Origin of the sequence: Phyllobacterium zundukense, from assembly GCF_002764115.1 — a bacterium.
In the GTDB taxonomy this organism is placed as follows: domain Bacteria; phylum Pseudomonadota; class Alphaproteobacteria; order Rhizobiales; family Rhizobiaceae; genus Phyllobacterium; species Phyllobacterium zundukense.
In genome coordinates this window covers 225752-340284 of sequence record NZ_CP017940.1, presented here as the reverse complement: position 1 = coordinate 340284, position 114533 = coordinate 225752, and the positions used below count along the sequence as shown (strand labels likewise).

Annotated in this window: 110 protein-coding genes, 1 other RNA gene and 2 pseudogenes (2 of these 113 running past the window's edge); 53 read left to right on the top strand and 60 right to left on the bottom strand. The window is 57.4% G+C overall.

Translation table 11 applies throughout. From position 1 onward, the window contains the following. From BLM14_RS01670 to ybgC, 12 genes are all read right to left on the bottom strand, one after another. On the bottom strand, positions 1-778 hold the 5' portion of the coding sequence (locus tag BLM14_RS01670; RefSeq protein WP_099997812.1) for a phosphoserine transaminase. 398 nt of this gene lie to the left of the window's left edge; 778 of the gene's 1176 nt are visible here — the first part of the coding sequence; it begins with the start codon at positions 776-778; the stop codon falls past the left edge of the window. Positions 779-985: 207 nt separating this feature from the next. After that, entirely contained in the window at positions 986-1762 is a 777-nt protein-coding gene (locus tag BLM14_RS01665; protein ID WP_099997811.1) for an outer membrane protein, read from the bottom strand. A 224-nt stretch (positions 1763-1986) separates the two neighbouring features. Then, positions 1987-3330 carry a phosphoglucosamine mutase gene (gene glmM, locus BLM14_RS01660; protein WP_099997810.1) on the bottom strand — a complete coding sequence of 448 codons (1344 nt, stop codon included), beginning with the start codon at positions 3328-3330 and terminating at the stop codon, positions 1987-1989. A gap of 218 nt (positions 3331-3548) precedes the next feature. Further along, on the bottom strand, positions 3549-5483 hold the full coding sequence (gene ftsH, locus BLM14_RS01655; RefSeq protein WP_100000977.1) for an ATP-dependent zinc metalloprotease FtsH: 1935 nt from the start codon (positions 5481-5483) through the stop codon (positions 3549-3551). Between the two features lie 95 nt (positions 5484-5578). Beyond that, entirely contained in the window at positions 5579-6952 is a 1374-nt protein-coding gene (gene tilS, locus BLM14_RS01650; protein WP_157929466.1) for a tRNA lysidine(34) synthetase TilS, read from the bottom strand. Next, positions 6933-7934 (bottom strand): tol-pal system protein YbgF, encoded by a 1002-nt coding sequence (gene ybgF / locus BLM14_RS01645; RefSeq protein ID WP_099997808.1) that lies wholly within the window; start codon positions 7932-7934, stop codon positions 6933-6935. Before ybgF ends, tilS begins: the two co-directional genes overlap by 20 nt. A gap of 161 nt (positions 7935-8095) precedes the next feature. After that, the gene (gene pal / locus BLM14_RS01640; RefSeq protein ID WP_099997807.1) at positions 8096-8599 is read right to left on the bottom strand and encodes a peptidoglycan-associated lipoprotein Pal; all 504 of its coding nucleotides are present in this window, start codon (positions 8597-8599) and stop codon (positions 8096-8098) included. Positions 8600-8831: 232 nt separating this feature from the next. Further along, the gene (gene tolB, locus BLM14_RS01635) at positions 8832-10148 is read right to left on the bottom strand and encodes a Tol-Pal system beta propeller repeat protein TolB (protein WP_099997806.1); all 1317 of its coding nucleotides are present in this window, start codon (positions 10146-10148) and stop codon (positions 8832-8834) included. Positions 10149-10184: 36 nt separating this feature from the next. Next, complete coding sequence (locus tag BLM14_RS01630; protein ID WP_099997805.1) at positions 10185-11294, bottom strand: hypothetical protein; 1110 nt, start codon at positions 11292-11294, stop codon at positions 10185-10187. Between the two features lie 6 nt (positions 11295-11300). After that, positions 11301-11750 (bottom strand): protein TolR, encoded by a 450-nt coding sequence (tolR, locus tag BLM14_RS01625; protein ID WP_099997804.1) that lies wholly within the window; start codon positions 11748-11750, stop codon positions 11301-11303. Between the two features lie 45 nt (positions 11751-11795). Next, positions 11796-12503, bottom strand: a complete 708-nt coding sequence (tolQ, locus tag BLM14_RS01620) for a protein TolQ (protein ID WP_099997803.1) — start codon at positions 12501-12503, stop codon at positions 11796-11798. A gap of 229 nt (positions 12504-12732) precedes the next feature. Further along, positions 12733-13215, bottom strand: a complete 483-nt coding sequence (gene ybgC, locus BLM14_RS01615) for a tol-pal system-associated acyl-CoA thioesterase (protein WP_099997802.1) — start codon at positions 13213-13215, stop codon at positions 12733-12735. Here ybgC and BLM14_RS01610 point away from each other — a divergent pair. Then, entirely contained in the window at positions 13214-14524 is a 1311-nt protein-coding gene (locus tag BLM14_RS01610) for a glycoside hydrolase family 5 protein (RefSeq protein ID WP_099997801.1), read from the top strand. The two genes, ybgC and BLM14_RS01610, sit on opposite strands and share 2 nt — an antisense overlap. Before the next feature lie 3 nt (positions 14525-14527). Here the strand turns inward: BLM14_RS01610 and ruvB are convergent, their stop codons facing one another. The 5 genes from ruvB to BLM14_RS01585 form a co-directional block, all read right to left on the bottom strand. Then, the gene (gene ruvB / locus BLM14_RS01605; RefSeq protein ID WP_099997800.1) at positions 14528-15568 is read right to left on the bottom strand and encodes a Holliday junction branch migration DNA helicase RuvB; all 1041 of its coding nucleotides are present in this window, start codon (positions 15566-15568) and stop codon (positions 14528-14530) included. Between the two features lie 40 nt (positions 15569-15608). Continuing rightward, positions 15609-16226, bottom strand: coding sequence for a Holliday junction branch migration protein RuvA (gene ruvA, locus BLM14_RS01600; protein ID WP_099997799.1), 618 nt, complete (start codon positions 16224-16226; stop codon positions 15609-15611). Beyond that, positions 16223-16750: a crossover junction endodeoxyribonuclease RuvC gene (ruvC, locus tag BLM14_RS01595; protein WP_099997798.1), complete on the bottom strand. Its 528-nt coding sequence runs from the start codon at positions 16748-16750 to the stop codon at positions 16223-16225. Before ruvC ends, ruvA begins: the two co-directional genes overlap by 4 nt. 100 nt (positions 16751-16850) lie before the next feature. After that, on the bottom strand, positions 16851-17384 hold the full coding sequence (rcdA, locus tag BLM14_RS01590) for a protease adaptor protein RcdA (protein ID WP_099997797.1): 534 nt from the start codon (positions 17382-17384) through the stop codon (positions 16851-16853). Positions 17385-17764: 380 nt separating this feature from the next. Then, on the bottom strand, positions 17765-18295 hold the full coding sequence (locus tag BLM14_RS01585) for an Lrp/AsnC family transcriptional regulator (protein ID WP_418314195.1): 531 nt from the start codon (positions 18293-18295) through the stop codon (positions 17765-17767). An 83-nt stretch (positions 18296-18378) separates the two neighbouring features. Here BLM14_RS01585 and BLM14_RS01580 point away from each other — a divergent pair, with 83 nt between their 5' ends. Next, entirely contained in the window at positions 18379-18765 is a 387-nt protein-coding gene (locus BLM14_RS01580) for a RidA family protein (protein WP_099997795.1), read from the top strand. Between the two features lie 2 nt (positions 18766-18767). Here the strand turns inward: BLM14_RS01580 and BLM14_RS01575 are convergent, their stop codons facing one another. From BLM14_RS01575 to BLM14_RS01565, 3 genes are all read right to left on the bottom strand, one after another. Then, complete coding sequence (locus BLM14_RS01575) at positions 18768-20417, bottom strand: acyl-CoA synthetase (protein WP_099997794.1); 1650 nt, start codon at positions 20415-20417, stop codon at positions 18768-18770. A 137-nt stretch (positions 20418-20554) separates the two neighbouring features. Beyond that, on the bottom strand, positions 20555-21748 hold the full coding sequence (locus BLM14_RS01570; protein ID WP_099997793.1) for an OpgC family protein: 1194 nt from the start codon (positions 21746-21748) through the stop codon (positions 20555-20557). Positions 21749-21885: 137 nt separating this feature from the next. Further along, the gene (locus BLM14_RS01565) at positions 21886-22653 is read right to left on the bottom strand and encodes a sulfite exporter TauE/SafE family protein (protein ID WP_099997792.1); all 768 of its coding nucleotides are present in this window, start codon (positions 22651-22653) and stop codon (positions 21886-21888) included. A 227-nt stretch (positions 22654-22880) separates the two neighbouring features. Between BLM14_RS01565 and BLM14_RS01560 the strand changes: the two genes are divergently transcribed. The 7 genes from BLM14_RS01560 (at position 22881) to BLM14_RS01530 (ending at position 29758) form a co-directional block, all read left to right on the top strand. Beyond that, complete coding sequence (locus tag BLM14_RS01560) at positions 22881-23537, top strand: thiamine phosphate synthase (RefSeq protein WP_099997791.1); 657 nt, start codon at positions 22881-22883, stop codon at positions 23535-23537. 5 nt (positions 23538-23542) lie between these two features. Further along, positions 23543-24628, top strand: coding sequence for a tetratricopeptide repeat protein (locus BLM14_RS01555; RefSeq protein ID WP_237143434.1), 1086 nt, complete (start codon positions 23543-23545; stop codon positions 24626-24628). A 94-nt stretch (positions 24629-24722) separates the two neighbouring features. Then, entirely contained in the window at positions 24723-25886 is a 1164-nt protein-coding gene (locus tag BLM14_RS01550) for a M20 aminoacylase family protein (protein ID WP_099997789.1), read from the top strand. Between the two features lie 183 nt (positions 25887-26069). Then, the gene (efp, locus tag BLM14_RS01545; RefSeq protein ID WP_099997788.1) at positions 26070-26633 is read left to right on the top strand and encodes an elongation factor P; all 564 of its coding nucleotides are present in this window, start codon (positions 26070-26072) and stop codon (positions 26631-26633) included. A 65-nt stretch (positions 26634-26698) separates the two neighbouring features. Beyond that, entirely contained in the window at positions 26699-27490 is a 792-nt protein-coding gene (locus tag BLM14_RS01540; protein ID WP_099997787.1) for an inositol monophosphatase family protein, read from the top strand. A 211-nt stretch (positions 27491-27701) separates the two neighbouring features. Further along, complete coding sequence (locus BLM14_RS01535) at positions 27702-28724, top strand: MotA/TolQ/ExbB proton channel family protein (protein WP_099997786.1); 1023 nt, start codon at positions 27702-27704, stop codon at positions 28722-28724. A gap of 2 nt (positions 28725-28726) precedes the next feature. Next, entirely contained in the window at positions 28727-29758 is a 1032-nt protein-coding gene (locus tag BLM14_RS01530) for a peptidoglycan -binding protein (protein ID WP_099997785.1), read from the top strand. Positions 29759-29761: 3 nt separating this feature from the next. Here BLM14_RS01530 and BLM14_RS01525 read toward each other — a convergent pair whose 3' ends face one another. Beyond that, entirely contained in the window at positions 29762-30112 is a 351-nt protein-coding gene (locus tag BLM14_RS01525) for a DUF1304 domain-containing protein (protein ID WP_099997784.1), read from the bottom strand. A 66-nt stretch (positions 30113-30178) separates the two neighbouring features. After that, a complete protein-coding gene (locus BLM14_RS01520) occupies positions 30179-32119 on the bottom strand; it encodes an ABC transporter transmembrane domain-containing protein (protein ID WP_204251979.1) in 1941 nt (646 codons plus the stop codon). 70 nt (positions 32120-32189) lie between these two features. On the opposite strand from BLM14_RS01520, the gene rpmE reads away from it, so the two are divergent. Both rpmE and BLM14_RS01510 read left to right on the top strand, forming a co-directional pair. Further along, the gene (rpmE, locus tag BLM14_RS01515; RefSeq protein WP_099997782.1) at positions 32190-32411 is read left to right on the top strand and encodes a 50S ribosomal protein L31; all 222 of its coding nucleotides are present in this window, start codon (positions 32190-32192) and stop codon (positions 32409-32411) included. Between the two features lie 205 nt (positions 32412-32616). Then, positions 32617-34041, top strand: coding sequence for an APC family permease (locus BLM14_RS01510; RefSeq protein ID WP_099997781.1), 1425 nt, complete (start codon positions 32617-32619; stop codon positions 34039-34041). Between the two features lie 68 nt (positions 34042-34109). Here the strand turns inward: BLM14_RS01510 and BLM14_RS01505 are convergent, their stop codons facing one another. The 7 genes from BLM14_RS01505 to ssrS all read right to left on the bottom strand — a co-directional run bounded on the left by BLM14_RS01505 (position 34110) and on the right by ssrS (position 38597). After that, positions 34110-34859 carry a YebC/PmpR family DNA-binding transcriptional regulator gene (locus BLM14_RS01505; protein WP_099997780.1) on the bottom strand — a complete coding sequence of 250 codons (750 nt, stop codon included), beginning with the start codon at positions 34857-34859 and terminating at the stop codon, positions 34110-34112. A gap of 167 nt (positions 34860-35026) precedes the next feature. Beyond that, positions 35027-35416 carry a DUF1284 domain-containing protein gene (locus tag BLM14_RS01500; protein ID WP_237143433.1) on the bottom strand — a complete coding sequence of 130 codons (390 nt, stop codon included), beginning with the start codon at positions 35414-35416 and terminating at the stop codon, positions 35027-35029. A gap of 32 nt (positions 35417-35448) precedes the next feature. After that, on the bottom strand, positions 35449-36030 hold the full coding sequence (locus BLM14_RS01495; protein ID WP_100000976.1) for a biotin transporter BioY: 582 nt from the start codon (positions 36028-36030) through the stop codon (positions 35449-35451). 49 nt (positions 36031-36079) lie between these two features. Next, the gene (locus BLM14_RS01490) at positions 36080-36823 is read right to left on the bottom strand and encodes a TerC family protein (protein WP_099997778.1); all 744 of its coding nucleotides are present in this window, start codon (positions 36821-36823) and stop codon (positions 36080-36082) included. Positions 36824-36905: 82 nt separating this feature from the next. Then, a complete protein-coding gene (locus tag BLM14_RS01485) occupies positions 36906-37730 on the bottom strand; it encodes a TIGR00282 family metallophosphoesterase (RefSeq protein ID WP_100000975.1) in 825 nt (274 codons plus the stop codon). A 65-nt stretch (positions 37731-37795) separates the two neighbouring features. Continuing rightward, entirely contained in the window at positions 37796-38410 is a 615-nt protein-coding gene (locus BLM14_RS01480) for a 5-formyltetrahydrofolate cyclo-ligase (protein ID WP_099997777.1), read from the bottom strand. Between the two features lie 30 nt (positions 38411-38440). Further along, positions 38441-38597, bottom strand: a non-coding RNA gene (gene ssrS / locus BLM14_RS01475) — 6S RNA. A gap of 115 nt (positions 38598-38712) precedes the next feature. Between ssrS and BLM14_RS01470 the strand changes: the two genes are divergently transcribed. Genes BLM14_RS01470 through BLM14_RS01460 form a run of 3 tightly spaced genes read left to right on the top strand, consistent with a single transcriptional unit; the run spans position 38713 to position 41195 of the window. Next, complete coding sequence (locus BLM14_RS01470; protein ID WP_100000974.1) at positions 38713-39552, top strand: AAA family ATPase; 840 nt, start codon at positions 38713-38715, stop codon at positions 39550-39552. Then, the gene (locus BLM14_RS01465; RefSeq protein WP_099997776.1) at positions 39553-39999 is read left to right on the top strand and encodes a GNAT family N-acetyltransferase; all 447 of its coding nucleotides are present in this window, start codon (positions 39553-39555) and stop codon (positions 39997-39999) included. Positions 40000-40004: 5 nt separating this feature from the next. Next, on the top strand, positions 40005-41195 hold the full coding sequence (locus BLM14_RS01460; protein WP_099997775.1) for a vWA domain-containing protein: 1191 nt from the start codon (positions 40005-40007) through the stop codon (positions 41193-41195). A gap of 4 nt (positions 41196-41199) precedes the next feature. Here BLM14_RS01460 and phoB read toward each other — a convergent pair whose 3' ends face one another. The 6 genes from phoB to BLM14_RS01430 all read right to left on the bottom strand — a co-directional run bounded on the left by phoB (position 41200) and on the right by BLM14_RS01430 (position 47465). Then, the gene (gene phoB, locus BLM14_RS01455; protein WP_162293128.1) at positions 41200-41886 is read right to left on the bottom strand and encodes a phosphate regulon transcriptional regulator PhoB; all 687 of its coding nucleotides are present in this window, start codon (positions 41884-41886) and stop codon (positions 41200-41202) included. Between the two features lie 18 nt (positions 41887-41904). Then, positions 41905-42636: a phosphate signaling complex protein PhoU gene (gene phoU / locus BLM14_RS01450; protein WP_099997774.1), complete on the bottom strand. Its 732-nt coding sequence runs from the start codon at positions 42634-42636 to the stop codon at positions 41905-41907. Between the two features lie 78 nt (positions 42637-42714). Next, positions 42715-43488 (bottom strand): phosphate ABC transporter ATP-binding protein PstB, encoded by a 774-nt coding sequence (pstB, locus tag BLM14_RS01445; protein WP_237143506.1) that lies wholly within the window; start codon positions 43486-43488, stop codon positions 42715-42717. Between the two features lie 66 nt (positions 43489-43554). Beyond that, a complete protein-coding gene (pstA, locus tag BLM14_RS01440) occupies positions 43555-44871 on the bottom strand; it encodes a phosphate ABC transporter permease PstA (protein WP_099997772.1) in 1317 nt (438 codons plus the stop codon). Next, a complete protein-coding gene (pstC, locus tag BLM14_RS01435; protein WP_099997771.1) occupies positions 44868-46334 on the bottom strand; it encodes a phosphate ABC transporter permease subunit PstC in 1467 nt (488 codons plus the stop codon). The genes pstA and pstC overlap by 4 nt, the downstream gene beginning before the upstream one ends. Positions 46335-46421: 87 nt before the next feature. Then, a complete protein-coding gene (locus BLM14_RS01430) occupies positions 46422-47465 on the bottom strand; it encodes a PstS family phosphate ABC transporter substrate-binding protein (protein WP_099997770.1) in 1044 nt (347 codons plus the stop codon). 437 nt (positions 47466-47902) lie between these two features. Here BLM14_RS01430 and BLM14_RS01425 point away from each other — a divergent pair, with 437 nt between their 5' ends. The 4 genes from BLM14_RS01425 (at position 47903) to ligD (ending at position 53332) form a co-directional block, all read left to right on the top strand. Beyond that, the gene (locus tag BLM14_RS01425; protein ID WP_099997769.1) at positions 47903-48580 is read left to right on the top strand and encodes a FadR/GntR family transcriptional regulator; all 678 of its coding nucleotides are present in this window, start codon (positions 47903-47905) and stop codon (positions 48578-48580) included. After that, the gene (locus BLM14_RS01420) at positions 48577-49878 is read left to right on the top strand and encodes a CynX/NimT family MFS transporter (RefSeq protein WP_099997768.1); all 1302 of its coding nucleotides are present in this window, start codon (positions 48577-48579) and stop codon (positions 49876-49878) included. The genes BLM14_RS01425 and BLM14_RS01420 overlap by 4 nt, the downstream gene beginning before the upstream one ends. A gap of 70 nt (positions 49879-49948) precedes the next feature. Then, complete coding sequence (ku, locus tag BLM14_RS01415) at positions 49949-50782, top strand: non-homologous end joining protein Ku (RefSeq protein WP_099997767.1); 834 nt, start codon at positions 49949-49951, stop codon at positions 50780-50782. Positions 50783-50785: 3 nt separating this feature from the next. Then, positions 50786-53332, top strand: a complete 2547-nt coding sequence (gene ligD, locus BLM14_RS01410; RefSeq protein WP_099997766.1) for a DNA ligase D — start codon at positions 50786-50788, stop codon at positions 53330-53332. Here the strand turns inward: ligD and ku (BLM14_RS01405) are convergent. Then, the gene (ku, locus tag BLM14_RS01405) at positions 53329-54135 is read right to left on the bottom strand and encodes a non-homologous end joining protein Ku (protein WP_099997765.1); all 807 of its coding nucleotides are present in this window, start codon (positions 54133-54135) and stop codon (positions 53329-53331) included. The genes ligD and ku (BLM14_RS01405) overlap by 4 nt on opposite strands. Before the next feature lie 223 nt (positions 54136-54358). On the opposite strand from ku (BLM14_RS01405), the gene BLM14_RS01400 reads away from it, so the two are divergent. Together BLM14_RS01400 and BLM14_RS01395 are read left to right on the top strand one after the other, a co-directional pair. After that, positions 54359-55390: a DNA topoisomerase IB gene (locus BLM14_RS01400; RefSeq protein ID WP_099997764.1), complete on the top strand. Its 1032-nt coding sequence runs from the start codon at positions 54359-54361 to the stop codon at positions 55388-55390. Between the two features lie 238 nt (positions 55391-55628). Further along, positions 55629-55928 (top strand): hypothetical protein, encoded by a 300-nt coding sequence (locus BLM14_RS01395; protein ID WP_099997763.1) that lies wholly within the window; start codon positions 55629-55631, stop codon positions 55926-55928. Positions 55929-55959: 31 nt separating this feature from the next. Here BLM14_RS01395 and BLM14_RS01390 read toward each other — a convergent pair whose 3' ends face one another. Continuing rightward, on the bottom strand, positions 55960-57717 hold the full coding sequence (locus tag BLM14_RS01390; RefSeq protein ID WP_099997762.1) for a putative bifunctional diguanylate cyclase/phosphodiesterase: 1758 nt from the start codon (positions 57715-57717) through the stop codon (positions 55960-55962). 234 nt (positions 57718-57951) lie between these two features. On the opposite strand from BLM14_RS01390, the gene BLM14_RS01385 reads away from it, so the two are divergent. From BLM14_RS01385 to BLM14_RS01345, 9 genes are all read left to right on the top strand, one after another. Further along, positions 57952-59502, top strand: a complete 1551-nt coding sequence (locus BLM14_RS01385) for an EAL domain-containing protein (RefSeq protein ID WP_099997761.1) — start codon at positions 57952-57954, stop codon at positions 59500-59502. A 144-nt stretch (positions 59503-59646) separates the two neighbouring features. Beyond that, on the top strand, positions 59647-60408 hold the full coding sequence (locus BLM14_RS01380; protein ID WP_099997760.1) for a transporter substrate-binding domain-containing protein: 762 nt from the start codon (positions 59647-59649) through the stop codon (positions 60406-60408). Between the two features lie 14 nt (positions 60409-60422). Next, entirely contained in the window at positions 60423-61787 is a 1365-nt protein-coding gene (locus tag BLM14_RS01375; RefSeq protein WP_099997759.1) for a GGDEF domain-containing protein, read from the top strand. 94 nt (positions 61788-61881) lie between these two features. Continuing rightward, positions 61882-62499, top strand: a complete 618-nt coding sequence (locus BLM14_RS01370) for a CDP-alcohol phosphatidyltransferase family protein (protein WP_099997758.1) — start codon at positions 61882-61884, stop codon at positions 62497-62499. A 26-nt stretch (positions 62500-62525) separates the two neighbouring features. Continuing rightward, positions 62526-64304 (top strand): bifunctional alpha/beta hydrolase/class I SAM-dependent methyltransferase, encoded by a 1779-nt coding sequence (locus tag BLM14_RS01365; protein ID WP_099997757.1) that lies wholly within the window; start codon positions 62526-62528, stop codon positions 64302-64304. Then, positions 64301-65647, top strand: coding sequence for a phosphatase PAP2/dual specificity phosphatase family protein (locus BLM14_RS01360; RefSeq protein WP_099997756.1), 1347 nt, complete (start codon positions 64301-64303; stop codon positions 65645-65647). The genes BLM14_RS01365 and BLM14_RS01360 overlap by 4 nt, the downstream gene beginning before the upstream one ends. Next, positions 65640-66062, top strand: coding sequence for a hypothetical protein (locus BLM14_RS01355; RefSeq protein WP_099997755.1), 423 nt, complete (start codon positions 65640-65642; stop codon positions 66060-66062). The genes BLM14_RS01360 and BLM14_RS01355 overlap by 8 nt, the downstream gene beginning before the upstream one ends. A 24-nt stretch (positions 66063-66086) precedes the next feature. Further along, positions 66087-66737 carry a lysophospholipid acyltransferase family protein gene (locus BLM14_RS01350; protein ID WP_099997754.1) on the top strand — a complete coding sequence of 217 codons (651 nt, stop codon included), beginning with the start codon at positions 66087-66089 and terminating at the stop codon, positions 66735-66737. After that, positions 66730-67668 carry a phosphatidate cytidylyltransferase gene (locus BLM14_RS01345; RefSeq protein WP_099997753.1) on the top strand — a complete coding sequence of 313 codons (939 nt, stop codon included), beginning with the start codon at positions 66730-66732 and terminating at the stop codon, positions 67666-67668. Before BLM14_RS01350 ends, BLM14_RS01345 begins: the two co-directional genes overlap by 8 nt. On the opposite strand, the gene BLM14_RS01340 is transcribed toward BLM14_RS01345, so the two are convergent. After that, a complete protein-coding gene (locus BLM14_RS01340; RefSeq protein ID WP_099997752.1) occupies positions 67665-68819 on the bottom strand; it encodes a fumarylacetoacetate hydrolase family protein in 1155 nt (384 codons plus the stop codon). The two genes, BLM14_RS01345 and BLM14_RS01340, sit on opposite strands and share 4 nt — an antisense overlap. Positions 68820-69049: 230 nt before the next feature. Between BLM14_RS01340 and BLM14_RS01335 the strand changes: the two genes are divergently transcribed. The 8 genes from BLM14_RS01335 to BLM14_RS01300 all read left to right on the top strand — a co-directional run bounded on the left by BLM14_RS01335 (position 69050) and on the right by BLM14_RS01300 (position 76850). Then, complete coding sequence (locus tag BLM14_RS01335; protein ID WP_099997751.1) at positions 69050-69934, top strand: DMT family transporter; 885 nt, start codon at positions 69050-69052, stop codon at positions 69932-69934. Positions 69935-70061: 127 nt separating this feature from the next. Next, positions 70062-70682 carry a cupin domain-containing protein gene (locus BLM14_RS01330; RefSeq protein WP_100000972.1) on the top strand — a complete coding sequence of 207 codons (621 nt, stop codon included), beginning with the start codon at positions 70062-70064 and terminating at the stop codon, positions 70680-70682. Between the two features lie 174 nt (positions 70683-70856). After that, entirely contained in the window at positions 70857-71795 is a 939-nt protein-coding gene (locus tag BLM14_RS01325; protein ID WP_099997750.1) for an ABC transporter substrate-binding protein, read from the top strand. A gap of 71 nt (positions 71796-71866) precedes the next feature. Further along, entirely contained in the window at positions 71867-72670 is an 804-nt protein-coding gene (locus BLM14_RS01320; protein WP_100000971.1) for an ATP-binding cassette domain-containing protein, read from the top strand. Next, positions 72667-73698 (top strand): ABC transporter permease, encoded by a 1032-nt coding sequence (locus BLM14_RS01315; RefSeq protein ID WP_165788389.1) that lies wholly within the window; start codon positions 72667-72669, stop codon positions 73696-73698. Before BLM14_RS01320 ends, BLM14_RS01315 begins: the two co-directional genes overlap by 4 nt. A gap of 2 nt (positions 73699-73700) precedes the next feature. Further along, complete coding sequence (locus tag BLM14_RS01310; RefSeq protein WP_099997749.1) at positions 73701-74789, top strand: phosphotriesterase family protein; 1089 nt, start codon at positions 73701-73703, stop codon at positions 74787-74789. 31 nt (positions 74790-74820) lie between these two features. Further along, the gene (locus tag BLM14_RS01305; protein WP_099997748.1) at positions 74821-75591 is read left to right on the top strand and encodes a glutamine amidotransferase; all 771 of its coding nucleotides are present in this window, start codon (positions 74821-74823) and stop codon (positions 75589-75591) included. Next, a complete protein-coding gene (locus BLM14_RS01300; protein ID WP_237143432.1) occupies positions 75588-76850 on the top strand; it encodes a Zn-dependent hydrolase in 1263 nt (420 codons plus the stop codon). Before BLM14_RS01305 ends, BLM14_RS01300 begins: the two co-directional genes overlap by 4 nt. Here the strand turns inward: BLM14_RS01300 and BLM14_RS01295 are convergent. Continuing rightward, positions 76847-77653, bottom strand: a complete 807-nt coding sequence (locus tag BLM14_RS01295; protein ID WP_099997747.1) for a helix-turn-helix domain-containing protein — start codon at positions 77651-77653, stop codon at positions 76847-76849. The two genes, BLM14_RS01300 and BLM14_RS01295, sit on opposite strands and share 4 nt — an antisense overlap. 189 nt (positions 77654-77842) lie before the next feature. Here BLM14_RS01295 and BLM14_RS01290 point away from each other — a divergent pair, with 189 nt between their 5' ends. The 5 genes from BLM14_RS01290 to BLM14_RS01270 all read left to right on the top strand — a co-directional run bounded on the left by BLM14_RS01290 (position 77843) and on the right by BLM14_RS01270 (position 82648). Continuing rightward, on the top strand, positions 77843-78931 hold the full coding sequence (locus tag BLM14_RS01290) for an ABC transporter ATP-binding protein (RefSeq protein WP_099997746.1): 1089 nt from the start codon (positions 77843-77845) through the stop codon (positions 78929-78931). Between the two features lie 29 nt (positions 78932-78960). Continuing rightward, positions 78961-80121 carry a polyamine ABC transporter substrate-binding protein gene (locus BLM14_RS01285; protein WP_099997745.1) on the top strand — a complete coding sequence of 387 codons (1161 nt, stop codon included), beginning with the start codon at positions 78961-78963 and terminating at the stop codon, positions 80119-80121. A gap of 72 nt (positions 80122-80193) precedes the next feature. After that, positions 80194-81060 (top strand): ABC transporter permease, encoded by an 867-nt coding sequence (locus BLM14_RS01280; protein ID WP_099997744.1) that lies wholly within the window; start codon positions 80194-80196, stop codon positions 81058-81060. Further along, positions 81060-81872: an ABC transporter permease gene (locus BLM14_RS01275; RefSeq protein ID WP_099997743.1), complete on the top strand. Its 813-nt coding sequence runs from the start codon at positions 81060-81062 to the stop codon at positions 81870-81872. The genes BLM14_RS01280 and BLM14_RS01275 overlap by 1 nt, the downstream gene beginning before the upstream one ends. Before the next feature lie 14 nt (positions 81873-81886). Further along, entirely contained in the window at positions 81887-82648 is a 762-nt protein-coding gene (locus BLM14_RS01270; RefSeq protein ID WP_099997742.1) for an SDR family NAD(P)-dependent oxidoreductase, read from the top strand. Positions 82649-82658: 10 nt separating this feature from the next. Here the strand turns inward: BLM14_RS01270 and BLM14_RS01265 are convergent, their stop codons facing one another. Then, complete coding sequence (locus BLM14_RS01265) at positions 82659-83603, bottom strand: GlxA family transcriptional regulator (RefSeq protein ID WP_099997741.1); 945 nt, start codon at positions 83601-83603, stop codon at positions 82659-82661. Positions 83604-83708: 105 nt separating this feature from the next. On the opposite strand from BLM14_RS01265, the gene BLM14_RS01260 reads away from it, so the two are divergent. Continuing rightward, the gene (locus BLM14_RS01260) at positions 83709-84509 is read left to right on the top strand and encodes an SDR family NAD(P)-dependent oxidoreductase (protein WP_099997740.1); all 801 of its coding nucleotides are present in this window, start codon (positions 83709-83711) and stop codon (positions 84507-84509) included. Positions 84510-84616: 107 nt separating this feature from the next. On the opposite strand, the gene BLM14_RS01255 is transcribed toward BLM14_RS01260, so the two are convergent. The 3 genes from BLM14_RS01255 to BLM14_RS01245 form a co-directional block, all read right to left on the bottom strand. Continuing rightward, positions 84617-85450: an aldo/keto reductase gene (locus BLM14_RS01255; protein WP_100000968.1), complete on the bottom strand. Its 834-nt coding sequence runs from the start codon at positions 85448-85450 to the stop codon at positions 84617-84619. A 14-nt stretch (positions 85451-85464) separates the two neighbouring features. After that, positions 85465-85965 (bottom strand): GFA family protein, encoded by a 501-nt coding sequence (locus BLM14_RS01250; protein ID WP_099997739.1) that lies wholly within the window; start codon positions 85963-85965, stop codon positions 85465-85467. 72 nt (positions 85966-86037) lie between these two features. Beyond that, on the bottom strand, positions 86038-86325 hold the full coding sequence (locus BLM14_RS01245) for a hypothetical protein (protein WP_099997738.1): 288 nt from the start codon (positions 86323-86325) through the stop codon (positions 86038-86040). 182 nt (positions 86326-86507) lie between these two features. Here BLM14_RS01245 and BLM14_RS01240 point away from each other — a divergent pair, with 182 nt between their 5' ends. After that, positions 86508-87083, top strand: a complete 576-nt coding sequence (locus BLM14_RS01240) for a MarR family transcriptional regulator (protein WP_099997737.1) — start codon at positions 86508-86510, stop codon at positions 87081-87083. A 295-nt stretch (positions 87084-87378) separates the two neighbouring features. Beyond that, on the top strand, positions 87379-87795 hold the full coding sequence (locus BLM14_RS01235; protein WP_099997736.1) for a hypothetical protein: 417 nt from the start codon (positions 87379-87381) through the stop codon (positions 87793-87795). 63 nt (positions 87796-87858) lie between these two features. On the opposite strand, the gene BLM14_RS01230 is transcribed toward BLM14_RS01235, so the two are convergent. The 6 genes from BLM14_RS01230 to BLM14_RS01205 all read right to left on the bottom strand — a co-directional run bounded on the left by BLM14_RS01230 (position 87859) and on the right by BLM14_RS01205 (position 93215). Beyond that, complete coding sequence (locus tag BLM14_RS01230; protein WP_099997735.1) at positions 87859-88647, bottom strand: DUF481 domain-containing protein; 789 nt, start codon at positions 88645-88647, stop codon at positions 87859-87861. A gap of 29 nt (positions 88648-88676) precedes the next feature. Continuing rightward, positions 88677-89606, bottom strand: a complete 930-nt coding sequence (locus tag BLM14_RS01225; RefSeq protein ID WP_099997734.1) for a DUF2950 family protein — start codon at positions 89604-89606, stop codon at positions 88677-88679. A 43-nt stretch (positions 89607-89649) separates the two neighbouring features. Next, positions 89650-91068 carry a DUF3300 domain-containing protein gene (locus BLM14_RS01220; protein WP_099997733.1) on the bottom strand — a complete coding sequence of 473 codons (1419 nt, stop codon included), beginning with the start codon at positions 91066-91068 and terminating at the stop codon, positions 89650-89652. Between the two features lie 78 nt (positions 91069-91146). Next, entirely contained in the window at positions 91147-91350 is a 204-nt protein-coding gene (locus BLM14_RS31670; RefSeq protein WP_237143431.1) for a hypothetical protein, read from the bottom strand. 141 nt (positions 91351-91491) lie between these two features. Next, complete coding sequence (locus BLM14_RS01210; protein ID WP_099997731.1) at positions 91492-92184, bottom strand: L,D-transpeptidase; 693 nt, start codon at positions 92182-92184, stop codon at positions 91492-91494. Continuing rightward, on the bottom strand, positions 92181-93215 hold the full coding sequence (locus BLM14_RS01205) for an ABC transporter substrate-binding protein (protein ID WP_335672072.1): 1035 nt from the start codon (positions 93213-93215) through the stop codon (positions 92181-92183). Before BLM14_RS01205 ends, BLM14_RS01210 begins: the two co-directional genes overlap by 4 nt. Before the next feature lie 178 nt (positions 93216-93393). Between BLM14_RS01205 and BLM14_RS01200 the strand changes: the two genes are divergently transcribed. The 3 genes from BLM14_RS01200 to BLM14_RS01190 all read left to right on the top strand — a co-directional run bounded on the left by BLM14_RS01200 (position 93394) and on the right by BLM14_RS01190 (position 95643). Next, positions 93394-94026 (top strand): response regulator, encoded by a 633-nt coding sequence (locus tag BLM14_RS01200; RefSeq protein WP_204251978.1) that lies wholly within the window; start codon positions 93394-93396, stop codon positions 94024-94026. An 18-nt stretch (positions 94027-94044) separates the two neighbouring features. Next, a complete protein-coding gene (locus tag BLM14_RS01195) occupies positions 94045-95310 on the top strand; it encodes an alpha/beta hydrolase (RefSeq protein WP_099997729.1) in 1266 nt (421 codons plus the stop codon). A gap of 117 nt (positions 95311-95427) precedes the next feature. Beyond that, positions 95428-95643, top strand: coding sequence for a hypothetical protein (locus BLM14_RS01190; protein ID WP_099997728.1), 216 nt, complete (start codon positions 95428-95430; stop codon positions 95641-95643). Positions 95644-95655: 12 nt separating this feature from the next. Here the strand turns inward: BLM14_RS01190 and BLM14_RS01185 are convergent, their stop codons facing one another. From BLM14_RS01185 to BLM14_RS01165, 5 genes are all read right to left on the bottom strand, one after another. Further along, positions 95656-97113, bottom strand: coding sequence for an MltF family protein (locus BLM14_RS01185; protein WP_099997727.1), 1458 nt, complete (start codon positions 97111-97113; stop codon positions 95656-95658). A 257-nt stretch (positions 97114-97370) separates the two neighbouring features. Beyond that, on the bottom strand, positions 97371-98393 hold the full coding sequence (locus BLM14_RS01180; RefSeq protein WP_099997726.1) for a DUF1254 domain-containing protein: 1023 nt from the start codon (positions 98391-98393) through the stop codon (positions 97371-97373). A gap of 76 nt (positions 98394-98469) precedes the next feature. Next, complete coding sequence (locus BLM14_RS01175) at positions 98470-100236, bottom strand: tetratricopeptide repeat protein (RefSeq protein ID WP_099997725.1); 1767 nt, start codon at positions 100234-100236, stop codon at positions 98470-98472. 144 nt (positions 100237-100380) lie between these two features. Then, positions 100381-100608 (bottom strand): hypothetical protein, encoded by a 228-nt coding sequence (locus tag BLM14_RS01170; protein WP_237143430.1) that lies wholly within the window; start codon positions 100606-100608, stop codon positions 100381-100383. A 283-nt stretch (positions 100609-100891) separates the two neighbouring features. Next, complete coding sequence (locus tag BLM14_RS01165) at positions 100892-101545, bottom strand: hypothetical protein (RefSeq protein ID WP_099997723.1); 654 nt, start codon at positions 101543-101545, stop codon at positions 100892-100894. Between the two features lie 337 nt (positions 101546-101882). Here BLM14_RS01165 and BLM14_RS01160 point away from each other — a divergent pair. From BLM14_RS01160 to BLM14_RS01150, 4 genes and pseudogenes are all read left to right on the top strand, one after another. Then, positions 101883-103353: pseudogene (locus tag BLM14_RS01160) on the top strand (arylsulfatase). A gap of 86 nt (positions 103354-103439) precedes the next feature. Further along, positions 103440-105989 (top strand): fused MFS/spermidine synthase, encoded by a 2550-nt coding sequence (locus BLM14_RS01155; protein ID WP_204251977.1) that lies wholly within the window; start codon positions 103440-103442, stop codon positions 105987-105989. After that, positions 105986-106111 (top strand): hypothetical protein, encoded by a 126-nt coding sequence (locus BLM14_RS32410; protein ID WP_257791422.1) that lies wholly within the window; start codon positions 105986-105988, stop codon positions 106109-106111. Before BLM14_RS01155 ends, BLM14_RS32410 begins: the two co-directional genes overlap by 4 nt. 84 nt (positions 106112-106195) lie before the next feature. Then, positions 106196-107164: a formylglycine-generating enzyme family protein gene (locus BLM14_RS01150; protein ID WP_099997721.1), complete on the top strand. Its 969-nt coding sequence runs from the start codon at positions 106196-106198 to the stop codon at positions 107162-107164. A 70-nt stretch (positions 107165-107234) separates the two neighbouring features. On the opposite strand, the gene BLM14_RS01145 is transcribed toward BLM14_RS01150, so the two are convergent. The 5 genes from BLM14_RS01145 to BLM14_RS01125 all read right to left on the bottom strand — a co-directional run bounded on the left by BLM14_RS01145 (position 107235) and on the right by BLM14_RS01125 (position 113259). Beyond that, the gene (locus BLM14_RS01145; protein ID WP_157929465.1) at positions 107235-108947 is read right to left on the bottom strand and encodes a cache domain-containing sensor histidine kinase; all 1713 of its coding nucleotides are present in this window, start codon (positions 108945-108947) and stop codon (positions 107235-107237) included. Positions 108948-109415: 468 nt separating this feature from the next. Beyond that, positions 109416-110057 carry an Isoquinoline 1-oxidoreductase subunit gene (locus BLM14_RS01140; protein WP_237143429.1) on the bottom strand — a complete coding sequence of 214 codons (642 nt, stop codon included), beginning with the start codon at positions 110055-110057 and terminating at the stop codon, positions 109416-109418. 2 nt (positions 110058-110059) lie between these two features. After that, positions 110060-112213 (bottom strand): xanthine dehydrogenase family protein molybdopterin-binding subunit, encoded by a 2154-nt coding sequence (locus tag BLM14_RS01135; protein WP_099997718.1) that lies wholly within the window; start codon positions 112211-112213, stop codon positions 110060-110062. A gap of 4 nt (positions 112214-112217) precedes the next feature. After that, the gene (locus BLM14_RS01130; RefSeq protein WP_099997717.1) at positions 112218-112676 is read right to left on the bottom strand and encodes a (2Fe-2S)-binding protein; all 459 of its coding nucleotides are present in this window, start codon (positions 112674-112676) and stop codon (positions 112218-112220) included. Between the two features lie 235 nt (positions 112677-112911). Continuing rightward, positions 112912-113259: an antibiotic biosynthesis monooxygenase gene (locus tag BLM14_RS01125; RefSeq protein WP_099997716.1), complete on the bottom strand. Its 348-nt coding sequence runs from the start codon at positions 113257-113259 to the stop codon at positions 112912-112914. Between the two features lie 129 nt (positions 113260-113388). Between BLM14_RS01125 and BLM14_RS01120 the strand changes: the two genes are divergently transcribed. Further along, complete coding sequence (locus BLM14_RS01120; RefSeq protein WP_100000966.1) at positions 113389-114270, top strand: LysR family transcriptional regulator; 882 nt, start codon at positions 113389-113391, stop codon at positions 114268-114270. Positions 114271-114300: 30 nt separating this feature from the next. Here the strand turns inward: BLM14_RS01120 and BLM14_RS01115 are convergent. Continuing rightward, a pseudogene (locus BLM14_RS01115) lies at positions 114301-114533 on the bottom strand (LysR substrate-binding domain-containing protein); its annotated part runs 7 nt beyond the window's last position; the annotation flags it as partial.

Sequence of the window (114533 nt, the reverse complement as noted above, 5' to 3'; positions counted from 1 at the left end):
CATCGAGATAATCCTCGACACAGAGCATTGACGGCGTGTTGATCGTCTCGCCGGAGAAAATACCCTCGATGAGTTTGCCGCCAGAAGTGAGGCGAAAAATCTTCGGAAGGGGCCAAGCAGGTTTGTAGGTCAGCAGCCGCTCAACCGCGCGCGGGCTGAGGATCAGCATGCCATGGGCACCCTCACCGCCAAGCACCTTCTGCCAGGAGAACGTCACGACATCGAGCTTGTCGAAGTCCAGCCTCTGGGCAAAGGCCGCGGAGGTCGCGTCGCAGATGGTCAGGCCCTTGCGATCCGCCGGAATGAAATCACCATTTGGTACACGTACGCCCGAGGTCGTGCCGTTCCATGTGAAGACAACATCTCGGTCGAAATCGACCTTGGAGAGGTCAGGCAACTCGCCGTATCCAGCTTCAATGGTGCGGGCATCCGGGAGTTTCAGTTGCTTGATGACATCGGTCACCCAGCCGGCGCCAAAGCTCTCCCAGGCAACCATATCGACGCCACGCTCGCCAAGAAGCGACCAGAGCGCCATTTCAACGGCGCCGGTATCGGAAGCAGGAACGATACCGATACGGTAGTCGGCCGGAACCTGCAGAACTTCGCGTGTAAGATCGATCGCCTGTTTGAGCTTCGCCTTGCCTACTTTGGCACGATGCGAGCGGCCAAGCGGCGCATCGGAAAGCGCATTGAGCGACCATCCGGGACGTTTTGCACAGGGACCTGATGAAAAATTGGGGTTAGCCGGGCGCTGCGCCGGCTTTGATAGCGTCGTCATGTTTTCTCCTATCCTTACAGATAGCACGCCTCTCGTTGGGGAGAGGTGGCCCACTCCGGGAACTAGGAGAAATGTCGTTGGCAGTCAAGAAATTTGTTTGGGTGCGACATGAAATCTTGTCGCGGACAAGGGCGCATCGTGGCGGCAGGCCCAAACGAGAACGGCAGGAGAGTGCTCCTGCCGTTCGTAGTTTCCGTGTTCGATCAATCAGAAAGCGTAACGCACACCCAGCTTGATATCGTGCGAAACGATGTCCTTGAACTCGAACGCTGCATTGCGTGTGCCAACGCCATCATAATTGTACGCCGTACCAGTTTTGCCATCGCCAAGATCGACATAGCTGTAACCGAGGTCTATGGTCATGCGATCGGTCGCCTTGATGCCAAGGCCGGCGTGTAACGCCCAGGCAAATTCCCATTGCGAATCACTGCCAGCAAAGCCGCCGCCACCGGTTATGATATTATCATCAGTGAAACCTGAGATTGTATTACGCGACGCACCGATACCGGCACCGACATACGGCGTTATGCCACTGAAGGTTCCAAGATCGGCATAGGCATTTGCCAATAACAGCCATTCTGATTTCTTGGCATGATAATTATTCGTAGCTTCATCGCCAGTACCCGCAACACCATCAGTGTCATAGAAATCGAGCGCACTAAACTCAGTCTTGCCGCGATATTGGGCCGTAACGTCGGCACGGAACCAGTCATTGAACTGATAGCCAACGCCGATCTGCCCGGTTATGCCGGCATCGAACTCGCCATCATTGTGCCAGCCGTGAACAACCGGATCCGCAAAACCGACATAATCCAATTTGTCAAACTGCTGGTTGCTCATACCGATGTCGCCACGCAGGTACCACCCGCCAAACTGCTGAACCTCCACAATTGGGGCTTCCTGCAAATCCGCCGAATAGGCCGGGGCAGCACCCAGGCACACAAGCGCTGCGCTCATAGCAGCATAGTTTTTGAAAGTGCTCATTTCCGTTTCCCTCACAAGGCCCAAAAATCGAAGCGCAGCGATTGCTACTAAAGGTTGTGAGCCAATATGACGGGGAAAAGTTAAATCCCGCTTAACCGTATTTCTTCACCATATCCATTAACGTTAACAAAATAGGAAACAATAATAATTCGAGCGTCAAAAGCAAATGGGCACGCATCGGGCCCATTTGTATTTCACAACAAGGTATTCAATGTACAGGCGCTCTAGGCAGCCGACGAAATGACCGAAATGATGTCGTTGACAACGGCTTCGACCAGTTTCCGGTCGTCGCCTTCGGCCATGACGCGGATCAGCGGTTCGGTGCCTGACGGGCGGATCACCAACCGGCCAGTATTACCCAAACGGTTGCGTGCTTCGTCGATTGCACTCTTGACTTTCTTGTCCTCCAGCGGCTTGCCGCCAGTCGTGCGAACGTTCTTCAGAAGCTGCGGCACAGGCTCGAATTTCCGGCAAACCTCGCTGACTGGCTTCCCCTGCTCTTGAACCACCGCAAGAATTTGCAGCGCCGATACCAGGCCATCGCCTGTTGTCGAAAAATCAGACAGCACAATATGACCGGACTGTTCGCCGCCGACGTTGAATCCATGGGTGCGCATATGCTCAACGACATAGCGGTCACCGACTTGTGTACGTGCCAGAGTCAAGCCGCGATCACCGAGGAAGCGCTCAAAACCAAGGTTCGACATGATTGTCGCAACGATACCACCCCCGGCGAGACGATCCGACTCTTGCCATGACTGGGCAATTACCGCCATAAGTTGATCGCCATCGATAATAGCGCCGTTTTCGTCAACGATAAGCACACGATCAGCGTCGCCATCCAGCGCAATGCCGATATCGGCCCGCACCTCGTGTACCTTTTTGATCAGGCCGAGCGGATGGGTAGAGCCGCAATCCTCATTAATGTTGGTGCCATTGGGCTCATTATTGATTGTGACGACCTCGGCACCGAGTTCCCACAGTGCCGCCGGCGCCACTTTATAAGCTGCGCCATTGGCACAATCGACGACGATCCTAAGCCCAGACAGCGAGATATTCCTTGGCATCGTCCGCTTGGCGAATTCGATATAGCGGTAGATATCACCGTCAACACGCTTCGCCCGGCCAAGTGCATCGGAACTTGCCAAGCGATCCGCCAAATTCTCATCCATCAAGCGTTCGATTTCGAGCTCGATGTCATCGGACAGTTTGAAACCGTCCGGTCCGAAAAGCTTGATGCCGTTATCATGAAAAGGGTTGTGGGAGGCTGAAATCATCACGCCGATGTCAGCACGGAGCGATCGGCAGAGCATCGCGACCGCTGGCGTTGGAATTGGCCCCAGGAGAAACACGTCCATTCCAGTCGAGGTAAAGCCCGCGACAAGCGCATTTTCGATCATATAGCCGGACAGCCGTGTGTCCTTGCCTATCACGACACGGTTGCGATGTTCGCCGCGTTTGAATGCGAGGCCAACCGCCATGCCGACTTTCATCGCGATATCCGGTGTCATCGGATAGGCATTTGCCTGTCCGCGAATGCCGTCAGTGCCAAAATATTTGCGAGCCATATCCGTTGTCCAAATCTTTGGGTTGTTAAACTTCTGGCAGAACCAGAATGCAGCCTCGTTGTGCCTAGCGCTTGATTATTGCTTATCGCAAAAGACCCTTAATTTCACATCCCACAAATTGTGTAACGCTTGTAACGATTCTACTTACTTGCCGTCCGTGAACAATTCGTACAAAAACGGCCGGTTCTCACCGGCCGTTTTTGTAGACTGCACCACAATCATGATTGTGGTTGTGGCTCAAGGCCTTTGTCCGGTTCATCGCCCTTGCGCGGCTTCTTGGCAGAACCTGCTTTAGGGACTGCCGAACCACGCGAAGGCGGCGTGTCGTCGCCAAGATCGCGGGCAGGTTTGCCACCAGCCATCAACGCCTTGATTTCCTCACCCGTCAGCGTCTCGTATTCGAGCAGGCCTTCCGCAATGGCGATCCATTCTTTCTTCTTCTTTGTCAGAATGGCCCGCGCATGGTTATAGGCATCGTCGATCAGCTTGCGCACCTCAGCGTCGATCAATTGCGCCGTTTCTTCCGAAACGTTCTGTGTACGGGCTACGGAGTGGCCGAGGAAGACTTCTTCCTGATTCTCGCCATAGGCAACCTGACCGAGCTTGTCCGAGAAGCCCCAACGGGTCACCATAGCGCGTGCAAGTTTGGTCGCCTGCTCGATATCCGATGATGCACCAGAGGTGATGTTCTCCTTGCCAAATTTAAGTTCTTCGGCGATACGCCCGCCCATCATGATGGCAAGGCGCGAGATCATCCATTTATAGCTCATCGAATAACGATCAGCCTCAGGCAACTGCATGACCATACCGAGCGCACGGCCGCGTGGAATAATCGTCGCCTTGTGCAGTGGATCGGCAACTTCGACATTCAGTGCGACGATGGCGTGACCAGCCTCGTGATAGGCAGTCAACTCCTTCTCCGCCTGGGTCATGGCTGTCGAGCGTCGCTCGGCACCCATCATGATCTTGTCCTTGGCATCTTCGAACTCAAGCATGGTGACAAGGCGCTTGTTTCGCCGTGCAGCCATCAAGGCAGCTTCGTTGACGAGGTTCATGAGATCGGCACCCGAGAACCCAGGCGTACCACGCGCAAGAATTTTCAGGTCGACATTCGGAGCCAGAGGCACGTTGCGAGCATGTACCTTCAGAATCTTTTCACGGCCGGTAACATCCGGATTAGGCACGACAACCTGACGGTCGAAACGGCCCGGACGCAACAACGCGGGGTCAAGCACATCCGGACGGTTGGTGGCAGCAATCAGGATGACGCCCTCATTGGCTTCAAAGCCATCCATCTCGACCAGCAACTGATTCAGCGTCTGCTCGCGTTCGTCATTGCCACCCCCGAGGCCGGCGCCACGATGACGACCGACGGCGTCGATTTCGTCGATGAAGATGATGCAGGGCGCATTCTTCTTCGCCTGTTCGAACATGTCACGGACGCGCGACGCACCGACACCAACGAACATTTCAACAAAGTCGGAGCCGGAAATGGTGAAGAAGGGTACATTAGCTTCGCCGGCAATAGCGCGCGCCAAAAGGGTCTTACCAGTACCGGGAGGGCCAACTAGCAACACACCGCGCGGGATACGCCCGCCAAGGCGCTGGAATTTCTGTGCGTCGCGCAGGAACTCGACGATTTCCTCGAGATCTTCCTTGGCTTCATCGACGCCGGCCACATCCTGGAACGTCACGCGGCCATGCGCTTCGGTCAGGAGCTTGGCCTTGGACTTGCCGAACCCCATGGCGCCACGCGAACCACCCTGCATCTGGCGCATGAAGAATATCCACACACCCAGGATAAGGATCATCGGCAGCCAGGAAATCAGCATGCCAACGAGCGATGTCGAGCCATCCGTTTCCGGCCGCGCAGCGATCTGCACATTCTTGCTTTCGAGGCGGCCAACGAGACCGGCATCTCCGGGAGAATAGGTCTGGAAGTTCGAACCATTGTCGGAATAGGTGCCCGTAATGCGGTTACCGGCAATCGTCACCGATTTCACGCGCCCGCTATTCACGTCACTTATGAACTGCGAATAGGGAACATCGCTCGATGCCGAGCGCGAGGTGGGGCTTTGGAAAAGATTGAACAACGCAATCAGGAGCAAGGCGATAATCGCCCACAGTGCGAAGTTCCTGTAGTTAGGATTCATATCGGGTCCCATCAATCACAACCGCAATGACGCGGAATTTACATGTAACATAGGTTCGAAGCATGGCCTTGCCAAGACTGGCGTTCAAACTGAGGTCAATTCTTGTTAATCTGGTTTACAGGCGGATGCTTATAACCATGTAGCTGAAAGAGTTCTGCAGCGGATTGAGCAAGAAGTTCATCATACCCTGAAAGGATATGGTCGAACAGGGCAAGGTGCCGCGACACACTGATCCCATTGGGCAATTTCGCGTGATCGTTGAGTGCCCGAACATGGACAATCCTTCCGTCGAGAATGAGAGCCGGGCTGGACTGGACCGACGCACCATGCGGATTTGGTAATCCGGATTCTCTTAGGAAATGCAGCCCCTTTGCGCCGCATGCAACGATCTTGAGCGATTTATCGGAACAATTGCTGATCCGGTAGCGACCGTCCCAGATCACGGTCTCACTCGGCTCAACTGTCATTTCTGGCATCGAACGCATTTCGCGATAAATCAGCGCCTTGCCCTTTTTCAACTCAAGGATGCAACGGGCAATTGTCATTCGCCTAGGCGGAACGGACGATGAAAGGTGCTGCAAAGCCTTGTCACAAATATCCGCCGGGGGCAGGAAGGCCTGACCGCCTATTGTTGCGAGCAGCACACCAATGGCAAGGCGCTGAACATCCGCCTCCTGCTCAACCCAATTTGCCATGCTGATCGTTGCACAGATCCCATGGTCAACTGTCACGCAATGCCGAAAAACCTGTGCAGTCTTAGCATTCAAGGCGCGCCGTTTCGCAATCTTTTCGCCGATTTCGACCTGAATCTGTTCCCGGTCATCGTCCCGCAACGCTTTGCGAACCTGAACGCGTTCATACTTTGGATTCTCATTGCTCGGATCATCGCACCAGGCAACATCGCGTCCGCGCAAATACTCACGCAATGTCTCGCGCGATATCCCAAGCAACGGCCGAACCAGCCAGATTTCCCGGACGAGCAAGGTCGCCGGCGCCATCGCTGCCAAACCGCGTTCGCTTCCTCCCTCCCTCCCACGCGCAGACCGCATGACAAAAGTCTCAATCTGATCGTCAAGTGTGTGACCCGTAAGGATCATGTCGGTACCTGCATCACGGGCAGCGTCGCACAGGAGACGATAACGCACATCGCGCGCCTTGGCGGATATGCCGGTGTCGGGTTTTGCCCCCGTCCAGTTGAGGGTCCGGTGTGGGATACCAGCTTCTTTGCAAAGCCCCGAAACATGTCGCGCTTCTTCGGCAGACTCCGGACGAAGGCCATGATCAATCGTCACCGCTATGAGCTCAGGAAAAGACTGGCGCGATCCTCGAAGCGCAAGGAGAAGATACAAAAGGGCGAGAGAGTCGCTGCCACCAGAGACTGCAACGATGACGGATTTTAGCCCGTCGAAATTGATCGCATCAAAAATACCGGCCGGATCGAGGCCCGGCTCAGCATTTATTGGCGGCACGTTCATTCTTCACGCGGTCTTTGATCGCCGCAGATATATTTGGATAGCGCGACGTAACCGAGGCAAATGTTGCGCAGGCGACATCATGGTCCCGCATCTTGGCAAGGGTCATGCCGAGTTTCAGCAAATTTTCAGGACTTTTCTTGGAATCTGGAAATTGCTTGTGATTGTCCAGGAACACAGAGGCCGCTTCCTGGTACCGCCCCTGGCCAAAGAGTGATTCACCAAGCCAGTAGCGTGCATCCGGATCAGCGGGATCTTTCGGGAAACGATCGACATGGCTGCGGAATGCCACTTCCGCGCTCTTATAGTCTCCCGACAGGAAGAGTTGATAGGCCTGGCTATAAAGGGCCTTCGGATCGTCAGTCTGCGGCAAGGCAGCAACGGTCGTATTTTCCACTGGCTGAGCTGGATCGTCGTTCTTCGTACCACCGATTACGTTGCCATTGGCATCAAACTCGATTTGTCCAAGCTCGCGCGGCGGTTCGCCGAGCTGCGGGGAATTGGGATCGATCTGTGGATCAATGGCAGCGGAATCTGTGGTGTCTGGCGAGGTCTCCAGCGCTGGCGGGTTTGAAGCAGCGGAGGCATCGGACGATGCCTCCGCTGTTGTTCGCGAATGGGTTGCTGAAGCCACGGTCCGGTCAGTCTTGCCGCCTGCATCGGAACGCTTGCCTTTTTCCAGTTCCTCAAACCGGAACTCATTGTCTTCCTGTACCTTCCGCATCTGCTCCTGCATCTGCAGAAGCTGGAAGTTCAGCTCCTCGATCTTGCCAGTGAGTTGCCTGATCTGCTCTTCCAGCTGGCTGACACGCGGATCGCCTGCCTGCGCCATCAAGACGGGAGCATTGCTTGACGCAATGTCCACCTTTGGCGCAGGTGGAAAAACCCCGCTATTAAGATTTGTGGCATGGCCTACGCCGCTTGCCAGGAAAGGCAGCACCGTCATTGCCAGTACCATTTTCTTCAGTCGTTTGTTCATTCCTTTTACCGCCCCTGATATGGGAATTGAAACACCGCTGTGATCCGCGGCAGGCCTATCTAACACGAGCAACGTGACTTCGGCCAAATTTTGTTTTGATGGAGCCGAAACAGAAAAAGCGGCCCGAAAGCCGCTTTTTCTTCGGGAAAATCGATTCGAGCTTAGCTGCCTGCGCCGCCCAGAACAGTGATGGCGCGGCGATTCTGCGACCAGCACGATTCGCTGTCGCAAACAGCGACCGGACGTTCATTGCCGTACGACAGCGTCTTGATACGGGCGGCCGGAACGCCACGCGATGCCAGGTAGTTGCGTGTGGCGGCTGCACGGCGCTGACCAAGGGCCAGATTGTATTCACGCGTGCCGCGCTCGTCGGCATGGCCTTCAACTGTAATCGCATAGTTCGGATAACGCTGGAGCCACTGTGCCTGCTTGGCCAATGTCTGCTGTGCGTCGGCACGAATGACCGAGGAGTCGACATCGAAGAAAATGCGATCGCCGACATTGACCGTGAAGTCCTGTGTGGAACCGGGTGTTGCACTGCCGGCAAGGCCAAGGTCACCGGCACTGTTAGGCATGTTTTTCTTCGAAGCACAGCCCGCAATTGCGAGAGACATGAAGAGTGCAACGAAAACTGGACTGCGGGCGATCATTTCGAAGCGGCGCATAGCCTGGACTCCTTAAGAATTGAATTGTTTCGGTGAACAAGCAGTAACCATATTGAGGTTAAGGCCAGTTCAAGAAACAGGGTTAATCCACTCTTAACTCCAGGATTAACGGCGAATCTCTAAAACGTGCGTTGCACCCTTAAGGCATAAAATGAGGCGGAAAGACGACATTCGCGGCGATGTTGGAAAACACCGCCGCGAATAAACACAATTCATTGCCTGTTCAGTCAAATCATTCCAGCAAAGGCGACCAGGCTGGATCCGAAGCCAGATTCGGGGTCTGAATCTGGCGAAGATTACGTCCGGTCAGATCGACCGTCACGAGGTGCGGACTGTTCGAACCGGGCGGCTGGCGGAAGAACATCAGCACACGGCCATTCGGCGCCCAGGTCGGGCCTTCGTCGTGATAACCGCTCGACAGGATACGTTCACCCGATCCATCGGTCTTCATCACGCCAATGGAGAATTGCCCGCCAGACTGTTTGGTAAACGCGATCAGGTCGCCGCGTGGTGACCACACCGGTGTCGAGTAAGAACCGTCACCGAAGGAGATGCGCTGCGGATTCGATCCGTCGGTACCCATCTTGTAGATTTGTGGACGACCGCCGCGGTCCGATTCGAAGACAACCTGGCTGCCATCGGGCGAATAGGAAGCGCCCGTGTCGATGGCGGAAGTGCTCGTTAGACGTGTTGTCGTGCGGCTGCGCAAATCCATCGCGTAGACGTTGGCGCTGCCATCTTCCTGCAGGAGGCTCATCACGACCTTCTGGCCGTCGGGCGAGAAGCGCGGCGCAATGGTCATGCCCGGAAAATTGCCGACAAGCTCACGCTGGCCTGTCTCAAGCTGCAACAGATAAATTTGCGGCTTGCCGCCCTCATAGGACATGTAAGTGATTTCCTGCTTGCTCGGCGAAAACCGTGGGGTCAGAACCAGATCCTTGCCATTGGTCAGGTAGCGCACATTTGCGCCGTCCTGATCCATGATCGCCAAGCGCTTCACGCGTTTTTCCTTCGTACCGGATTCGTCGACGAAGACGACCCGCGTATCGAAATAGCCTTTTTCACCGGTGAGCTTTTCGTAAATGGCATCGGCAATGATATGCGCCACGCGACGCCAGCTTTCCGGCGAGGTGAAGAATTGCTGACCATCAAGCTGCTGTCCGGCAAATGTATCCCATAGGCGGAATTCAGCTTTCAACCTGCCGTCACCCTGCTTGGTTACACGGCCTGTAACAAGCGCCTGGGCGTTGATCACCTTCCAGTCTTCAAAGCGGGGAGCCGCATCGGGATTGGAGATTTTTTCGATGAATGCGCCCTTGTCGACCGGCGCGAACAGACCTGATCGCTCGAGGTCCGCAGCAATCACACTGGAAATATTGGTCCCCAGCTGATCGCCGGACAAGAAATCGGTGATTGCAATGGGCATGGGCTCGACGACACCTTTGGTGATATCGAGTTTGAGCTGGGCTTTCGCTGGTAGCGTCGCAACGATCAACGTTACGATGACCATTGCTAAAGCTGCACACAAAGTCCGGAGTATATTTAGCATTAGTTCAGGGCCCTCTTTTGGCTGGCCTATTGTCGATCAGGTGGCACCTGGATGAAACGTCAGCTCGACGCTCGACCAGGTGTCGTATTTATCTTGAGGCAAGTTGAATGGTGCCGAACGCATGACTGCTCTCAGGGCACTGCTCTTTACCGCGTTCAACAAGGCCGAATCCCCGCCACTTCCACTCACCTCGGGGCGGCCGTCAATTTCGCCATTCTGTGTCAGGCGGAATTTGACGACGATTGTCATCTCAGGAGTTTCCTCGGCGCCGACTGGCTTGTTCCAGTTTCCCTCGATAATCCCGCGCAATGCATCCATTTCACTCTGGCTGAGCTTTGAACCGCCCGTCGCCTTGTCGGCCCCAAGAGACGACTGGTCGGTCGAACGCTGAGCTCCAGCAGCAGATGGCTTTTGCTTGTTGAGCAGATCAGCGACCTGATCAGCAATTCCGTCCTTTTCCTTCGAAGGCGTGGACGCCGTCTGTGTAGGCTTTGGCTTTTCGGGGGTTTCCTTGCGATCGGGTGTCTTCGCTGTCTGTGCAGGAGGCGTCGGCTTTGCTTCCGGCTTGGCAACGTTCTCCGGTAGCTTGAATGCCTCTTCAACCGGCTTTTCACCCACCGGGGCCGGTTCGACCTTCGCTGTTTCCGCTGGAGCCGGCTCGCTCTTTAGCTCATTGATTGCCTCTGCCACGGGATCAGGCTTTATTTCCTGCTTGGGAGCTGGCTCCGGCTTCACTTCCGTTGCTGGCACAGGCGTCGGCTTCGGCTCCGGCTTGACCTCAGGTTTCGGCTCGGGCTGAGGTTCCGGCTTGGCAACTGGCATTTCCGACGGCTTGGGTGGTTCGGCGGCTTCGACAGGCTTCGGTTTCGTCTCTGTCGTCGGCTTTGTCTCTACATCAACCTCGCTGTCACCGATATTTTGGGCGTCCGGCTGAGTTTGTGGCTTTTCGGTTGGCTTGGGCGCGGGCTTTTCCGCTTTCGGCGCCTTCTTGTCACCCTTCTGCAACTGGCTGATGTCAGAAACGATATCGATGGGCATCGACTCTGAATTTGCCATGTCCATCGGCGTCGGCGCGGAAAAGGACAACAGCCCCCATCCGAGCACGACAGCATGGATAATTGCGGAGGATGTGACGCTAGCCCGCATGACTGATCAGTTTGCCTCCGGTAGACTGACGAGACCAATATTCTTGAAGCCCGAGCCCGATATCTGGGCCATGACTTTCATGATCGTGCCGTAATCCGCTGCCTTGTCGCCTTTGACAAAAATCCGTTCATTGTAACCGGTCTTGGCGATCGCCTGCAGCTTGGGCACGATTTCTTCGACCGGAATTTCTGTCTCCTGCAGATAGACCTGACCCTGCTGGTTGATCGTCACGTAAATCGGGTCAGCTTCGCTGTTCAGCGTCTGCGCCGATGTCTCCGGCATATCGATTGGCACACCAACAGTCATCATCGGCGCCGTCACCATGAAGATGATCAGCAGGACGAGCATGACGTCGACCAGCGGCGTGACGTTGATTTCGCTCATCACGCCCTTGCTGGAACGTCCGCGCCGTCGGCGTCCGCCTGAAGAACCATTGTTTCCTATCGACATGCCCATGGCATTAAATCTCGCAACTATTGTATCGGTTATTCACACGGTTACTCAGCTGCGCGGCAGCTTCTCATCGATTTGCCGCGAGAGTATGGCGGAGAACTCATCGGCAAAACCTTCCATGCGCGCAGTCAGCTTGCCGGCGTCGCTGGAAAGCTTGTTGTAGGCAATGACGGCGGGAATAGCGGCGACAAGGCCGATGGCTGTTGCCAGGAGCGCTTCTGCGATACCCGGTGCGACGACAGCAAGACTGGTTGATTTCGAACCCGCAATACCCATGAACGAGGTCATGATACCAATGACTGTCCCGAACAGACCAATGAAAGGCCCAGCGGAGCCAATGGTCGCAAGGAAGGTCAGGCGTGCGGCGAGATAATCGCTTTCGCGTGCCAGCGCCACATCCATCGCCTTGTCGATACGCATCTGCAATGCGATCGGCGAGCGGGCACCTTTCTCGAATGACTTCTTCCATTCCCGCATCGCTGCGATGAAAATGGAGCCCATGCCAGTGGTGCGCTTGTCGCCAAGATTGCGGTAGAGCTCTTCGAGTGACTGTCCAGACCAGAAGATTTGTTCAAAGCGGTCAAACGCTCGCTTAGCCCGGCCGAATCCGAGTATCTTGTCGATGATGATTGCCCAGGTCCAGATCGATGCACCGAGCAATCCCACCATGACCAGTTTGACGACAAATCCGGCTTGCCAGAACAATCCCCACAAGGACATGTCCGATGTCTGGACGGCAACCGCTAAATTTTCCATATCCACTACCCTCGAATCCGAAAACCCGGCATGTCGACCGGGGCGCAATCGTCTCTCATTCCAGATGAGCCACGTTTTGAAACCGGATCTTTTCCAGTAACCACACTGCGGCTTCTCACGGTTAATTTTGGTAAAACGAAGGCGTTAACCAAAAACACCTCGTTTGAACGCCCTTATTCATGGTTTGTTATGGTTAAGGATCAGTTATGATTCAGGCGTTGGAGTTGTTTTAAATTGTCTGATCCTGCGATTGCGGCTTAAAAAGCTTGATCCACTCTGCCGGAAACCTTCGCGGGCGGCCGGCGTCATTGACCATGGCTGCCTCGACGGTAGCTGAGATGAGTAGATCATCCCCGCGCTTGATGGCCTGCGCCATTTTCACCCGTGCCCCGGAAATTTCGGCCGTGCGGGTCTCCACCGTCAATATGTCGTCGATCCGCGCTGCTGATTTGAAGTCGATCTCCATGCGCCGCACGACCCAGACAATACTTTCGCCGAGTTTGCCGTCCGCAAGCTCCGAATGGTGTACACCAAGCAGGCGCAAATAATCCGTGCGTCCGCGCTCGAGAAATTCCAGGTAGCGGGCGTGATAGACAATACCGGAGAAATCCGTGTCGGCGTAATAGACCCGCGCCAGCAGACGGTGCCCGACATCCGTCAATTCGCCAGCCAGTCCGGTTGCGATAGTTGATTGAGAGTTGTTTTCGCTCATGGTCCTTCCCTTTTGCAGGCTTGGCGGGCATTTTGTCCAGAGCCACGACCAGAAGGACGCGAAAGAATTGATTCTGCCCTCATTGCGCGCACTTCTCTGTTTCTCCTGTCTGATGGCTGGCCCCGTGACGGCTTCGGCCACGACCTTCACGATGAAACATGGCCTTAGTCTCGATCTTTGGACCACATGGCCCGGCCCCGAGCGCTGGGATGAGGAAGCGGTACTCGCCAATTTTCCCGAGTGGCGTCAGGGCGTCAGCGCCGACAATCTGCAGGATATAAGAAAGGCCGGCTTTGATTTTGTCCGCATGCCGATCGACCCCGCTATATTTCTTGAAGACGCCTCCGACAAACGCGTCACCCGGCTGATTGCCGAAACACTCAGATCGGTCGATATGTTGCATGAGGCCGGGCTCAAGGTGATCGTTGATCTTCATTCGATTCCAAGCGATGTGCGCAAGGTCGGCACGAACCAGGTCCTGGCCGACAAGGACCTTTTCTCCCGCTATCTGGATGTGGTGAGACGTCTGGGCCAGGCGCTGGCCCGTACAGATCCCGCAACCACCGCGTTTGAACCGTTCAACGAGCCTGTCGTTGATTGTGATCCCACCCTCTTTCCCAAATGGCCTTCCATGCTGGAACAGCTTCATTCGGTGGCACGCAAGGCGATACCTAACCATACACTGATCTTGTCCGGGGGCTGCTGGTCCAGCGCTCATGGACTTGAAAAGATCGACCCGGAACGCATTGCCGACGACAATGTCATCTGGACATTCCACTCCTATGAACCCTACGTCCTCACCCATCAGGGCGCTGACTGGACGGGCGACTCGATGAGTTATGTCGAAGGCTTGCCTTATCCGCCGGATCTGATGGGCGAGAAAGCCTTCGAGGAGCGACTTGCAGCTGTGCGGCAGACAATCGAGGCGAAAGCGCCGGAGGAGCGGCGCGAGGAATTATTGACCGGGTTCAACGAGATGGCGGGCGGGGTAATGAGCTACGAACAGGTTCTAACAATGCTGAATGAACCATTCGACAAAGCGGAGGCTTGGGGCAAGGAGTATGAGATCCCGCCCGAGCGCATATTTCTCGGTGAGTTCGGCATGATCCGCCAGGAGTACCGGAAGGAATTTCGCATGCCTTCAACCTGGCGTGCCGCCTATTTGAAAGACATGACCGGTGCCGCGGAAAAGCGTGGCTTCCCCTGGTCGGTCTGGTCGTGGGGTGGCGCCTTTGGAATCACCCTTGATGACGACAAGCGTGTACTCGATCCGGTTATTCTCAAAGGTCTGGGGTTGAAACCTCAGTGAACTTCAATCGTCTTCCTGAAACAGGTTGATCTGCTGCTGGATAATCTCCGCCGGTGCGTTCAGACCCAGATGTTTCCAGGCATTCGCCGTCAGAACACGTCCGCGCGGCGTCCGCTGGATAAAACCCTGCTGGATGAGGTAGGGTTCGATAATATCCTCGATCGCATCACGCGGTTCGGAAAGACCAGCAGCGATCGTCTCGATCCCCACCGGTCCGCCGCCGAAATTATGTGCGATCATCGAGAGGTAACGCCGGTCAAGCTGGTCTAGCCCAAGCGAATCAACTTCGAGACGCAGCAGCGCTGCGTCGGCGGTCTCACGATCGATCTTGTCCTTGCCATCGACAACGGCAAAATCCCGTACCCGGCGCAACAGCCGCCCGGCAATGCGCGGGGTTCCGCGGGCGCGGCGTGCAACTTCCAGCGCACCATCATCGGTCATGCCGATGCCCATGATCCGTGCACCGCGCCGTACGATGTGTTCCAGTTCTTCTACAGTATAAAAATTGAGCCGGACTGGAATACCGAAACGGTCCCGCAATGGCGTGGTCAAGAGCCCGAGCCGCGTCGTGGCGGCAACGAGGGTGAACTTGGCGAGATCGATCTTCACTGAACGCGCGGCAGGGCCTTCGCCAATGATCAGGTCGAGCTGGTAGTCCTCCATCGCCGGATAGAGAATTTCCTCGACAGCCGGATTGAGGCGGTGGATTTCATCGATGAACAGGACGTCGTTCTCTTCGAGATTGGTCAAAAGTGCCGCCAGGTCGCCTGCTCTGGCGATCACAGGTCCCGAGGTCGAGCGGAAATTGACGCCAAGTTCCTTGGCCATGATCTGCGCCAGCGTGGTCTTGCCGAGACCGGGCGGACCAACGAACAGCACATGGTCGAGAGCTTCGCCGCGTGACTTGGCTGCCTCGATGAAGACTTTGAGATTGGCGCGCGCTGCAGCCTGACCGACGAAATCGGCAAGTGTTTGCGGACGCAGCGAGGTATCGAAATCCTCGCCGCGCTTGTCGGGTGTAATCAGGCGGCTTGCATCGCTCATGCGCCTGTCCTCGCACAATGCGCCTCTTCAAACAACCGCATTAGCGCGACAATTCCTTCAGACCCAGCCGGATAAGCTTCGTGGAGTCGGCGCCCTCGCCGGCATTCTTCAATGCAGCGGCAATTGCGTTGGCTGCCTGATCGCGTGAATAGCCAAGATTGGTCAGAGCCGACACCGCATCTGTAACAGGCGCGGGTGCAACGCCTTCACCGAGCTCCTGCTTGAGCCCGATGGTGCCCATTCCTTCACCAGCAAAGGCGGGCGCTTTGTTCTTGAGTTCCGTAACGATACGCTCGGCGACCCGTTTGCCGACACCCGGCGCACGGCTCACCATGGCGATATCGCGCAAAGCAATGGCATTGGCGAGATCAGATGGCGTCAGCGTGCCGAGCACACTCAATGCCACCTTGGCGCCGATGCCCTGTACGCTCTGCAACAGACGGAACCATTCACGTTCCAGCGCAGTGCCGAAGCCGAAAAGCCGGATCATATCCTCGCGTACATAGGTTTCGATGAGCAGCACCACGGCTTCGCCCGGTCCAGGCATGTTTGATAGGGACCGTGCCGAACAATAGACGACATAGCCAACACCATGCACATCGACGATCACATGATCCTCGCCGATTTCGTCAACAGTACCTTTGAGTTTTCCAATCATCCGAGTGCCGCCAGTTTCTGCTCGATCGCGATGCGCCCGATCGCGCTTTGCCGATGATGCGCGTGACAGATGGCAACCGCCAGTGCATCGGCAGCATCGTCCGTATCGAACGTCGCCTTCGGCATCAGCACCTTCACCATCATGTGGATTTGCTGCTTCTCGCCATGCCCGACGCCGATAACCGCCTTTTTGACCGCATTTGGCGCGTATTCGGCGACATGCAATCCGGCAAGTGCCGGGACGAGCAAGGCAATGCCACGCGCCTGGCCGAGTTTCAGCGTTGCGGTCGCGTCCTTGTTAACGAACGTATGTTCAACAGCGGACTCATGCGGCACCAACTGGTGGATCACCGCCGCCAGACCGTTATGCAATTGACAAAGGCGTGAAGCGAGATCGAGTTTGGCGTCGGAAAGGATTGTACCGGCCGCCACGAAGCGCAAGGAGTTGCCGAGCGTCTCGATGATGCCCCACCCGGTCCGCCTGAGGCCGGGATCAATACCGATGATTCGAATCGCTTCTTTCATGCCGTGACCTTATCCATGTGTCACACATGTTGACAGCAGAAAGGTGAACAAAAGAGAAACAAATATATGCGTTATATGCAGGATTTACAAAGAAACGGTATCAGCGATGGCTGAATGCCGTCGCAAGAAGGGTGATCTGATCCGAAACCGGATTGGCCGAGAGCATCCGTCGCTGCTCGGCGCCGACACCTTCATTGTAGATCTCATCGTCCATCTGCCGGACGCGAGCCTGCAAGCGCAAGGAACGGTGCACAATATCGCAATAGGAAAGCGGAATCTCATCCCAGCCCGTTACGGTTTCAGGCGCTGAATCCGTATCGAGGCGCACCTTGGCTTTCTCGGAAAGCACCTGCTCCAGCGTCATCTCGCCGCTTCGTGATGCGCGCTGCAGGAGCAGCCAGGACGCCACCTGCATCAGACGCGTTGTCAACCGCATCGACTCGGCTGCATAGAGCGTTGCGGCGATACGCGACAACCGCCGCGCCTCCTCTCGGCCCTCGCCATCGAGATAGGATGCGGCTTCTTCCACGAGGCTCATGCCTTCATCGTAAAGATGATTGAAGCTCTCCGAGCGGACCATACGCTCTGCGAGCCTTATCGTGTTGTCCACGTGGAATTCCTGTTCAGCCATCATATGCCCTGTTACCTAAATGCGCTGCCACGATCCGCAATTTTGCCAAAGCAGTGCTCCCTTACTGGAACAGCAAGCGTGGCACCACAACAGTCGGCGGGCAGTATTCCCCAGCAACCTGCCTGCATCCTCACATGAGCGCAAGTTTATCCTTAATAAAGGGTTAACGGCAGGGTCGACGGAAAGATATGAACATAAAAAAAGAGCCGCAAAACGGGGCGGCTCTCAGGAGTCTAACAGGGAGGCGTCAAACAAAGTGGCCAAACCACTTGGTAAGAATCCAGAAAACTGGATGATCAATTTATAGATTGTAATGCTTAACAACTGGTTAACACCAACAATCAAGTTAAAGAGACTGCTCTCGCGTTGGTCCAGCTCTGCCTTCATTCCTCAGGCAACGGGTGCTTTGGCCAGTCCAGCGTGACATCGGCCTGGACCGGGCGGTCGAGATAGGTGGATAGGACGACGTAGCTGCGTGAGGCGGTGACGCCGGGGATCACATAAAGCTGCAAGAGCAGGTGCTCCAGTGCTTGCGGGCCCTGCGTGCGCACCTTGAGGATCATCCCGGTATCGCCAGCCACCGAGTGCATTTCCTCCACCTCCGGGAATTCGCGCATGCGCATCAGCCGCTCACTCTTGCCCCAGCCTGTCGTGTCTACATGTACAAAGGCGAGAAGCGGTTTGCCCACCGATTCGCCATCGAGACGCGCGCTAACCGAACCTATTACTCCGGCGCTGCGCAAGCGCTTGACCCGCTCAAACACAGCCGGCGCCGAAAGCCCTACCCTCTCACCGATTCTCGCATAACTTAAGCCGGCCTCCTCGACGAGCGCCCCTAATATCTTTCGGTCGAAGCCATCGAGCGTGGCATTGGCTGGCCGCTTGCTCCGAACGCCGTTCGTTTCCTCGTTCACGGTGCAGTTTTCCTTGGTGCAAAATTTCATTCGGCAATAACAATGTAATGCAGAAGGAAATTTTGTTAAGAGCGAGAAAAGCGATGAAGCGTATCACACACAACCCGGTCGACGGAATTTATGCCGCAACGCCAGATTACGTTCACGCTTTGGAAATCAGCAGGCCGGAGCGAATCGTCTATCTCAGCGGCACGATGGGCCTCGACGCAACCGGAGCAGCCGGAAGAAACGTTGCAGAGCAGTTGGAGCTGGTCTGGGCGAACATCCGCACGATCCTCGCCTCGGCCGGAATGACGGTCGCCAATATCGTCAGGGTGACAAGCTATTTGCGTGACGCAGCCTTTGCGACGGAGAACCAGAACGCTCGTGTTGCGGCGCTGCAGGGAAATATTGTTCCGACCACGGCCATTGTCGTTCAAACCCTGTCCGCCGAATGGCTAGTCGAGCTTGAAATTATTGCTGCGGCTTAAACCTATCCGCCAGAAAGTAACTTGGCGCGTTTGCGTAATTCGAACTTCTGGATCTTACCAGTCGATGTCTTCGGTATCGGCTCGAACAGCACATGCCGGGGGCATTTGAACCGCGCCAGCAGCGTGCGGCAATGGGCGATAAGTTCTTCTTCGCTGGCTTGATGCCCCGACTTCAGTTCGACGAATGCGAGTGGCGTTTCCCCCCATTTGTCATCCGGACGCGCAACAACGGCGCAGGCACTGACAGCCGGGAACTTGTAGAGCGCATCCTCGACTTCAATGGACGAAATGTTCTCGCCGCCTGAAATAATGATGTCCTTCGACCGATCCTTGAGCTGGATATAGCCGTCCGGATGCATCACCCCGAGGTCGCCGGAGTGAAACCATCCGCCGGCGAATGCCTCGTCGCTGGCTTGGCGGTTCTTGAGGTAACCCTTCATGACGATATTGCCGCGGAACATCACCTCGCCGATTGTTTCACCGTCGGCCGGTACAGGCGCCATGGTTTCGGGATCGAGAACCGCAAGATCCTCCAGCGCGGCATAACGCACACCCTGGCGCGCCTTCTTGGCCGTGCGCGAAGACGTTTCAAGCGCGTCCCATTCATCCTGCCACTCATTGACGACAGCTGGTCCGTAGGTCTCGGTAAGACCATAAAGATGGGTGACGGCAAACCCGGCATTTGCCATGCCGGCCAGAATCGATTCTGGCGGCGGCGCGGCGGCCGTATTGAACGTCACCGTCTGCGGAAACGCGCGTTTGTCGCTCTCGGCCGCATTGATCAGCGTCGACATGACGATGGGCGCACCGCACAGATGCGTGACACCATGATCGGCAATCGCATCATATATCTGCTTGGCTCTTACCCAGCGAAGACAGACATGGGTGCCGAACTGGAGTGCCAGCGTCCAGGGAAAACACCAGCCGTTGCAGTGGAACATCGGCAGTGTCCACAAATAGACCGGATAACGCGCCATGCCAGACGCAATGATGTTGCCATAGCCCATCAGCGCAGCACCACGATGATGGTAGACAACCCCTTTCGGATTGCCTGTGGTACCGGACGTATAATTGAGCGTAATGGCATCCCATTCATCGTCGGGCATGGACCAAGCATAGTCAGGGTCACCGGCCTCCACGAAGGCATTGTATTCCATGTCGCCAAACGGCTTACCTTGCGGATAGGGCGCGTCGGCCGGATATTGGTCATCGACAAAATCAATGACTGTCGGCTTGACGTTGGCAAGCTTGAGCGCCTCGCGAAATACGCCGGAAAACTCCGTATCGACAATCGCAACCTTGGTTTCCGCATGATCGAGCTGGAAGGCAATGACAGCAGCATCAAGGCGGGTATTCAGGGAATGCAAGACAGCTTTCGTCATGGGCACGCCGAAATGTGCTTCCAGCATGGGAGGTGTATTGGAAAGCATGACGCTGACCGTGTCGCCCTTGCCGATACCTTGCCGGGAAAGTGCAGAGGCCAGTTGACGCGTCCGGCGGTAAAAAGTCCCGTAATCAACGCGCTGCGACCCGTGGATGATCGCCGTGCGGGTAGGATAGACGCGCGCCGCCCTCTCGAGATAGGACAACGGCGTCAACGGCTGGTGGTTTGCCGGATTGCGCTCAAGATCATGATCGAAAATTTTGCCCATCAACGCCTCCCAACGCAATAGTCGGCGAAGCTTAGACCAAGCCGGCGAAGCGAGGCTACCGGTTTTTCGAAAGGGCAAAAGAAAAGCACGCTCTGATCATCGGGAGCGGGCTAATCTGGTCTGTGGCAACGTGGTGGTCAGGACATGACTGTTCTTGTCGCGGGCTTCATGCTGGCCCCCACGGGCTTGCCCGTGACGACGGGCTTTGGTTTTGCAGTCTGTTGGACCGGGCGGCCGCCCCAACCGATGCGCGGCAGCCATTCGAGATAATAGGCAAGCGCAAATTGCGCCATGATTCCGCTGGCAATCAGCAGCGTATCGTCCAGCAAGCCGCCGGGATTCATCACCTTGACGACCTGCGCCACCATCGCAAGGATGGTACCCGCGACGAAAACCGGGAGGGAATGCTTACCGAGAATGGCCAGCGGATGGTCTACCGAGGTGCGCGCAAAATTGGAAATTGCCGGAACCGAGACAATGACATAGGCCAGCGCCAGAACGTGAGCGAGGCGGGTGAGCGACAGGAACGTCTTGTCGAAACCGGTGACGACCATCGGAAGGCCCAGCGAAGTATCAACACCCCACAGCGGCCAACGCACCCAGATCAATGCAATCAGGATATAGGCGACCGAGAGTCCAAACAGAAACTTGTTGAAGGCAATGCTACCGCCCCGGCGCACATGCATTATACCTGCAATGCCGATGACGAACAGGAACTGCCACGACAGCGGATTGAGAAACCACACGCCATCTGTCGGATAGTTTGGTGGCGCAATCTGATACACACCGGACACCAGCCACAAGGTGCCAGAAAGCACGACCATGACCGAAATACTGATGCTGGCAATCATGAGAAAGACCGGCAGCATCAGCAGCAGCACGCCGTACATCGAGAGGATATTGTTGTAGCCAAGCTGGTGGCCCATCGTGGCAAGGCCGATAAGCGCCTTTGCTGGCTGGTCCATCAGCGGACCAATATTGATGAACGACATGAAGTCGGGCCGTTTCAGATAGATGCCCGCGGCACAGAAAATCGCCAATGTCGCGATCGTCGTCAGAATATGCGTGCTGTAAAGCGTTGCTGCCCGCCGCCAAGCCTTGAGCGTCATGAGAAAGCGGTTGCCAGGCTCAAACTTGGAGCCATAGGCCAGTCCTACGGCTATGCCGGAAATCAGCACAAAAGCTTCAGCAGAATCGGAAAAGCCGAAGTTCTTGAGAGTCAAATTCTCATAGACGGTACCCGGAACATGGTTGACGAAGATCGTCAGCAACGCCAAAGCCCGGAAAACATCAATACGGGTGTCCCGCTGTTTGAGCTGATTCTGTGTCATAGCGTTCACCGATATCCTGTCATGCAAATTCAAATTCGCTTCCGGCCTCGATAGGAAGCGACTCACTTAGGCGTTGTGATGGGTAATGTTGACATAGGGCAAAAGTTGCGTTTCGCCCGATCAACTTTCGTTGACGATTATAACAGGCTGACGATTCCGTCGTACGTAAGCTTGAGTCCCATCAGCAGGATCATGACGTACATGAAGGGATAAAAAACCTCGGGGCGCATGCGTTTTACGATCCAGGCACCGGCAAAAGTGGCCAACGGTGCAAGGGGAATCAGAACGGCAGATGCTTCCAGATTCGCCGTATCGAATTGACCGAGCGCGAAATAGGGAATGACCTTCACTGCATTGATGATGGCAAAAAATATAACGCTGGTTCCGTTATAAATCTTGGGATCTTGCCGCAACGGCAAGGCATAAACCTGGTATGGCGGGCCGCCTGCGTGCGCCACAAAACTTGTGAAGCCGGCGATCGTCGACCAGAACGTTGCGGAAGCGGCATTGTGTGGTTGTGCGATTGAGCGCTTCGCGGCGCTCACGAAAAAATAGCGTGCGAAAAATACGATCGCTATGACACCGACAATCAGCTTCACCATGTCATCGGTAACGATCGAGGCGGTAAGCCAGCCAATACCGACACCCAGCAAACCACCTGGTAACATGAGCTTCAACGTCTTGGCATCACGGTACCCGCGCCATGACCACAGACTAGCCACGTCCATGATGATCAGGATCGGCAGCATGATCGCCGCAGCCTGAACCGGCGGCATGACCAGTGCCATCAGCGGAACACCGACCTGCCCCATGGCGCCGCCAAGACCGCCCTTGGAGAGCCCGATCAGAATCGTGGCAGGAACGGCGGCAGCATAGAACCATGGGTTCATCAGAAGATCAGACATGGCGGGAAATCCGGCAGGAGGGGACTCCCTCCTTTAACCCCGCTTGTCACAATTGAAAAATGCTTTTTGGAAATATGCCCCGATTTGATACACACGGTATTGATTATGCACTGGAGGGCAAACAGGTCCGTTCGAGGAAAGGACTATTCAAAGCACATGTCATCCTCTATGCCCGAATTCTATCATGATTGCCCATTCTATAGAGAACGATTGTGAGGTTGCAGCCCATGAACACCGAACCGACACCTCAACGCTGCCGTATCGTTCTGATCGCGCCCCCGGCTGCGAGTGCTGATGAACTTGCCAGGCTGCTTGGAAACACACTTTCCGGTGGAGACGTCGCGTCCGTCTTGCTACCCGCATACGACGCTGATGAAACCCTGTTCCAGACCATCGCCGAGGCCGCTGTTCCGATCATCCAGAATGCGGGCGTTGCTGCCATTATCGTCGGCAACACCCAGATCGCCGGACGGGTCAAGGCGGATGGCCTGCATGTTGAAGGGCCGGTCGCCGACATTGCAGCCAATGTCGCGCGGTTTTCCCCCAAGATGATCGTGGGTACCGGCAATATCAAGAATCGCCATACGGCACTTGAGATCGGCGAAGCGCAGCCGGATTATGTGCTCTTCGGCAAGATCGGGGCCGACACCAAGCCGGACGCGCATCCACGCAATGTTGAACTTGCCGACTGGTGGGCGTCCTTGGTCGAGATCCCTTGCATTATCCAGGCAGGCAACACGCTTGAAAGTATCCCCGAGGCGGCGATGACCGGCGCAGAATTTATCGCCCTCGGCACCGCTATCTTTGACGGAACCGATCCTGCAACGGCTATCAGAGAGGCAAACCGGCTTCTTGACGAGCATGCACCGCGATTTGAGGAATAATACCCATGGGCGCAAGATCAGGAAAACTGCTTTGTACTGTTGCGGTGGTGCTGATGGCCTTCCCGGTTTTGACAGTGAAGGGCATTGCCCAGACGACAGTTCAAACGCCGCCGGCTAGTGAACCCGGAAAGCCTGCCGTTGCAGCCCCTGCTCCAGCGGCCGCTCAACCTGCCGGTGTGCCCGTCACCACCACGAAACAGGACAAGCCGAAATCACCGGGCGATCCCGCGCTCGATACGATCAATCCGACACGGTTTGGTAAAGGGCTTGAAGATGAAGCCTTCGGCGCGTACCAGCGCGGTCTCTACAAGACGGCATTCAATCTTGCGTTGCCGCGTGCTGAAAGCGGTGACGCGGCAGCGCAGGTTCTGCTTGCTGAATTGCAGGCGCGCGGCCTCGGCATCCCGATCAATATGGCCGAATCGGCAAAGTGGTATGGCAAGGCGGCCGAACAAGGCATCCCCGAGGCGCAATTCCGCTACGCAGGCATCCTGCTGCAAGGCAAGTACGTGCCAAAGGATACGAAGAAGGCCAAAGAACTGATGAAGGCTGCCGCCGATGCTGGAAATGCTGCGGCGCAGTTCAACTATGGACAGATCCTGATGCAGGAGCGGCCAGGGACCACAGGACTGGATAACGCCTATCCATGGTTTCAAAAAGCAGCGGATAAAGGCCTTCCTGACGGTGAATATGCCATCAGCCAGATCCTCGCGAATGGCACTCCAACCATTCCTCGCGACATGCCCAAGGCAAGGCTTTATCTGATCAAAGCCGCGATCAAGGGTTACGACACGGCGCAGCTTGACCTTGGTAGCTGGCTTGTCGCGGGGCTTGGGGGCCCGCACGACTATAAGACAGGCTTTGGGTGGATGTTGCGTGCCGCAACCGGCGGTAATGTCGCGGCGCAGGCGCGACTGGCCAAGCTGTATCGTGATGGCATCGGTGTAGAGGGCGACTTCATCAAGGCGGCGGCCTGGTACATCGTTGCCAAGCGTGCCGGCTTGAACGACCCGGATCTCGATTCCTTCATGGATGGCCTCGACGACGCCCAGAAGCAGGCGGCAATCACGCAGGCAAACAGTCTGCAATGAGCCATCGGTGATTTGTGGCGTTGACGGAACGTGCGTGCCCGGCATAGCTTTTCGATACAATGAATAAGTGACTCCAAGGGAATGGAAACTGAAAATGCCCCTGATCAACCGTGCGCATGAAATGCAACAACACGTCGCCGAATGGCGGAGGCATTTGCATGAAAATCCAGAAATTCTGTACGATGTGCACGAAACATCGCGCTTCGCAGCAGAGAAACTGCGGGAATTTGGCTGCGACAGCGTCGAGACAGGCATTGGCAAGACCGGCGTAGTCGGCCTTATTCATGGGCGTCACGGTGATGGGCCGGTGATCGGTTTTCGCGCTGATATGGACGCACTGCCTATCGCCGAAGCCAGCGGCAAACCCTGGGCCTCAAAGGTCCCCGGCAAAATGCACGCATGTGGTCATGATGGCCATACCGCCATGCTGCTTGGCGCTGCACAATACCTTGCGGAAACGCGCAATTTCAGGGGCACGATCGCTGTTATCTTCCAGCCAGCCGAAGAAGGCGGCGCTGGCGCCCTCGCCATGATCGACGATGGCTTGATGGACCGCTTTGCGATCCGCGAAGTCTATGGGATGCACAATGCGCCTGGCCTTCCCGTCGGCCAGTTCGCAACCCGCAAGGGTTCGATCATGGCCGCTACCAACGAGTTTGAGATAACGGTTACAGGCCGCAGCGGTCACGCTGCCAAGCCACATACCACCATCGACCCGGTGGTGATTTCGGCACACATCATCCTGGCCTTGCAATCGATCGTATCACGCGAGACAGACCCGCTGAAAGCGCTTGTCGTATCCGTGACACAGCTCAACGGCGGCGATGCCACCAACGTCATCCCCGATGTCATCACGCTCGGCGGCACGGTTCGGACGCTCGTGCCGGAGATTCGTGAATTCGCGCAGAAGCGGCTGACGGAGATTGCCGAGTCGACTGCCGCTGTCTTCGGTGGCAAGGCGGAGGTCAATTATCATCAGGGCTATCCCGTTACATTCAATCATGATCGCGAAACGGATTTTGCCGTCAGCATTGCTCAAACGATCGTCGGTGATGCGGCGGTCAATACGAGTATGCCGCCGGTGATGGGCGCCGAGGACTTTTCATACATGCTGGAAAGCCGTCCAGGCGCCTTCGTTTTTCTTGGTAACGGCGATACGCCCGGCCTTCACAATTCCGCCTATGATTTCAATGACGACGCCATCCCCTATGGCATCAGCTACTGGGTGTCATTGGCCGAGAAAGCATTGGCCGCCTGAGGCGTTCCGAGACCGTTGAGAATTCAGCCTGATGTGGCAGATGCCCGTCAGGCTGAAGCGATCAAGGTAGCGGTTTTTGCGCTTTCTCTTGCCTATTGCACGAATTTGTGGTCTTGGAGGCGCCATTATTGAGCGCTGCGACCACTGTTGGCGCCAACTCACAACTTCAATCCGGATAGACAAATGAAAATCAACGGTAATGAAATCCGTCCAGGCAATGTGATCGAACATGATGGCGGCCTTTGGATTGCGGTCAGAACCAATCACGTCAAACCCGGCAAGGGCGGCGCCTACAACCAGGTGGAATTGAAAAATCTTATCAACGGCACAAAGCTCAACGAACGCTTTCGCTCCGCCGAGACCGTCGAGAAAGTCCGCCTTGAGCAGAAGGATTTCTCCTTCCTCTACGAACAGGGCGAAGCACTGATTTTCATGGATACTGCGAGTTACGAACAGCTTGAGCTGCAAAAGGATTTTGTCGGTGATCGCGCCGCTTTCCTGCAGGACGGTATGATGGTCACGGTTGAGCTCTATGACGAGCGCCCGATCGGTATCTCGCTCCCCGATTACGTGACGCTGGAGATCACTGAGGCTGATCCGGTCGTAAAGGGCCAGACGGCCGCCTCGTCCTACAAGCCGGCAGTTCTCGAAAACGGCATTCGCGTTCTGGTGCCGCCGTTCATTTCGTCCGGCGAGCGCATTATCGTGGATACAAACGAATTGACCTATGTCCGCCGCGCTGACTGAGCCGGCTCAGGCGCCCGCTCCTGGGTGCCTGTTTGATTTTTGATTTGACGGAGAAATAACCCGAAATGGCGCGTTCAGCGATCCTCAATGTAATGGTGCAAGCTGCTATGAAGGCAGGGCGCTCGCTGGCGCGCGATTTTGGCGAAGTACAGAATCTGCAGGTCTCCCTTAAAGGTCCGGGCGATTATGTCAGCCAGGCAGACAAGAAGGCCGAAGAAATCATCTATGCGGAACTACGCCGTGCCCGTCCTGATTACAGCTTCCTGATGGAAGAATCGGGCGTGATCGAGGGCGTTGACAGCCAGCATCGCTGGCTGGTCGATCCACTGGATGGCACCACCAACTTCCTGCATGGCATCCCGATTTTTGCGGTTTCCATAGCCCTCGAACGCCAGGGCCAGATCGTGGCCGGTGTGATCTTCAATCCTGCCATGGACGAGCTTTACACGGCCGAGCGTGGTGGTGGGGCGTTCCTCAACGACCGCCGCCTGCGCGTTTCCGGCCGTATCAAGCTGGTTGATTCCGTGATCGGCACAGGTGTTCCCCACATTGGCCGCGGTCACCATGGCAATTATCTCGTGGAACTCCGCAATGTCATGGGTGAAGTGTCGGGTGTGCGCCGCATGGGTGCAGCGGCGCTGGATCTTGCCTACGTAGCAGCGGGCCGCTTGGACGGCTTCTGGGAAAATGGTCTTTCGCCCTGGGATATTGGCGCCGGAATCATCATGGTTCGTGAGGCAGGCGGCTTTGTGACCGACTTCGACGGCGGACAGGACGTGATTGAAAGCAAATCGATCGTGGCCGGCAACGAAGCTATCCAGCGGGCCCTTGTAAAGACCCTCAAGAAGCCGATCTAGAGTTCTCGCTCATTGGCCTGCCTCAAATCCGGTTGAATTTTTCACGGAGAAGAACAAATTCAACCGTTGCCTCATTGTACCTTCCATTTTCACCGCAATTTCGGTTAGGGTCGCAGAAATCGATTTGGCTTGGATAGATAACGTCCAGGTTAAGCCGTAAGAGGGTGGTGCATTCTTGAATGCACCGGGTAGGCGACGCGGAGACGATGCAATGGCTGATTTCAGTTCGACCCGCCAGGGTATGGACGGCGATGATTATGATCCTTACCGGCTCTCCAGCCCACGGTTCGTTCTTTTATCCATGGCGATCTTCCTTGCGATCGTCGCTTTTCTCGCCGCTATTCTCTTTCGTCAGATTCACGTCTTCTTCGTCACCAATCCCGGACTCAACAGCCTGATTATTGGCGTCCTCGTCGTTGGTATTCTCCTCGGCTTTGGTCAGGTCATTCGCCTCTTTCCCGAAGTGCGCTGGGTCAATTCCTTCCGCCAGGGCAATAATGATCCGAGTGCCAAGCCGGTGATGCTCGCGCCAATGCGTGCCTTGATCGGGCGGCGCCAATCAATGGCCCTTTCGACCAGTGCGATGCGGTCGATGCTCGATTCGATCGCCTCCCGCCTCGATGAAACGCGCGACATCTCCCGCTACCTGATCGGCCTCCTGGTATTTCTCGGCCTTCTCGGCACATTCTGGGGCCTGCTGGAAACGATCGGCTCCATCGGCCAGACCATCCAGTCGCTCGACCCGCGCGCGGGTGACGCCAACAGTGTCCTCGACTCGCTGAAAGCCGGTTTGCAATCGCCGCTTCGTGGCATGGGGACAGCCTTCTCATCTTCGCTCTTCGGCCTTTCAGGCTCGCTTATTCTCGGCTTCCTTGATCTGCAGGCCGGTCGTGCACAAAACCGCTTTTATACGGAGCTTGAAAACTGGCTTTCCAGTGTCACCGATCTCGGTTCCGACCTGCATGCGCTTGATGCGGCGAGCAGCGGTACATCCGACGAACTCCGGGCCTTGTCGGAGCGCCTGCAGAACATTCAGGAGACCGGTGGCTCAAGCCAGCGCACGACGGCAGCCTTGGCAAGTCTTGCCGAGGGCATTCAGGGGCTTGTGAAGAACATGCGCACGGAACAACAGATGATGCGCGATTGGGTGGAAAAGCAGGCGGACGAGCAAAAATCCATCCGCCAGACGCTCGCCAAACTGGGAGATGCGATCTCCCGTGACAAGGCAAACTGAATATGGCCTTGGGTCGTAACCGCAAAGCCCTCCGTCACGTTGATTACTGGCCAGGTTTCGTCGACGCGCTATCGACCTTGCTGTTGTCGATCATGTTCCTGTTGTCAGTGTTCGTGCTGGCACAGTTTCTTCTGAGCCAGGAGATCACCGGCAAGGACGCCGTTCTCAATCGGCTCAACTCGCAGATAAACGAACTCACGCAGCTCCTGTCGCTTGAGCAAGGCAACAAGCAGGATCTGGAAGATACGATCGCCAATCTTCAGGCGTCGCTCACCAATGCGCAAAACGAGCAATCGCGCCTCCAGTCTCTGCTTTCTCAAGGCGCAGGCGCGGGTGCTGCCGCTGAGGGCAAGATCAACGAACTTTCCAGCGGCCTTGAAAGCGAAAAACAGATCAGCGCCCGAGCGCTGTCGCAGGTCGAAATCCTGAACCAGCAGATCATGGCCCTGCGCAAGCAGATCGGCGCTCTGGAAGACGCGCTCAACGCTTCTGAATCGCGCGACAAGGAATCCAATGCCAAGATTGCCGACCTCGGCAAGCGCTTGAATGTGGCCTTGGCGCAGCGCGTTCAGGAACTCAACCGTTACCGCTCCGACTTTTTCGGCCGCCTGCGTGAAATCCTCTCCGACCGCGAAAATATCCGCATTGTCGGAGATCGCTTCGTTTTCCAATCCGAAGTGCTGTTTCCTTCCGGCACAGCGGTTTTGAATGAAGCTGGTTCCGAGGAAATGAAAAAACTCGCTGTCGCCTTGATCGAGCTGCAGAAGGAAATCCCTGATGAGATCAACTGGGTTCTGCGCGTTGATGGTCACACCGACAACGTCGCTCTTTCCGGGACCGGTCAGTTCAAGGACAATTGGGAGCTGTCATCCGCGCGCGCCATTTCCGTGGTCAAATTCCTGATTGCCAACGGAGTCCCGGCAAACCGCCTCGTCGCAGCAGGTTTCGGCGAATTCCAGCCGCTTGAACCTGGCGAAACACCGGAAGTCCGTGCTCGCAATCGGCGTATCGAACTGAAGCTCACGGAGCGCTGAAGCTCAGGCGTAGACCAGTGCAAGCAGCGCCAGCAAGGCAGGCCCCGCCTGCACGAAGAGAATTTTCCTGCCAACGGTCAACGCACCGAACACCCCTGCGACGATCACACAGCCGAGGAAAAACGCCTTAATGGCAAAGCCCGCATCGCCGAGCCACAGCCCCCAGACCAGCCCAGCAACCAGGAAGCCATTATAAAGTCCCTGGTTCATGGCGAGAGCCTTGGAGGCCGAAGCGAATTCCTGCGTCAGCCTGAAGGTTTTCAGCCCTAGCGGTTTGTCCCAAGCAATCATTTCCAGAAACATGAAATAGACATGCAGGAGCGCCACCACTGCTGTCAGAACATTTGCAATCATCCCCACCGTCCCCTTTGCTACGAAACGAACCAAAGCATTGGAGGGTTTGATTGGCAATGGGCAGGATTATTCTGCAGCGCCCTTGAATGCGTCGGCGCCCGCTTCGAATTGCAGCTTGGCAAGGCCGGCATAGATACCGTTCCTCTTGACCAGTGTCTGATGCGTGCCTTCCTCGACAATACGGCCATCCTCCATCACAAGGATACGGTCGGCCTTGAGCACGGTAGCAAGGCGATGGGCTATTACCAGTGTTGTCCTGCCCTGCATCAAGTGATCGAGCGCCTGCTGCACCAGCATCTCGCTTTCGGCATCGAGCGCAGAGGTTGCCTCATCGAGCAACAGGATCGGCGCGTCGCGCAGGATGGCACGGGCAATGGCGACACGCTGGCGCTGGCCGCCAGACAGTGTCACACCACGCTCGCCAACTTGTGTACCATAACCATGATCGAGCGCCTCGATGAACTCATGCGCGAGCGCCGCCTTGGCGGCGGCCTCGATCTCGGAATTGCCGGCACCCGGCCGGCCAAAACCGATATTGTCACGCGCCGTTGTGGCAAAAATCGTCGTATCCTGCGGAACAATGGCGATACGTGATCGCAGATCGGTCGGATCGGCCTCACGTAGATCGACACCATCCACGCGAATGCTGCCGGAAACCGGATCGTAGTAGCGCAGCAGCAACGAAAACACTGTGCTCTTGCCTGCGCCGGACGGGCCGACAATCGCGACCGTCTCCCCCGGCTGAATGGCGAAATCGAGGCCCTTCAGTGCGGGCGCGTCGGGACGCGTCGGATAATTGAACCGCACGTCGTCGAAAACGACCGAACCAACTGGCGGCTGGGGCAGCGCGACAGGATTAGCTGGCGCTGCAATAGCCGGCTTTTCGGCCAAGATTTCCATCAGCCGTTCCGCGGCTCCCGAAGCCTGGCTTAGCTCACCCCAGACCTCCGAAAGCGCACCCAGGGCGCCGGCGGCAAACACGGAATAGAGCAGGAACTGTCCAAGCGTTCCCGGTGTGATTGCGCCGGAAAGAACATCGCGCGAGCCAAACCAGAGCACGGCAACCACGCTGGAAAAGATCATGAAGATCGCGAAGGCCGTCAGGATAGCCCTAGCCTTCACCGAGGACTTGGCTGCAAGGAAGGCGTCTTCGACCGAAGCCCCAAACCGCCCGGTGGCCAGCTTCTCGTTGGTAAAGGCCTGCAACGTACGCACGGAGACGATGGACTCGCTTGCATAGGCCGTCGCATTTGCCAGCGTATCCTGAGCAGCCCGCGAGCGGCGCCGAACCGAGCGGCCGAATGCGACCAGAGGAATAATGATCAAGGGGATTGCAGCAATCACCAGGCCGGAAAGTTTGGGACTGGTGATGATCATCATCACGATGGCACCAAAGGCCAGTATGACATTGCGCAGGGCAACCGAGGCCGTAGCCCCGACCGCCGATTTGATTTGCGTCGTATCCGCCGTCAGCCGCGAGACGATCTCGCCGGATTGGGTACTGTCGAAAAACGCAGGCGAAAGCCGTGTCAGGTGGGCAAACACATCGTGGCGCAGGTCGGAAACAATCCGCTCGCCAAGTGTGATGACAAAATAATAGCGGCCAGCTGAAGCAATGGCGAGAAGGGCGGCGAGTAGGACCAGCATGCCGAAATAATTGTTGATGAAGGCTCCATTGGCGCCGGTAAAGCCGTGATCGATCATGCGCCGGACGGCGAGCGGAAGCGTCAGGGTCGTCGCCGCCGCAAGGATCAATGAAACCAATGCACCGGCCATCATTCCCTTGTAGCGGGACATATATGGGAAGATGCGACGCAGCGGCTTCAACGAACGCCGCTTCCTCTCCGCTTCTTCAAAAGCCATATCGGCCATTGTCTCTGTCTTCCTCACATCGCTTTTGCGACTTTGCGGCCAGACGGCCTTGTTATTGCTTAAAGGCTGATGTATAGGCTCGCCAACAGTTTTGGAAGCCCACGCCCCTGTGACGTTTGGCTTCATCTCTACCAATCGGCTCCGGACCGGCATTCCACTTAGGCAGTGGCTCTGGTTTTGTGCCCTCTAGTTTAGGACGATACAGATGAAAGCCAAGATTCATCCCGATTACCACACCATCAAGGTTGTCATGACCGATGGCACCGAATACTTCACCCGTTCCACCTGGGGCAAGGAAGGCGATACGATGAACCTCGATATCGATCCGTCCACCCATCCGGCATGGACCGGCGGTTCGCAGCAGCTGACCGATCGTGGCGGCCGCGTATCGAAGTTCAAGAGCCGTTTCGCCAATCTCGGTATATAAGACCGTCTGGCAAACTGGATTTGAAAACGGCTCCGTTCATTCGGGGCCGTTTTTGTTTGCCGCAAAGCGAACCGGACTGAACCTCAAGGTGTTCCGCACTCTGGCATAAGGCACAGCCGCAATCCCCTATCCGCCTAGCAGTTTGACAAGTGGCTGATTCGCCAATAGCTTTTTCTTGTCTGCATGCGAAGGGAAGGAGAGCCCGATGGCTGATGTGACTTCAGGTAGCGATACCGTTTCGGGGACGGCGATCGAGCCAAGTCTTCACAGGGTCATGGGTCCCTGGCTTCTGCTTCTGTTCATTGTTGGTGACATTCTGGGAACGGGTATCTACGCGCTCACCGGCCAAGTAGCCAAGCAGGTTGGCGGTGTGGTCTGGCTGCCATTCCTTGTGGCATTCGTCGTCGCCGTCGTCACCGCCTTCAGCTATCTTGAACTCGTAACGAAGTATCCGAAGGCGGCGGGCGCTGCGCTTTATACGCACAAGGCATTCGGCATCCACTTCATTACCTTTATCGTCGCCTTCACTGTCATGTGCTCGGGCATTACTTCCGCATCGACAGCCTCGCGTGCTTTCGCAGCCAATCTTTCGGGGGCATTCCAGCTCAATCTGGAAACCGGGATCGGCATCTCGCTCGTTGCGCTGGCGTTCATGGCGGTCGTCGCCGCTGTGAATTTCCGCGGCGTTGGCGAGAGCGTGAAAGCCAATGTGGTTCTCACGATGGTGGAACTTACCGGTCTGCTGATCATCATCTTCATCGGGCTCTGGGCCATTGCCGGTGGTCAGGGGGACGTCTCGCGCATCACGCAATTTGCCACATCACCCGATTCCAGCGTCTTCTGGTCGGTCATGGCCGCTACCACTCTTGCCTTCTTCGCCATGGTCGGCTTCGAAGATTCGGTCAACATGGCCGAAGAATGCAAGAACCCATCGGGCATCTTTCCGAAGGTTCTCTTGGCTGGCCTCTTCATCACCGGGGCGATCTACGTACTGGTTTCGATTTCGGCCATCACACTGGTCTCACCGGCAGATCTCGGCGAAGGTGAAACACCTTTGCTCAAGGTCGTTCAGGCAGGGGCACCCAATTTCCCATTGTGGATTTTCGGCTTCATCACCATGTTCGCCGTCGCCAATAGCGCCCTTATCAACATGTTGATGGCAAGCCGTCTGGTCTACGGCATGAGCCGCGAACATGTGCTGCCGCCATTGTTCGGCAAGGTGCATCCGACGCGCCGCACCCCCTATCTGGCCATTGCGTTCACCACATTGCTGGCGTTTGCCCTGATCATGTTTGTCGGCGAGGTCCCGGCGCTAGGCGGGACAACAGCGCTGCTGCTGTTGTTCGTATTTACCGTCGTCAATATCGCCGTTCTGGTCCTGCGGCGGGAGAGAGTTGATCACACACATTTCCGCACGCCGACATTCCTGCCCGTTCTGGGTGCAATTTCCTGCGCATTCTTCGCCGGTCCCTGGACCGGGCGCGATTCGGTACAATACAAGATTGCCGGTATTTTGATCGGGATCGGCATTGCCTTGTGGGTGGTCACCATTCTGGTCAATCGAGCCACGGGCGTGGAACCGGCCGAGCCGGACATGGAATCTCTGGGCGGCGACGGACCGGTCAACTGAATCATAAAACAAAAATCCCGCCAGGCTTTCGACTGGCGGGATTGAACCTGATATGATCTTGCGACAGATCAGGCTGCGCTGAGCTTGGCCAGGACTTCGTCGCTTACCTCGAAATTCGCATAGACGTTCTGAACGTCGTCATCGTCGTCCAGCGTTGAGATCAAACGAAGAACCGACTGAGCCTTTTCTTCATCCACCGGTGCAGTTGTCTGCGGCTTCCAGATCGCTTTGATCGACTCGGCTTCGCCGAGAGCGCCTTCCAGCGCCTTCGATACATCACCAATATCTTCGAAGGCGCATAGGACCACGTGACCGTCTTCATCGCTCGTAACGTCATCCGCGCCCGCTTCGATCGCAGCTTCCATGACCTTGTCGGCGCTGCCGGCGTCCGGCTTGTAGGTGATTTCGCCGACGCGGTTGAACATGAAACCAACCGACCCGGTTTCGCCCAATGCACCGCCAGCCTTGGTGAAAGCCGCGCGCACATTGGAAGCTGTGCGGTTGCGGTTATCGGTCAAGGCTTCGACGATGACGGCAACGCCACCCGGGCCATACCCTTCGTAACGGACTTCTTCGTAATTATCGGCGTCGCCACCGGCGGCCTTCTTGATGGCCCGCTCGATATTGTCCTTGGGCATAGACTGCGCCCTGGCGTTCTGCACAGCCAGACGCAAGCGCGGGTTCATCGCCGGATCAGGCAGCCCCTGCTTGGCGGCGACAGTAATTTCGCGCCCGAGCTTGGAGAAGATTTTCGACCGAACGGCGTCCTGGCGCCCTTTGCGGTGCATGATGTTCTTGAACTGTGAATGGCCTGCCATGGCACCCCTGCATGCTTAATTACGGTTGCTGATGTTTCGCGTCAGGGGCCCTGCAAGAGAGAGCTGCGGGCTGCTCCGAACGGAAACATGCTTCTGGAATGGCGCCCTTATAGGTAAAAACAGGCGTCTCGTCCAGCATACAAGCGTGTTTAGCTGTCACAGTATTTTCAGCAAAGGTTGAGGCGTGTCTCAAGGTAACCAGTTTCCGAGACAGTCGAGCAAAGATCGAACCATTCGCATCCCGTGCAGGCCGATCGTGTGGCGCCATTCATGAAAGCCGTGCGAAATCGCTCGAGGACCAGGCCATCAAGCGCGATCACATTTCCGGCTTGCAGGGATTGGCCAAGCAACTGGCCGACGTCATGCGCCGCCTTTGCATCCCGCTCAACAATACTGTCGCGCAAGCAATGCGGCTCATGCGTTTCGAGGAGGGGCTGGCAGATATCGTCCGGCCCCTCATGGATCATGATATCTTCGCCTGCCACGAGCCGCGCAACGACCTTGTCGTAGTTGGCGGTAAAGGCCGGACTATAGCCTTTACCGACATAGGTCAGCATGCATAGCAGATGGTGGGGGCGAAGCCTTATCGTCAAGAGAGGCGGACCATGATCCCTGAGCGGCGGAGCAGTTCGATCGTCGCTGCTGCTAGCGCAGATTTGAGCACGCCGCCAGCAATGAACGGCGCAACACCGAAGGTCCAGGCTTTCTCGAACCCGATGATGTTCGCCAGCCAGAATGCACCGAGCACGAGGCAGAGTGCATTACCGAGAAGCATGACACCAAAGGAGGCAAACGGGTTGCGGGTGAACCCGCGTTCAGCCAGAAAACCAACAAATGCAGCAACGACCGGAAAAGAAACAAGATATCCAGCTGTTGGGCCTGCAAACGCAATCTGGCCAGGCATGCCGTTAGCCAGAACAGGCAATCCCACAAAAGACTCGAAAAGCCAGGCGATGACAGTGATCCCGCCAAGACGCCAGCCATAAAGCGCTCCAACCATGGTAACTGCAAAGGTTTGCATGGTCACTGGCACCGGAACCATCGGCACGGATATCCAGGAACTGACGGCGAGAAATGCCGTACCGATGAGGACGGCCAGCGCCTTATAAGCAATCGAACGATTGGCGAGTTTCAGGGGAACGAAAGCGCCAGAGAGCATCAGGTAATTCATCGAATTAAAATTCCTCGTAAAAATGTTGAACAGGTCAGCCAGGTTCAGATCACGCACGTTTTTTCCTGCGGCGTGCCAGCATGTTGAGCGCCTCGACGAGAGCCGAGAAACCCATCGCCGCATAGATATAGCCTTTGGGTACGTGGAAGCCGAAGCCATCGGCGATCAGCGTCATGCCGATCATCAGGAGGAAGCCCAGGGCAAGCATGACGATCGTCGGATTGGCCGCAATGAACTTTGACAGCGGCTCGGCAGCGAGCAGCATGACCGCCACCGCAGTAATGACCGCAATCACCATGATGGCGATCTCGTCGGTCATGCCGACGGCGGTGATGATCGAATCGACAGAAAATACGAGGTCCAGCACGAGAATCTGCGTAATCGCCGCGCCCATCGTCAGGGTCACGGCCTTGCCGATAACGTCGTCCTTGGCATCCTCATGATCGACCGTATGATGGATTTCCTTCGTTGCCTTCCATACCAGGAACAACCCGCCGGCGATTAGTATCAGGTCGCGCCAGGAGAAGCCATGTCCAAAGGCCTCGAACAGGGGTTCCGTCAGCTGCACGATGATTGAAATAGTGAACAAAAGGGCGAGCCTCAGGATGAGTGCAGCACTGATGCCGAGACGGCGGGCGCGCGCCTGCTGTTCCTTCGGCAGCTTGTTGGTGAGGATCGAAATGAAAATGAGATTGTCGATGCCTAGCACAACCTCCATCACGACCAGCGTAACGAGTGCAATCAGGCCGGATGGCTGATAGATGAAATCGAAATGGGAGAGAAGCGCTTCCATGGGGGTCGTTCCTGCGTTGCTAATGGCCCGGATGGTGCAAACCGATGGCACGACTTAAGGGTGCCTACGGCCTTCGGTCAATTCATTTCCAGAAGGACGGGATAGTTTCTTCAAGTCTCGGCCCAAGCCGCAAAGGTGCGATCTTTTCGGCAAGCCCGGTGCGGTCGGAAATCTCGACGCCAACACCGCAGATAGTCGCCTTGCCGCTCGCCGCTTCGAACCGGCCCTTCGGCACTTTGGAGAGGAAGCGATTGAGCGGTTCTTCCTTGTCCATGCCGAGAGAGGAATCATAGTCGCCGCACATGCCCGCATCGGACATGTAAGCCGTACCGCCATTCAGGATCTGCGCGTCCGCCGTTGGCACATGCGTATGGGTGCCGACGACGAAACTGGCACGGCCATCGACAAAATGGCCGAAACACTGCTTCTCGCTGGTCGCTTCCGCGTGGAAATCGAAAACCACCGCATCCGCCTGTTCGCCGAGAGGGCATGCGGCCAGGATTTCCTCGGCAATGGTGAAGGGATCGTGCAGATCCGGATGCATGAATACCCGGCCCATGATGTTGGACACGAGAACGCGGGCACCATTCTTGGCAAGGAACACACCCGAGCCTTTACCGGCAGTACCGAGCGGGAAATTCGCAGGCCGCAGGAAGCGCTGTTCCCGTGCCGCAAAGATAAGCGCCTCGCGCTGGTCCCAGACGTGATTGCCTGTGGTGACAACATCCGCACCGGCATTGATCGTGTCGTGGAAAATTTCCTCGGTGATACCAAAACCGCCGGCAGCATTTTCGCCATTGACGATGGTGAAGTCGAGTTTCAGATCGGATATCAGCCCTGGCAATTGCTCATAGACTGCTGTCCGGCCGGAGCGGCCCACCATGTCACCAAGAAAAAGTAATCTCACGCGCACATCCTGATAGAAAGCTCCCGTTTCAGCGGGGCTCGTAATTGTTAATTGGCTTTATCCGCCTAGCCAAAGCTGCGCAAGCCGCTTTCCGTCAGGATAGCCTCCAGCGGCATGTCGTGCGGCTCATCCGGCACGATTTCGACCTCCTGGCAGTCAAACGCCACACCGATCAGCCTCGGATTAACGCCTATCTCCTGCAAGCGGGCGATGGCCCGGTCATAATAGCCCGCACCATAGCCGATGCGGTGACCGCGTACATCAAAGGCGGCCAAGGGAACCAACATGAAAGTGGGTTCAAGAACCGCCGCATCTTCTGGTGGCCCCGCCGTACCAAAGCCTGTCTCGATCATCGGCGCGCCCCGTACCAACTCGCGAAACAGGATGGTCCGTTTGTCGATGATCACTGGCAGGCAGAGCCGAGCACCGCCCTCGCGCAGACCGAAAAGCAGCGGGCGCAGATCCACTTCAGAACGGATGGGCCAGAAACCTGAAACAATCGCTCCCGGATCAAGGTGAAAGGACGCCAAGCCGATATCGGCAATTCGTATCGATGCTTCGATCCGGTATTCAACGTCAAGCGCATCGCGACGACCCAAGGCTTCCAGCCGCAGGTTTTTCTTCAATTCTTTGATGGGGGAGAGGTGTTGCACAGTGGCGATCTCATGAGGCGCCGGCATAAGCCGGCTCGGGATGAGCAAAAATAGAAGTGGCGTCCACACAACCGATGGAGAAGTCGATCCCGGGAACCTACAAAGTAGGTGGGTGCCGTGTGAAGAAGCCCACGGGCCTCCTCAGGGACAGCTCCCTAAGGGATCATTAAGGCCCCGGGGAATATGTCTCTCCTGTCGAGAAGCGCAGAGCGCCAAAACAAATATAGGACGGATGCATGTATTGCACCAGTGGCGTCGTCGGCTAATTTCATGCACTTGCCCTCATTCTCTCCCGACCCTAATCTCGCCCCATCGTGAAAGGACCTATGATGCGGTTTGAAGGAACAGCGGCCTATGTGGCTGATAAGGATTTGATGATCGCGGTGAATGCCGCGATTGCACTGGAACGCCCGCTGCTCGTCAAGGGTGAACCGGGAACCGGCAAGACGGAACTTGCGCGCCAGATCGCCGCTGCGCTTAACCTCGATCTCATCGAATGGAACGTCAAATCCACAACCAAGGCGCAGCAGGGCCTCTATGAGTACGACGCCGTCAGCCGCTTGAGGGATTCGCAGCTTGGCGATGCGCGCTTCAATGAGATCAGGAACTATATCAAGCCGGGGAAGCTATGGAACGCCTTCACCGCAGACCAGAAAGTCGTGCTCCTGATCGATGAGATCGACAAGGCCGATATCGAGTTCCCCAATGATTTGCTGCAGGAACTCGATCGCAACGAGTTCTTTGTCTATGAGACCGGCGAAACCATTCAGGCCGTGCACAGGCCCATCGTCATCATCACTTCGAACAATGAGAAGGAGCTGCCCGACGCCTTTCTGCGCCGCTGCTTCTTCCACTACATCAAATTCCCCGATGTCGACACGCTGACCAGGATCGTCGAGGTGCATTATCCCGGCATCAAGAAGAACCTCGTTCGCGCCGCCCTCACCCAGTTCTACGAAATTCGCGAGGTTGCTGGCTTGAAGAAGAAGCCCTCAACCTCCGAGGCGCTGGACTGGATCAGGCTGCTCGTTGCCGACGATGTTGCACCCGAGGATCTGCGCGCCGACCCGAAAAATGCTTTGCCCAAACTGCATGGGGCGCTTCTGAAAAACGAGCAGGACGTACACCTGTTCGAACGACTGGCATTCATGGCGAGGAGACAGGGATAAATGAGCGTTGAAATCCGCCCATTGCAGACATCCGACGAGACCGAATGGCGCCGGCTGTGGACTGGCTACCTGACCTTCTATGAGACCACAGTTGCGGAAGAAGTCTATCAGACCACATTCGCCCGGCTGACTTCCGGCGCCGACCACGAATATCGCGGTTTCATCGCGGAACTTGACGGTAAGCCGGTTGGCCTCACCCATTATCTGTTTCATCGCCATTGCTGGAGCATCGAGAACGTCTGTTATCTCCAGGATCTCTACGCCGATCCGGAAGTCCGCGGCAAAGGTATCGGCCGCGCCCTCATCGAGGCAGTCCACGCCGAAGCAACCAAGGCCGGCGCACATTCGGTTTACTGGACGACCAACCAGAACAACACGACGGCCCGCCAACTCTATGACCGTATCGCCAAGGTCACGCCTTTCATCAAATATGTGAAGATGGTCTAGAGGCGATGTTCATCCCCTTCTTCCTGGAACTCAAAGCGGCGAAAATTCCCGTATCCCTGGGGGAATATCTGACGCTGCTCGAGGGGATGGATGCGGGGCTCGTGACCTATGACGTTGAAGGGTTCTACTATCTCGCCCGCTCCGCGCTGGTGAAGGACGAGCGGCACATGGACCGCTTCGACCAGGTTTTCGGCCATGTCTTCAAGGGCATCGAAGCCTTGCATGGCGAAGGTGCCGTCGACGTGGCCAATCTTCCGGAGGAATGGCTGCGGCGACTGGCGGAAAAACACCTGACCGAGGAAGAGAAAAAACTGATCGAAGCACTTGGCGGCTTCGACAAGCTGATGGAAACCCTGCGTCAGCGCCTCGAGGAACAGCAGGGCCGTCATCAGGGTGGGTCGAAATGGATCGGTACGGCAGGCACGTCACCCTTCGGCGCCTATGGCTATAACGCGGAAGGCGTGCGGATCGGCCAGGACGAAAGCCGCCATCACCGGGCAGTCAAGGTCTGGGACAAGCGGGAGTTCAAGAACTTCGATGACAGTGTTGAGCTCGGCACGCGCAACATCAAGGTTGCACTGAAGCGACTGCGGCGCTGGGTGCGCGAGGGCGCCGAGGACGAACTGGATCTCTCGGGAACAATCAGATCCACCGCGGAACACGGCTATCTGGATGTGCAGATCCGGCCGGAGCGGCGCAATCATGTCAAGCTGCTGATGTTCTTTGATGTCGGCGGTTCCATGGACGAGCATATCAAGATCGCCGAAGAGCTGTTCTCAGCCGTGCGCTCCGAGTTCAAGCACATGGAGTATTTCTACTTCCATAATTGCCTTTATGAGGCTGTGTGGAAGGACAACCGCCGCCGCTATACCGAAAGCATCCCGACGCAGGATGTCATCCATAAATATGGATCGGACTACAAGGTGATCTTCGTCGGTGACGCGGCGATGGCGCCCTATGAAGTCTCGCATTCTGGGGGTTCCGTCGAACACTGGAACGAGGAAGCCGGTGCTGTCTGGCTCACACGTGTGCTCGACCAATGGAAGAATACGGTCTGGCTCAATCCCACCAAGGAAGCCTATTGGAACTACACGGCATCGACGTCCATGATCCGCGGAATTTTCGCGCAGCGGATGTATCCGCTTACCCTTTCAGGCATCGAGACCGCGACCCGCGAACTCTCGCGTAAGCACTGAACGCTCAGCCGAACGAATACCCGGCGCCGCGTACGGTGCGGATCGGGTCGATCGAACGGCCAATATTGATCGCCTTGCGCAGCCGTCCGACATGCACGTCGACCGTGCGGTCATCGACATAGATATCCGCGCCCCAGACATTGTCGAGCAGCTGGCCGCGTGAGAACACCCGTCCCGGCGACTGCATCAGGAATTCCAATAGGCGGAATTCCGTCGGCCCGAGCTTCAGTTCACGTTCCTTGCGGAATACGCGGTGCTGCTCACGGTCGAGCTTCAGGTCGCCGAAGCTCAGAACATGCGAAAGAAGACTCGGATTGACGCGGCGTAGCATCGCCTTGATGCGGGCGAGAAGCTCCGGCGTCGAGAACGGCTTGACCATATAGTCGTCCGCACCGGTCGCCAGACCCCGCACCCGCTCGCTTTCCTCACCGCGTGCCGTCAGCATGATGATCGGCAGGATTTCCGTCTCGCGCCGGGCTCGGAGGCGCCGGCAAAGCTCGATGCCGGAAAGACCGGGCAGCATCCAGTCAAGGATCAGAAGATCCGGCACCTTCTCGCGCAACGCAATTTCCGCTTCGTCGCCGCGCGTGATCGTCTCAACAATATAGCCTTCAGCTTCAAGATTGTACCGGAGAAGGACGCTCAAAGCTTCCTCGTCCTCCACAACGGTGATTTTGGGGGCTATCGCCATGGCTCGTTCTATCCTGGATTACGATTGTCTGGCTTCGTCGACGACGATGCTGTGAGTCTGGTCTTCCTTCGGTCGCTCGGCCGGCAATTGCGAACCGGTGACGATGTAATAGACGGTCTCGGCAATATTGGTAGCGTGGTCGCCAATACGCTCGATGTTCTTGGCGCAGAACAGAAGGTGCGTGCAAGCCGAGATGTTGCGCGGATCTTCCATCATGTAGGTCAGTAGTTCGCGGAACAGCGAGGTATAGAGCGCGTCGATCTCGTCATCGCGTTCACGCACAATGTTTACCTGCTGGACAGAACGTGTCGCATAGGCATCCAGCACATCCTTGAGCTGCGTCAGGGCCAGTTCGGCGATAGTCTGCAGACCGCGATAAACCGACAGCGTCTGCCGGGTATCGGTAACGGCAACGACCCGCTTGGCGATGTTTTTGCCGAGATCGCCGATGCGCTCGAGATCCGAGGAAATACGGATCGTGCCGATGATCTCGCGCAGATCGATAGCCATCGGCTGACGCTTGCCAATGATGGTAATGGCCTTTTCATCGATTTCCCGTTGACCGGCATCGAGGATCAGATCGTCCGAAATCACGCGCTGTGCCAGCGCGTTGTCGGAATTGACCATCGCGGTGACCGCCTGTTCGACCATCCGTTCCGCATGACCGCCCATCTCTGCGATCTTGTGCGTCAGGAACTTCAGTTCATCGTCGTAGGAACGCACAGTATGCTGGGCCTGCTGTTCGGTCATGTTCTTACCCTCGTTTCCTCACTGCGACGAGCGTCTTAACGAACGCACAAAGGACGCAGTAACAATTTGAATACTCAATCAGCCGAAGCGCCCGGTGATATAGTCTTGTGTTCGCTTTTCTGACGGATTGGTGAACATCATTTCCGTATCGCCCACCTCTACCAGATTGCCGAGATGGAACATGGCTGTCCGCTGCGAAACACGGGCTGCCTGCTGCATCGAATGCGTCACGATGACGATCGTGTAGTTCTGGCGCAATTCGTCAATCAGTTCTTCGACCTTGGCTGTAGCAATAGGATCAAGCGCCGAGCACGGTTCATCCATCAAAATGACTTCCGGGCTGACGGCGATGGCGCGCGCAATGCAAAGGCGCTGCTGCTGACCACCGGACAGACCGGTTCCCGCCTCGTGCAAGCGATCCTTCACCTCGTCGAACAGGCTGGCGCGGCGCAAGCTCTTCTCAACGATTTCCTCGAGCTGCTGGCGATTCTTGGCGAGGCCGTGAATACGCGGGCCGTAGGCGACATTTTCGAAGATGGACTTCGGAAAGGGGTTAGGCTTCTGGAACACCATGCCGACACGGGCGCGTAGTTCCACAACATCGATCTTCGGATTGTAGATATCCTCGTCATCGAGCGTGATCTTGCCGCCGATCTTGCAGCCTTCAATCGTGTCATTCATACGATTCAGACTGCGCAGGAAGGTGGACTTGCCGCAACCGGATGGTCCGATAAGCGCCGTTACCATCTTCTCGGGCACATCGAGGTTGACGCCGAACAGGGCCTGTTTGTCGCCATAATGAACGGTGACATCCTTGCCCTGCATCTTGATCGCATTCACCTGAGCGTTCATTTTTTCATTTACCGCTTTTTCGAGATTTCGTTCCGTCATCAGGTTCATAGCCAGAGCCTTTCCCTTTTACCAGCGACGCTCGAAGCGGCGACGCAGAATGATAGCTGTGATGTTCATGACCGCGAGGAAAAGCAACAACACGATGATGGCGCCGGACGTCCGTTCGACGAAAGCGCGTTCCGCCTCATTCGCCCACATGTAGATCTGTACCGGCAATGCCGTGGCGGGATCGAGCGGAGTGACTGGGTTGTTGGCAACGAAAGCCACCATACCGATCAGAAGCAGCGGCGCCGTTTCACCCAGCGCATGGGCAAGGCCAATGATGGTCCCCGTCAGGATGCCAGGCGCAGCGAGTGGCAGAACATGATGGAAGACCATCTGTGTCTTGGATGCCCCGATGCCAAGGGCGGCCGAGCGGATTGACGGTGGAACGGCGCGTAGCGCGGCTCGCGTCGCGATGATGATCGTTGGCAAGGTCATCAGGGTCAGGACAAGACCACCCACCAGCGAAGCCGAACGCGGCATGTGGAAGAAGTTAATGAAGACGGCAAGTCCCAGAAGACCGAACACGATCGAGGGAACAGCCGCAAGATTGTTGATGTTGACCTCGATAATGTCGGTCAGCCGGCTCTTCTTGGCATACTCTTCAAGATAGATCGAAGCGGCAACGCCTATCGGCAGCGAGAGGAACAATACGATCAGCATCATGTAGAGCGAACCGATCAGGGCCACACTCAGACCCGACGTCTCCGGGCGGCTGGACGCGCCATAAGTGAAGAGACCGGTATTGAAGCGCTGGGCCATGACGCCTTCGCCCTTGAGTTTGTTCATCCATTCGACCTGCTTGTCGGAAACCTTCCGGCGGGCCTCCTCGACATTCAGATCGATCTGGCCCTTGAAGGCTGAATCGATATCGGCGCCGGTCAACACCCAGACATTCTGGGTTGTGCCTATCAATGACGGATTGCCGGCAACCAGCTGGCGCAATTGTCCGCGAACGCCTTCAGAGAACAATTTGCCGAGCTCACGCATACCAGCCTTGTCGCTCGAGCTCACGCCGAGCTTTTCGGCGAGCGCATTACGCGCCAGCACCGGATAGTTGGCGGTCAGCAGCACATTCGGATCAGTTGCGCGCTTGTTATCGGGATCGATGATCTTCGGATCGAGATTAATCGAGAGATTGACCTCGGTCTGCCAGAAAGCAGTGTAGCCGTTGGAAAACACCGAATACAGCAAAGCGACCAGGAAGAAGAGGCCGATGGCAATCGCGATGATGCCATAGAGTTTGAAACGGCGCTCGGCAGCATAGCGGCGCTTCAGGCCGATATCGCGGCGGGTCTGCTTGGCTGAGACGGCAGCTGGATTGAGGGCTATGTCGGTCATTCGTACTGCTCCCGGTACTTACGCACGATATAAAGCGCGAAGATGTTCATCGCCAGGGTGATGAAGAAGAGGGTGAGGCCAAGGGCAAACGCCACCAGCGTCTGCGGTGAGTTGAACTCAAGGTCGCCGGTCAACTGGTTGACGATCTTGACCGTGATCGTCGTCATCGCGTCAAATGGATTGATGTTGAGATTGGCGGCAACACCGGCTGCCAGCACCACGATCATTGTTTCGCCGATTGCCCGCGAGGCGGTCAACAGCAGCGCACCGACGATACCCGGCAAGGCGGCAGGCAAAACCACGCGGCGGATCGTTTCCGAGTGGGTCGAACCGAGCCCCAGCGAGCCATCGCGCAGCGATCTTGGAACCGCGGTGATGATATCGTCCGAAAGCGACGAGACAAAGGGGATCAGCATGACACCCATGACGATACCCGCGGTAAGGACACTTTGCGCCTGGATGAAAGCATAACCGCCGGATATGGCCGCGCTGAGATCACGCAGGAACGGCCCGACCGTGACCAATGCGAAGAAACCGTAGACGATCGTCGGAATGCCGGCGAGCACTTCCAGTAACGGCTTGACGACGGAACGCACTCTCCGGCTGGCATATTCGGCCATGTAAATAGCGGAGAAAAGTCCAACCGGAACAGCAAACAGCATGGCGACAGCAGCAATATAAAGCGTACCGGCAAGCAGCGGGATCAGGCCGAACTGACCTTGCGATTCTCCGGCCCCTGCCGCGGCGAAGCGCGGATCCCAAACTGTGCCGAAGAAAAAGCTCGAGGGCGTAACCGACTGGAAGAAAGTGAGCGTCTGGAAAAGCATCGAAAGAATGATGCCGACGGTAGTGAGAATGGCAATGGTAGAGGCAGCAATCAGCCCGCAGAGGATAACGCGCTCGACATTGTTGCGGGCACGTGCCCGGGCATGAACGCCTGAAAAACCAAAGATTGCGCCGGCTATAGCAAGCACAAGGGCGATAGTGCCGCCAATATTGTTCGCCCGTGCTGTGTTCTTGTTCCATTCGACAGCAATCGGGATCATGTAATCCTGACCGTCGGGCGCGAGAGCAACACCTTTGGCCGAGAGAAGCGGGCGCAGTTCGGCGAAGGTTTGCGGAAGAGTGGCTCTCTCTTCATTGCTGAGCTTGCTGAGCCCGCGCGCAATACCGCTGACCATGCCGAGTTCGAGACTCTGGCTGGCAATGACCGTGTCGGCATTACGCACCGGCAGTTCGGCGATAGCCGAACGCTCCAGATAGAGGCTCGTCGCGGCCGCCCAGACGGCAATGAAAAGGATCGCTGGCAAGGCAGAAGCCAGGAAAACCCACCATCCATGATAATGGGGCATGGAATGCGCCTTGATGCTTCCGTTGTCTTGACTGACAGCGCGCTGGCGCCCGAGGAAGTATCCGACAACACCAATAGCTACGACAATCACAAATACCAATGAAGTGGACATCAAAGCTTCCTCGATCTGTCCCGCAAATTCACGAATTTTGAGAAGGAATGCGGGCAGCCGGAGCTGCCCGCATTCCCATGTTCAAGCTTACTTCTTCATTGTCGTGCCAGCAGCGAAGGCGTCACGCTGGGCTTTGCGCTCTGCTTCCGGTGCAGCAACCAGACCGTACTCAACGAGCGGGCTGTCGTCACCAATCATCTGGTCGTCGAGGAAGAAGTCGACATATTCCTTCAGGCCAGGAATGACCCCAAGATGCGCCTTCTTTACGTAGAAGAACAGCGGGCGGGAAACAGGATACTTGCCGGAAGAAATCGTTTCCGTGCTCGGAACGACGTCCGAAACAGTCGCAACCTTCAGCTTGTCGGCATTGTTCTCATAGAAAGCGAGACCGAATACACCAACGCCGGTCTTGTTGGCGTCGATACGTGCCAATGTCTCGGCATAGTCGCCATCGATGTCGATTGCCTTGCCGTCCTTGCGTACCTTGACACAGGCGGCAGCGGCGGCCTTTTCATCCAGACCCAGGGTCTTGATCACATCTGCCGCACCACTCGCCTTGCAGCCACCGCTCAGGAGCTTCTCTTCGAAGACTTCACGTGTGCCATGCTTTTCACCGGGAATGTAGGCAGCGATGTCCCAATCCGGGAGGGCTGGGTTAACCTGGTTCCACTTGGTGTTCGGGTTGGCAACCAGCTTGCCGTCAACGATGATCTGCGCAGCGAGCGCCAGATAGACATCCTTAGGTGTAAGCTTCCAATCCGGACCCTTGATGTCGGTCGCGAAGACAATGCCGTCATAACCGATACGGATCTCTTCAACATCCTTGACGCCAGCATCGACGCAGGACTTCAACTCGGTGTCCTTCATAGGACGGGAAGAATTTGCAATGTCGATGGTGTCTTCACCAACGCCCTTGCAGAATTCCTTGATGCCGGCGCCCGAACCACCGGATTCAACAACTGGCGTCTTGAAATTGGGGAATGTTTCACCGAAGGATTCGGCAACGATCTTGGCATATGGCAGCACCGTCGAGGAGCCTGAAACCTGAATCTGGTCGCGGGCGGATGCGCCAACTGTCGATGCGGCCACCGCAATTGCAAGCAACACGGCCGTGGAAAATAGCTTGTTCATAGGAGCAGCTCCTGTTGGTTTAATTCTTGTGACGCCTCCGACGTCGTCTGCGGTCTATAGAACCTTTATTACAGTCATATGACAGCAATGTAACAGTTCTGTAGCGGCAGCTACGAGCGATCGAAGTCGCTATCAGAATCAAAAATGTGTCTAAAACCATAAAGTTACCCGTCTACACAATTGGATGTAGGAGACGTCAGAGCCATATCGTCAATGATTCCAGTTACTTCTTGTCATTCAATTGCGACGATTGGTTCCGCACAGATTGGATAGACATCACCTGCTTCCGGCGCCCGCTTGCGGTTGCGTCTAAAGCGGGCCCCTTTGAACCGATATTCTGAATTCCATCGAGCCGCTTGTGTCACAAAGACGTGTTGACATGGCATGCGTGAATTCATATTAGTCAAGTCATCCGATGACTTTAGGACTTAGCGATTATGCAGCCCGCCGCCCGTACCAATCTTGCCGACACTGCAATTCAAAACATCCGTGTGGAAATCACAGCCAATCGCTGGCAAGTAGGCGATCGCATACCGAATGAGGCGACACTTGCCGACATGCTCGGCGTCAGCCGGGGAACAGTTCGCGAAGCCGTTCGCGTTTTGGTTGCCCAAGGTTTTCTCGAGACAAGGCAAGGCTCCGGAACCTATGTGCGGTCGGTGATCGATGCGGATGACAGCCTCCTGCGGATTCGGCGAACCGGACTTCGCGATCAGGTTGAAACCCGGTGCGCGCTCGAAGTCGAGGCAGCACGGCTGGCCGCCATGCGTCACACGCCGGAGATCATCGCCGGGCTTCGTCAACTGCTGGCTGATCGCGGGGAATATGATGCCGCAAACCACGATCACTATGTCGAACGGGATCTTGCCTTCCACAAGGCTGTTGTCTCCGCCTCCGGAAATCATGCCCTCGCGGAAGTCTACGAGTTTTTCTCGGCCTCGATTCAGGAGGTCATCAAGGCGACCGTAACCGGCGAACTTCCCGAACCTGACATGGCTGCCCACATCGCCATTGTGGATGCTATCGCATCCGGCGATCCGGACAGGGCTGCATTGACCACCCGCGCCTTCATGGCCCCCATCATCCTTGAACTTGACCGGTTCCTCGCATCATGAATCAGCATATTTCCCCTCTCTCCCGAGCCCAGGACATCGTCAGCGAGCAGCTGATCAATGCCGAAGCCGACAGTGTTCCGGAGCCCCGGGCTCCGATTTTCGCCAGCCGGGCAGCACAGATCGTCACCGGCCTCAGTCTTGTTCTTATCGCTTTCAATCTTCGTCCCGTCTTTTCAAGCGCTTCCGCACTGCTGCCGGAAATCATCGAACAGACAGGGCTTTCGTCCTTTGGCGCCGGCGTCTTGACCACGCTGCCTGTTGTCTGTCTCGGCGTATTTGCCCCGCTCGCGCCAAAACTGGCACAGCGCATCGGTGCTGAACGCACCTTGCTGGGCGTCTTGCTGCTTCTGGCGCTCGGCACCGCCTTGCGCGGATTTGGCTCGTTGCCCTTGCTTTTCCTTGGAACCGCTCTTGCAGGTGCCTGTATTGCCACTGGCAATGTTTTGCTGCCAGGCCTTGTAAAGCGTGATTTTGCCAGCAGGACCGGAATGATGACCGGTCTCTATACGATGGCGCTCTGCGCCGGGGCGGCCAGCGCTGCTGGTTTCACGCTTCCCTTGCAACGTATGCTGAGTGGCTCCTGGTCGCTGGCGCTCGGTGCATGGGCCCTGCCGGCAGTTCTCGTTGCATTGATCTGGTTTCCGCATGCGCTTTTCAGAAAGGTCCGGACGAAACATGCCGGCTTCAAGGTCGAGGGGCTGTGGCGTGATCGCCTGGCATGGCAGGTTACCCTGTTCATGGGCCTGCAATCGGCCCTGGCTTACTGCGTCTTCGGCTGGCTGTCGCCCATCCTGCGTCACCGGGGCCTCGATGGGGTTACAGCGGGCGTCGTTGTTTCCGTTTCTGTCATGGCGCAGGTTTTCGCCTGCCTCCTCGTGCCTTCGATCGCGGTACGTTGCAAAGACCAGCGGCTGATCAACGTCGCGCTTGTCACACTTGCTGTCGCGGGCCTGCTCGGCTTCCTGTTTGCGCCCTTATCGACCGTCTGGCTCTGGGCCGTCATTCAGGGCCTTGGGCAGGGCGGGCTTATTGCGGTTGCCATGACTATCATCGTGTTGCGGTCCGGAGATTCCCATGTCGCTTCCCATCTTTCGGGAATGGCGCAGTGCATTGGCTACATGCTTGCCGCCGTTGGCCCACTGCTTGTCGGGCTGATCCACAGTGTAACCGGGGGTTACGGTACAACGGCAATCCTGTTCGTTTTACTAGGGCTTGGGGTCGCCATATTCGGCTGGGGAGCCGGGCGCGCAACGCACGTAAAGGCCCGCACTATCCAAATCCAAAGGATTTCGGCATAATAAGCCCTGCAATCGGAACCAAATGTATTCTCCGGCATTTTCCTCGCGTAGCCGAAGGGAGTCTTGAGTATTGGCGCCACGAGCAAACTGGAAGGGTTTTCTGAAGGTTGCGGAGCTCACTTGCCCCGTAGCCCTTTATACGGCCGCCTCGACAGCGGACCGCATAGCCTTCCATACCCTCAATCGCGAAACCGGCCACAGAGTGAACCGGCAATTCATCGACAGCGACACCGGCAAGCCGGTCGAACGTGAGGATCAGGTCAAGGGCTACGAGATCGGCGCCAATGATTACATCGTGCTGGAGCCGGACGAGGTTGCAGCTGCGGTTCCTGAAAGCGATAAGACCATGGCTGTCGAAGCCTTCATATCCTACGATGAGATCGACCATATCTATTTCGACAAGCCCTACTATCTCACGCCAAGCGACAGACATGGCCAGGAGGCATTTGAACTCATCCGCGAGGGCCTCAGGGCTGAGAAAGTCGCCGCCCTCGCCCAGACGGTGCTTTTCCGCCGCGTCCGTACGCTGCTGATCCGCGCCGAAGATTCCGGCCTGATCGCCACCACCTTGAATTTCGATTATGGAGTGCGTTCGGCCAAAGACGCTTTCAGCGATATTCCTGAGATGAAGATCAAGGGCGAGATGCTCGACCTTGCCAAACATATCATCGAGACGAAATACGGCACTTTCGACCCATCGAAATACGACGATCGCTATGAGGAGGCGCTTGCCGAGTTGGTCAAGGCAAAACTTGAAGGCAAGGCGATCCCCGCGAGAAAACAACAAAAAACCGACAAGGTCGTCGATCTCATGCAGGCACTGCGTGCAAGCGCAGGCATGGGCAAGAAACCGGCAGCGGCGAAGAAAGCCAAGGCGGAGCCTGTGCGTCGGAAAGCGAGCTGATCTGTGGTCGCGCTTGAAACCTACCGCAAGAAACGCGATTTCAAGACGACATCCGAACCGAAGGGCCGCAAGGCCCGCAAGACCGGAAACAGCTTCGTCATTCAAAAGCACGATGCACGACGGCTGCATTATGATTTCCGGCTCGAGATGGATGGCGTCCTGAAAAGTTGGGCCGTGACCCGCGGCCCCAGTCTCGTTCCGGGTGAAAAGCGGCTGGCTGTCCATGTCGAAGATCACCCGCTCGAATATGGTGACTTTGAAGGAACGATACCCAAGGGGGAATATGGCGGCGGCACCGTCATCATCTGGGATCGCGGTACATGGGCTCCAGTCCATGATCCCGACCGGGGCTATGCGAAAGGCCACATGGAATTCGAGCTTCATGGCAAGAAGCTCTCCGGGCGATGGCACCTGGTGCGCATGCAAGGCAAGCCGCGCGAAAAACATGAAAACTGGCTGCTGATCAAGGGTGAGGACGAAGCTGCGCGCTCGGAACGCGATCCCGATATCCTTGAGGAAAAGCCGAAATCCGTAAAAACCGGCCGTGAGATTGCCGAAGTGGCCGGTGAAGACCCGGGATGGTCGTCGAAGACCGGCAAGATCGACAAGCAGGCCGTAAAGGCAAAGCCTTCAAAAAAGCCCGTCGTGGCGGATGAAGCCACCGTCCCCGATCCTTCCAGCGTAAAGGGAGCGAAGAAGACTCGCCTCCCCTCCTTCGTCGAACCGGCATTGGCTGCACTCGCGCCAAAACCGCCCACAGGCGAGCGTTGGATCCACGAGATAAAGTTCGATGGCTATCGCCTGCAGGTGCGGATTGAAGCTGGCCGCGTCAAGCTCCTTACCCGCAGCGGTCTCGACTGGACGAAAAAGTTTGGCAAGCAGATAGTGGCGGCGTTTCAGGACCTGCCCGTTGGTACGGCACTCATCGATGGTGAACTGGTGGTGGAAACCGCGGCTGGCGCCTCGGATTTTTCCGCCCTGCAGGCCGATCTCAGCGCAGACCGGACAGACCGCTTCGTCTTTTATATTTTCGACCTTCTCTATCTCGACGGCTATAATTTGCAGGGCCTGTCGCTGGTCGAACGCAAGACCATGCTGCAAGAGCTTGTCAGCGGTGCATCGACGCTCATCCGCTACAGCGAGCATTTCGAGGGAAATGGTGCGCTCATTCTTGACCATGCCTGCCGTCTCAGCCTCGAAGGCATCGTATCGAAACTGCGCGATGCCCCCTATCGCCCCGGTCGCGGCAAGAGCTGGGTCAAATCCAAATGTTCAGAACGCCAGGAATGCGTCATTGCGGGCTACGTGCCGTCCACGACTTCGCGCAAGGCCATAGGCTCGCTGGTCATGGGCGTCTATAACGGCAAGAAGCTGGAACATGTCGGCCGTGTCGGCACGGGCTACAGCGCATCCCTCGCCGAAGACCTATACCGCAGGCTTGAACGCATTCGCGTGCAGGAAAGCCCCTTTGCCGAGCGTCTGAGCGCCGATGCCGCCAGACAGGTACGCTTTACGAAGCCGGAGCTCGTAGCAGATGTGGAATTCCGCAGCTGGACTGCGGACGGGAACCTTCGGCATGCCGCCTTTCGCGGCTTGCGCGAAGATAAAGATCCAACTGAAGTCGTCCGAGAAGCAGCAAGACCGGCCGCTCCACTCAAACCCGAGGGGCACTCCGTGAAACTCACTCATCCCGATCGCATCTATTGGCCCGAACAGGGTGTCACCAAGGAAGGTCTGGCGGACTATTACACGGACGTCTGGAAGTATGTCTCGCCCTTCGTCGTTGGTCGCCCGCTGGCCCTCCTGCGAAGTCCCGAAGGCATCACCGGCCAATCCTTCTTCCAGAAACACGCCTGGAAGGGCCTCAATCCGAACATCGCCCTCGTGAAGGACCCCAAGGACAAGGATGGCGAACCGCTGATCAGCGTCAATGATCTCGATGGCCTGATCGGTCTGGTGCAATCCGCCGTTCTCGAAATTCACCCGTGGGGCTCGACCATTGCCGACTGGGAACATCCGGACATGATCATCATGGACCTTGATCCTGGCGATGACGTACCTTGGACAAAAGTGATCGAAGCGGCACAGGAAACACGTCAGCGGCTTGAACAGGCCGGCCTCAAGGCCTTTCTCAAGACCTCGGGAGGCAAGGGCCTTCATGTGGTTGTGCCACTGAAACCCAAGGCCGCGTGGCCGGAGGTGAAGGCTTTCACCAAGGCCATCGCCGATTCCATGGCGTCGGACAGCCCCGATCTCTACGTCTCGACGATCACCAAGTCGAAGCGCAAAGGCAAGATCCTCATCGATTATCTGCGTAACCAGAGAGGCGCCACCGCAGTCGCACCATACTCTACCCGTGCGCGTCCAGGTGCGGCGGTATCAATGCCTCTGGCATGGGATGAACTGAATCCCGGCATAGGACCCAACTATTTTACCGTATTGAATACCCCGATCCGGGTTTCCTCATACAAAACCGATCCCTGGGCTGATTTTCGTGCCGCCGCCGCCCCGATCGAAAAACCGAAGGCGCCGCGCAAGAAGAGCACCTAACGTTTTTTGGATTTGCCTTCGCTGGCAATGCTCTTGCGCAGCGCATCCATGATGTTGATGACATTGCTCGATTGGTCAGGCTCGGCGGCCTTCGTCGCGGCAGGCCGCTTCTTGCCCTTCTTCTTCGCGGCGATGATCTCCAGCAGACGATCCTGTACGGGATCGTCGACCATTTTCGGGTCCCAGGGCTTCTTCCGCTCCTCGATAAGAGTCTTCACCAGTTCCATCAGCTGACTGTCGATCTTGTCATTCTTGATATCACCGAAATAGGCATCGCGATCGCGCACCTCATCGCCATAGCGCAGCGTCCATAGCACAATGCCGCGGTCACGCGGCTCCAGCATCACCGCCCGCTCGCGCCGGTACATGACAAGTCGCGATATGCCGACCCTGCCTGTCGCTTCCATCGCGTCGCGGATCACCGAAAAAGCTTCCTCACCCACAGGATCGTCCGGCGTCAGATAATGCGGCTTGTCATACCAGATCCAGTCGATGCTCTCGCGTGGGACAAACATCTCGATGTCGATCGTGCGCGTACTTTCAAGTGCTACCGCACTGATCTCATCATCCTCGAGCATGACATATTCATCTTCGCCGCGCTGATAGCCCTTGACCTCATCATCCTCGTCGACGGGCTTGCCGCTCACTGAATCGACAAATTGGCTCACGACACGGTTGCCAGTTTTCCGGTTCAGCGTGTGAAAGCGCACTTTTTCATCGTCTGTGGTCGCCGGCACCATCGCCACCGGGCAAGTCACGAGTGAGAGTTTGAGATATCCCTTCCAGAATGATCGTGGAGCCATGGAACATACCTTCCCCTTACGATTGGCATGAACGATTCAGCCGAAATTTGGTTCCAAAATTGCCGAGCGCGGGTTCAGGGCAGCTTTGACGCCAGTATGTCCAGCTTGTTGATCTGCGGCAGGCTGGCAAAGAGTTCACCTTCAGCACCATGCACCTTTTTGGCTGCGCAGGGAACAGTCGCCCCCCTGCCACGTTCTTCATCCGCAGCAACAGGGTGAAGAAATGCCGTTGGATTATGTCGACTATGCGGAAGAGTTCGGCCTCGAACTGGTCGACCCGGACACATTCACCCTGAAACGCGAGCCATCCAAAAATGGATTCAGTTATAGTCGGACCAATGGACGGCCGGTCTCCAAAAAACACGTTGAGCGTATGGTCGCCCTGGTCATCCCGCCCGCCTGGACTGACGTCTTCTGCTGCGACAGCGAAAGCGGGCATATTCAGGCCGTTGGCAAGGACGATCTCGGACGCCGTCAGTATATTTATCATCCGAAATGGGAATCCGTGCGCAACAGCATGAAGACCCATCGCCTGCTCGCCTTCGGCAAGGCGCTCCCCCATATCCGCAAGCGCATCCTTCGCGACATGCAACGCCCGCCCACATCGAGCCGTCCGCTTGCCGCGCTTGCGGTACGGTTGATCGACCAGAAGGCTTTCCGCGCGGGACATGAAAAATATGCCAAGGATGGTGGTCGCGGCATCGCATCGCTCAAGAGCAGTGATCTTAAGATCGACGGCAACGTTGCCAATTTCGTCTTCGCCGGCAAGTCCAAGAAAAAGAACGAAATAACCATCAAGGACCGGTGCGCCGTAAAGCGTTTGAGCACGCTGAAAAGGCGCGGCAGGCTCTTCCAATACAAGGACGAACGCCGCTGGCGCAGCCTCCATGCGGGCGAGCTGAACGAATATCTACGCGAAATCTCCGGCTCGAAAGTCAGTGCCAAGGATTTCCGGACATTTCATGGTTCGGCACGCGCGCTTGAGTTCCTTGCCCAGATCGATGCAAGGACCGATGCAGCCAGAAAACGGGCAATCGCCGCGGCAATGCGCAATGTCAGCGAGTTTCTGCGCAACACACCCGCAGTGACCAGATCAAGCTATGTTCACCCGTTGGTGACAGACTGCTTCAATGCCGGCGATCTCGACAATTCGCTTCTCCGGGCGCCATACCGCAAGGGTCTGAGCGGCGCCGAAACCGGCCTGATGCGTCTGCTGGAAAGAGCAAATGCACGAACACTTCAGTCATCGGCATGAACCGGCTAATCACATTTTGTCTGGCTCCACCAAATGATGGATAGGCCCTTGCTCAATTTGATGATGCGGACCCTGATTCCGCATTGCGGTAAGTGGTGCGGAAGACTGCACAATTAAATTCGATTTGCGGCTGGTTCAGAAATGCGCTTAGCTTTTCTGATATTGCCAGCTCTGATGAGCACGCGGGAACGGCGACCCGCAACAGGATGTGTTCTCGCCCGAACAGAGGGAGCGTGTCATGGCATTTTCGGACCGAGACCGACGTATCTTTGCAACGACTGATTGGGAAATCATGCAGCGAGCTCACAACAGGGCATCGCAATTGCTGGACCGCTGCCCCAAAACACATGAACGCTGCAACGACCTTGCCCGCATTATCATGGCTATATTCGAAAGCGGCATTCGCGATGAAGACGAACTAGCCGTAATGGCAGCAAACCGTGAGCTCAATTTCCTGGCAGGCCGCGGGCACTTCCAGAAGCCATTTCCCTTCAGGGATGCCAGGATTTCATTGAGCGAGCCACGGACCGAGCATTAGCTGGCGCGCGTGCTGCCCAAACGAAAGGCACCTAGCCTGCCAATCGGGCGTTTTGCACTGCCATCAGTCGAGCGCATAGCTGCAGTGCGGAGACAGGATGCGCGATCGCATAACCTTGCAACGTATCGCACCCAAGCCGGCGCAAGAGTTTTGCGTGCTCCAGCGATTCAACACCTTCAGCAATGACCCCGATTCCGAGGGTCTTGGCTATATCGACGATCGACCTGATGAGACTTCTTTGCTCGCGGGACTTTGTGATCGGCAGGACCAGTCGCTGGTCGATTTTGAGCCGTTTCGGCTTGAGTTTGAGCAACCCTATGATTGATGCGTGCCCGGAACCGAAGTCGTCTACTTCGATATCGATTTCCATCTGCCTCAGCGCCGCGATATTGGAGAGGACATCCTCCTCTATGTCATCGAGAAAGACCGTTTCCAGTAGCTCGAAGGAGAGGGAGTTGGGCGGGATATTCAGCTGCTTCAGCTGCTCGACCAGGGACAGGTCGGACAGTCGCGCAGCCGACGTGTTGACCGCAATCCGTGGTACGGTCACGCCCATCTCCTCCCAGCTTTGCCGGTCACGCATGATTGCCTTGAGGATGACCGCATCGAACTCGGCGATCAGCCCCAGAGTAGTCGCGACTTTCATGAAGGATTCAGGCGAGAGCAATCCACGTTGGGGGTGGTTCCAGCGAGCCAGAGCCTCTACGCCCACGATCCGCTGTGTGCGAGCGTCCACCTGCACCTGATAGAAAGGTATAAACTCGCCTCTTTCCAGCCCGAGTTTGACGTGATCAGCGATCCGCCGGTCGCGAGACAGCCCGGTCTTCAGGTGCGGCGCGAAAAACTCCACCCTGTTCCGGCCCATCTTCTTCGAACGGTAGAGAGCAATGTCGGATTCAGCCAGCAAGTTGGCAGCGTTTCCGTCATTCATCCATGCCACACCGATTGAAGCACCCGTTTGCAGCAATGACCCGCCATAGGATACCCCCTGCTTGAGAAGCCTGACAATATGCTGGGCCACAATCTCCAACTCGCCGAGTGTCGCGAAATTCGGGATCAGGATGACAAATTCGTCGCCGCCCATGCGCGCTACAAATCCGTTTTCCGGAACAACCGATGCGATCATGAGTGCGGCGGATTTGAGCACGGCATCACCAGCGGCGTGGCCGGCCGTGTCGTTGATCTGCTTGAAGTAATCGAGATCGACATGAAGAATTGCCAACCGGTCCAGACTGCAGTCCGCCGACAATTCCGAAAGCCGCTTGTCGAAAAAGCGCCTGTTGGGCAGACCCGTCAGATAGTCGTGTTCAGCGGCATATTCGATCTGGGCGGTACTTGCTTCAAGGGCAAGTGCCCTCGCCTCGGCAATCGCCTTCTGGTTCGAAAGCTCCCGATTCAGCATGACATCCGCCGTCACATCCCATTCGGCACCGATATATGTCGAGATATTGCCATCCTCGTAATAGTGCGCTCTCGATCTGATATGACGGATCTCCCCGTCTGGCAGGATGATCCTGAATTCAGACGAATAGTCGCCCTTGCGGCGGATGGCTTCCTCAAAGTCTTCCTGGGCCCTCGCGCGATCGTCGGGATGTATGGCGTCAACCCATTGGGCAGCTGTTACTTTTCTTTGCGACTTGCCGGTTGCATAGAGCCGGTGCATTTGCAGATCCCAGAACAGCTCGTCCTCGGCACTGTGCTCCCACACGCCGATTTGCGATGCGTCAAGCGCAAGCTCCAACCGCCGTAGAATATTTTGGAATTCCTGCTCTGATCTGGCCGGTTTCATTTTGTTTTTGATAATAACTCCATCCCTCTGTCGTTACTCTTATCCTGAATACTCCTTGATGAAAATATTGTTACAATATTTGACGGACGATGCCTGCAGGCGCGCCATTTACGTTTCAAATAACTCGGTCGCGGAAAATCAGAGAAATCTTAACAGTCGCAATGTCATTAATGACTGACGCTTGAGTGCAGACTGGCGTGTCGATTTATAGAGAAAGCTTGAGAGATTTTCCGAATGTCGCGCTACTTTGACCGGCGATGGTTCCTGGCAATTATGACAATAGTGCTGGTTGCCGCCGGCGCGCTCTGCGGTACGTGGATCAGCAGGCTCGTCGTCATCTCGAGCGATCGGGGTCAGATGCAGATATTTGCGGATCAGCTTCTGAATCGTGCGGTTGAAGTGTTTGCCGAAGCCGACAAGATGCTGGCAGTTGTTAATGCCTCTCCGCATCCTTTCTGTTCCGATAAGGAAATCATGTTCCTGCGGGATATGCTGTTCGGCACGAAATACCTCAAGGATATGGGCCGCGTCAGGGATGGCTTTTTTCACTGTTCAGCTGTCTTCGGCAATGGAAAGAAGCCCATGCCGCTGATCAAGCATGATCTCGAAACCCCCGACGGAAAACTGATCTATGCGAATTCCCGGTTGGCAATATCCAAATCCACGGCTCCGATCATCGGAATTGGCAATGCCAATGTCGTACTCGATCCCGCAGCTTTTGAAACACTGAAGAACCCGGCCTATACGTTCGGCGTGATGTACAATCCGCAAGGAGTGTCGTCGACCGTCGGTATGTTCGGTACATTGGATATTGGCAAGACAGGCATGGAATTGCCCGCCGGGGCCGGCAGGATCGGCGATACCGTCTATCGCAATGTCTGCCGCAATACGGCATGCGTCACAGTGCACGCCGAGGTTGGCAGGCTTGAATCGTCTGCGGAGCCTATAACCTCGATCATTACCACGTTCGGTGCCGCTCTTGGCGGCGCTGCTGCTGTCATCTTGATCTTGCTTCAGCGCAACAATTTGAGCTTGAAAGCAAGGTTGCAGCACGCGCTCAGCCAGAACCGGTTGACAGTTGAATATCAGCCGATCGTCGACGTGGCGACTGGCCGGCCGGTCGCCGCCGAAGCACTTGTGCGCTGGAGAGAAAATGGCGAGTGGATACCCCCGGATGTGTTCATACCGGTGGCAGAAAAAGCCGGGCTGATAAATCGCCTGACGATCTGCGTCATTGATCATGTACTGTCGGATATGGCGGCGTCTCTCGATGCCAACCCTGACTTTCACATCAGTATCAATATCTCGGCGGCAGATCTATTCGACAGGCATTTCGGCGCGCTGCTTGCACTGCGTCTCAAGGAGGCAAACGTCGCCAACAACCAGATTGCGCTTGAGATCACCGAACGGTCGACTGCGAATGCGGCCGACGCAAAAGAGGCGATCGAGCGCCTGCGTTCGCGCGGACATAAAATCTATATTGATGACTTTGGTACGGGATACTCTAGCCTGGCCTACCTCGGCGAATTGAATGTTGACGGCATCAAGATTGACAAATCGTTTACCCAGACAATCGGAACCAGCTCCGTATCCGTTTCGATCGTTCCCCAGATTATCGATATGGCTCGGGCCCATGGTCTTGCGATTGTGGTCGAGGGCATCGAAACGACGGCCCAGCGCGATTATTTCGCAGCCCTCAAACCCAAGGTGGATGGCCAAGGCTGGCTCTTTGGCCGGCCGGCAAGTGCGATTACTATCAAGAAAGCGTTAGAGCCCGTTGCCTGATTTTCGGCGCTAGCCTGCAAATGATCCAATGCGACAGAACGCATTCATGATAAATCAAGCATATTCACAATTATCGTCAAGCGCTCACAGTTTATTCATTTCAGTTGTCTCAATCTGTTGTCCTGGAGTGTGGAGGTTGGCCATATGAGAACGACATATTTTGCAGCTGTGATGATCGCGCTTCTCACCTTTGCAGGCGCATCCTATGCGGACGAACTGAAGCTGAAGATTGCGACGGAAGGTGCCTATCCCCCGTTCAATTCCATCGATGCCTCGGGCAATCTTGTGGGATTCGATGTCGATATCGCAAAGGCCGTTTGCCACGAAATGAAAGCCTCGTGCTCATTCATCGCAGTGCCTTGGGATGACATCATCAAGGGACTTGAAAACAATGAATACGACCTTATCGTTGCCAGCATGTCTTTGACCGAAGCGCGCGCCAAAAGAATGGAGTATTCAGTTTCCTACTACCGTTCACACTCGGCATTTGCCGGCGATCCGAACAGGTTCAAGGACATATCCCCGGCTGCGTTGAAGGGATTGCGCATCGCAGCGGGCAGCCAGACAATTCAATCGGAATATCTGCAGAAGGCCTACACCGAAAGCAAGATCGTGCTGACAAAAGACCAGCCCGAAGCCCAGAAACTTCTTCAAGCGGGTGAGGTGGATTTGATCCTGGCGGATTCCATCGACCTGCTGACCTTCCTGCAGGCGCCGGAAAGTTCGAAATTCGACTATGTGGGCGATCCTGTGACCAACGATTTTCTGAAGAGTTCCGCGCATATCACCGCTCACAAGGGCAACAAGGAATTGATCAAGAAAGTCAATGACGCGCTCGACCAGATTCGCCTAAACGGCATCTATGACCGCATCAACAACGCATATTTTCCCTTCAGCATCTACTAGGTCGTAACCAAAGCATGGCAGCAAGGACAAAAGGCATTCAGATATCGATGGCGGCGGCCGGCAGGTTGCTCATCGGATTTGTGCTTTTCTATGCGATCATTGCTGCAGGCTTCTCCATCGTCTTTCTGCGCAAGATCGAGAATGATGCCCGGTACACCCAGGAGCAACAGCTCCCGCTCGTGATGAGCCAGAACCGCAATGCAATCAAGGTTGAGCGGCTGGCCTCACTTGCACGCTCGATCTACCTGGCGAAGGATCGCGAACTCGAACGGCAGCTTCAACTGCAGACCCATGTACTCGCTCAAAGTTTCACACTCGATGAGAATAATGAACTGGCTAAGGGTGTCCTGGACGTCGGAGCTTCCGTCAAGAAGATTGTATCCATCCGGGAACAGATCCGCAGGATGGACTCTGGGGCCGGCGTCGGTCCGGACCCGGCCATCAGGGCTGATCTGGAAAAGCAAGCTCTGGAAACCTATCAGAGCGCGATGCTAGTCACTGACAAGTTGAGCCAGTCTATCATCAGCGATGCCGCCGTCCTCGCCTATGGTATGTCAGGGGATATCCAGCGGACGGCTCGCATGATTCAGATCGCATGGATCATCATCCTGACATTGCCGGTCGTGACGGCAGTCGGTGCCATCTACGTCGTGGCGAGGCACATTATCAGTCCGATAAACTCAGCTATCGAAGGTCTGCAATCGATTGACAGATATGAAACCCGCGGCTTCAAGCTTCGCCGGCCGCTGTTCCGCGAGCTGTCGACGATCTACGAGGCGATCGAGGCGTATGGCCGCGTATCGCACGACCTCCTGCGGACGAATTCCATTCTGCAGGCATTGTCGGAAGAGGACGGACTGACGACGCTTGCAAACAGGCGAAGCTTTGAAAAGCGTCTGGAAGACGAATTTGCCAAGGCTACAGAGGGTGGTACGGACCTTGCCATCCTTATGGTGGATCTCGATCACTTCAAATCCATCAATGACCAGTATGGCCATCAGATGGGCGATACCTGCCTGAAAATGACGGCGAACGTGTTGCGCAGCGTCGGTGCCGAGCGCGAATGCCATGCCGCCCGTTATGGCGGCGAGGAGTTTTCCGTGGTCTTCCCGGGTTGCAACCTGCAGGATGCGATCGCCGAGGCAGAAAAAATAAGGCTATCCATCAGCAGTCTGATCATCAAGACGACTTACGATGAAGTTATCCGCATAACGGCAAGCGTCGGCGTGGCTTCGATCCGGAGTGCAACCTTCCAGGCTTCCGCTCAGCTGCTTGAGAACGCCGACAGGGCGCTCTACCTCGCCAAACACAGTGGACGAAACATCGTCAAGGCCCTCCCCTCATCCGGCCGGTCGGATCTGAAATCCATACCTGCCTAGAGCATGGCGGGCTAAATAGAACGGTCCTATTTACGCTCCGACGCTCTGTGCTTATGTAGACGCATACATGCGGCACAATCATGGGGGTGATTTCATGCCAACGCTCTACTCGATCAAGCCGGCGTTCCAGAACCTGCTGCGTCCCCTCGTTGGCCGGCTTGTCAGCTGGGGTGCCACGGCAAATCAGGTGACCGTTGTCGCCACGGTTCTCTCTGTTTTTGCCGGTGCGTTGATCGCGCTCTTTCCCGGAAATGCTCCGCTGTTCTGGATCCTGCCCCTCGTGCTGTTCGTGCGGATGGCGCTCAATGCAATAGACGGGATGATGGCACGGGAATACGGCCAGGCATCGAAACTCGGCGCCTACCTGAACGAGATCGGCGATGTGATTTCCGATGTGGCGCTCATCCTTCCCTTTCTGCTCGTCGCACCCTTTTCTGCGCCGGGCGTGGTCGCCTTCGCCATTGCAGCACTGCTTGTCGAATATGCTGGCGTGCTCGGCGTGATGACCGGCGGCGGCCGTGGCTATGATGGCCCGTTCGGTAAAAGCGACCGGGCGCTCGCGCTAGGCATTATCGCCGCGCTGATTGGCAGCGGTGTGGTTCTTCCGGCCTGGTTCGGCTGGGTCTTCCCACTCATGGCCCTGCTGTCGCTTTATACCATGATCAATCGTATCCGCGCCGGCCTTCGCCGTGCCAGTTCCCCTGTTTCCTGACATCCCTCTTCCATCCGGAGCACACAATGCGCGCTGAATTCTCATCTGATCTTGCGGCAGCCGGCCCGGTAGAAGAGACGACATTTCGCACCCATGACGGAACCGAGCTTTTCTACCGCAAATGGCCTGCGAGATCAGACAAGGCAAAGGGCGCTGTCGTCCTCCTGCATCGCGGTCACGAACATGGCGGCCGGGTGGCCCATCTTGTCGACGAGCTCGGGCTGCATGACTTTGCCTTCTACGCATGGGATGCGCGCGGCCACGGCCGCTCGCCCGGCATACGCGGTTTCTCGCCCTCCTTCGCCGATTCGGTGCGCGATCTCGACAGTTTCGTGAAACACATCAGCGCCTCGGATGGCTTTGCCGTCGAGGACATGGCGGTGATTGCGCAATCCGTCGGCGCGGTGCTGGCCGCAACCTGGGTTCACGACTACGCACCGCCCATCCGCGCGCTGGTCCTTGCCTCGCCTGCCTTCAGCGTCAAGCTCTATGTTCCCTTCGCCCGCGAAGGGATTCGGCTTTGGCAGAAGCTGAAGGGCCAGTTCTTCGTCAATTCCTACGTGAAGGCGAAGTTTCTCACTCACGATCCGGAGCGGATTGCATCCTTCGAAAGCGACCCGCTGATCACCCGGCCCATTGCCTCCAATATACTGCTCGACCTTTATGACACTGCCGAGCGCATCGTCGATGACGCGCGGGCGATCATTGTCCCAACGCAATTGCTGATCTCCGGCAGCGACTGGGTCGTGCGCCACGCCCCGCAACATCGTTTCTACGAGAATCTGGCGCATCCCCTGAAAGAGCGGCATGTGCTGAAAGGCTTCTTTCACGACACCTTGGGCGAAAAGGACCGCGCCATTGCCATCGCCCATGCGCGCCGTTTCATTGCCGATCGCTTTGCCGCAGAACCGGCGATTCTTGATGTGACCAGTGCCGACGAAACCGGCTTCACCCGCGATGAACAGGACAGGCTTTCCTCCCCTCACGATCTTCTTTCGCTCAAAGGTCTCTACTGGGCAATCTACCGAGGCTCCATCCGCTTCAGCGCCCTGTTTTCCAAAGGGTTGAAGGTGGGCGTCAAGACCGGCTTCGACTCAGGCTCAACACTTGATTATGTCTATGAGAACCAACCTCGCGGGTTTGGGCCAGGTGGCAGGCTCATTGACAGGCAGTTTCTCGATGCCATTGGCTGGCGCGGCATTCGCCAGCGCAAGCTGCATCTGGAAGAGCTGATCGGCGCCGCGCTGACTCGTTTGCAGGGAGCTGGCCGGTCAACGCATATGCTCGATATCGCTGCCGGTCATGGCCGCTACGTGCTCGACGCCATCGCCCAATCCGAAGCCAAGCCTGCGAGCGTCCGCCTGCAGGATTATTCGCCGATCAATGTCGAAGCAGGGCGCACACTTATTGCAGACCGGGGTCTTGCAGCAACAGCGAGCTTCCATCAGGCCGATGCATTCGATGGCGACAGGCTGGCCGAAACCATGCCTTCACCCGATCTTGCCATCGTCTCCGGCCTCTATGAGCTTTTCCCGGACAACAGCCTGATCGAGCGCTCGCTTGGCGGCCTCGCCAGGGCGATGAAACCGGGCAGCCTCCTTCTCTACACCAACCAGCCTTGGCACCCGCAGCTCGAAATGATCGCCCGAGCCCTGACCTCCCATCGCGGTGGCGAGGCCTGGGTGATGCGACGCCGGACGCAAGCGGAGATGGATCAGCTGGTCGCAGCAGCGGGCTTCAGAAAGATCGATCAGCGTATCGATCAATGGGGCATCTTTACTGTCTCCATCGCAGAACGCCTATGACAGCAGGAAACGTAGCATCGATCGGAGACTGGCGCTTCGACAGAGCCGTAGCCAAGCGCGCCATTCTTTGGCTGCTCTTCCTCGCACCGCTGTTCTACATCTCCTATGGTACAGCCAACTGGCTTGCGTCACAGCGAGCAAATGTCCCCAACGTAACCTTCTCCTGGGAACATGCGATTCCCTTCATGGCGTGGACAATCTTTCCCTATTGGTCGATCAACCTGTTCTACGGCCTGTCGCTGTTCCTCAACGATACGCCTGTCGAAGTCGACCGGCTGGCGAAGCGCTACCTGATGGCACAGGTCATCGCCGTTACCTGTTTCATCGCATTCCCCCTGACAGCCATTTTCCAGAAGCCGCCGACAAGCGGAGCATCCGGTTTTCTGTTCGACCTGCTCGGTGGTTTCGATAAACCCTTCAACCAGGCGCCATCGCTGCACATCGCCCTTCTGGTCATCATCTGGACGCAGTGGCGGCTGCGTCTCTCCGGAGCGACGCTGTGGGTCTGGCATGCATGGTGCACCCTGATCGGCCTTTCGGTTCTCACCACCTATCAGCATCATTTCATCGACATCCCGACAGGTGTGCTGCTGGGCATTTTTGCATTGTGGCTTTTTCCCTCCGGTGCGCCATCACCCTTGTCGGCGTTTCGCCTGACAAGTGACGCCAAAGCCCGAAGGATCGGCTCATACTACGCGACGGGCAGTCTGGTCTTTCTTCTGCTGACGGTGTTGGAAACCTGCATGTCGGCGGTCTACCTGATTTTCCTCTGGCCATCGCTGGCGCTTGCGCTTGTTGCCGCGGGTTATTTGGGTGCCGGCGCCAATGTCTTTCAGAAAGCTGCGGACGGGACGATCTCTTTTGCCAGCCTGTGGCTGCTAGCTCCCTACCGGCTGTGCGCAATGATCAACGCCTATGCCTGGACACGAAAGCTCGTTCCCTCGGTCCTCGTGTGCCGCGGCGTGCATCTTGGCCGCCTGCCGAGGCGGTCCGAGCAATCGTCCTTTGTCACGGTGGTTGATCTCACCAGCGAACTGAAAAAGCCATCCGACGTCGAGCTCGACTGGCGATCCTTTCCGACGCTCGATCTTCTTCCAGTTACCGGCACCGATCTTGAAAAGGCATCGGAAGCAATCGAAAATGCCCGTAGCAGCGGCCCGATACTTGTCTGTTGTGCACTTGGCTTCCAGCGCAGCGCTGCGGCTGTTGCCTTTTGGCTTTTGCGCTATGGTCACGCGAAAAGTGCCGCCGATGCAATCCGCCTGATTGAAGCAAAAGGCAGGCGTATCCATCTGACAGAAGCGATGATTGCCGTGGGGGAGGAACGAGTGCGCAATGGATGAAGATGCGGCCACTTTTGCCGCCAGGCTGAAACACAGGGCCCATACCTATGGTTTCCTGACTTGCCTTCTGCTGGTCGCCTCTTCGATTGTCGGCGATGCCGGCGGACCACTGTTCAGTTGGCTCTGGCCACTGATGATCATTGGCGGGCTTATCACGCTGTTCCTTGCCGTTTACCTCCGCTTCGATGCGGCGCTTTTCCGCTATATCGCCTCGCATGAGGACGAAACGGAAGGCTGCCGCGCGGTGGATGATATTCTCGCACGCATGCATTTGCGCAAACGGCCGAAGGCGACACGGCCACTTCACGCCCGCATGGCTGGGACGAACCGCCTGTTGATGAAACTGCACCTTGCTTTTGCGGCTTTTCTTGCTCTATTCGCTGCTTTGACGGCTTATGGGGTGTGGACTGCCTAGGGGGCCGGTCTCGGGGGGGACGAAATGAAACCAATGCTGCGGCGGGTGGCCGCCATGGTGCTGGCCGGAGTGGCGCGGGCCATTACCGGTGTGCGGCCCATCTGGCAGGGCTGTGCGCCGTCCAACCGGCAACGTATCTATTTTGCCAACCATGCCAGCCATGGCGATTTCATCCTGCTTTCCTCATCCCTGCCGCCAGAAGCACGCGAGCGTACCCGCGCGGTTGCGGGCGCCGACTACTGGCGCAAGAATAAAATCCGGCATGTCCTTGCCCGCGACCTGCTCAACACTGTGCTTGTCGAGCGCAACTGGGTCGAGCGTACCGAGGATCCGATGGTCATCATGCTGGACGTCCTGAAGGAAGGGCAGTCCCTGATCATCTTTCCCGAAGGCACGCGCAATATGACCGAAGAGCCGCTTCTGCGTTTCCGCTCCGGGCTCTATAATCTCGCTTTCGCCCGGCCCGATGTGGAACTCGTTCCGTGCTGGATCGAGAACATGTCGCGCGTCCTGCCAAAAGGCGCTTTCCTGCCTGTGCCGCTGCTTTGCCGGGTCATCTTCGGCACGCCCGTTGTCCTTGAACCCGGCGAAGACCGCCACGCTTTCCTGCACAGGTCGCGGCAGGCATTGCTGGACCTCAATCCAGAACATCAGAGGGCGCTCAATCATGGCTGAAACGATCTGGCTGTTTCTCGGCCTTCTTGGCGTCCTGACGGCGGCGAGCGTCGTGGCGACCCTGCTGAGCTGGAAGAGCACGCGCAATGGCGATGCCCTGCCCTCGACGCTCGCCAATCTCAATTCGCGCATCAAGGCGTGGTGGATCATGATTGCCGCCATCTCCGTCGCCTTCCTGTTCGGCAAGGGCGGCGTCATCCTGCTGTTCGCCTTTGTCTCATTCGCAGCGCTGCGCGAATATGTAACGCTGACCCACACAAGGCGCGGCGATCACTGGATCCTGCTCGGCATGTTCCTGGTCATCATCCCCGTGCAGTATTACCTGCTCTGGATCGAATGGTATGGGCTCTTTTCGATCTTCATCCCGGTCTATTGCTTCCTTGCCATGCCTGCGTTGACGGCCATCTCCGGCGACACGGAACGTTTCCTCGAACGCGTCAGCGAGCAGCAATGGGGCATCATGCTCTCGGTCTATTGCCTCAGCCACGTGCCGGCTTTGCTGACCCTGCCCATACCTGGTTTCCAGGGCAAGGGTTTGCTGCTTATCGCCTTCCTCATCGCCACCGTGCAGGGCAGCGATGTTTTGCAATATGTCTTCGGCAAGCTGTTCGGCAGGAACAAGGTAGCGCCAAAAATCTCGCCGTCGAAAACCTGGGAAGGCCTGATCGGCGGCCTCGTCAGCGCCTCATTGCTTGGCGCTGCTCTTTCCTGGCTGACGCCATTCACGCCGTTGCAAGCCGGACTGATGGCCGGTCTCGCTTGCATCATGGGTTTCTTCGGCGGGCTGGTTGCCTCGGCGATCAAGCGCGATCGCGGCGTCAAGGATTGGGGCCAGATGATCGAGGGCCATGGCGGTATGCTCGACCGGGCGGACAGTCTGGTCTTCGCCGCGCCGGTCTTCTTTCACGTTGTCCGTTATTTCTGGACCTAGAGCAGCTCCGCCTGCGCCAAGTCACGCAGCAGATGACTCGCACCATAGGTCCACGGCGCGCACTCGGTCGACAGCTTGACGCGGTTCGACAGGGTGCCCAATGACGGCGTCGAGATGGAGACGATATCGCCGAGCTTGTGGGTGAAGCCCTTGCCCGGTCCATCGCGATCCTTGACTGGCGCGAACATGGTGCCGAGATAGAGCACAAGCCCGTCCGGATACTGATGGTGCCGACCGATGGTCGCTTCAACCAGCGACTCCGGCGTGCGCGAGATCTTCGCCATATTGGAATGCCCGTCGAGCACAAAGCCGTCCTGACCTTCAACACGCATGCTCAGTTCCGCCACCTTAACCATCTCAATCGTGAAGTCGCCATCGAAGAGGCGAATGAACGGCCCGACCGATCCGGACGCATTGTTGTCCTTGGCCTTGCCGAGCAGCAGCGCGGAGCGTCCTTCCACGTCGCGCAGATTGACGTCATTGCCAAGCGTCGCCCCGACGATGCGTCCGGCGCTCGAAACAACCAGCACGATTTCCGGCTCTGGGTTGTTCCAGCTCGAAATTGGATGCAGCCCGACATCCGCGCCAAAGCCCACCGTCGACATCGGCTGGCCCTTGGTGAAAATCTCCGCATCGGGCCCAATACCGACCTCGAGATACTGGCTCCAGACACCGCGGGCGATGAGAGCTTCCTTGACCTGCATGGCGGCGGGTGAGCCAGGCACGATCTGCGACAGATCCGCTCCGATAAGCTTGAGTACATCCTCGCGCAGGGAATCCGCCTTGGCCTTGTCACCCTTTGCCTGCTCCTCGATGACGCGTTCCAGCAATGATGCGACGAAGGTCACGCCCGACGCCTTGACCGCCTGCAGATCGATCGGCGAGAGCAGTGCCGGTATAGATGGATCGAATTTGTCCGCCCAGCTGTTCGTGATGATAGCATCGATGTCCCCGAGTCTCGTTCCCGTTGCGCCGGTCACATAGGCCGCTGGATTGTCGAGTTCCGCGATATCCCGCACCGTCGGCGCAGCCTTGCTGGTGATATCGAATAGTGCGCCATCGCGAACGGTAACGATCCGCGGATAGGCATGGCCGGGAACCGTTGCCCTTCCGACGAGAACACCTGAACTTGGGACGATGGCATTTGACATAATTCGCGTATCCTAATGTGACGTTTCGGGCTGGAGATGTATGAAGGCTTTGACCGGCGCATTTATGCGGCAGAGCATCCAGCCAATCAAGACCACGGGTTGCAATCTCCGACCCTCCACCCTCCCTGACACAGCATGTCAGGAGACTCTGAATTTTCTTCTCCGAACACCTTGTCATCGCACGCGAACACGGAGCTAGATCGCACAACAGAACAGGTCACAGGACATTCATGAACCCGGCAGCAGGATATCGACTTGGGCTGATCCTTGTGACAGCTTCCACCGTGGCCTGGAGTCTTGCCGGTTTGTTCACCCGGGTCATCCCGCTGGACAGCTGGACGATCCTCGCCTGGCGCGGCATTTTCGGTTCACTGGGAATAGCCGCCGTGATGACGGTTACTGAGCAAGGCCCGCTGTGGAAGGGTTTCATCGGGATTGGCCGTGCGGGCTGGCTCTTCGTCATCGTTTCATCGGTGGGCATGGTGTTTTTTATTACCGCGCTGAAAGAAACGACAGTCGCCCATGTCGCGGTCATTTACGCCACCATTCCTTTCGTTGCCGCTATCCTTGGCTGGCTCGTGATGGGCGAGAGATCGACCTTGGGCGCCATCCTTGCCAGCATCGCTGCCATGATTGGCGTTGTCATCATGGTTGGCCTCGGTGCGGAAGGCAGTCTGTTCGGTGATCTGCTCGCCTTTGGCATGACGCTGTGCATGGCGATACTGATGGTAATTGTTCGGCGTGCGCCCAACATATCCGTCATGCCCGCCGCCTGCCTGTCGGCCCTCGTCAGTTCGCTCATATGCTGGCCGCTCGGCGATCCACTCACCGTTACAGTGCATGAACTTTTGCTTATCGCGCTCTTCGGCATCCTCGTCTCGGCGGTCGGCCTTGCCCTCTTCACCCTCGGCGCCAAACGGCTTCCGGCAATCGAGACGGCGCTGATCGGTTCGCTTGACGCCCCGTTGGCGCCGTTCTGGATCTGGCTCGTATTCAATGAAGTGCCGAGCAAAAGCACGGTGCTCGGCGGCTCGATCGTTCTCGCCGCAGTTATCGTCCATGTCATCATCGGCACCAAGGATCAACGATTGATCCAAGAGAAGAGCCTGTCCTGAAACCTTCGGCAACCATCGGCAGATGGTCTCGCAGCCGCGCCGAAGCTGCGGAAGAACTTGCATTGTCATTGCATGAGCGCGAATGTATGCCAACGACCGGTCGAAACTGCAGGTCACGGCAAGGCAAATGAACAAGATCGAACTGGACAAACAGACCCGCGATAATTCGCGGGAGATCGCCGACGCCAATCCGGCACGGCTCGGAACGCGGCTGAAACTGGCGCGCCAGACACGCGGCCTGACATTGAAAGCGCTCTCCGAAGCCGCCAACTGCTCGGAAAGTCTGCTGTCCAAGATCGAAAACGGCAAGGCATCACCATCCCTGCCGATGCTTCACCGCCTGGTCCAGGTGCTCGAAACCAATATCGGCTGGATGTTCGAAGAGTCCGATGGTGACGAAGGCATCGTCTTTCGCGCCGGCACCAGGCCACTGATCGCGCTTGATCCGCTGCGCCGCGGCGAAGGTATCTCGCTGGAGCGGATCATTCCCTATTCGCAGGGCCATCTGCTCCAGTGCAATATCCACCACATCGAAAAGGATGGCGCCAGCGCCGGGCCGATCCAGCACGCCGGCGAAGAGGTTGGCTATGTGCTGGCCGGTGAAATCGAGCTGATTGTCGGCGAGCGCCAGTTCCAGCTTTCCGCCGGTGATTCCTTCGTTTTCAACTCGGATCTGCCGCACCATTACCGTAATACCGGCACTGAACGGGCAAGCATTTTTTGGGTCAACACACCCCCGACATTTTAAGCTCGATACCTGAGCCTTTCGCTCGAAACCCGATTTTTCTTACCTTTTGCGATAATTGAATTTCTGGCTTTCAAACTACTTGACATACATTCAAGTCTCTTGAATTATGCCTTGCGTTCAGTTTTACACCGGTCCGCATAGGGGCCGATTTAATCAGAAAAAAGGGGAATCGGAATGCGTCTTACCAAGCTACTTACCGGCTGTGCTGCAGCCATCGCCATCACACTTGCCGTCGGCTCATCCGCCTTCGCCGATACATTCGCGCTCGTGACGATCAACCAGCAAGCGCTGTTCTTCAACCAGATCAACGAGGGTGCCCAGAAGGCCGCTGACGCCGCTGGCGCCAAGCTCGTCATCTTCAACGCCAACAACGTCCCAAGCGCCCAGAACGACGCCATGGAAAACTACATCACGCAGAAGGTTGACGGCATCATTCTTGTCGCTATCGACGTCAACGGCGTCAAGCCCGCCATCACGGCGGCAAAGGCTGCCGGCATTCCGGTTATCGCCATCGATGCGCAGATTCCCGATGGTGACAACGTTGCTTTCGTCGGCGTCGACAATACGAAAGCCGGCGAAGATATCGGCAAGTTCTACGCCGATTATGTCAAAGCTGATATGGGCGGCACCGCCAAGATCGGCGTGATCGGAGCCCTCAACTCCTTCATCCAGAACCAGCGTCTGGACGGGTTCAAGAAGGCAGTCGCCGACAGCGGCCAGAAGATCACCTTCCTCGATACGGTCGATGGCCAGAACGTCCAGGACGTTGCGCTGACCGCAGCTGAAAACCTGATGACCGCCAATCCGGACATGACAACGCTCTATGCGACGGGCGAGCCTGCCCTTGTCGGTGCCGTCTCGGCTGTTACCAGCCAGGGCCGCACCGGCGACGTCAAGGTCTTCGGATGGGATCTGACCAAGCAGGCCGTTGAAGGTATCGACGCCGGCTGGGTCACGGCCGTCGTGCAGCAGGATCCTGCTGGCGAAGGCAAGGCCGCCGTTGAAGCGCTCACCAAGCTCAAGAAGGGCGAAAAGGTCGAGCCGATCATCAATGTGCCGGTAACGATCGTTACCAAGGAGAATGTCGATCAGTTCCGCGGCATGTTCAAATAGAACGTAAGCCGTGATGGGCGCGGCCGCACATGCCGCGCCCCCTCCCTGAGGCGATATTGAACGGTATTGCGATGAACAATCTAGACAGCGAAACATACCGGGTCCGCATGACCGGCATATCCAAGCGGTACAATACGATCCAGACTCTCGACAACGTCTCGCTGAGCCTTAAGCCCGGCGAAGTGCTCGGCCTCGTCGGCGACAATGGCGCGGGCAAATCGACCCTGAGCAAGGTGCTTTCCGGAGCGGTGATTCCCGACGCCGGTACCATCGAGATCGACGGCAAGGCTGTGTCCTTTTCCTCTCCCGCCGATGCCAGGTCTGAGCATGTGGAGATGGTCTATCAGGACCTGTCGCTGTGCGACACGGTAGATGTGGCCGGAAATATCTTCCTCGGACGCGAGCCAAGGCGCCGGGTTTTGGGCATGCCGTTTCTCGACAAGAAGCGCATGCATGACGAAGCCCGGACCATGCTCGACCGTCTCGGTATCGTCATTGCCGACACGCGCCTGAAGGTCGAGAATCTCTCCGGCGGCCAGCGCCAGTCCATCGCCATCGGCCGCGCTGCATCCTTCGAGCCTTCCGTCCTCATCATGGATGAGCCAACCGCCGCCCTCGCCGTCGCCGAAGTCGAAGCGGTCCTTGACCTGATCCGCGCCGTCAGCGCCCGCGGCGTCAGCGTCATTCTCATCACCCACCGCCTGCAGGATCTGTTCCTCGTCTGCGATCGCATCCAGGTCATGTATGAAGGCCGTAATGTCGCCGAACGGCGCATCGAGGACACAAGCATCGAGGATGTCGTCAACCTCATCGTCGGACGCAAATTCCAGGCGCGCTCGGCGCGTCACAGCCCGGACAATGGAGCACGCCCATGAGCAATCCATCGACCTCCGGTGACAATGCCGCACTTCACCCCGTCGCTGCCCAATCCCGTGTACGGGAAAGCACCCTGCGCGACCGCTTCATGGCCAATGGCAGCGTCGTGTCCATCGCCATCTTCTTTCTGGTCGTCTGTCTGCTCTTCTCGGTCGTGACCGACGCGTTCATGACGGCACCGAACCTGCTCAATATTGTCCGGCAATCGGCGCCGCTCCTTATCGTCGCTGCCGCCATGACCTTCGTCATCACCACCGGCGGCATCGACCTCTCGGTAGGTTCTGTTCTGGCGCTTGTTGCCACCCTGTCGGCTGTCACGCTGCAAGCCGGCCTTCCTTGGCCATTGGTCATCATTGCCATGCTGCTGCTCGGCGCAGCTGTTGGCGCGATCCAGGGATTCTTCATCGCCTATGAGCGCATCCCGGCCTTCATCGTCACGCTGGCGGGCCTGTCGGTCATCCGCGGCATCGCCCTCTTGATCACTGGCGGTTATTCCATCCCGGTCGAAGCGACAAGCCCGTTCACGGTCATCGGCCGTGCCTGGTTCCTCGGCGTACCTGTGCCTGCACTGATCGCACTGGCCGTGCTTGTCGTTGCCTATCTTGCCTTCAATGAAACCCGCTTCGGCCGTTATGTCACCGGCATCGGGGCCAATGCTGAAGCCGTGCGCCGCGCCGGTGTGGATACGCGGCTGACAACGCTGATGGTCTATGTCCTCTCCAGCACTGCAGCTGCTGCGGCCGGCATCATTCTCGCCGCCCGCCTCGGCTCGGGCTCGTCCAATGCCGGACAAGGCTTCGAGCTCGAAGTCATCGCTGCTGTGGTGCTCGGCGGCACCAGCCTTTTCGGCGGACGCGGCACGCTCGTTGGCACCGTACTCGGCGCCATGACTGTTGCTGTCATCGCCAACGGGCTGATCCTGGCGCATATGTCGCCATTCCTGACGCCCATCGTCACTGGCACGATCATCCTCATTGCGATCTGGCTGAACTTCCGCCTGTTTCGCGGTGCCATCCGGAGCCGCTAAGGATGAGTCTCGACTTCGAAACCAGCGAACGCAGCAGGGTTCCCATCGGCGTCAAATCCGGAACGGTTATGACCGTTCAGGGTCCCCTGCCGGTCAGCGCGATGGGCGTCACCCTGATGCACGAGCATATCCTGCTTGACGGTGCGAGTTCATGGAAATGCCCCTGCCATCCGGACGACCTCGCCATCGCCGAGCAACCGGTCTCGATCGAGATCATCGGCGATCTGCGCATGAACCCCTACATCAACAGGGACAATGTCTCGCTCACCGACACTGACCTCGCCCTGAGCGAACTCAAGCGCTTCCAGGTCCTTGGCGGTCACACCGTCGTCGATCCGACCAATTTCGGCATCGGCCGCGATCCGGTGAAGCTGCGGCGCATCTCCCGCATGGCAAATCTCAAGATCGTCATGGGCTCCGGTTTCTATTTGCAGCATACCCATCCGGAATGGCTGAAGGACATGGATATCGATGCGGTCACCGAGTTTCTCGTCAATGATATTGGCGGCGGCGTGACCCAGCCTGAGATCATGGCAGGCATTATCGGCGAGGTGGGCGTCAGCAAGGATTTCACACCGGAGGAGCGCAAGTCCCTGCGCGCCTCCGCCCGCGCCTCGCGCATAACCGGCGTGCCGCTTTCGATCCATCTTCCCGGCTGGGAACGGTTGGCAAATGAAGTGCTGGATATTGTCGAGGAAGAAGGCGCCGATCTCAGGCACACCGTTCTCTGCCACATGAACCCGAGCCACGAGGATCTCGCCTATCAGGCCAGCCTCGCCAAGCGCGGTGCCTTTCTCGAATATGATATGATTGGCATGGATTATTATTACGCCGACCAGGACGCCCAGTCGCCTTCCGACGAGCAGAACGCCCGCGCCATCCGCTCCCTCGTCGATATGGGCTTTGGTGACCGCGTATTGCTGTCGCAGGATGTGTTCCTGAAGATGATGCTGACGCGTTTCGGCGGCTTCGGCTATGGCTATGTGCTCAAGCATTTCGTGCCGCGCCTGAAGCGCCACGGCGTCGATGCGGAGACCATCGATCGCATGCTCACCGACAACCCAAGATCCGTATTTGCCGCGGCGGCCTGATCGCCGCCCTCATAGTCATCAAGGAGTTTTCATGTCCAAGCATAAGGTTCTTCTCGCCGGCGAATCGTGGGTATCCACCGCCACCCATATCAAGGGCTTCGACCAGTTCCCCACCGTCACCTACCATACCGGCGCCGACGAATTGCTGAAGGCGCTGAAGGACAGCGACTTCGATGTGAAATTCATGCCCGCGCATGAAGCGCAGCGTGATTTCCCGCAAACGATCGAGGCCTTGTCGGAATACGAGGCGATCATTCTCTCCGATATCGGCGCCAACACGCTGCTGTTGCATCCGGATACCTGGATCCATTCGAAGACGACACCGAACCGCCTGCGTCTTTTGCGCGACTATGTTCGCAACGGCGGTGCGCTGCTGATGTTCGGCGGCTATTACAGCTTCCAGGGCATCAATGGCGGCGCGCGCTATCATAAGACCCCGGTCGAGGAAGTGCTGCCCGTCTCCTGCCTTTCCGTCGATGACCGCGTCGAGGTGCCCGAAGGCTTTACCCCTGTCGTCACCGGCGCCGCCAGCCATCCGATCCTCCGGGGGCTTGGCAAGGATTGGCCGATCTTGCTCGGCTACAATGAGGTCACGGTAAAGGACGGCGCGGAAGTGCTCGCAACCGTTTCGACCGACTACGGCTCCCAGCCGCTGCTCGTAACCGGAACCTATGGCAAGGGCCGCACGCTTGCCTGGACTTCCGACGTCGGGCCGCACTGGCTGCCATCGGACTTCATCGCGTGGAAAGGTTACAAGACTCTGTTCGAACAGATGCTCGCCTGGGCGGTCGCCAAAGCTTGACCCGCAAACCAGTGAACCCGGGCATCAAGATCAATGGTGACCGTCTGCTGGGCAGGCTGGGGCGGTTTGCCAGGATTGGCGCAACGCCGGCGGGCGGCGTCAACCGGCAGGCTCTCTCGCCGGAAGACCGGCTTGCCCGGGCAGAACTGGCGGGGCTGGCCGCAGATCGCGGCTTTGCAGTGTTCCAGGACTCCATGGCCAATCTGTTCATTCGCCGTGAAGGACGCTCGCCCAGCCATCCACCGTTTCTGATTGGCAGCCATCTCGACAGCCAGCCAATGGGTGGGCGCTTTGACGGCGCGCTCGGTACACTTGCGGCCTTCGAAGTGCTGGAATCATTGGATGATGCCGACATCCAGACACCAGTCGCTGTCGAAATGGTTGCCTGGACCAACGAGGAGGGCAGCCGTTTTGCCCCTGGCGCCATGGGTTCAATGGCTTTCGCCTCGCGTGCAATTCCGGCGGAATGGCACACGGTACGATCTTCGGACGGCAAATTGCTGAAGGATGAACTGACCGACACGCTCGCTGCGCTCCCGCACGCTCGGATGCGCCGGCTTGGTACCCCGGTTTCGGGTTATCTTGAGCTGCACATCGAACAGGGTCCCTCGCTCGAGCGGGAGAATATCCCGATAGGCATCGTCCATGGCATTCAGGGAACCCGCTGGCTCGAAGTTGTGGTTACAGGGCAAACAGCGCATGCCGGAACCACGCAACTGTCCTTCCGCCGCGATCCCCTTGTCGCGGCCACTGAAGCGCTTCAAACGCTCTATAATTCGGTCATGCCGAACGATGAACAGGCGCGGCTGACCATCGGCCGGATTTCGGTGGAGCCGGCATCGATCAATGCCATCCCTGGCAAGGTTTCGTTCAGCGTTGACCTCCGCCACCCGGATGCACAGGAGCTGGCGCGGCTGGAAAACCAGGTGCAGGCAATCTGCGAAGAAAAGGCCGTGGGGCATGGCTGCGAGGCAACGGTCCGCCGCACCTTCGACATGCCTCCAGCGCAGTTCGCTCCACCCCTGTTGCAGGCGGTGGAGCAGGCGGCTACTCGCCTTGGCATCGCCTATAAACCGATGCTGTCAGGTGCTTTTCACGACGCGCTGTTTCTCGCGCGCGTTACCGACGCCGCAATGATCTTCGTACCCTGCCGCGATGGCCTGAGCCATAATGAAGCGGAATATGTGGAGCCTGAGCACGCGGTCCTCGGCGCGCAGATGCTCCTGGAATCGACGCTGATTGCTCTCGATGGTATCTAGTGCTCGTTCAGTTTCTTGAGGTAGATCGACAGGAGCTGGGTTTGCGACGAGATACCCAGCTTGCGATAGACATTGCGCCGATGCACCTTCACTGTTCCGGTCGCGATATTCAGCCTTAACCCGATCGATTCCGATGAATGCCCCTGGAGCACCAGTTCGATGATCGCCGCTTCGCGGTCGGTGAGATTGAGGTCGCGCCAGACCGTATCGGCCGCATTCAGCTTGACCTTTCGCCGCCCCCGCCCTTGCTTGGCCACGGCGGCATCGAAAAGATGGCCAATATCGGAGCAATATTGCCGGACAAGCGTTGCGACCAGCGGGTCGGCCTTGCGCAGCAGCGAGAACTCCTGAGCCGGAAACGGGCCCGTCTCGCCTCGCCGCATCAATGACAGCACGATCGTGATGTCGTTCCCGACCGGAACGAAGAAGCCGATTTCTTCGGCAAGGCCGGTCTGCACATAATAGGTACGGTAATACTCGCTCGAAAAGAACCGGTCAGGCGCGAGTTCGCGCATGCGCCAGACACCGGGTTTGGGAGCACGCGCCGTGTGGTAGAAAGGATCGAGCAGATAAGGCCCTGCCTGATACAGGCTGACGAAAATCACATGCTCCGCCGAATCGAAAGTGCTGTAGAGATCGATGGGGCGCTCATTGCCGCGATAAGCGAACACGACGATGTAGTCGAACTTCACCAGCGCACGCATGGCCTGGCCGAAGAGGTCGCCAAATTCCCGCGGCGCTAACGACGATTTGCCTACGAACTGGCGGAATGCATCGAACAGCGTTTCAACGTCGACGCTCATTGTCCTCCCCCTCGTGCCGGCCCACGATTTTCCCCACTGCAGCATACACCTTACATTGGTATTTTCCGGTTGAAATACCTCTTTCGGGGTATATACCGCGCAGCCGCTTGTTGACTAGGTTGTCAGGAATGACGGTGGCAAGAAGGCAGCGAAGACTGCCTCTGTTAACTCAAGCCGCAGGGGACCAACGTGACATCCGCTTCAACGAACGACATCGAGTTCCGGTCGGTCAGCAAATCCTATGGCGCCGTGACCGCCGTCTCCGACATCAATCTTCAGGTACCCAAGGGCGCGTTCGTTGCGCTGCTTGGCCCCTCCGGCTGCGGCAAGACCACCTGCCTGCGCATGATCGGTGGTTTCGAGCAGCCCACAACTGGCGAAGTTTTGATCAATGGCCAGCCGATGAACGGTGTCCCGGCCTACCGCCGCCCGGTCAATATGGTGTTTCAGCAATACGCGCTTTTCCCGCATTTCGATGTCGAGCAGAACGTCTCCTATGGCCTTAGACAAGCACGTCCCAGGATCAATGCCAGGGAAATATCCCGCCGCGCCAACGAAGCGCTGGAGATGGTCCGGCTCGGAGGGTTCGGCAAGCGCCGTATCCACGAAATGTCCGGCGGACAGCAGCAGCGCGTGGCGCTGGCGCGCGCGCTGGTGAACAAACCTTCGGTCCTGCTTCTCGATGAACCGCTTGCAGCGCTCGACAAGAAATTGCGCACCGCCATGCAGATCGAATTGCAGACGCTGCAGCGGGAACTGGGCATCACCTTCGTCTTGGTAACGCATGACCAGGAGGAAGCCCTGTCGATGAGCGATCTTGTCTGTGTGATGAATGCCGGTCGCATCGTCCAGCTCGCAGCACCGCGGGAGGTCTATGATCACCCATCGGATCTCTTCGTGGCCGATTTCGTCGGCAAGACCAATCGCATTGCCGCAACCGTCGAAACAGACGGTTCCACACTGCGCCTTGCCGATGGCAGCGCGCTGTCGATACCCGGCAGAGAAGGTCTCAAATCAGGCTCCGCCATTCTGGCGCTCCGCCCCGAAGCGATCAGCCTGCACCGGCAGAACGGCTCGGCCTCCGGCAAGCTTTCCGGCATCGTCACCCACCGCATCTTCCTCGGGTCGTCCGCCGAATACTCCGTTGCCGTCGAGGGGCTTGGCGATTTCCTTGTCACCGCCGACCGGCGCGATCTCGCCGACGGCGATCTCGTCGAACCGAATGAAAGGGTCGTTCTGAATTTCGACCCCGGTGCTGCACACATCTTTCCGGCTTGAACACTACCAAAAACAAAGGGAACATCTTCATGTCTAAGTCATACAAAGAGAATGCCCCAATTTCCGCCGAACGACTGATGGATGAACTGATGCGCCTCAAGCGCGGATCGGTCACCCGCCGCCATTTCCTCGGCGTTACCGGCCTTGGCCTTGCATCGGCTGTACTGGCGCGTGAGACCGGCCTGTTCACAACACCGGCCTTTGCCGAAGATCTCGGCAAGCAGATGTCGATCGCCACATGGCCGAACTACCATGACCCTGCGACCTTCGAAGCCTTCACCGCAGCGACCGGCGTTGCCGTCGAGGTCAATGTCTTCGGTTCGAACGAGGAAATGCTGGCCAAGCTGCAGGCCGGCGGTACGGGCTGGGATCTGTTCGTGCCGACCAACTACACGATCTCGACCTATGTCAAACTTGGCCTTATCGACCCGCTCGATATGGCGAAAGTGCCGAACTACAACGCTTCGACGGAAACAGCGCGCTTCACCGCCGAAGGCGTGGTCGGCGGTACGACCTATGCGGTACCGAAAAACTGGGGAACCACCGGCATCGCCCTCAACTCAACGAAGATCAAGACACCCGTGACGAGTTGGAAGGACTTCTTCGAGGTAGCGCAGGGAGAGGCCGACGGGCGCGTCATGGTGCACGATTATCAGCTGACGACGATCGGCAATGCACTCGTCTCGCTCGGTTACTCCTTCAATTCGGTCAAGCCCGAAGAGCTCGCCAAGGCGGAAGAGCTGCTCATCAAGGTCAAGCCGCACCTCTATGCCATCAATAGCGACTACCAGCCGGGGATGCGTGCCGGGGATGCGTGGATGACCATGTGCTGGACCAATGACGGCGCACAGCTGAACCGGGACGTTCCGGAAATCAAGTTCATCCTCGGCAAGGATGGCGGCGAAATCTGGTCCGACTTCTATGCCATTCCGAAAAGCGCTGCCAACAAACCTGCCGGCTATGCCCTGCTGAACTATCTGATGGACCCGGCCAATGCCGTGAAGGAGCATATCGCCAATGGTGCTCCGACGACCGACAGCCGCGTGCTTTCGCTCCTGCCAAAGGAAGTCACCTCCAACACCATCGTCTATCCGCCGGACGCCGAGCTGACGCCGCTGGAATTCGGCGCTGCCGTCACGCTCACCGATCCGGCACGCGCCGAAGTCATGGCACGCTTCAAGTCCGCCTGACGAAACACCCCGGCCTCCTCTCGCCGCAGCTGGCGAGGGGAGGCGCGGCATCGATCATCAAAGAGACCCCAGATGGCATTGGCATTAAACACAAAACGAGGGATGGTAACGGCGGCGCTTGTCGCGCCGGCCGTGGCGTGGCTGTTCATCTTTCTTGTGCTGCCATTTATCGCCATGCTGGTCTTTTCCGTCGGCGAGCGCGCGCCCGAAGGGGGTTATCAGCCCGCCTTCACCTTCGCCCAGTTCGCCAATCTTCCAGCCCGCTCCGCTGCCTTCCGGAATACCCTCATTCTTGCACCGATCGGCTCCTTCGTCTGTCTCATCGTCGCCTACCCGGTCGCCTATTATCTGGCGGTCAAGGCCAGCCCCCGTTACCGGCTGCTCCTCGTATCCCTTGTCGTCGTTCCATTCTGGACGAGCCTGCTGGTGCGCACCTATGCGTGGATGTATCTCCTCGGCTCCCGTGGCATTCCTCACCTTCTGGGCATGATCGGCTTCGAGGACGTCCGCATTCTCAATACGCCCGGCGCCGTGCTTCTCGGCATCGTCTATGGCTATCTGCCGCTGATGATCATGCCGATCTATGTCAGCCTCGAAAAGCTTGACCGGCGCCTGCTCGAAGCCTCCGCCGATCTCGGCGCCAAGCCGGTCTCCACCTTTTTCAGCGTGACATTGCCGCTTTCCCTGCCCGGCGTCATGACCGGGCTGGCGCTCGTCACCATCCTTCTGCTCGGCGAATATCTGATCCCGCAGCTGCTCGGCGGCGGCAAGGTGTTCTTCATCGGCAATGCGCTTGTGGATCTCTTCCTGCAATCGCGCAATTGGCCATTCGGCTCGGCGATCGCCGTCACACTCGTGGTCGTCGTGGTCTTCGTGCTTTTGATCGCCATGCGGATCGCCTGGAAGATAGCCGGAACAAGACAGGTGGATCTCGTCTGATGCGTGCCTTTATTTCAGCCGTCTACCTGTTCCTCTATGCGCCTATTGCGCTTGTGGTGCTGTTTTCCTTCAATGCCGGCCGCAATGCCAGCGAGTTCACCGGCTTTTCGACCATGTGGTATGGCAAGGCGCTCGGTAATACCTTCCTCGTGGCTGCGCTGCAGAACAGCCTGCTCATCGCCCTGACCAGCGCGACGCTCGCCGCCATATTCGGCACAATGGCAGCACTTGGCATGGAGCGGCTACGCCCTCGCTCCCGCGCCGTGCTTGATGGCCTGTTTGCCGCCGCCATCGTCGTACCGGGTGTCGTCATCGGCATTGCCACGCTGGTCGCGCTGGTGGAAGTGTTCTCGTTCATGAACCCGGTTCTGGCCTCGCTATGGCCTGGTGAAAACCCGCCGCAACTTGGTCTCGGCTATGGATCCATCGTCGCCGCCCACGGCCTCTTTTCGATGGCGCTGGTGACGATGATCGTCAAGGCCCGCATCGCCAGCCTTGGCCGGGACATTGTCGAGGCTTCCGGCGATCTCTACGCAACACCGCTGACCACATTCAGGCTTGTCGTGCTGCCGCAGATACTTCCCTCGGTGCTTGCAGGCTTCCTCCTCTCCTTTACCTTTTCCTTCGATGATTTCATCATCGCCTTTTTCGTTGCGGGCTCGAAGACAACCTTGCCGATCTATGTCTTCGCTTCGATCCGCCGGGGCGTCACGCCGGAAATCAACGCCATCGCCACACTGGTCCTTGTCGCTTCGCTGATGATGATCCTGATTGCACGCATCCTGATGCGTGAGAAAAAACCAACAAACTGACACAGGAAACACCCATGATCCTCAGAGATCGCGTTGCTATCGTCACCGGAGCAGGCTCCGGAATCGGTCAGGCCGGCGCCGCCATTCTCGCGCGTGAAGGCGCCCATGTGATCGTCGCCGACCAAAATGCGCAGAGCGCGGCGAACACCGTCGATCGAATCTCCAGGGCGGGTGGAAATGCGGAACCGATGGTCGTCGACGTCACCGACGATCATGCGCTCGAAGCCGGGATATCCTCCATCATCACCCGGCATCGCCGCATCGATATTCTGCACAACCATGCCGGCGCGCAGGTCGCTGGCGATCTTGAGCAGGTGGCCGTCGAGGGGTTCGACCGGTCGTGGAGCTTGAATGTTCGCGCGCATTTCATGGCGGCACGCATGGTCATGCCGGTGATGAAGGCTGCGGGACGCGGCGTCATCCTCAACACCTCGTCATCGTCTGGTGTGCTCTACGATCGCGAGATGATCGCTTACACCACAACCAAGCATGCCGTCATTGCCATGACACGGCAGATGGCCGGTGATTATGCGAAATTCGGGATCCGCGTGAATGCCCTTTGCCCCGGCTGGGTGGATACGCCTTTCAACGAACCCTTCATCGGCCAGATGGGCGGGCGCGACGCGATCGAAGCCTATGTCCGCCAGCAGGTACCGCTGGGACGCTGGGCCAGCGTCGATGAAATCGCTGAATCGATCCTGTTTCTGGTGTCGGACCGCTCGTCCTATATCACCGGGCAGGCGCTTGTGGTGGATGGCGGCGAGACGGTAGTCTGAAATAGCTGCGTCAGGCTAACGCTTCAGCCTGCGCGATCCGCTGCATGAACCGTGGCGGTTGACCAAAAGCCCGCAGGAAGGCGCGGCGCATCCGCTCGCGGTCACCGAAGCCGACGTCGCGGGCGATCGTATCGATCGGAATCCGGCCGGACTCGATCATCAGCCGTGCCGCCTCGACCCGCAGGTTCTCGATTGCCTTGGCTGGTGATTGCCCGGTTTCCGCATGGAATGCCCGGTTGAACTGGCGCGGACTGAGATGCGCCACTTCCGCCAATTGCTCGACCGACAATTCCTTGTGCAGATTCTCCCTGGCATAGGCGAGAGTGGTCTGGATGCGGTCTGATTTCGGGTTGAGCTCGAGCAGCGCCGAATACTGCGATTGCCCGCCCGCGCGGCGATGATAAACCACAAGCTTTTTCGCCACCGACTTTGCGATCTCGACGCCCAGATCCTTTTCGACCAGCGCTAGGGCCATATCGATGCCGGATGTCATCCCCGCGGAGGTCCACACGGGGCCATCGATGATGAAGATGCGGTCCTCCTCCATCTTCACCTTCGGATAGGTGCGCTGGAAATCCCGTGCATGGAACCAGTGCGTCGTCGCGCGGCGTCCGTCGAGCAACCCCGCCTCGGCAAGGATGAAGGCGCCGGTACAGATCGAGCCGATACGCCGCGATCTTGGCGCAACACTTCGAATGAAGGCAAGGATGGCGGGCGATACCGGTTCGACGAAATTATTGCCGACGACCAGCACCGTGTCGAACAACACATCGCTGAAAGGCACGGTCTCGACTGAAAACCCCGCGGATGTGGTGACTGGACCGCCGTCTTCAGAAAGCAGGCTGATTTCGTAGACCGGCTTGTCGAAAGCCAGATTGGCAAACTCGAAAACAGTCGTGGCGGCAAGGTCCAGAACCTGGAACCCGGGGAAAACGATGATCCCAATGTGCTTCATCGCAAGACTCCATGAACGTCCTAAAAGGTGGCACATATGACATTTATGCCATCTTCATACGCTTGTAGAGTGCTCCTCGTCAATAGCAATTAACGGAGCAGCGAAATGTCCATTACGTCAAACAAGGGCACAGCCCTCATTACAGGCGCCTCGTCCGGCATCGGAGCGATCTATGCCGATCGGCTTGCCCGGCGCGGTTATGATCTCATCCTTGTCGCCCGCAACCGCGACCGGCTCGACAGCCTCGCCTCGCGACTGACCACTGAAACCGGCCGGACGGTGGAGGTGGTGGCCGCGGACCTTGGCGCGAGCGAAGGCATAGCACGCGTCGAGGAAATTCTTCGAACGGACGCCAGCATCACCATGCTCGTCAACAATGCGGGCGTCGGCGCTACCGCTCCACTCCTGCAGTCCGACCCGGGCAAAATGGATGCAATGATCACATTGAACGTCGTGGCACTGACCCGTCTTACCGAGGCGGTGGCACCCAAGTTCGTCGGGCGTGGTACCGGAACCATCATCAATATCGCTTCGATCGTCGCCGTTGCCCCCGAAAGGCTCAACGGCGTCTATGGTGGCACCAAGGCCTTCGTCCTTGCCTTCAGCCAGTCGCTTCACCATGAACTTGCCGACAAGGGCGTGCGAATCCAGGTCGTCCTTCCCGGCGCCACGAGCACGGAATTCTGGGATATCGCAGGCCTGCCGGTGAGCAATTTGCCCGAAGCCATTGTGATGTCGGCATCAGACATGGTCGACGCTGCACTTGCCGGTCTCGATCAAGGCGAACTTGTAACAATCCCGTCCTTGCCGGATATCGCCGACTGGAATACCTTCGAAGCCGCCCGCCAGGCGCTCGGTCCGAACCTGTCGCACAGCCGCCCAGCAGAGCGTCTGCTGGCTAGCTGACCGCTGCTTCAGGAAGCATCAGACACGGCATCGATTACGTGAAACCTCAAGGAGAAATGCGCGAATGTGCATTTCTCCTTGAACGCGATCACGCGGTGAGGAATTGATTACAGCATCTCAAGCGACTGCTTCCGCCTTGGCGGGGGAAAAGCCTTTTCGAGAATGGCAAGGTGCTCAGCAGTCAGGCGCAGATCGAGCGCGCTGCGATTTTGCCGGATGTGTGTCGTCGTACTCGATTTTGGAATGGCTATGACGCCATCATGCCTGAGGACAAACGCCAGAGCCACGGCTGCCGGTGTGGCCCCGGTATCTTTTGCGACCTGTGCAAGTGACGGGTGGTCGAGCATGCGGCCCTGCTCGATCGGCGAATAGGCCATGATCGGAATTTTTCGCGACCGGCACCATGGCATTAGGTCATATTCCACGCCGCGTCGGGTCAGATTATAGAGAACCTGATTGGTTGCCACAGCCTCTCCGCCGTCGATGCATTCCAGTTCTTCCAGATCGCCGGTATCGAAATTGCTGACACCCCAGTACCGGATTTTCCCGTCCCGGATCAGGTCTTCGAAAGCCGCGACTGTATCTTCAAGCGGATATCCACCACGCCAATGCAGGAGATAGAGATCGATTGTCTCGCACTTCAAGCGCTTCAGGCTGCGCTCGCAGGCAAGCAGGGTACCTCTTCGTGATGCGTTGGATGGCAGGACCTTGCTTACCAGGAAGACCCCGTCGCGGCGCCCGCTGATCGCTTCCGCAACCACTTCCTCTGCACCACCATTTGCATACATTTCCGCCGTATCGATCAGGGTCATGCCAAGATCGAGACCAAAGCGCAGTGCATCCACCTCGTGCTGAAACTGATGCCCGTTCTCGCCCATGTACCAGGTGCCCTGGCCAAGCACAGGAACCATGTCACCGGAAGGGAGCGCTGTTGATCTCATTTCTGCGTGGTTCATCATGACCCGCCCCGCAATGCCGTTTCGAGACGGGTTCTCGCCTCGGGACGCCAGACCAATTCCGAATCGTAGTCGCCCTCGTAGGCGGGAATACCGTCGGGCAACGCAATCCAGGCGTGCTTTGTCGCAGTAAAACAATGAACGTCAGGCGGCAGCTGGCTGGCGTCATCAAGCGTGCCGACACAGACAATCGGAACTGCCTCGCCGAGCAGTGAATGATTGCTCCACAGCGCCACGAAACAGCGCGGGCACCGGTAAATTATCTGACCCGCGGGGAAGGCGGACGGCGTTTGAACCCCCTGAGGCTCACCGTCGCCGATCAGCGTGAGGCGGTCCGCTTCGATCATCGCATTGACCGCGAATGCCGAACCGGTCATGCGTTGACAATAGCGGCAGTGGCAACCGTGAACGACAATGGGCGCAGTTTCCAGGCGATAACGCACATGGCCGCAGGCACAACCGCCAACGAGCTCATTTGAATTTTGGGAATCTTGGGACATGGGTGATCAACCTCCGGGTATCAGTCCAGCATTGATCATTATTTCATGCAAGGGGCTCGATCCGGCCCCCGACTATTCGCTGCTTCTCATTTCGGCAAGTTTTTCCGCCGCGGCAGCTGCAAGATTATTGAATATGTTGTCGAGATCCTCGGCGACCTGATAATAGGACTCCGGCAGATCATCCAGTTCCATCTTTTCGAGGATTTCTTCCATGCTCTGCGCATGGTTTTCGAGAAATGTGTAGAGCTCTGTCGCCTGGTCTAGCGTCAATGGTTCATGCGTGAGCATGTGCGGAATCTTCTTTCCCAACATCACCGCCAATTCGTTCTTTTCGCGCAGAACCTCCAACCAGTTCGCCACCCGTTTTTTCTCCCTCCCCTTCAAGACTCGCAGAGGACCGGACAGACTTCAACTAATCCTTTCTGCTTAAATAGGGTCTTCAACTTACAATAGAAATATTGTATTGTGCAGTGCGTAATAATCTATTCGCACGTGCGAAGTGTTTTGCGGCAGGATGTTTGGCCTTATTCCAGGAGCGCTTGATGATATCGAAATTGCTGCAACACATCGTCGATACCGACACGGCAACACTCCCGTCGGGTGATACAAATGCTGTGAGTGTCAGGCCAGGCGGGCGAACCAGTACCCATACCACCGTCGTCACCCACTTCGAACTGGCGAGAACGCTGGAGCGTGCAAACCGGCGTTTTGCGTCATTTCTGCAGGCTGAAATGACCCGGCGCGGCGTGCAGGAAATTGGCCCTGCCCACGCCATGCTTTTGCTGACTATCGGCAATGACGAGCTTTCGGTCGGCCAGCTGATGGATCGCGGCCCCTATGGCGGCACCAATCTATCCTACTATCTCAAGCAGCTTGGCGAATGTGGATATATTGAACGCATCCCTTTGGCGCGCGACAGGAGAACCGCACGCATTCGCCTGTCCGAAAAGGCACGCCAACTCTGCAGCGACCTGACGGAGGTTGCGGCGAAGTATCATCGTCTTGTTGCCGGCGATCCCGAAAATATGCGCAACATGGAAGTCGCATTCGAAACCCTCGACCGGCTTGAGCGGGCCTGGGCAACAGCTGCCATTTTCGGCGCCCCCGGCGAACGGTAACAATAACGACTGCCGTAGCCTTCACGAGCCACGGCCAGATGACGCTGATGCGGTTTCGTCCTTCGAGCTTCGCCCGGTAAAGGCCCCTATCGGCACGCGCAAAAACTTCGTGGACACTGGATCCCTATCACGAATCGGATTCGCTTGGACCCGCCCCTATAATAAATCAGTTGGGCAATTTGTGGTTCCAAGGGCAGCGTCTCGCTGCGTAGCCGTATATTCGCGGCCGCTCCATTTCCGGAACCAGAACCATTGCGTATCGTTGCCGCCGTGGAACCTATCTCGGAGTTTGGTGATGAAAAGCAAATTCGACAAAATCATAATGGCAGGCGCAGTGATTGGCTTTTGCGTGACCACTGACGCCATGGCGGCATCCATCAAGGAACTGCAGGGCGCCTGGACGATGGACGGCACGGAATGTGCGGACACGTTCAAGAAGGTCGGCAAGACGATCGAGTTCAAGGACCGGACAGCATCGACATCGACAGGATTGCTTGTCACCGGAAGCCGGATTGCCGGGGCGAACGCAACATGTACCACCCAGAGTGTCCGCAAGCAGAAAGACCGCCTTTCCGCGAACCTGAATTGCGTCGATTCAATGGTGGAGAACAGCCAGACGGTTACCTTCAAGATCGTCGATAGCAAGACGTTCCAACGGTTCGACCCGTTTGGCGACAACATGTATATCACCTATCACAAGTGTGACATGTGAGTATCGACGGCCCCGTCGTTTGATGTTCCCTCCGGGGCCGGTTTGTCCAGCTTGATCGGCTCGTCAGAAATGCATGACGACGCCGAAGATCGGGCCCTGTTCAACGATGTCCATGACGAAACCGTCACTGCTATAGTCGACACCAAGCGCCCGGTAGCCCACAACGGCGGAGACCTTGTCGTTGAAACTGTAGCCGATGCCGCCTGCGACATCCCAGTCGACGTTGGCTCCGCCACCGCCAACCAGCCCCCAGCCTGTAAAATACACTTTGTCGGTAATGGAATATTTGGCTCGCACGCCCGCCAGACCGTCGACCCAGGTGGCACTATCACTCCGGCTGACGCCGTCAAGGATGCCGCCGCTGAACGAAATGTTGGTGCTGGAATGCCAGACCCTCGCGCCTGCAACGAGATCGAGATGGCCCCTGTCGTCCTGCAGTACCGCATAGCCGGCGCCGATCAAGCCGGCAAATGTCTCCGTCGAAACGTCGACGTGGTCGGCAACGATCCCCCTTGGCGTACCTGAGCCGCTCGAAATCTTCGAGTACATGATGTCGGCAAAAATGCTGTAGCGGTCATAACGGGCCTCGCCAATCGCCATGGCGCCGAAGTCAAGATCATCCAGGATATCGGCAAAGTCCATATCGGTATGCACTGTCGGCAAACCGAACAGGCCGGTATCACCAGACATGCCCGCCGCCCAGAAGTAAGGACTGACGGCAAAGGTCCATCCCTCCCTCTCGGTCTGCTTGAGTTCAGGCGCCATCGGCGAAGCGATGTCGGCAGCCTGGCCCGCGCTTGCGGCCAAAAGGCCAACTGCCAGCACTGATGCAAAGGCAATAGAGTGTTTCATGGCTGTTCCCCCAATTTTGATTGTCGCAATCAATCCTCGACAGGCTCCCACGACTGGTCCGGATTGAACGACCTTATCTGCTTAACCGTCTTGTCGGTACCTGGTCCCAAATCTTTTTCATACACAGTACCATGATGACTGACGACGAATGTCTTGATGCCGGTCTCGCCATATATCGCCGGCCAGGCGATCAGCGCGTGTCCTGCGATCATGTTGCCGTTGATGACGAAATCATATTTGCCGCCGGCGATATTGCTGCCCTGGGCTCTGAGGATGCGGTAGCGGTAACCGAAATAGCCGCGGTCTGACGTCGCGGCAGCTTCGATCTTGGCGTCGTCTCCGAAACTGCCGGCAGGGCTTTCCTCACCATCGGCTGATTTCCAGTAGAGACCTTCCTGTTTTCCTTCGCCACTGACGGTCTTCTGCGCGAATTCGAGGACATCATCACCATCGTGATCGTCCTGCGCATAGGCAGTTTGAGCGAGGACGTAGTTGCGGCATGTCCGCATTGCCTCGTTTTCGTTCTCGCCGATCCGCCGCGCCAAAATCTCCTCTAGCCCTTTTTGCGTATCAAACTGCCAGCCAGCGTCGTTCTTGACCAGGGGAAACGGGAATGGCCAGGCAAGATTGCCGAGAATGATTTCCTTGCTGCCATCTTCCCTGTCTTTCAGTTCGGCGCGCTCCCCGGAAGCCTTCTGGAGGTCGGCCAGCCGGTCGTCGAAGTCGTCGGACTTCTTCGCAGCTTCGGCGTTCAGGCCAAGGATCTTGGCCAGACCGCCGACATCCTTCGCGCCGAGATCCTTCTTCAGAGCCTCCAATGCCTCCGCCGGTTCCTTGAAGGTTTCGGACTTTGCGCCAATAAAACGCTGAAGCGAAGGCTCCGCCGCAAGCGAGAGAGACGATGCCGCGATCGAAAGAAATGCGGAAGCGAGAAGTATTTTCAAAATTGAGCGGTACATATTCGAAATCCCTTCACAAGGAATGGTGGTGGCATCTGATTGGTCAGCGACGGCCTCCCCGGCCTCCGCCGCCTCTACCTCCGCCGCCTCTGCCTCCGCCGCCGCCCTGGAACCTGGCACCGCCGCCACCGCCCTGGACTCTGGCACGCCCTCCGCCACCCAGGCTGGCATTACCGCGCCGCGACGAGGCGCGGGTATCGCGTCCGGAACCATAATTGCCCAAGGCACTTGGCTGCCTCGGGCGGTTATCGACGCGGCCGGCCGGCTTTTGACGCGGCCGGTCCGGTCGCTTGGCATTGGGTCTGTCCCGGTTAGGCCGGTTGACTCCTGCGCCTTGTCCGATGTTGCGGTTGCCCGCCGCTGCTCCTTGCCCGATATCGCGATTGCCTGGACGATTCGCACCTTGGCCAGGACGATTGCCGCCGTCCCTTTGCCTCAGTTGGTTCTGCACATCGCGGCGTACGTCGCTGCTCTGGATTCTTGTTCCTACGGCGGCGCCAGCGGCACCCGCGAGACCTGCCCCCGCAAGCCCGCCAAGATTGCCGAACTGGCCGTCGCTCTTCAAATCGAGCCGGTTTCCCCTGTTCTCGCGAATGTTGTTCGTGATGGAATCCCGGTCGAAATTGAATTTACTGCCATCGAAATTGAGGTTGTTGATATTGTTCTTGTCAAAGTGGAAGTCATTGCGATTGATTTCACCGATGTCGATGTCGACGTCGTCGCCCCCCCATGAGTGCCAGTTGTCCCAGTCGATAGCCGCGCCAAAGACCGCGCCGGTGATAAAACCCGACCAATAGGGCGCATAGGGGTAATAGTATGAAGGATAAGGATCGCCATACACGATCGGCGACGTCGCCACATAAGTCGGGCTGGTCAGGATGACGGGGTCATATGTCGGAACGTACGTCACTTCCTTCTTGGCGGGACGAATGACGACGTTGTTGTCCACTGTCTCTACAACAACCTTGTCATCCGATTTGATGACATCATTGTCCACTGCCTTGTCACGTAGTTCCTGTATCGCCACAAGCACGTCTTTTTGCTGATTGACGACTGCCTCGCCCAACTGTTCCGTCCAGTCGAGATCGTCGTTCATCATTGTTAGAACTGTTGGATAGTTGAGAAGCGATATGACGCTTCCGTCCCATGATGGATCGGGTTTCGCATCAGGCTTGGCTTTTGCCTGATCCAGGAACCGCGCTGCCTGGACGATCTGCAAAGGATTGAGCGCGGCGGAAAGCACGAGCGCCACAAGATCGTCGGGGTAAAGCGCGATGCGCGCGGTCAGCGTTTCAAGCTCTGCCGCAGTCAGCAGAGTCGGCGCCGGTGCTGCTGGCGCGGGGGCTGCCGGTGCCGTTGCAGCAGGCGCAGTCTGCGTTTGTGTCCATGCCTGCATTCCGGGCCCGCACATCAGCAGCGCAGCCGAAGCCACGACGGCAATCGTCTTCTGGTGCAATGACATTTCAGCGTCTCCTCAAAAAATTCCGCTTCCCAGCGACGTGCTTCTACCGGAGAACCTCCGTTGGTCGCTTCCCTTGCCTCACACTTTTTCCAGCGATAGCACCGTTCCTGCCTGATCGATCAGGCAGGTCGAACGCTGGCCCTTGGCCTCAAGGATGATCTGGTACTTCCCGCCATCAACGGCGGCTGAGCTCACCGGAAGCGCCGATGCGTGATCGCCGCCAAACTTTGTCGCTGCAGCGCTCGAACAAGCCAGCTGCAGATCGGCTGGTGCCGTTTGCATCGTATTTCTTGTCATGTTTTCGGGCGTCGGGCTCGATTGGCATCCCGCGAGGGCCACCGAACCTGCCGCCAATGCGAAGGGCAATATTGTTTTCAAGTTCCACACCGGTTTGCAAAGCATCATTTCCCCCTGACTTTGCGCTTAAACACCCTTGTAGAGTGATGCGCCCTGCATGAGCACGATCACCTTGGCTCCAACCTGGATCTGCGACGCAAGGTCGACAATGTCGTCATTGTTCATCCTGATGCAGCCTGACGAAACGTTGAGGCCGATCGACCATGGTTCGGGCGTGCCGTGAATGCGATAGATAGTATCCTGGTCGCCCTCGTAGAGATAAAGCGCACGCGCGCCGAGTGGATTGTCGGGACCGCCCGGCATTCCGCCGGCGAATTTCACGGCGTTGGGATCACGCGCCACCATTTCGGCCGGCGGCGTCCATGTTGGCCATTCCGCTATGCGGCCAACTCGCACGATCCCGGCCCAGCCAAAACCGTCACGGCCGACGCCGATGCCATATCGTACCGCCTGGCCTCCGCCCTTCACGAGGTAGAGAAAATGCTGATTGCCGTCGATGATGATGGTTCCGGGCTTTTCTGCCGTCCGGAATGGCACAATTTGCTTGCGGAACGCCTCGGGTACCTGCCCGTTGGCCGCATAATATTTGCGGGCCTTCTTGCTGTCATAGGCGGTCCACGTGCGCGTTTTCGTGTCGTAGATCTGCGTTTTCGGGACCTGCGCCAGGCCTATGCCGGCCACGCAAACTGCAAACAGTCCCGCCAGAGCCAATCCGGCAATTCGCTTCGTGTTGTCAGGGAAACTCGATTTCGGCTTCATTGGCCTCTCCCCTTCAACCAGTTGCTGACACGGTCGCCGTGCTTGTCCACCCAGGCCGCCGCATAATCCGCCGGCGGCTGGCGGTCGACTTCGACTGCGTAGGACATCTCGGTGATTTCATCCGGGGTGAAGTCGATGCTTTCAAGGAATTTGGTGACTTCAGGCTTTCGGGCAGCCAGCGCCTTGGCGTAAGCGATATGGAAATGCGCCTTGTCCCAGGCCACGGGCGCACTCGACTTCGTCAGCCAATTCGGGTCGTCCGCAGGAAGCACGACATGCCACTTGGCAGCGTCGTATGCAGGCTCGTCAAGCTTGACGATGTCATGCAGCTTGAAAACGACATGCGGGCTGTAACAGGCAAATATGATCGGTTTGTCGGTAGCCTCGGCAGCATCGACCGCCGCCATGCCCATTTCTTCGGGCATTTCCAGCAAGCGCATGGTTTTGGCATAGCCATAACTGTTTGCACGGATGCGCTCGATCGCCGTCGATGACCAGGTTTCCGCGCCGATCCACATTTCCCCCTGGCCATCGCCATCGGTATCGAAGGCAGCGGTCTTCTTCGGATCGAGGAGATCGGCGATCGCATGGATGCCGGTTTTCTCGACCGTCTGCTTCGTGGCGCAAACCCCTTGCCAGGCGGACACACCCATGTCGGCGATCTGCACTGGGCCGTCCTTGCCGGCATATCTGTCGACCAGAGAATTGAGGTTCGGCAGCCATACTTCCGGATGGATATCGACTTCCCCGGAAGCAAGACCGGCAAAGGCGTTCATCGTACCCATCTCGCGGACCTCGACGTCAAGGCCGAAGTTCTTGTTCAGGGCTGTCTTGATGATGTTTGCAGTGACCTGGCCGGAAGGCCAGTTCGGCATCGCCACAACGAGTTCGGCAGCCGCCGTTGTCCCTGCCTGCCCCATATATGCCAGAAACATCAAGGCCGTCAGTCGGCCAATCATCCTCGTCCCATGGCGGTTCTCGGTCTTCGCAAAGGCTTGCAAATACCGGTCCCCGAACAATCGTCGCGCCATCAGCTGCACTCCCGCTTGATCCGTTACGGCATTAGCGGACAATGGGATCGTTACCGGAAGTACGTAACAGTTAATTTTTGCCGCAAGCCGCTTTCCAGTGTAGGAGTGAACTGTCCAGCTTCGAGCACGACAGGATTGAATTGAGACGTTTCGGGCCGGACGGCAAGTGGGGGCGGCTATGACACGAATTCTGATTGCGGATGACCACGAGATCGTCCGCCAAGGCGTCAAGGCGATCCTATCGAAACGGGAGCGCTGGGAAATTGTCGGCGAAGCTGCCGATGGACGTGACGCCGTCGAACAGGCGCGGCTGACTCAACCTGAAATCGCGATCCTCGACTATGCCTTGCCCTATATCAACGGCGTGGAAGCGGCCCGGCAAATTCGGCTCAACAGCCCCAAGACCGAAGTTCTGATCTTTACACAGCATGACAACGAGGCCTTGCTGCGCAACATCCTCGAGGCGGGTGTCCAGGGGTATCTGCTCAAGTCGGATGCAACGCAGTACCTCGTCCAGGCCGTCGAGGCATTGGAGTACCACCAGCCGTTCTTCACAAAGACGGTGTCGGACATACTGGTATCGTCATATCTCGCAAAAGCCGGTGGTGCACAGAGCGTTCTCACATCACGCGAGACTGCCGTCGTTAAACTGATCGCCGAGGGACACAGCAACAAGGAATCCGCGGCGATCCTTGGCCTCAGTGAAAAAACCGTCGAGAGCCACCGATCGGCTGCCATGCGCAAACTCGATGCCAAATCAACCGCCGCGCTCGTTCGGTATGCGATCCGAAACCGGCTCATCGAGGCATGACCTGTCGAAAGCGTTAACATGAAGCATCACTCTTCCGGAGCAATCTCGTCCCCCGGGCTTCAACGCTTCGGCATTCCCGCCCTCCTGCTGTTCGCCCTTGTGCTGGGTGGATGCGCCGGCCATGCCAGGGGTGTCATGGCACCCGTCCTCCTTACTGGCGCGACTGGAGGTTCGAAGGTTGACATGCTCGTTGTAACGAGCCGCGTGCCCTCGGACGATCCGGCTACCTTGTTCACCGGCGAACGCAGCCCTCGCCCATATTTGAACGAAATCACCGTTTCGATCCCATCCGGCGCCAAACGCAAATCAGGCACCGTCCAGTGGCCAAAGAGGTTGCCGCCCAATCCGGAGACCGAATTCGCCGTTACCAGCGTGAACCAGCTCAATTCCGTCGAAGAAGGCCGGACCTGGTTCCGGCAGCATGCCGGCGGCGGTCATGCATTGGTGTTCGTGCACGGTTTCAACAACCGCTACGAGGATTCGGTTTTCCGCTTTGCCCAGATCGTCCATGATTCTGGCGCGAAAGTCGCACCGATCCTTTTCACCTGGCCGTCGCGGGCGAGTGTTTTCGATTATAATTACGACAAGGAGAGCACCAATTATTCGCGGGTCGCCTTCGAGCAGACCTTGCGAACGCTGGCCAAGGACCCGGATGTCAAGGACATCACCGTCATGGCACATTCCATGGGCACATGGCTCGCGATGGAATCCTTGCGGCAGATGGCCATCCGCGACGGCAAGGTAGCGTCCAAGATAGACAACGTCATTCTCGCCTCGCCCGACATCGATGTTGACGTGTTCGCACGCCAGTTTACGGAAATGGGCGACAAACGCCCGCAATTTACGATCTTCGTCTCCCAGGATGACAAGGCGCTCGCCGCCTCCCGCTTCATTTCGGGCGACGTTCAGCGGCTTGGGGCGATCAATCCAGCCGAGGAACCCTATCGCACCCAACTTGAAAGGGCTGGCATCACTGTGATCGACCTGACCAAGGTCAAGAGCGGGGACAGGCTCAACCATGGCAAGTTCGCCGAAAGCCCGGAGGTCGTGCAGCTCATCGGCCAGCGCCTCGTAACGGGCCAGACCCTGACCGATTCCAATGTATCGCTGGGTCAGGGCATCACTGCCGTGGTCGCAGGAACGGTCAATACGGTCGGCAAGGTTGCAGCGACGACTGTGGCCGCGCCCTTGACAGTCCTCGAACAGCCGAAGCGGGTGCCAAAGAAAACCGAGCTCGGCGCAACCTTGGGAAGCAAGACCCCGTCAAGCGAACTGAGCTATTGAGCAGTGCAATGGCGGGCAATCCCAACGACGCCAAGCCCTTTCTCATTGCGCGTGGTGGCCCATTCTACGATCTGCAGCGGAAAGCGAAACTGGTCGGCGCCAAGGACCTCAATCCGGTTGGTCGCCGCCGAAGACAAGGTTTCGGACGATGATGAGATTGCGGATCCTGCCAAGTTCTACGAGGCCGCCAAGAAGCTCTCGCCAATGCTTGTGACCCGTGCGACCCTTGTCCCGGTATCGGCAGCGGCGCTGTTGCCATTCGCGGCCGCCGGCGTGACGCAGCTTCCCCTCAAGGAGCTCGTTCCTGTGCTGAAGCATCTGCTGCTGCTTTGAAACACGTACGGACTATCCGCCCTTTGCTCCGGTATTGACCGCATCGGCGTGTTCTGCCAGCCGTTCAACAAGCATCGAATAGGCGACGTAATATTTGTAGATGTTGCTGACGTACTGAACCGTTTCCCGGCCGACAATTGCCGCAGCTGAGTTCTCGACATTGCCGAACCACACATTCGGATTGAGGCCCATCTCCGTGGCCTTTTGCCGAAATTTGTTCAGATTGCCCGGGCCGGCATTGTATGCCGCAAATGCCAGCAGCTGGCGGTCCTTTTGATTCACACCCGGTTCGTCGATATAGGTGTCCATTAGATACCGCATATATTTGGATCCCGCTTCGACATTACGGTCTTCGTCCTTGTCTATGCCCTCGATACCTACTGATTTGTCTTTCGCCGTCGCCGGCAGGAGCTGCATGATACCAACAGCCCCTCGCGGGCTGCGCACGCTTTGGTCGAGTTTGGATTCCTGGTAGCCCTGGGCCATCAGCATCAAATAATCGAAGGAATAGGTCTTGCCATGCTTGCGGAAGATTTCGACCAGCCGCTTGAACTTTTCGACATTGTCGCCTGAGTAGGCGCGCTGCAGAATCCTGTCGCTCTTGAAATATTTCTCCCGCAGGATATTGCCGAATGCCGTTCCGACGCGATGAGCGGCGATGAACGCGTTCAGCTCTTTCATGAGCTGGGGACTGTTCTTGCGGATTGCCCACGCAATCTGGCCGTCCGTGGCAACAGCGATATCCTCGTGGACCTTGATATCGGTGAAAATCGTCGACCAGATCATCGCCTTGTATTTGTCGACGATGGTGTAGTGCAACACATCGGCATTGACCATTTCGAGGAGATCCTCGTCCTCCAGATTCTCGTCCATGATCCGAAGCTTGATTTCGTCCTTTCCGCGGCTTTTGAAATCGGCGTTGAGCTTGGTCAGGTGCTCGTAGTAGCTGCTCGTCTCACGCACCGCGATTTCCTTGCCCGCGAGATCGTCGAGACCGAGGAGCACTACGTCCTCCGATGAAGGCCCCGTGATGAGGACTTCGCTTGCCTTGTCGCAAATGGGAATGGTGAAATCCACCTGTTCGAGCCGTTCTGGTGTCACCGTCATATTTGCCATGACGATATCGCCGAGCCCTTCGTTGAGTGCCGCCATCAACCGGTCCCGGCCAGTCGGGACGAAAGCGACGTGGATGCGATCGATCTCCTTCTTTATGCCGGTGTTAAAGGCAGTTTCCAGCGCAGTCCCGAATTCGACCGCCGTGCCATACTGCCTGCCCTGGTCGATGAAATAGATCGTCTTGCTGTACGGCACGAGGATGCGGACCAGCCGCCGCTGTTTCATGCCATCGAAGTCGAGAATGTGCGAGGTAACAAGCGGTCTTTCCTGCGCATGCGCCATGCCGGTAGCCAGGCATGAAATCAACGTCAACCCCAGTATGAAAGCGCGAAAAACCAACGGCCTGTACGACATGACACTGTCCCCCGCTTACCCCCGCAATCATGCCGGCGTGAGAGCCCGGACGAGGCCGGAATTGTCCGGCTTCGCGGTGGGTGCAAGGGAGCGAATCCGTCAGCCTCCAGTCCCGTCCGGGCGGGGCAATCCGGGGGGAGGACGCTCCCGTTTGCCCACTGAGAGGCTGATCCAAAACAGGCGGGACGTCAAAGATGTTACGGTAACATATCCCTATAATTCATGCGCAGATTTACCGTTCTCATGCCGCCTTCGGTTTATTTGGAAATTTCCGCTTCAGGAAACTTCCATGTCCCATTGGTGACCTCTTCGTGCGGCCGATAGAGACGCACCATATAGTTCCAGCCGGGGGTTGTTGGCAGGCAGTTGACGATCTTGCCGTTACAGCCGCCGAACTGAATAGCGTAAGAACCATCTTCGCCGGGTTTTGCCGTTAGGTTGTTGAGTGTGTACGCGTCATATTTGTTCTTCTCGTAATACCCCTTGGCATTGTAGACGCTGACCGACCAGAATCCATCGACAGGCACGTCTTTGACGCTGAGCTTATAAATTGACTTTCCGTCGTTCTTCTCGGGTACAAAGTTAAGATAGGTGGCATCCTTGGGCGGGTTTGCGCCCCATGCCGATGCGGCGCCGACGAGGCGCTGTACCGGGTCGACCTGTTCCTTGGTGCCAAAAGCTTTGCTGGTATCAGTTACTGTGGTGGCAAGTACGAGCAAAGCTTCTCGTACCTTCTTCTGACTGACGGGATCCCAATTCGGTATTTCGAATTTTCCAGGACCGCCAGGCTGCTCAACTTTGATGGCATCCTGTAAAGCATGCACTTGTTTGACATCCGCCGGGTCGGCCGGGTTAACAAGGGTTCGCACCCCCACGAGCACATACCGAGTACCAATATTTTCCTTGGTGATTGTGTGCGTGTCCGTACCGTAGATTGCGGGTGGCGTATATTGGTCCTCACTGAGGAGCTGTATCGACATAAAGCGCTTGCCAGCGTCGGGCAGGGTGATCTTGACTGGGCCGGCATCAAGATCAAAAACCCCCGCTGAGTACAGCGTATCGCGATTTAAGCGAATGACATTTTGATCGTGGATTGGAGATAGTTCTCTATGATGCTCAAGCCTGCCGAGACCTTTCTCCTTGACGGCAACTGCGCTGAAATAAAGGTCGCTTTCCGCGCGGATAAAATTTTCCACTGTTACCGGCACGGTATCGGCCGCAATCGCATATGCCGAAACTGCGGAAATTGCGAGGGTAAGAACGAGGGTGCTCTTTTGCATGGAAATGGCCCTTGTTTCCGTTTCGAACGGCTTTCTCAGCCTGAAGTCCCATCAGAAAGAAACAAGTACGTAACGGTTACTCGGGCGATGCTGCAGCAACTGGGCCGGGCAATGCGAGGCCAACTTTCATGAGTCCGGCCCCGAGCTGATCGATCAGCGCCGGTGAATAGTGGCGAGCCGCCATGCTGGAGCGGAACGAAACCCAGAAATGGTCATGACGCGCATTCAGCCGTTTCGCGGCCTCCGCCGCACTTTGCGCATTTCCCGTTTGCCCCGAGGCGGCCAGTTCCAGAATGTTGGCAACATAATTGTTGGAACGGCCCATTTGCTGCACACGAAGAAGCGCTTCTGCAAATTCTCCGCGCCTGTAGGCATCGAGCGCCAGGGTAAGCCCTGCCTCACTGTGCGGAATGTTTTCGATCATGCCCGCCTTGATGGCCAAACCGGATCCTTCTGCCCATCTACCTTCGGCAAACAGCATGGCTCCCAGTCGCGCCGGGATCATGCTGTTGTTCGGATTGAGCATCATTGCACGATATCCGGATACGAAGGCTGCCTCGGTTTGTCCATTGCGGAATTGGGCCAGCATTTGCGCATAACCCGCGCGGTCCGACATTGGTGCCAGCGCCACGGCTTTGTTGGCCAGCGTCAGCGCACGCGGGGTCAATTCCGTCGGCGCTTCCGGGACGTCCGACTCCAGCTGCACGATCGCTAGTTCCGCGTTGATGTCCGGATCATTCGGCATTGCCAATAGCGTTGCATCGAGGCAGGTTCTGGCCTCCCACAACCCGTCTGCATCGAGCTGCTCGGCCGCCACTGCCGCACGAAGTATGCAGCCGTTGCCGAAAGTAGGCGCAACCAGTTCATGCGCTAGCTCGAGACCTGTTATCACCCCGCGCGTTCCGGCGAACCGGGTTGCAAGGCTCGTGATCAGTTCGTGGCGAACATCGATACCGGGCATCCTGTCGAGAGAAACGCGCTCGACACCCGAGCGCAAGGCTTCCCCCGTCGCAGGGTTGACGATTTGCCACCAGACCGAACGGTCAGCGTTGGTGGGGTGATATTTCAGGATCACCTGATAGGAGCTTGCAGTTCGACGTACCGGTTTGAACAGGGTCAGACCCCCAGCAGCAGGCTGCGCGGTAACTGCTGTTGCCGTCATCGCGGGCTTTTCGCCTGCCGCAAGCTTGAGCGTCTGAAATTGCGACAGGGCAATCATCAGATAATCCCGGATCAGCCCGGCTTCGGTGTCCGTGTCGTCACCCGCCATTTTCATATCGATGGCAACGCTCGGCTTTTCGGAGAAGACCGGCCCCTGGCCAGAGATTGACCAGATGGCGCCAGACAAGAGCGCTGCAAAAATCACCCCGAGGACCAGCCTGCGCTTGTAAATCACGTCTCGCCATACCGAGTAGGTTCCGGTGACATCGGGAGAATCGGTCGCGTCGGTATCGTCGACATCTTCGCCCTGCGGCGGCGCCTTGGTGAAAACCGGAATATACCTGCCGCGCGGCAGTTCGATACGAACGCTTCCTTCTTCGGCGCGGGCTTCGTAATATTGGGCAAGGGACGCACGAAGCCTTGTTGCCTCTATGCGGACAATCGGATCGGTCGTGGGATCGAAACTACAGGGCCGGCCGAAAACGTCGACGGCAATCGTATATGCCTTCACCGCCGCTGCACGGCCCTCGAACATTTCCTTGGCGACGAACCTCAGGAAGTTTCTGTTCCGCTCTGTCGAGTGGAACTGGGGATCAGACAAGAGCCGGTCCAGCTCCGTCCGGGCCTCTTGTTCGGTAACTCTTTCCGTTTCCGGTACGTCGACATTCACGTCAACTTCCATGGCAGAACCCCCCACGATGCTCAGCCCCGGCTACAATTGAACGGAACGGGGCGGGGCGCCATAGGGTAAATACCCTAGGTTGCAATGTAATTGTACTGATACCGTGTCCATCAAGCAAGAATGCCCGGAAAATCTGGGGTTTTCTTACGTTCTACCGCGCATCGAAATGCAAATATCGATGACCTCGCCCTCGAGGTCAGAACACAGCATTTCATACTCGGCAATCAACTTGAGATCGTTGGATCCGTTTCGGCGCAGCCGGTCGAGGGTAGAGCTGGCTTCGTCGAACGCATCGCACAGACTCAACAACGTAGAGTTCCGGGCACTGAGAACTTGCAGCTGGCCGCGCATGGCCGGCAGCTTGAGCATCAATTTCCAGAGTCCCCTTTGGGATGAAACCGTTGACATTGCTCTGAACCCGATACCTACCTGTTGATCGGCTCAATTTTGGGCATGGCCACATGGCCGGCGAACCGTCGATCTCCGATACGCGTGATCGCCTCAATAATATTATATAGGCAGGTCTATGCGGGAGTACGTAACGGTAAATTCGCGGAGATTTGGTTTCAGCGACGGCGTCCATGGGAGTGGCCATCCGGAGCGGCAGGTGTTCGTAGGCGTCAATTTCCAATTCGCACTGGGTAAATGACGTCCGTTATTTCGTCGTGATCTGGCTGAAAGATATGCCGTCTATGCTGCCACCCTTCAAGCGGTAGACGAGCGCCTGCAGCGTTATGAGCCCTTTGCCATCGGGCCGCGTCTGGTTTGAATAGCGAATGATCCCGTCATTCACCGATGCGCCAAAAGCCTTCTGCAGATCATTTTCGTCGTTCTTCAGGCCTGGGACCGGAAGAACCCACTCAGTCAGGGTCTCCGGACCCTGCGAACATCCGGACCGCGCGGCGTCGCTTTCCTCGGCCGACACCATGGTCAGCATCCGCTTTGTACCGCTGCTTTCGCCGTTGGAAATAAACCAAAGATTCGACGCGTGACCGTCGAGCGCAACCTGGTAACACAGCCAGCTTGCCGATTCTGATCCCTCGCCCCGGGTGTGAATTTCGCCCCCGAATTGTTTCTGGATTTCGTCGAGTGTCGTCCGGCCAAAACTGATGTCGAGCGTGTCGGCCTTGACGAGGTTATCGAACGGCTTTGGAACGGGATAGGAGGTCGATTTGGCTGTCCCGCCCGAAAGAATGAGCGAAGGAAAGCCCGAAAGCTTCACATCATCGGCCTGGACTGGCTGGAGAAACAACAACGAACTTGCGATGAACGCCATGGCAGACATGATCCGTATCGGTGTCGCGCTCATTCAGGCCTCCTGATGATTTAGGGATTTGAACGTCCTGATGACTTTATCGCATCCGGCAGCGCGGCAAAGTACTTAACTGTAACAGAAAATGATTTCTTCGGTCCGCGATGTCGGGACAGAGCGGCGCCCTTGCCACAGGCACAAATCGCCCGGATGCCCCTTCCGTTACTGTTACGTACTTCCTTTGGATCGAGAATGCCGGAAGCATGCCCCGTCCAATCGACATCCAATCGCGCCCGCGTTCGTCAGGCGATCACAAAAGCACGTCTGCGGACCGACAGACAGGAGAGTGCAATGTGCAGGCAATACGCTACCCGCCTCCCCGGGGGGAAACATCATGTCAGTTGAGTGGAAGAATCAACTAAGCTCTTTGTGGCACGCCTGCGTTCCGGGGGGAGCCAAGGCGCGGACGTCGCTGCTGGCCGGGGCGGCGATAGTCACAGGCATCGCTTTCTCGCAATGGTCCGGTATCCAGCCCGCGCAGGCCCAGGAGGCCGCAAAGCCGAATATCCTCGTGATCTTCGGCGATGATATCGGCCAGTCGAACATCAGTGCCTATACCCACGGCCTCGTTGGTTACCAGACCCCGAATATCGATCGGATCGCCAAGGAAGGCATGATGTTCACGGACTACTACGCCGAGAACAGCTGCACGGCTGGACGTTCATCTTTCATCACCGGACAGGCCGTCCTGCGCACCGGTCTGTCCAAGGTTGGCGCTCCGGTCGGCCTGCAGAAGGGAGACATAACAATTGCGCAAGCGCTGAAGCCGCTCGGCTACGCCACCGCGCAATTCGGCAAGAACCATCTTGGCGACAAGGACGAATACCTCCCAACCAATCATGGCTTTGACCAGTTCTTTGGCAATCTCTATCATCTCAATGCCGAGGAAGAGCCCGAACGCCCGTATTGGCCGAAGGATCCAAATGATCCATTCCTGAAGGTCTATGCGCCGCGTGGAGTCATCAAAGCCTCAGCCGACGGCAAGCATGCCGGGCAACGAATATGCCGACGGCATGTGGGAACATGATCAGGATGTCGGCAAGCTCTTGAAGTCGCTCGATGACGCGGGCATCGCCGACAACACGATCGTGGTCTATGCGACCGACAATGGACCGAATGCCTTCACGTGGCCGGATGCTGCAACCACCCCGTTCCGCAGCGAGAAGGATTCCAACTGGGAGGGTGCATTCCGCGTTCCAGCGATGATCCGTTGGCCAGGCAAGATCAAGCCGGGCACGATCTCAAATGAGATCTTCTCCGGTCTCGACTGGTTCCCCACACTGCTGGCCGCAGCGGGAGACGATGGCGTCAAGCAGCGTTTGCTCGACGGCTGGGCTCCAACCCCGGGGGGCACGACCTTCAAGGTCCATCTCGATGGCTACAACCAGCTTCCATACCTCGAAGGCAAGGAACCGAAGGGAACCCGCAACGACTTCTACTACTTCAACGATGACGGTGAACTCGTCGCTATGCGTTGGGACAACTGGAAGCTCGTCTTCTGCGAGCAGCGAGCGGCGGGCGAGCTTCTGATCTGGGCAAATCCGTTTACCTGCCTGAGGGTACCGAAGTTGTACAATCTAAGGATGGATCCCTATGAGCACGCCGACATCTCAGGCAGCCTTTACGACCAATGGCGTGTGGAAAATGCCTATTTGTTCGCCCAAGGCACGTTTAAAGCTTCGGAGTTCCTGGAAACCTTCACCAAATATCCGCCGAGCCAGCGGCCTGCAAGCTTCAGCATCGACCAGGTGAGGAAGCAGGTGGACAAGGTGATTGATAAACACTTTGAGGAAATGGCGAAATAGCAACGACACCGGGCTCTGCCCGATCACCACTCCGGGTTGGCGCGCATGAGGTGCGCCAACCGCCTTGATATCCAGGAGTGCAATGGATGGTCGTCCACTCTCATCTTGCCGAGCCGAAAATTCACCACTCAGATTTCAGTACCCCAATGTCCGATGAACGCTCCCGTGCACAATTCCTCTGGCCAGCACTTCTGCTTTTCGCCTCGGGGTTTTCTGCGCTGGTTTTTCAGGTCGTCTGGGTCCGGCAATTGTCGCTGATCGTCGGCATCGACGTCTATGCGGTGACGGCGGGCGTTTGCGCATTCATGGCGGGACTGGCCATCGGAGGCATGGCGTTTGGACGATCCATCGACCGCTCTGCAAGTCCATTCCGGTTCTATGCGCTGCTTGAAGCCGGTGTCGCAATTTGCGGAGTTGCCGTAACGATCGGCCTTTCCCATTATGCGGCTTCCTTTGCTCGTCTCGAGAATGTTTCGGCAATACTCGCCTGTACGACGGTATTCGCCTTCGTGGGTATCCCCGCAATCCTGATGGGCGGCACACTGCCCGCGCTGATCCGTTCACTGGCTGCTGCCAACCGGGATATCGGCCTCAAGGGTGGCCGTCTTTATGCAGCAAACACGACGGGGGCAATTGCCGGCACCCTCGCTGCCGCCTTCGTACTCATTCCTCACCTGGGCATCTCCGGATCGGCCTACGCGGCCGCCGGGTTCAGCCTGCTTGCAGCGCTCGGCGCTCTCGGCCTCGGCTTGTGGCGAAAGTTGAGCGTGGATGTGCCGCGAAAGACGCAACCCAGACCCTTCTCTGGCGATGTCCGGCTTGCGCTCGGTCTCTATTCGGTGGCTGGTGGTGTGGCCCTCGGCTACGAGGTGATCTGGACGCAGTCCATCGTCCAGTTCATGAGCACGCGAACCTTTGCCTTCGCCATCGTCCTTGCAACCTATCTTTTTGGATTGGCGCTTGGTTCCGCGCTCGCGGCGAAAAGGATCGACAGAATTCGCAACGTCTGGAGCGTCTTTGGCCTGCTCATCGCAGGCGCGGGGCTGGTGGCCTTGCTCGGGGTGGCGTTCCTTGGCAGCTGGATCATTGCCGCGCAATCGATCGCCGAATATTGGGCCCTGCAGCTCAGCGGCAACCAATTGGCCGGTATGTCGGCGCGCTTCGCCGTGGCGTCGATCGCCATTGTTCTGCCAACCACAATCCTGCTCGGCGCCGCCTTTCCGGCGGCGATGAAACTGGTCATCGCGGATGGTCACGTCGGACGCGGTGTCGGCATGGTGAGTGCGTGCAACACGTTTGGCGGCATTATCGGCACCGCCGTCACAGGGTTCATCCTGATCCCAAGCTACGGTTTTGTCGGATCCTTCGGCATCCTGGCTGTCGTGGCGGCGGCAATCGGGGTGATTGCCGTATTTCGCAACGTCAGCATGGTGCGTTGGCATCGCGGCGCAGCAGCAGCCATGTGCGCGGCTGCGCTCATGCTGGCGTTCCTTATTCCTGCCGACCGTTTCGCAAGCCTCCTTCCAGGCGCGCAGAGCGGTAAACTCGTGTTTTACGAGGAGGGGCTTGGTGCGACCGTTGCCGTGGTCGAACAGGGACGCGACAGAAAATTCCGCCGGCTCTACATCCAGGGTGTTTCCAATACCGGCGATTCCCTTCCATCGCTGCGCTATATGCGGCTGCAGGCGCTGCTCCCCTTGATTACCATACAAAAACAGCCCCAGTCGGCGATGGTGGTGGGCCTCGGCACTGGTATTACGGCAGGCGCGCTTCTCGCCTATACTGGACTGGACCAGAGGGTTGCCGCCGAACTTCTCCCCGCAGTGGAACGGGCATCGACACTGTTCAACGGCAATTATCATGTTGCGTCTGATCCCCGGCTCGATATCCGCTTGCGGGACGGAAGACGCGAACTCCTTGCGAATGCGGACACTTATGACCTTGTGACGCTCGAACCGCCTCCACCTTCAGCTGCGGGCGTCGCCAATCTCTATTCCACAGACTTCTATCGTCTCGCAGCGACCCGGCTTCGCCCGGGAGGCATGGTGGCGCAATGGCTCCCCTTGCCCACGCAGAACGACGAGGACACCCGCTCGCTGGTTCGCAGTTTCATCGACGTTTTCCCGCACTCAACGCTGTGGACGACGGAATTGCATGAAATGATGCTCGTCGGGTCACTTGAGCCGATGAAACTCGACGTCGCCCGCATGACCACGCGCTTTGAGCAGCCTGAGGTCCGGCTCGCACTGCGTGAAGTCGGCATCAATTCACTGCCGGAGCTGATGGCAACCTGGGTCACTGACCGCGCAGGCCTGGAGACCTATGCCGGAAATGCGCCAGCTGTCACTGACGACTGGCCGCGCATCGAATATGCCTCCTGGGTACGGCCCGACACATTTACGATAGTCCTGCCCAAATTGATGAACCTTGCCACCGACCCGCCGCTCGAAAACGCCGATGCCGCGTTCAATGCGGCAATGGAGACCGAGCGCGATGTCTTGCACACCTTCTACCGGGCAGGCCTGAGCGCATACCAGGGCGACCGCAAGGGTTGGCAGCGCAGCGCCTCGCGCGTGGGCGCCCTTGCTTCGGACAATGCTTACTATGCGTGGTTCTTCGGCGGAGAACGGCGATGAGTGCCCGCGACGACATTCTCGCCCTCGGCAAGCGTATAGGGCAGTCGATCATCGGTCAGGAAGCCACGGTGGAGCGCCTGCGGCCCTCAATCCATGCGCTATTTCACCTTAAACCCATCTGAATCGCGATTTGTAACCGTTACGTACTTCAGTCGCGGCCCGTTCTTCTTGATGTTGGAGCAAACAGCATTCGGAGGCCAAACAGGATGACAGTCGTAATTGAGCGGGCGAACCTCGATGAACAGCCAGTATCGAAGGACGGCCAGCTCTGGATTCCTGGAAAAACCTTCATCATGGGATCGGACAAGCATTACTCCGAGGAAGCACCGGCCCATCCGGTCAAGGTCGATGGCTTCTGGATTGACGAAACACCCGTCACCAATCGCCAGTTCGCAGAATTCGTCAAAGCCACCGGATACGTGACATTCGCCGAAAAGGCACCCGACCCCAAGGACTACCCCGGAGCACTTCCTCACATGCTCAAGGCGGGGTCGCTGATGTTCGATCCCCCAAGCGGACCCGTCACGAGCCCCGACATCACCCAGTGGTGGACATTCAAATTCGGTGCCGATTGGAAACACCCCTATGGCCGCAGGAGCGACCTGCGGGGCAAGCTCGATCATCCCGTGGTGCATGTCGCCTGGTGCGACGCCAGGGCCTATGCCGGCTGGGCCGGCAAGGATCTGCCGACCGAGGCGGAATGGGAACTTGCCGCGCGCGGCGGGCTGGATGACGCAGAATTTGCCTGGGGTGATGAGTTGACGCTCGGCGGGCGGCAAATGGCCAACACCTGGCAAGGCATATTCCCCCATCACAACCTTCGCTCCCAAGGCCATGACCGGACATCGCCCGTCCGCAGTTTCCCACCCAACGGCTATGGCGTTTACGACATGATCGGAAATGTGTGGGAGTGGACGGGCGATTTCTGGTCCACCCGCCACCCGGAGCCCGCGGCAAAAGCCTGCTGCATCCCTGTTAATCCGCGCGGCGGGGCAATCGACGCCAGCTACGACCCCGGACAACCCGAAATCCGAATTCCAAGGCGCGTTCTCAAAGGCGGCTCTCACCTTTGCGCACCCAATTATTGCCGGCGCTATCGTCCTGCCGCCCGCCATGCCGAGCCGGAGGATACGTCCACGAGCCATGTCGGATTCCGCTGCGTCAAGCGGCTGTAACCTCGAACCACCAGATTGCTCGCACAGAACCGCGGAGGACTTGATGAGCTGTCATGCTTTGGGGAATTGGCTAGGCCCGGACCTTGACGGAAATCGTCGTTCCCGTCTTGCCGGTGGAGATATGCAGCGTGCCGTCGAAAGGCCGCAGGCGTGCCTCCATGCCTGAAAGGCCGACGCCCATGCGCCTGCGGCTTCGCCGCTCTATTCCAACGCCGTCATCCCTTACGGTAAGCGACAGAACCGGATGGGGTTCGAGGCCCTGACGGACCAGCCGGATCGTCGCTTTTCGGGCCCGGGAGTGCCGATAGATATTGGTCAGGCCCTCCTGCACAATGCGGAAAATGGCCAGTTCCACATCCGCGCGCGGCCGCTTCGTGCCAAGATCCGGGTCCACCCGCAGTTCGATTTCGAAACCGCTCCGTTCCTCAAATCCGGCGACAAGCAGTTCCAGCGCGTTAGGCAGGCCGGATTCGTCCAGCATGGGTGGATGAAGCAAGTAGGACAGCGTCCGCAGTTCCTCGTTGCTCCGGGAAATGAGTTCCGCCGTGCGCTTCAGCGACGCCAGCGTTTCGTTGTCGAGATTCGGCATGCGCGACTTCACATTTTCCAGTTCCATGGCCGCGCCGATCAGATGTTGACCGGTGGAGTCGTGCAGGTCCCGGGCAATGGAGCGGCGCTGCTCGTCCTGCGAAACCAGAAGCCGTTCGCTCACTTCCCGCAGAGACTCATTCGAGTGTATCAACGCGACCGAACGGCGGCGCGCAAGCCATGCCGCCGCCGTGCAGCCCGCCAGCGCGATGCCCAAAACGCCACCGTAAACGCGCACGGACTGTCTCCAGCCGGTGAGCAATATCCTCTCGTCTATTCCAAACGTCACGTAGAAAGGAAATTCTCCGACCTTGCGATAGGCCACCAGGCGGTCGATCCCTTCCGAAGAGGACCGGTAATTGACAACACCCACTTTGGGATTGTCGGCAATCGCTTGGGCAAACCACTCAGGCGTAGTCACGCTGCCTTCCCGGAACGGAACATTCACCACCACTTTCCCGTCCTCGCGCAGAAACTGCGCGACATCCGACGGAGAGGCAGCTCCGTTGAACAGATTGAGGAAATATTCGATTGGCATCGTGATCAATATCAGACCGCCAAATCCCCCGTCCGGCTGGCGTAGCGCCTTGCTCATCGTCAGCGACGATTTCCCGTAGACCCGGCCGACGATCGGTTCGCCTATGAAGGTAAGCTCCGAGGGGCGGTCACGATGGAAGCGGAAATAATCGCGGTCCGTTACATTGAACGTTTTTGCGGGGAAGCCCTCGCTATAGGAGACGAGCCATCCCTCCGGGTTTACCAGCGCGATCACGCCCGAATGCTTCAGATATTGCTTCTGGGTGGCCAACAGCTTCGATACGTCTTGCGAGGCGGTAATTTCGGACCAGGGCATCGGGTCGATCTCCGCCGCAATGCTCTTGAGCACCATGTCGTTCGCCTCGAGTATCTTGCTTACATAGGCTTCCAGCAGGGCAGTCTTCTGGCGAAGCTGTATCTTGGACTGGAATATCATCCGTTCCCTGCTTTCGCGAACGCCGACAACGAAGACCGCCACGATGGCAGCGAGACTGAGGACCAGAAAGAAGCCGTATAATACCGATGTGATTGTACTGGCATTCGCGGTCATATCGGCCCGAACTGGCTTTCCGCCCGGAAACATCAGGCCGAGGCGCCGCAGAAGTGCAGAAACAGCCGAAATGTTCCAGTAGTCATTATATCTGCGCAGAATTTTCAATGGTCGCTCCCCGTGCCACGCTTGAGTATTCCTGCAAAGAATCTCGATCGTCAGCGTAATAATGCCCCCGGCCAAGAGTAGGCGGTTCCTCCCGCCGCTACCATACCAGACTGTAGAGGAAAGAAGTTTACAATCGTTGGTTACCGATGGGCTGTGCCTCGACTCCATGCGCGCCGCGCGCACACAAAAAAGCTGCGGTGAAGGCGTTTCTGAACGAGCCGTTTCGCCTTCCTCAGCGGCAGCTATGTTCAAAGTGCGTTCGTGGTCCAGCAAAGGTTCAGCAGTTATTTTTTACTGGAGCGGAATCGGCTTGCCCGCCAGTTCAAAATCGAAGCTCCTGCTGCAAAGTCACGACGTGTCCGCTTGGGCTCGAAGAAGGAGCCTGACCTCAAGCGGTAAGCTTACGGATACGTCAACGGCAGTGGCTTGCCACCAGGAAATCGCTTTCCTGTACAACCTTTTTGACAATCAATTTGGACAGTCGGCACCGGTCTTCACCCAAGCGGCGATCAGCGCCGCAAATGTCTCTTGCGATCCGGGAGGGGCGGTTCGTCCCTCGCCTGGGTGCCAGGCCCAGCCCACCAGGTGATCCTCGCCCATATGGCGGACGAGATCGTCGTGCGAACGATTGCCGTTCCGGCTCGTGTCCTTGACCTGCTGGCATATTTCGCTGACCGTGAGCCCTTGCCAGGCCATGCTGGCCGGAGCCAATGACCAGTGTGCGTTACCCGGGATGGATTTCATGCGGCTTCCGACGATCGGACGATTCTCTGCGCCGTGGCAGGTGCCGCATACAAGTCCCGACGGACCCAATGCGCTTTTGCTGGCAACCATCAACGGCACATGCGGATGCTTGTCGTCACCCTGCGTCGGGCTGCGTGTTGCCGGATGGCAGTTGATGCAGCGCGGATGTGTCAAGACGCGGCTTGCCTCTTCGAAGATGGCCTTCGAGCGTGCGCTGGTGTCAGTAATCGCGTCGAAGTCGGAGACGGACTTGAGCGCCCCGCTACCCGATGTCTCGGCATAGCCTTGCAAGGGTCCGATAATAACAAGGGTTCCGACCGTAGCGAGAACGGATGCGATCGCAATGGCGACAAAACGCGTAGCCATGATTACACCCTCCGGAAATCGTTCTGGTCGATCGGCAGCGACCGCAGCCGCTTGCCCGTCGCCACAAAGATCGCATTGAACAGCGAGGGGGCGACCCCCGGCGTGCCGACCTCGCCTATGCCGCCTGGCGCTTCCGAACTCGGCACAATATATACCTCGATCTTCGGGGTCTCATGTATTCGCAGAACGGGAGAGTCGTCGAAATTGCCCTCCACGACGGCACCGTTCTGGACGGTTATGCGTCCGTAGAGAGCAGCGCTGAGGCCATAGATAACGCCGCTCAATATCTGGGCGTCCACCGTGTCCGGATTGATGACCTGACCACAGTCGACTGCGCAAACGATGCGGTCGATCTTGAGTTTTCCGTCGTCCCCGACGCTGACTTCAGAGATCATGGCGGCAAAGCTGCCGAAATCCTCCGAAAGGGCGATCCCCCTTCCCTTGCCTTGAGGGAGGGCATTCGTCCAGCCGGCCTTCTCCGCGGCCAGATCAAGTGCACCCAGAAGACGCGGCTTATGCTGAAGCAGGCGCCTGCGGTACTCGAGCGGATCGATCTTCGCGGCGTGAGCCAGTTCGTCGATGCCGCCTTCGATCGGGGGGATATTGCGTGTGGCGCCGACGCCGCGCCAGTTACCCGTCAACATTCCGTCCGGAGCCTCATGGCGCACAAACTCGGTATACTTATTCGGGATCGCGTATGGCGACTCTGCACCAGCCATGATGTCGAGATCGATGCCGTCACGGGTATAGGCGGGTAGCCAGCGCGCCATGACGGCCGGACCGATCACACGATGCCGCCATGACACTGGCATGCCATCTGGACCCAGCGTCGCTGTGATCTTGCTGTAGTTGAGATAGCGGTAGCAGTCGTGGCGGATGTCCTCCTCGCGGCTCCAGGTAACCTTCACCGGGCCATCCACCTGTTTGGCAATCTTCGCCGCCAGAATAACGCCGTCGACGTCGAGCCTTCGGCCGAAACCGCCACCGAGAAGGTGATTATGAACGACGACCTTATCCACAGGCAGGCCCGTGACATCGGCTACGGCCTGCCGCGCCCGGCCCGCCACCTGGGTGCCGACCCACACGTCGCAGCTGTCCTTGCGAACGTGAAGGGTACAATTCATCGGCTCCATCGCCGAATGCGTGAGGATCGGCATGCGGTAGATGAAATCATGAACCGGCCCGTTTTCAGCTTCGGCCTTGGCGACATCGCCTTCATTTATGTGGGGCAGGGCCTTGCCGCCGATCGCATCTTCCGCGCGCTTCTCGAGTTCGGCCAATGAAAGATCGCCGCTGGGACCCGGGTCCCACTCGATGGAGAGCGCAGCAAGCCCCTTGCGCGCAGCGCCGGTATTGTCAGCCACCACCGCAACCGCGTCCTCGATGCGGACGACCTTTTTGACACCCTTGACCGCCATTGCTGGCCCGTCCTCGACTGAGCGCAGCTTGCCGCCGAAATGGGGACAAATCGCGATAGCCGCGTAAGACACGCCTTCCGGGCGGGCGTCGATACCGAATTTTGCCGTACCGTTGACCTTCTCCGGGCTGTCGAGACGCCGGATGGACTGGCCGATCAGCTTGAAGCTCGATGCGGGCTTGAGCGGCACCTCCTGCGGAACCGCCTCGGATGCTGCAGCCTGGATCAGACTGCCATAGGCTGCGCGGCGGCCGCTTGCGGCATGAACGACTTGCCCAGCCTCGGCGGTGCACGTATCCGGCGCAACGCCCCAACCACGGGCGGCGGCGTTCACCAGCATCACACGGGCGCTGGCGCCTGCCTTTCGCATCTGCTCGTAAACACCGCGGATAGCGAAAGAACCGCCGGTGATCTGGTCGCCAAGCAAGGGGTTTGCGTAACGGGTGGGATCAGCAGGCGCATGCTCCAGCACCACCTGGTCGAGGGTGACTTCCAGTTCTTCGGCGAGCAGCATCGCCACTGAAGTGTAGATGCCCTGCCCCATCTCCACGGAAGGCATGATGAGCGCAATTTTGCCATCGGCGGGAATGCGAATGAAGGGGTTTGGTTCAAGGTCGCCCGCGGCAGCCGATGAAAGCGATGGCTGCAATCCAATGATCAGGCCTGCTCCTGTGAGCGATGCGCCGATGAGAAAGTGGCGACGCGAGACGGAAGCATTGACTTTGTCATGAATCGACATCGCATTACCCCGCCTTTGCCGCCAGCTTGATGGCCGCCCGAATACGCGGATAGGTGCCGCATCGGCAGATATTTCCGGCCATGACAGCGTCGATATCATCGTCGGTCGGCGATGGATTGGCAGCCAGCAGCGCGGTCGCGGACATGATTTGTCCAGACTGACAGTAACCACACTGGGCAACATCTATGTCCAGCCAGGCTTTCTGTATCCGCGCACCTTCGGCGGTATCGCCAATCGCTTCGATCGTGGTGACAGGCTTGCCTACCGCTTCAACGACCGGCATGACGCACGACCGCATCGGTACGCCGTCGACATGCACCGTGCAGGCACCGCACATGGCAATGCCACAGCCGAATTTCGTGCCGGTAAGACCTATGGTGTCACGAAGGACCCATAAAAGCGGAATGTCGTCATCCACATCAACGGCATATTTGTCGCCATTAACCATAAGATTATGAGACATGTGAACCCCGGCCGATAGCCGTCCCCAACGAACTTACAGCGACCGCCAAACTAGCTGAAATCGCGGGGAGCAGCAAGCTTTGAACTTTTGGTGCCGACACGGAAAGTACCCAATGGACGGTGCATCATCCGATCCGCCCACAAACGGTCCGCTATTCAGATTAAGATAACGGGATGTCGCAGATCCTTCCGGTTGCCCAAAGTTTGATCGGCCGGAAGGATCTGCCGTCCCTACCTCATGAGTTGGGCGGGAGCACGAGGTCGGAAACCCTGTAGATGTGAAATTCACTTTTCGAGACAGTGTCCAACATCTTGAATTTTTCGACGAAGACAGGATCGGAGAAAAATTCCGCGACGTTGTTCTCGTCGCGGATCGCCTCGATGTTCACAACGGTTTTGCCGTCTGTGCTTTTTGACAGGTTACTCCAAAGAAATCCGTCTTTCCGTTGCGCAACATAGTGCACGACATCCTGGATTATCTTGAATGCTTCCTCCTGCTTGCCTGGGTGGGCATGAATGACGTTCACGATGAACACTGTGGCTTCGGGAATGAATTGGAATTCGGCCTTATGAGGATGTGTCACTTGATCTCCGTTCGAAAATGAGGCGGCAGAAACTTCCGCCACCTCAACGTTAGTCCGCGACACGGGTTGAAAAAATGGGCTATGGCTCCGTTGATCCCGGACATCAACGTCCGCAATGGAGATTACCCCGTGGACAACATCGGCCCGTTGAATGTGTTCATGATTGTGGCGGAAACCCGCAGTTTCGTGAGGACAGGCGAAGCGCTCGGCGTCTCGTCATCTGCCGTTGGCAAGACAATGGCCCGCTTGGAGAAGAGGCTCGGGGTACGGTTGTTTCACCGCAATACCCGCAGCATCGCGATCACGGCAGAGGGAGTTATGTTCCTTGAACGCTGCCGGCGGATTTTTTCCGAAATAGAAGCCGCCGAACAGGAATTGTCGCAAACCATGGCCGCACCCCGCGGCCGGCTTCGTGTCAGCCTGCCGCTCGCCGGAATGCTTTTCATGCCGACAATAACCAAGTTCATGCGTTTGTTCCCGGAGGTAACGATAGACCTGGATTTCACGGATCGTCTGGTCGATGTGATTGAAGAGGGTTTTGACGCTGTGGTACGAACCGGAGAAGTTATCGACAGCCGGCTGATGGTGCGGACCTTGGGGAAGTTCTCTCACCGTATCGTGGGATCGAAAGACTACTTCACCCGCTTCGGAGTTCCGGAAAGGCCGCAAGACCTGTCCGCCCACATATGCCTCCATCACAAGTACCCTTCATCCGGCAAACTCGAGCGGTGGCCGCTGGATGCAAGCGAAGGGAAATTGGAATTGCCTGTGTCATCGATGGCCAGCACCCTCGAGCCGCTGATCAGTATGGCCGAGGAAGGACTTGGCCTTGCCTGTTTGCCGCTGTTCACCATCGGCAGGCAGATCGATGATGGAAAGCTTGTAGCGGTTCTCGACAAGCACATCGAGGATGTCGGCGAGTTCCGCATTTTGTGGCCGTCAAGTCGGCACCTGTCTCCAAAAATCCAGGCCTTCGTGAAGTTCATGGCGGAGAATCTGTTTCATACCTGACAACGGCTGCTTAGTCGGACGGGACAGCTCTCACGAAACGTACCGCGCGATGGCAACATCGAGGAAGGCCCTCAACCGCGCAAGCCTGCGCAAATCCCTATGATAGCCGACCCAGATTGTTCGCTGCGGCGGCTGTTCGTTGACGCTCACGCGTTCGATGCCTTGCGTGTTGTCGCCGATCGCTGCAGGAAGGACTGCAAGGCCCGCACCGAGGGCGCACAAGCGAGCCTGGACATCCCTGTTGTTGCTGCGCGATACCGCCG

What these genes read in the sequence shown, in the direction of transcription:
- BLM14_RS01665 (WP_099997811.1), bottom strand. Translation starts at nt 1,762, where the DNA reads ATGAGCACTTTCAAAAACTATGCTGCTATGAGCGCAGCGCTTGTGTGC.
- glmM (WP_099997810.1), bottom strand. Translation starts at nt 3,330, where the DNA reads ATGGCTCGCAAATATTTTGGCACTGACGGCATTCGCGGACAGGCAAAT.
- ftsH (WP_100000977.1), bottom strand. Translation starts at nt 5,483, where the DNA reads ATGAATCCTAACTACAGGAACTTCGCACTGTGGGCGATTATCGCCTTG.
- ybgF (WP_099997808.1), bottom strand. Translation starts at nt 7,934, where the DNA reads ATGAACAAACGACTGAAGAAAATGGTACTGGCAATGACGGTGCTGCCT.
- pal (WP_099997807.1), bottom strand. Translation starts at nt 8,599, where the DNA reads ATGCGCCGCTTCGAAATGATCGCCCGCAGTCCAGTTTTCGTTGCACTC.
- tolB (WP_099997806.1), bottom strand. Translation starts at nt 10,148, where the DNA reads ATGCTAAATATACTCCGGACTTTGTGTGCAGCTTTAGCAATGGTCATC.
- BLM14_RS01630 (WP_099997805.1), bottom strand. Translation starts at nt 11,294, where the DNA reads ATGCGGGCTAGCGTCACATCCTCCGCAATTATCCATGCTGTCGTGCTC.
- tolR (WP_099997804.1), bottom strand. Translation starts at nt 11,750, where the DNA reads ATGGGCATGTCGATAGGAAACAATGGTTCTTCAGGCGGACGCCGACGG.
- tolQ (WP_099997803.1), bottom strand. Translation starts at nt 12,503, where the DNA reads ATGGAAAATTTAGCGGTTGCCGTCCAGACATCGGACATGTCCTTGTGG.
- BLM14_RS01610 (WP_099997801.1), top strand. Translation starts at nt 13,214, where the DNA reads ATGGTCCTTCCCTTTTGCAGGCTTGGCGGGCATTTTGTCCAGAGCCAC.
- ybgC (WP_099997802.1), bottom strand. Translation starts at nt 13,215, where the DNA reads ATGAGCGAAAACAACTCTCAATCAACTATCGCAACCGGACTGGCTGGC.
- ruvB (WP_099997800.1), bottom strand. Translation starts at nt 15,568, where the DNA reads ATGAGCGATGCAAGCCGCCTGATTACACCCGACAAGCGCGGCGAGGAT.
- ruvA (WP_099997799.1), bottom strand. Translation starts at nt 16,226, where the DNA reads ATGATTGGAAAACTCAAAGGTACTGTTGACGAAATCGGCGAGGATCAT.
- ruvC (WP_099997798.1), bottom strand. Translation starts at nt 16,750, where the DNA reads ATGAAAGAAGCGATTCGAATCATCGGTATTGATCCCGGCCTCAGGCGG.
- rcdA (WP_099997797.1), bottom strand. Translation starts at nt 17,384, where the DNA reads ATGATGGCTGAACAGGAATTCCACGTGGACAACACGATAAGGCTCGCA.
- BLM14_RS01580 (WP_099997795.1), top strand. Translation starts at nt 18,379, where the DNA reads ATGAAGCGTATCACACACAACCCGGTCGACGGAATTTATGCCGCAACG.
- BLM14_RS01575 (WP_099997794.1), bottom strand. Translation starts at nt 20,417, where the DNA reads ATGGGCAAAATTTTCGATCATGATCTTGAGCGCAATCCGGCAAACCAC.
- BLM14_RS01570 (WP_099997793.1), bottom strand. Translation starts at nt 21,748, where the DNA reads ATGACACAGAATCAGCTCAAACAGCGGGACACCCGTATTGATGTTTTC.
- BLM14_RS01565 (WP_099997792.1), bottom strand. Translation starts at nt 22,653, where the DNA reads ATGTCTGATCTTCTGATGAACCCATGGTTCTATGCTGCCGCCGTTCCT.
- BLM14_RS01560 (WP_099997791.1), top strand. Translation starts at nt 22,881, where the DNA reads ATGAACACCGAACCGACACCTCAACGCTGCCGTATCGTTCTGATCGCG.
- BLM14_RS01555 (WP_237143434.1), top strand. Translation starts at nt 23,543, where the DNA reads ATGGGCGCAAGATCAGGAAAACTGCTTTGTACTGTTGCGGTGGTGCTG.
- BLM14_RS01550 (WP_099997789.1), top strand. Translation starts at nt 24,723, where the DNA reads ATGCCCCTGATCAACCGTGCGCATGAAATGCAACAACACGTCGCCGAA.
- efp (WP_099997788.1), top strand. Translation starts at nt 26,070, where the DNA reads ATGAAAATCAACGGTAATGAAATCCGTCCAGGCAATGTGATCGAACAT.
- BLM14_RS01540 (WP_099997787.1), top strand. Translation starts at nt 26,699, where the DNA reads ATGGCGCGTTCAGCGATCCTCAATGTAATGGTGCAAGCTGCTATGAAG.
- BLM14_RS01535 (WP_099997786.1), top strand. Translation starts at nt 27,702, where the DNA reads ATGGCTGATTTCAGTTCGACCCGCCAGGGTATGGACGGCGATGATTAT.
- BLM14_RS01530 (WP_099997785.1), top strand. Translation starts at nt 28,727, where the DNA reads ATGGCCTTGGGTCGTAACCGCAAAGCCCTCCGTCACGTTGATTACTGG.
- BLM14_RS01525 (WP_099997784.1), bottom strand. Translation starts at nt 30,112, where the DNA reads ATGATTGCAAATGTTCTGACAGCAGTGGTGGCGCTCCTGCATGTCTAT.
- rpmE (WP_099997782.1), top strand. Translation starts at nt 32,190, where the DNA reads ATGAAAGCCAAGATTCATCCCGATTACCACACCATCAAGGTTGTCATG.
- BLM14_RS01510 (WP_099997781.1), top strand. Translation starts at nt 32,617, where the DNA reads ATGGCTGATGTGACTTCAGGTAGCGATACCGTTTCGGGGACGGCGATC.
- BLM14_RS01505 (WP_099997780.1), bottom strand. Translation starts at nt 34,859, where the DNA reads ATGGCAGGCCATTCACAGTTCAAGAACATCATGCACCGCAAAGGGCGC.
- BLM14_RS01500 (WP_237143433.1), bottom strand. Translation starts at nt 35,416, where the DNA reads ATGCTGACCTATGTCGGTAAAGGCTATAGTCCGGCCTTTACCGCCAAC.
- BLM14_RS01495 (WP_100000976.1), bottom strand. Translation starts at nt 36,030, where the DNA reads ATGAATTACCTGATGCTCTCTGGCGCTTTCGTTCCCCTGAAACTCGCC.
- BLM14_RS01490 (WP_099997778.1), bottom strand. Translation starts at nt 36,823, where the DNA reads ATGGAAGCGCTTCTCTCCCATTTCGATTTCATCTATCAGCCATCCGGC.
- BLM14_RS01480 (WP_099997777.1), bottom strand. Translation starts at nt 38,410, where the DNA reads ATGCCGGCGCCTCATGAGATCGCCACTGTGCAACACCTCTCCCCCATC.
- BLM14_RS01470 (WP_100000974.1), top strand. Translation starts at nt 38,713, where the DNA reads ATGCGGTTTGAAGGAACAGCGGCCTATGTGGCTGATAAGGATTTGATG.
- BLM14_RS01465 (WP_099997776.1), top strand. Translation starts at nt 39,553, where the DNA reads ATGAGCGTTGAAATCCGCCCATTGCAGACATCCGACGAGACCGAATGG.
- BLM14_RS01460 (WP_099997775.1), top strand. Translation starts at nt 40,005, where the DNA reads ATGTTCATCCCCTTCTTCCTGGAACTCAAAGCGGCGAAAATTCCCGTA.
- phoB (WP_162293128.1), bottom strand. Translation starts at nt 41,886, where the DNA reads ATGGCGATAGCCCCCAAAATCACCGTTGTGGAGGACGAGGAAGCTTTG.
- phoU (WP_099997774.1), bottom strand. Translation starts at nt 42,636, where the DNA reads ATGACCGAACAGCAGGCCCAGCATACTGTGCGTTCCTACGACGATGAA.
- pstB (WP_237143506.1), bottom strand. Translation starts at nt 43,488, where the DNA reads ATGAACGCTCAGGTGAATGCGATCAAGATGCAGGGCAAGGATGTCACC.
- pstA (WP_099997772.1), bottom strand. Translation starts at nt 44,871, where the DNA reads ATGACCGACATAGCCCTCAATCCAGCTGCCGTCTCAGCCAAGCAGACC.
- pstC (WP_099997771.1), bottom strand. Translation starts at nt 46,334, where the DNA reads ATGTCCACTTCATTGGTATTTGTGATTGTCGTAGCTATTGGTGTTGTC.
- BLM14_RS01430 (WP_099997770.1), bottom strand. Translation starts at nt 47,465, where the DNA reads ATGAACAAGCTATTTTCCACGGCCGTGTTGCTTGCAATTGCGGTGGCC.
- BLM14_RS01425 (WP_099997769.1), top strand. Translation starts at nt 47,903, where the DNA reads ATGCAGCCCGCCGCCCGTACCAATCTTGCCGACACTGCAATTCAAAAC.
- BLM14_RS01420 (WP_099997768.1), top strand. Translation starts at nt 48,577, where the DNA reads ATGAATCAGCATATTTCCCCTCTCTCCCGAGCCCAGGACATCGTCAGC.
- ku (WP_099997765.1), bottom strand. Translation starts at nt 54,135, where the DNA reads ATGGCTCCACGATCATTCTGGAAGGGATATCTCAAACTCTCACTCGTG.
- BLM14_RS01400 (WP_099997764.1), top strand. Translation starts at nt 54,359, where the DNA reads ATGCCGTTGGATTATGTCGACTATGCGGAAGAGTTCGGCCTCGAACTG.
- BLM14_RS01395 (WP_099997763.1), top strand. Translation starts at nt 55,629, where the DNA reads ATGGCATTTTCGGACCGAGACCGACGTATCTTTGCAACGACTGATTGG.
- BLM14_RS01390 (WP_099997762.1), bottom strand. Translation starts at nt 57,717, where the DNA reads ATGAAACCGGCCAGATCAGAGCAGGAATTCCAAAATATTCTACGGCGG.
- BLM14_RS01385 (WP_099997761.1), top strand. Translation starts at nt 57,952, where the DNA reads ATGTCGCGCTACTTTGACCGGCGATGGTTCCTGGCAATTATGACAATA.
- BLM14_RS01380 (WP_099997760.1), top strand. Translation starts at nt 59,647, where the DNA reads ATGAGAACGACATATTTTGCAGCTGTGATGATCGCGCTTCTCACCTTT.
- BLM14_RS01375 (WP_099997759.1), top strand. Translation starts at nt 60,423, where the DNA reads ATGGCAGCAAGGACAAAAGGCATTCAGATATCGATGGCGGCGGCCGGC.
- BLM14_RS01370 (WP_099997758.1), top strand. Translation starts at nt 61,882, where the DNA reads ATGCCAACGCTCTACTCGATCAAGCCGGCGTTCCAGAACCTGCTGCGT.
- BLM14_RS01365 (WP_099997757.1), top strand. Translation starts at nt 62,526, where the DNA reads ATGCGCGCTGAATTCTCATCTGATCTTGCGGCAGCCGGCCCGGTAGAA.
- BLM14_RS01360 (WP_099997756.1), top strand. Translation starts at nt 64,301, where the DNA reads ATGACAGCAGGAAACGTAGCATCGATCGGAGACTGGCGCTTCGACAGA.
- BLM14_RS01355 (WP_099997755.1), top strand. Translation starts at nt 65,640, where the DNA reads ATGGATGAAGATGCGGCCACTTTTGCCGCCAGGCTGAAACACAGGGCC.
- BLM14_RS01350 (WP_099997754.1), top strand. Translation starts at nt 66,087, where the DNA reads ATGAAACCAATGCTGCGGCGGGTGGCCGCCATGGTGCTGGCCGGAGTG.
- BLM14_RS01345 (WP_099997753.1), top strand. Translation starts at nt 66,730, where the DNA reads ATGGCTGAAACGATCTGGCTGTTTCTCGGCCTTCTTGGCGTCCTGACG.
- BLM14_RS01340 (WP_099997752.1), bottom strand. Translation starts at nt 68,819, where the DNA reads ATGTCAAATGCCATCGTCCCAAGTTCAGGTGTTCTCGTCGGAAGGGCA.
- BLM14_RS01335 (WP_099997751.1), top strand. Translation starts at nt 69,050, where the DNA reads ATGAACCCGGCAGCAGGATATCGACTTGGGCTGATCCTTGTGACAGCT.
- BLM14_RS01330 (WP_100000972.1), top strand. Translation starts at nt 70,062, where the DNA reads ATGAACAAGATCGAACTGGACAAACAGACCCGCGATAATTCGCGGGAG.
- BLM14_RS01325 (WP_099997750.1), top strand. Translation starts at nt 70,857, where the DNA reads ATGCGTCTTACCAAGCTACTTACCGGCTGTGCTGCAGCCATCGCCATC.
- BLM14_RS01320 (WP_100000971.1), top strand. Translation starts at nt 71,867, where the DNA reads ATGAACAATCTAGACAGCGAAACATACCGGGTCCGCATGACCGGCATA.
- BLM14_RS01315 (WP_165788389.1), top strand. Translation starts at nt 72,667, where the DNA reads ATGAGCAATCCATCGACCTCCGGTGACAATGCCGCACTTCACCCCGTC.
- BLM14_RS01310 (WP_099997749.1), top strand. Translation starts at nt 73,701, where the DNA reads ATGAGTCTCGACTTCGAAACCAGCGAACGCAGCAGGGTTCCCATCGGC.
- BLM14_RS01305 (WP_099997748.1), top strand. Translation starts at nt 74,821, where the DNA reads ATGTCCAAGCATAAGGTTCTTCTCGCCGGCGAATCGTGGGTATCCACC.
- BLM14_RS01295 (WP_099997747.1), bottom strand. Translation starts at nt 77,653, where the DNA reads ATGAGCGTCGACGTTGAAACGCTGTTCGATGCATTCCGCCAGTTCGTA.
- BLM14_RS01285 (WP_099997745.1), top strand. Translation starts at nt 78,961, where the DNA reads ATGTCTAAGTCATACAAAGAGAATGCCCCAATTTCCGCCGAACGACTG.
- BLM14_RS01280 (WP_099997744.1), top strand. Translation starts at nt 80,194, where the DNA reads ATGGCATTGGCATTAAACACAAAACGAGGGATGGTAACGGCGGCGCTT.
- BLM14_RS01275 (WP_099997743.1), top strand. Translation starts at nt 81,060, where the DNA reads ATGCGTGCCTTTATTTCAGCCGTCTACCTGTTCCTCTATGCGCCTATT.
- BLM14_RS01270 (WP_099997742.1), top strand. Translation starts at nt 81,887, where the DNA reads ATGATCCTCAGAGATCGCGTTGCTATCGTCACCGGAGCAGGCTCCGGA.
- BLM14_RS01265 (WP_099997741.1), bottom strand. Translation starts at nt 83,603, where the DNA reads ATGAAGCACATTGGGATCATCGTTTTCCCCGGGTTCCAGGTTCTGGAC.
- BLM14_RS01260 (WP_099997740.1), top strand. Translation starts at nt 83,709, where the DNA reads ATGTCCATTACGTCAAACAAGGGCACAGCCCTCATTACAGGCGCCTCG.
- BLM14_RS01255 (WP_100000968.1), bottom strand. Translation starts at nt 85,450, where the DNA reads ATGAGATCAACAGCGCTCCCTTCCGGTGACATGGTTCCTGTGCTTGGC.
- BLM14_RS01250 (WP_099997739.1), bottom strand. Translation starts at nt 85,965, where the DNA reads ATGTCCCAAGATTCCCAAAATTCAAATGAGCTCGTTGGCGGTTGTGCC.
- BLM14_RS01240 (WP_099997737.1), top strand. Translation starts at nt 86,508, where the DNA reads ATGATATCGAAATTGCTGCAACACATCGTCGATACCGACACGGCAACA.
- BLM14_RS01235 (WP_099997736.1), top strand. Translation starts at nt 87,379, where the DNA reads ATGAAAAGCAAATTCGACAAAATCATAATGGCAGGCGCAGTGATTGGC.
- BLM14_RS01230 (WP_099997735.1), bottom strand. Translation starts at nt 88,647, where the DNA reads ATGAAACACTCTATTGCCTTTGCATCAGTGCTGGCAGTTGGCCTTTTG.
- BLM14_RS01225 (WP_099997734.1), bottom strand. Translation starts at nt 89,606, where the DNA reads ATGTACCGCTCAATTTTGAAAATACTTCTCGCTTCCGCATTTCTTTCG.
- BLM14_RS01220 (WP_099997733.1), bottom strand. Translation starts at nt 91,068, where the DNA reads ATGTCATTGCACCAGAAGACGATTGCCGTCGTGGCTTCGGCTGCGCTG.
- BLM14_RS31670 (WP_237143431.1), bottom strand. Translation starts at nt 91,350, where the DNA reads ATGCAAACGGCACCAGCCGATCTGCAGCTGGCTTGTTCGAGCGCTGCA.
- BLM14_RS01210 (WP_099997731.1), bottom strand. Translation starts at nt 92,184, where the DNA reads ATGAAGCCGAAATCGAGTTTCCCTGACAACACGAAGCGAATTGCCGGA.
- BLM14_RS01205 (WP_335672072.1), bottom strand. Translation starts at nt 93,215, where the DNA reads ATGGCGCGACGATTGTTCGGGGACCGGTATTTGCAAGCCTTTGCGAAG.
- BLM14_RS01200 (WP_204251978.1), top strand. Translation starts at nt 93,394, where the DNA reads ATGACACGAATTCTGATTGCGGATGACCACGAGATCGTCCGCCAAGGC.
- BLM14_RS01195 (WP_099997729.1), top strand. Translation starts at nt 94,045, where the DNA reads ATGAAGCATCACTCTTCCGGAGCAATCTCGTCCCCCGGGCTTCAACGC.
- BLM14_RS01185 (WP_099997727.1), bottom strand. Translation starts at nt 97,113, where the DNA reads ATGTCGTACAGGCCGTTGGTTTTTCGCGCTTTCATACTGGGGTTGACG.
- BLM14_RS01180 (WP_099997726.1), bottom strand. Translation starts at nt 98,393, where the DNA reads ATGCAAAAGAGCACCCTCGTTCTTACCCTCGCAATTTCCGCAGTTTCG.
- BLM14_RS01175 (WP_099997725.1), bottom strand. Translation starts at nt 100,236, where the DNA reads ATGGAAGTTGACGTGAATGTCGACGTACCGGAAACGGAAAGAGTTACC.
- BLM14_RS01165 (WP_099997723.1), bottom strand. Translation starts at nt 101,545, where the DNA reads ATGAGCGCGACACCGATACGGATCATGTCTGCCATGGCGTTCATCGCA.
- BLM14_RS01155 (WP_204251977.1), top strand. Translation starts at nt 103,440, where the DNA reads ATGGTCGTCCACTCTCATCTTGCCGAGCCGAAAATTCACCACTCAGAT.
- BLM14_RS32410 (WP_257791422.1), top strand. Translation starts at nt 105,986, where the DNA reads ATGAGTGCCCGCGACGACATTCTCGCCCTCGGCAAGCGTATAGGGCAG.
- BLM14_RS01150 (WP_099997721.1), top strand. Translation starts at nt 106,196, where the DNA reads ATGACAGTCGTAATTGAGCGGGCGAACCTCGATGAACAGCCAGTATCG.
- BLM14_RS01140 (WP_237143429.1), bottom strand. Translation starts at nt 110,057, where the DNA reads ATGGCTACGCGTTTTGTCGCCATTGCGATCGCATCCGTTCTCGCTACG.
- BLM14_RS01135 (WP_099997718.1), bottom strand. Translation starts at nt 112,213, where the DNA reads ATGTCGATTCATGACAAAGTCAATGCTTCCGTCTCGCGTCGCCACTTT.
- BLM14_RS01130 (WP_099997717.1), bottom strand. Translation starts at nt 112,676, where the DNA reads ATGTCTCATAATCTTATGGTTAATGGCGACAAATATGCCGTTGATGTG.